Below are 110,146 nucleotides of genomic sequence, written 5' to 3' on the forward strand. Positions count from 1 at the left end.
CAACGCATACGGCGACCGAAACCTCGTCTGCACATGCCCACCAATGGACGCATACGAAGACGCCGCTGAGTGAAACCAACAAACCCTGCCGAAACATCGGCGGGGTTTTTCGCCAATCGGAAACGCGTGTTCTGATTTGTGTCCGTTTCAGATGTCGTTTTTGCCCGGTAAAGCGTCTTTTCCGCTTGCTGCAGGTGCGAAGGCCCCCTAGGTCTGTCCGTGGGACACCCCTCCCCAACGAGGGGCGTGTATCTGGAAGGGTAATACACATGACGATCGAACAACCGGCGACGCGGCCGGCAAATCCGCGCTTTTCTTCGGGCCCCTGTGCCAAACCCCCCACATTTGACCTGACAAAACTGGCCGATGCCGCATTGGGCCGGTCGCACCGCGCCGCTGTCGGCAAGGACAAGCTGAAGGCGGCCATCGAAGGCACGCGCGAGATTCTGGGCATTCCAGCGGATTACCGCATTGGCATCGTTCCCGCCTCGGACACTGGCGCGGTTGAAATGGCGCTGTGGTCTTTGCTGGGTGCGCGCAAGGTCGAGATGCTGGCCTGGGAAAGCTTTGGGTCCGGCTGGGTGACCGATGTGGTCAAGCAGCTGAAAATCGACGCCGAGGTGAAGACCGCGGATTACGGGCAGATCGTTGATCTGGCCTCGGTCGATTTCGCAAATGACGTGGTCTTTACATGGAACGGAACCACCTCGGGTGTGCGGGTACCCAATGGCGACTGGATTGCCGATGACCGCCAGGGCCTGACGATCTGCGATGCAACCTCGGCGGCCTTTGCGATGGATCTGCCCTGGGACAAGCTGGATGTAACGACCTTCAGCTGGCAGAAAGTGCTGGGCGGCGAAGCGGCCCACGGGATGCTGATCCTCAGCCCGCGCGCCGTTGAACGGCTGGAAAGCTATACCCCGGCATGGCCGTTGCCCAAGATTTTCCGCCTGGCCAAGGGCGGCAAACTGATCGAAGGCATCTTTACCGGGGCAACGATCAACACGCCGTCAATGCTGGCGGTCGAAGATTATCTCTTTGCACTGGACTGGGCCCGCTCGGTGGGCGGATTACAGGGGTTGATCGCGCGTGCGGATGCCAATGCGGGTGCGGTACACGCGTTCTGCGACCAGAACGGCTGGATCGCAAACCTGGCCGAGGATGAGGCGACGCGTTCGAACACATCCGTCTGCTTGAAGTTCACCGATGCCCGTATTCAGGACGGTGCAGCCTTTGCCAAGGCAGTCGCCAAGCGGCTTGAGACCGAGAATATCGCGCTGGATATCGGCGCCTATCGCGACGCGCCAGCAGGTCTGCGCATCTGGTGCGGCGGTACGGTTGAAACCTCGGATATCGAGGCGATGCTGCCCTGGCTGGCCTGGGCCTTTGCGACCGAGATCAAAGCGCAGGCGCAGGCTGCCTGAGTTTCATGTGCCGGGCTGAAGCCCGGCCTACCCCATCACCGACATAGGGCGGGCGTCAGCCCGCTATCCCCCTGAAGAATTCAAAGGACCAAGCAAAATGGCTCCCAAAGTACTGGTATCCGACAAGCTCAGCGAAACCGCAGTGCAAATTTTCCGCGACCGTGGCATCGACGTGGATTTCATGCCCGAGCTGGGCAAAGACAAGGACAAGCTGGCCGAGGTGATCGGTCAATATGATGGTCTCGCCATCCGTTCGGCCACCAAGGTCACACCGACCCTTCTGGAAAAAGCCGACAGGCTGAAGGTCATCGGCCGCGCCGGGATCGGCACCGACAATGTCGACAAAGAGGCGGCCTCGAAAAAAGGTGTGATCGTGATGAACACGCCCTTCGGCAACATGATCACCACCGCCGAACACGCCATCGCGATGATGTTCGCCGTGGCGCGGCAAATCCCCGAGGCCAGCACCTCGACCCATGCGGGCAAGTGGGAAAAGTCCAAGTTCATGGGGATCGAGCTGACCAACAAGACACTGGGCGTGATCGGTGCCGGCAACATTGGTGGCATCGTGTGCGAACGTGCGTTGGGCCTGAAGATGAAGGTTGTCGCCTATGATCCTTATCTGGGCGAAGAGAAAGCCTCTAAGATGGGCGTCGAAAAGGTCGAGCTGGACGAACTGCTGGCGCGTGCCGATTTCATCACCCTGCATGTGCCTCTGACGGATCAGACCCGCAACATCCTGAGCCGCGAGAATCTGGCCAAAACAAAAAAGGGTGTACGGATCATCAACTGTGCCCGTGGCGGTCTGGTCGATGAAGTGGCTCTGGCCGAGATGCTGCAATCCGGCCATGTTGCCGGAGCGGCCTTTGACGTGTTCAGCGAGGAACCTGCCAAGGACAACGCATTGTTCAACCTGCCCAACGTGGTCTGCACGCCCCATCTGGGCGCGGCGACGACCGAGGCGCAGGAGAACGTGGCCTTGCAGGTGGCTGAACAGATTTCGAACTACCTGCTGACAGGCGCGGTCGAGAACGCGCTGAACATGCCCAGCGTGACTGCGGAAGAAGCCAAGCTGATGGGGCCGTGGATCAAGCTGGCAGGTCATCTGGGCAGCTTCATCGGCCAGATGACGGACGAGCCGGTCAAGGCGATCAACATCCTCTATGACGGTGTGGCCGCTGAAATGAACCTGGCCGCGCTGAACTGTTCGGTGGTCGCGGGGATCATGAAAAAGTTCAACCCCGAGGTGAACATGGTCTCGGCCCCTGTGGTCGCGAAAGAACGCGGGATCAAAATCTCGACCACCAATCAGGACAAGTCGGGTGTTTTTGATGGCTATATCAAAGTCACGGTCGTAACGGACAAGCGTGAACGGTCGATCGCTGGCACGGTGTTCAGCGATGGCAAGCCGCGCTTTATCCAGATCAAGGGCATCAACATCGATGCCGAGGTCGGCGCTCATATGCTGTACACCACCAACGAAGACGTGCCCGGCATCATCGGCACGCTGGGTCAAACCATGGGTGAAAACAACGTCAACATCGCCAACTTTACCCTCGGCCGATCCGAGGCCGGAGGCGAAGCGATTGCATTGCTCTATGTCGACGAACCGGTCCCGGCCGAAGCGCGGGCGAAGCTTGCCGAAACAGGCCTGTTCACGCAGATCAAACCGCTGGAATTCGACGTCGCCTGATTGGGGCTGTTGAGTTTGAGGAACAGTTCACGACCCGGTTGCACCTGCGATCGGGTCAATTGTTCTCTCCGATAGCGATCTGGGGCAAAAGCAAGCGAAAATTACATCCGGAGTATTTCTATGACACAGCCTGTCTATGTTATTGGTGATCTGCACGGGCAGGTGGCCGAGCTGGAGCGCGCGCTGTCCCTGATCCAAAGCGATGGCGGCCCCGACGCTCAGATCGTGTTTCTGGGTGATTACGTGGATCGCGGCCCTGACAGTCGCGGGCTGATCGACCGCCTGATTGCCGGGCGTGATGCTGGCCGAAACTGGATCACTCTGCTGGGCAATCACGACCGCATGTTTGCCTGGTTCATGGAGGACACTCCACGCCACGATCCGCATTTGTTGGTGGGATACCACTGGCTGCATGACAGGTTGGGCGGGATCGACACCCTGCGCAGCTATGGGGTGGAATTCGAAGGTCAGATCCGCCTTGAAAACCTGCACCGGATGGCACAGGCAGCCGTGCCGAAATCGCACCTGACCTTTCTGCGCGATCTGGTGGTGATGCATCAGACGCCCGAGATTGCCTTTGTTCACGCGGGTATCCGTCCGGGTGTGCCACTGAATGAACAGCAGGCAAGTGATCTGATCTGGATCAGACAGGACTTCCACGACTACCAAGGCCCGCATCCCAAACTGATCGTTCATGGACACACGCCTTTGGATCAGGCGACACATTATGGCAACCGGATCAATCTGGACACGGGGGCCGGGTACGGACGCCCGACGGGCGTCGCCGTATTCGAGGGACAGAATTGCTGGGAACTGACCGAACAGGGTCGAACACCGTTGACGCCCTGAGTCTGCTCGCCTGGGTATGACATTGGAGATTTAATATGTATGTCGCCACTTTGCTGACCAACCCGGCTGCACCCTCACTGGACCGTGCCCTGCCGGAATCGTTGCGCAACGCGTGGGGCGGTGGGGATGTCCTGTGGCTCAGCCCGGACGAAGCGGTCGAGTTTGAGCTGAGTGACATGCCCGCCAATCGCTGGGACGTTTGGGCAGACTTGCAAGGCATGGGCGTGGACCTGATTGTGCAGCCCGCACATGGGCGGCGCAAAAAGATGCTGCTGGCCGATATGGACAGCACCATGATCCAGCAGGAATGCATTGACGAACTGGCGGATGAGGCTGGCGTCGGCGAAAGGGTCAAGGACATCACCGCCCGTGCCATGAACGGAGAGCTGGATTTCGAAGGTGCCCTGATCGAACGGGTTGGTCTGCTGAAGGATCTGGATGAAAGCGTCATTGGCAAAGTTCTGCGCGAACGGATCACCCTGATGCCCGGCGGACAGGCGTTGCTGGCAACGATGCGGGCTAACGGAGCCTATGCTGCGCTGGTGTCCGGTGGCTTTACCGCCTTCACCGCGCGGGTGGCAGAGCTGCTGGGGTTCGATGAAAACCGCGCCAACACTCTGCTGGCCGCAGATGGCAAACTGACGGGCGATGTGGCGCGTCCTATTCTGGGACGTCAGGCCAAAATCGAGGCGCTTGAACAGATCTCCACTCGCCTTGGCCTGTCCGAAGTTGACGTGATCGCCGTCGGCGACGGGGCCAATGATTTGGGCATGCTGGGGCGGGCCGGAACCGGCGTTGCCCTTCATGCCAAACCGTCGGTGGCTGCGAAATGCGACGTGCGGGTGAATCACGGCGACCTGACGGCACTGCTTTACCTGCAAGGGTACAGTCGCGCGGATTTTGTCGAATCCTGACAGGGCTTTTCATTATTTAACATTTGTGTTAAATATAGGTCATGAGCACGCTTCTGACCACCTTTTCCGCTTTGTCCGACGCCACCCGGTTCTCGATTGTCGAGCAATTGATGGAGCAGGGCGAACTGCCCGCCGGTGACCTGATCGAAGGGCGCGGAATGTCCGGCGCTGCGATTTCGCGCCATCTGAAAGTATTGCGCGAAGCCGGGCTGGTTGAACAGCGCGTGCGGGGCACCCAACGGATGTACTCCATCCGGCCCGACGGGCTGCGGATGATTGCCGACTGGACGATCTCCAAACGGCAATTCTGGGAAAGCAGCCTCGATCGCCTCAGTGATATCATCGAAAGGGAGAATTCATGGCCGACCTGAAACTGGAACGGGACTTCCCCGTCAGCCCAGAAGACCTGTTTGCATGGATCAGCGACGGCAGCCGGTTGTTGCAATGGTGGGGGCCCGAAGGGATGCACGTGCCTGAACACAATCTGGATTTCTCGCGCACCGGCCCGTGGTATTCGGTCATGGAAAACGGCGAGGGCCAGCAATACAAGGTCTCGGGCCACGTCACGCATGTCGACCCGCCAAACTCGGTGGGGTTTACCTGGGGCTGGCATGACGATCAGGATCAGCGCGGGGCCGAAAGCCACGTCACCTTCACAGTCACAGCGACAGGCACGGGGTCACGCCTGGTTTTGGACCACCGCGAACTGGCCGATGCCGAAGCAGCCGCGAACCACAATCAGGGCTGGACGTCTTCGCTGCGCAAACTCGAAGCGAAGTGCAAATAAGGCTTCATCAGGGAGGAGCGATATGCCCCAATATTTGTTTGTCTATCACGGGGGACACACCCCGACCGACCCCGCCGAGATCGAGGCGACCATGGCCGCTTGGGGCGCGTGGTTTCAGGGTATGGCCGAAGCGTTAGAGATCCCCGGCAACCCTGTCGGACAATCCTATACGGTCAGCAGCAGCGGGGTCGTCGACAATGGCGGTGCGAACCCGGCCTCGGGCTTTACCGTAATCAAGGCCGACAGCATCGAAGCCGCGACCGAGATGGCCAAGGGCTGTCCGATGGTCGTCAACGGTTCGGGCTCGGTCGAAGTGGCCGAGGTGCACGAGATCGAGATGTAGGGGCCTTAGCAGGGGAAACCCGGCGCAGGTTTGATCACGCCGCATTCCAGCCCCCGACGGCTGTATTGCGTGGCGTTCATGAATTTGCGGGTGGCCGGGTGATCGGCCTCCAGCACACCTAGGCTCACCAGAATGGCGGCGATGGCACATTCGCTGGCCCGTGTGGTGCCATCGGTGATCTTCAACGCAACGCCCATGCGTTTTTCCGGGATGATGGCCACAAACACCGCCTCGGCCCCGGTCTTGATGGCGACGCGCCCGTTCATGGCGCGCATCAGTTCGGTGCAGGCACGGGTCTCACCGGCAACCAGTTCCGGATGTTTCACCATGGCTGCCACCAATTGAACCGCCGCCTCGCTGGAACGGTCGGACCGATCCGAGGCGCTTGCGAACCACGCCATCGACCGGGCCAGCCCGGCCAGCGACACGGCGAAATTCGGGGCGGAACAGCCGTCAATACCGTAACCGGGGCTGGTTTCGCCTGACGTCTCTTCGATGGCAGACAGGCAGGCCTGCTGCACCGGGTGGTCGATTTCCAGATATTCCGGTCCTGCGCCCATATGCTGACCCAGTGTCAGGAAACCACAATGCTTGCCGGAACAATTGTTGTGGATCTGGCACGGGGTGTCATCCGCCAGAATCAGCCGATCCCGCGCGGCAGTGTCCGCTGGCTCCTGTGGCCCGCAGCGCAAGTCGTGCTCGCTCAGCCCCAGATGATCAAGCCACGCTGTCACGCGGTCGGTATGGATCGCGGCCCCATTGTGGGACGCGCAGGCCAGCGCAAGATGTTCGCTGTTCAATCCGTATTTTGCCGCGGCTCCCGACGTGACCAGCGGAAGCGCCTGAATCATCTTGGCGGATGAGCGCGGATAGATAACCGCCTGCGGGTCGCCCCAGCTGCGCACGATCTGGCCGGTGTCGTCGCAGATGACCGCGTGGCCCAAATGCAGGCTTTCCAGCAAGTTGCCACGCCACAGTTCTGTCATTGCTACGGGCTGCGTCATCTGGACCTCCGAAATTTATGCGCAAAATTCTGCCAATCGCCCTTTCGCCTGTGGCGAAACCTGCGTTAGTGTGTGTATGTCGGCAATCATCGGAATGCGCAACGGAATAGACGGGCCGGAAGGGTTCGCAGCCATGTCCGATGGATTTGAGGTATCGGTCGAGCTAGGAGGCTGGACAAATGGGATCAATGCTCGTTCGTACGATCGCGGGCCTGTGTGTGGCAGGCATCGCCGCAACGTCTGCACTCGCCCAACAGGCGACAAGCACAAACCGGGTTGCTGCAAAAACGGACTGGAGCGTTTTTGTCGAAGATGATCCCACCGAATGCTGGAGCGTTTCGGCCCCCAAGGAAACCGTGAACACCCGGGGCGGGCGTGTCGTATCCGTGCGACGCAGCGACATCCTGTTGTTTGTGTTCTATCGCCCCAATGCCGAGGTCAAAGGACAAGTGACCTTTACCGGCGGCTATCCGTTTGCACCGGGATCGACGGTGAACCTGAATGTCGACGGGTCCGAGTTTGAACTGTTCACCGAAGGTGAGTGGGCCTGGCCCGCATCAGATGCAGATGACGCCAAGATCGTCACAGCGCTGAAACGCGGAACCGAGGCTGTTCTGACTGCCCGGTCCGAACGCGGCACGCAAACCAAGGACACCTTCTCGCTGCTGGGCTTTACCGCAGCAATCGAAGACGCCGAAAAGCGCTGCACCAAGTAAGCACCCCGACCTAAGCAAATGGTCCCGTCATTGGCGGGGCTTTTTTTGTTTTTACGCTTCCCTGTACCTTTACGCAGGATCAACCCGTTTACTTGATCCGTATCAATGTGAGCTCTGACGATTTCCGAACTAATCAGTTCAAGAGAAACCAAGGAGTTGCCACCATGCTGAACAAATCTCTTGTCGCGTTGATGATGATATCAGCCATGCTGCTGAGTGCCTGCGAAAACAAGGGCGAGACATATCCCGTAACCGGCGAACAATGCGGACCGAACGATCCGGTCAAGACCCTGGATGCCGAAGATTGCTATATCCCACCCGCGGGTGTCTGACGCGGAACTGCATTTCCGTTGGTTTAGGGGGCCAACCGGCATCTAAACCTTTCTGGCAAAACATGTTACTCTGGCCTGACCCCAGCTGAATGGATGAATGAGGCGGCCATGCGTCTGATCTTGATCGCGCTGCTTTTGCCAGCCACCGCAACCGCCGACCCGGCGTTGGAATGTTCCGACGCCGGATCACAAGTCGAAATCGGATCCTGCGTCGGAGAGATGGAAGCACGGGTCTCGCGCGCGCTGCAGGTGAGTTTTGATTTGGCGGTACAATCTGCCAAGGAGTTGGATGAGGTCACCGGGCGGATAGTGGCTGAACCTGCCCTTATGGCGGCGCAACAGGCCTGGGAAACCTATCGCGATACGCATTGCACCGCCGTCGGCGCGTCGTTTGGTGGCGGATCGGGTACAGGTATCGCAATCACATCATGCCGGGTGAATTTGGGGCGGGCACGCGTTGAAGAACTGTTGAGTTTTGCAGATTGACTGAAACGATTCCTTTTGATCTTTGCACAGGTTCCTATATAGAGGCGCATCCCAAGCCAGAATCCTTGAAGATACGCCTCAGCAGGTACCACAATGTCGCCCAAAGCGCCGATCACTCAAGACGTCATGACCCTCCCTCGCAAATTGCCCGAGGGGAAGGTGAACCTTGTCGGTCTCACCCGCGACCGTTTGCGCGAGGTCCTGATCGAACATGGTACGCCCGAAAAGCAGGCAAAGATGCGTACCGGTCAGATCTGGCAGTGGATCTATCAATGGGGCGTGCGCGATTTTTCCCAGATGACGAATCTCGCCAAAGCGTACCGTGCGCAACTGGCCGAAAACTTTGTGGTTGAGATACCCGAGGTCGTGACCCGACAGGTGTCCGAGGACGGCACCCGCAAATATCTGTGCCGGATCGCGGGCGGGCACGAGGTCGAGGTGGTCTACATCCCCGAGGAAGATCGCGGAACGCTGTGCATATCGTCTCAGGTCGGATGTACACTGACATGTTCGTTTTGTCATACCGGCACCCAGAAGCTTGTACGTAATTTAACATCTGCCGAAATTGTCGGGCAGATCATGATGGCGCGCGACGATCTTGACGAATGGCCGACCCCCGGTGCGCCAAAGGATGAAACGCGCCTTCTGTCAAACATCGTTCTGATGGGAATGGGCGAGCCGCTTTACAATTTCGAAAACGTCCGCGATGCGATGAAGATCGCGATGGATCCCGAGGGGATTTCCCTGTCGCGCCGCCGCATTACGCTGTCGACCAGTGGAGTGGTACCCGAAATTGCGCGCACGGCTGAGGAAATCGGCTGTCTGCTGGCGATCTCGTTCCATGCAACCACGGATGAAACCCGCGACGTTCTGGTTCCAATCAATAAACGCTGGAATATCGAGGAGTTGTTGCAGGCGCTGGCCAGCTATCCCAATGCCTCGAACTCCGAGCGGATCACGTTCGAATACGTGATGCTGGACGGTGTGAATGACAGCGACGCGGATGCCCATCGTTTGATCGACCACATCAAGCGTCACAAAATTCCGGCCAAGATCAACCTGATCCCGTTTAACGAATGGCCCGGCGCGCCGTACAAGCGCAGCTCGAACAACCGCATTCGCGCTTTTGCCAACATCATCTATCAGGCAGGCTACGCCTCTCCCATTCGCAAGACACGGGGCGAGGATATCATGGCGGCGTGCGGTCAGTTGAAATCGGCAACCGAACGTGCCCGCAAATCGCGCAAACAGATTGAGTCCGAAGCCGGTTTAACCCGGTAGTTTTTCTGTCCGGTTCATCATGGATCGGATGGTCGTGCTTTGATTGTCCAAGATGACCGCCTGCACGCATGAAGTGTGCCTGTAAACTTAATGTTTCAGATGCTGATTCAATATGCATAATTTGCTATATTTTAATGATTCAATGCCGCAGGATGCAGGTTCAAATCGATGCACAAGGCGGTGAGATTCCGGGACCTGAGCTAGTAAGAGTTCCCGGAGCCGCTAGAATAAGAACACTGTCGTCACGTGGCGCTCAGGCGAACTGATTTTCAGGTGGGTCGTAATAATGGACTCGTATCTTCGAATATTTCTCCAGCACAAGGCCATTGCGTGCGCGATACTTCTGATTTCTTCAGGACTGGCAACGGCAGATGGTCACAACGCCCACATCGCGATCGAAAACCCGGCAGAGCTAAGCAAGGATGAGGCCGCGGCCCACTACCATTCGCTCAGCCGCCGCATGGCACGGGGGTATGCTGCGGCGCAACTGGATCTGGTTCTAAACTACCAAAGCTGGCCGCTTTTCAACGACGCGCCATATATCTCGGCCACACACGGACAGCGTTTCGTCAACACGTATGCCAACCGAATGGCGCACAACTATGGGACATTGCAACAGGGCGAAGAACTGCCCGTGGGATCGGTGCTTGCCAAGGACAGCATGACGGTGACCGATGAAGGTCACATACACCCCGGCGCCATGTTCATAATGGAAAAACTGCCAGAGGGTACCAGCCCGAACACCGCTGACTGGCGTTATATCATGGTGCTGCCAGACGGGTCCTTGTATGGCGATACCATGGGCGCCCGTGCCAGCGAAGTTGCATATTGCCATGTCTGTCACGAACAAGTGGCGGATCGTGACTATACGTTCTTTGTTCCCGAAGAATATCGGGCGGGAAACTAAGCCGGTTCACCCGGCAGCTTGAGTTCTGTCGCCTCGCGGCGGCTGAGTTGCTCGCCTTGCTTCCGTTTGGACAGTACCTCGCGGGCCAACGCGTATTTGTCATCCTGCCAGAAGATCAGGCATCCGTTGCAGCCCTTGCCGCAGCATCCTTCCGTGCCGATGCGGTTTGTCTTGAACCGGCGTTCGTTACCGTCTTGGCCAATCTTTTCAACCAGATCATCGCGACGGCGTGCATAGGCAGTTGGGTTGTCGCGACCGGTGGTTTCCAATCCCTGCACGAGCTTGTCAAAGCGAATGCGGCTCCAGTGTTCGTCGGTCAGGGCGCGTTCCTTGCGCAGCACTGAATAGACCGGAAAACGGGCGCGCAGATTGTCGATATCCTCGTGATCAAACAGGGTGAAAGGCATCCGAATGATGGTTTTTGTGCTGCCATGCACGACGTCCAGCCGTGCGCCATCATGGGCGCGTTCGAAATCATAAACCCGCAGCAGAACCGTGTCGCGCGCAACTGGCGAGACGAAATCCAGCACATCACCCGGTTCCAGCTTGTTCTTCACCTCGACCAGAAAGGCATCCTCGGTCACTTCGGTGACGATCCCGGCATATTCCCATTGCGCGATGGATGCGGTGTGTTCGTAATCATGGGCGTAATTGGTCAGCCGCCCTTCGTGGAAGGCCAGCGTATAGCCGCGATTCCCGACGGTTTCGAGCTCACGCATGTAAGGCTTGGGGTCCCAGTTTTCGGGGTCCGCGAAATAGTCATCTATCGCCATACGATAGGCCCGTGCGACGATCGCGGCGTAATATTCCGATTTGCCGCGCCCTTCGACCTTGAGGCTGTCGACACCGATTTTCAGGTACTCATCCAGTTTCGGCATGATGCACAGATCGCGGGAGTTCAGGATGTAGGAACCCCGGTCATCCTCTTCAATGGGCATCAGGTCGCCGGGGCGGCAGCCTTCCTCCAGAAGAAACTCGAACAAATCGGCGTTTTCCTCGGTGATACGCAGCTCCTGATGTGTGCCATCCTTGAGGCGCAGTTTCAGACCATAGTTCCAGCGACAGGAATTGGCGCAGTTGCCCTGGTTGGCCCCGCGTTCGGCCATGAAATTCGACAGCAGACAGCGGCCCGAATAGGTCATGCACATAGCACCGTGCACGAAGGCTTCTAGCTTAATATCAGGGCATTTCTCACGGATCTCGACCAGTTCGGGATAGGAAACCTCACGCGCCAGAACCACCAGCTCGGCCCCCTGATCCTGCCAGAACTTCACCGACAGCCACGAACAGATATTAGCCTGGGTCGAGATATGCAGCGGCAGTTCGGGCGCGCGCTCGCGGACGTATTGGAACACGCCCGGATCGGCGATGATCAACCCGTCGGGCTGCACCTTGCGCACCGTGTCAATATATTCGTCCAGCTTCGGGATGTCTTTGTTGTGCGAGAACAGGTTCAGTGTCAGGTAGGCGCGCCGGCCATGGCTGTGACAGAACTCGACCCCTTCAATCACCTCGTCCAGCGAAAACTCGGACTTGGTGCGCAGCGACATATCCGGCGTGCCCAAATACACGGCGTCTGCCCCATAGAGGATGGCGAGCTTAAGTTTGCGCAGATTGCCCGCAGGCATCAGCAATTCGGATCTGGGCTGGGTCATGGAAGCTACCTGACAAAGGATCAAGGCGGCCTTCTAAGCCAAAATCATTGCGCCCAAAACCCTGTTATCTGCGACGGAACCGCGCTGTGCCAATGACCTCGATCAGTTGTTTGCGCACCGGCTCGGGTTGCGCCTCGACTGCGTTCAGAACCTCACGCAGTTCAGCGCGCAGCCCATGCATCTGATCAATCAATGAGATCATCATCGACAGCGCATCGGCCTCCATGTCGTATTGCTCGTGCAACTCGCAAGCCAGTTCCAGCCGGGCAACGTCGATACTGTGATAGACCAGCCCCTGCTCCGATTGTTCAGGGATCACGATTTCGGCCGCAAGATACTCGGTCAGGCGGTCCGAGGTCAGGCGCGAGACGGTTTCGATCAGTTCCTTTTCGGTCAGGATCATGACGGCATTCCTTTCCGCGGATCGTAGCGGTGCGTTTCGCGCCATGTCTCCATGAACTGCCTGAGATCATCATCGATCTTGTCGGGCATCGAGACAGTCAATTCGATCAGTTGGTCGCCGCGCAGGGACGAGCCGCGTTTCTTCACCCCCTTGCCGCGCAGGCGAAGGGTTTTGCCGCTGCTTGTGCCCGCCGGAACATTGACGTTCACACCGCCATCGATGGTGGGGGCGGCGACTTTCCCGCCCAGAATGGCCTCATCGATGCTGATCGGCAGCGTGATATGGATGTCGTCGCCCTGACGGTCAAACACCGGATGTTTGGCGACCGTGACGGTCACCAACGCATCCCCCGGAGGGCCTTCGCCATAACCCGGAGCACCCTTGCCGCGCAGGCGGATGGTCTGACCTTCGGTTATACCGGCGGGGATCTTGACCTCGATCCGGTTGCCGTCTGGTAGGGTCAATTTCTGGCTGGCGCCAAACACGGCATCCAGAAAGCTGATTTGCAGGGAATAATTCAGGTTATGCCCCGGCGCATGAAACTCATGCCTTTGCTGGCCGCCAAATCCACCGCGGCCGCGCATGAATTCGGCAAAGATGTCCGACATGTCGTCCGGGTCCGCCTGACGCCCGCGATAGGGGTTTCCAGCGGCCTCAGCATAGTCCCGGTAATAGTGTTGTTGCGGGCGTTCCTGACCCGATGAGTCGATTTCGCCATTGTCGTAACGGGCGCGGGTTTCAGGATCTTTCAGCAAGTCATACGCAGCAGCTGCGGCCTTGAATTTGGCCTCGGCCTTGGCATCGCCGGGTTTCAGGTCCGGGTGGCACTCCTTGGCAATACGCCTGTAGGCTTTCTTGATTTCGTCGGCACTGGCGTCTTTCGATACGCCAAGGACGGAATAGGGATCGTCGCTCATCTCACACTCACGGGTCAGGGACAGGTCTGATCTTGATGAATGTGTTGTACCACGTGTTTTCAACGGGTCAAAAGGAAGAGGCGATTGAATTGTCTCGAAAAAACTCAGAAGTCTGCTAATATCTTCATATTTCTGATTGTAGATTGACGGAGGCCATCCCATGTCGCGCAGAATTAAATCCGCTTTGGCCCTGCTGGCCGGCAATGCCATTGGGCTGTTGCTGGCTTCGCTGATACTGTCCGGTTTCGCGATCAAACCGATCTCATTTATCGTGGTTGTGATCGTTTTCACCGTCGTTCAGGTGATCGCCGAGCCATTGATACTGAAGCTTGGCGAAAAGAAAGCGCCCGCATTGAAAGGCGGGATCGCTCTGGTCGTGACATTTGTGGGCCTGTTGGTGACCGACCTCATCGCGTCGGGGCTGACAGTTGGCGGTATCTCGAACCTGCTGGCGGCGACGCTGCTTGTCTGGCTGGGGGCGTTGATCGCCAGCGTGGTACTGCCGATCTACGTTTTCAAGGACCTGCGTGCCGCGAAGAAGTAATCACAGCGCGTTCAGGCTGGCCTCGATCGCCTTCCACAGTTCGTCCACCGGTTCGCATCCAACGGACAGGCGGATGAAGGCCGGGTCGACACTATCGCCCCAGCGCGCGCGGCGCTCGGCCGAGCTGTGAACACCACCGAAGGAGGTGGCGGGGCGCAAAAGCGGGCAAGTGTTGATGAAGGCTTCGGCCTTGTCTTCGCTTTCCAAAGTCAAGGATAGCAGAAATCCGAACCGTGCCGTTTGTGCCTGCGCCAGTGTGTGTGATGGATCATCGGCCAGCCCAGGATAGCGGACCTGCTTGACCGCTGGGTGACCTGCCAACCGTTCCGCTATTACCTGAGCCGAGTTGCACATCCGGTCGAACCGGACATCCAGCGTTTCCAACCCGCGATGCAGCAGCCATGCCTCATGCGGTCCTGGGATCGAGCCGGAGACTCTCCGCCATTCCTCGACCCGTTCCATGATGTCACTGTTGCGGCTGGCCACGTGACCCATCAGCATGTCGGAATGCCCGCCCATCGCCTTGGTGTCGGACGACACGACCACGTCGATGCCCAAATCCAACGGGCGCTGACCCAGCGGTGTCATCGTCGTATTGTCGGCGATCGTCACCCCGCCAGCAGACCGCACCTGTTCGGCTATAACTTTCAGGTCAATCATGTCCAGACCGGGGTTCGAAGGGCTTTCGGCGAACACAACGTCAAACTCATCAAAACCACCTGCGGCAAACGCTGTGGTCGGGCGCTCTTCAACTGTCACGCCAAGACGCGAAAGGAACCGGTCCGCCAGCAGACGGGTGACATAGTACCCGTCCGAAGGGATCAGAAGGCGCGAACCTGCTTGCACCGTTGCAAACAGAGCCGCAGAAATCGCGGCCATGCCGGACGGGAAGCTGAGGCAAGGCGCGTCTTCCAGATGCGACAAAACATGCTCAAGATGTACCCAGGTGGGGTTATCGACACGGCCATAGGTCGGGTGACCGTCCGGCGCACCGGGCAGATGGAACATGCTGCTTTGCGTCAGTGGAAGGGCGACGGGTTCGCCTTTTGACAACGCGTTGCCACGCAGGTGGAGCATTTCGCCTGTCTTTGGGGGTTTCATCGCTCAGCGCCCCGGAATTTCGTCGCGGGGCGGGGCGGGTTCCCAGTTCTCGATGATCTCGGCCGCCTCCTGCGCGGTATCGACAAAGCGGAACAGGTCCAGATCCTCGTCCGAGATCGTACCGGCATCTGCCAGTGCGTCCCAGTTGATAACCTTTTCCCAAAACGCGCGGCCAAACAGCAGGAAAGGCACGCGATCCATTCTGCCGGTCTGGATCAGGGTCAGGGATTCGAACAGTTCATCCAGCGTCCCAAACCCACCGGGAAAGATGGTGATGGCGCGGGCGCGCATCAGGAAGTGCATTTTGCGGATCGCAAAATAGTGGAAATTAAAGCTGAGATCTGGCGTCACGAAACTGTTTGGCGCCTGTTCGTGCGGAAGCACGATGTTCAGCCCGATCGAGCACCCGCCTGCTTCGTGTGCACCGCGATTGCCAGCTTCCATTACACCGGGGCCGCCGCCAGTGACGATCACATTCTCGCGGCATCCGGTTTCTTTCGATTTCACGGTCATCAGTCGCGCGAATTCGCGTGCCTCATCATAATATTTCGACAGACCGGCCAGGGTTTCTGTCCGCGCGGTGTGCTTTTGCGAGGGTTCGGGAATGCGGGCGCCGCCGAACATGACGATGGTCGACGTGATCTCACGCTCGGTCATGATCATTTCGGGTTTCAGCAACTCAAGCTGCAAGCGTACAGGGCGCAGCTCGTCCCGGCACAGAAACTCGTCATCCGCGAAAGCCAGACGGTAGGCCGGAGAGCGTGTTTGCGGTGTGTCCGGAACCTCTTTCGCGGTCGAGCGGTCGGTCTGCGCATCGCGAAACGGACTGTGACGGTCTTCTCTCATCGGTGATCGATCCCTGCTTGCGTGTTTGACAAACAGCTATAGGGTTCGCGGGCAGAGTGCCAGTCACGGAAAGACGAGAATGAATTGGAAAAGTGAAATATCGGCAGCACGGGACCGCATCGCGGGATATGCGCAGGTGACCCCGGTTATGGAAAGCAACATTCCCGGCTATCCGGTTGAACTGAAACTCGAGCACATGCAGCATACTGGCAGTTTCAAGGCGCGGGGTGCGTTCAATACGCTGCTCAGCTCGGATGTGCCGGCTGCGGGTGTGGTCGCCGCATCCGGTGGCAATCATGGTGCGGCGGCAGCTTATGCAGCGCAGACGCTGGGGTATCCTGCAAAGATATTTGTGCCGGAACTGGCGGGTCCGTCCAAGATCGCACTGATCCGGCAAACCGGTGCCGACCTGAGCGTTGTTTCCGGTGAATACGCGAACGCGCTGACCGCAGCGCAAGAGCATGAGGCAACGACGGGTGCAATGCAGATCCATGCTTATGACGCCCCGGCCACAGTGGCGGGGCAAGGGACCTGTTTTGCCGAATGGGACGCCCAGGGCTTGCAGGCGGATACGGTACTGGTCGCTGTTGGCGGCGGCGGTCTGATCGCCGGGGCGCTAGCCTGGTTCGGTGGCGCGCGCAAGGTTGTGGCGGTCGAGCCGGAAACGTCCTGTGCCTTGAATGCAGCGTTGCGCGCTGGTGAGCCGGTGGATGTTTCCGTGTCGGGCATCGCCGCAAACGCGCTGGGCGCGCGGCGGATCGGCGAAATCTGTTTTGAACTGGCGCAGGGTATGAGTTCGGTTCTGGTGTCTGACGATGCCATCGCTGCGGCACAACTGGCGCTTTGGCGCGCGCATCGCATTCTGGTAGAACCTGCGGGCGCGACCGCATTGGCCGCCTTGACCTCGGGTGCGTATCGGCCTGAACCGGGTGAACGCGTGGCCGTTCTGGTGTGCGGTGCAAATATCGCGCCGGACCCTTTAGCTGGGTAAATTATCGGGTTGTGGATGTGGATGGTGGATTTTATCTATAATCCATGACTGCAATGATTTCCGACACGATTTACCAAAGCCTCAGCCAACGGATCATCACCGGAGAGCTGGCAGCCGGTGAAAAGCTGCGGCAAGACCATATTGCCCGCACCTTCGACACCAGCCATGTTCCGGTGCGCGAAGCCTTGTTGCGGCTTGAGGCGCATGGGCTGGCCCGGCATGAACCGCGCAAGGGAATGCGGGTTACAGCGCTGGACCCGGCAGAAGTTCGGGAGGTGATCGAAATGCGGGTGGCGTTGGAAACGCTGGCGTTGCAGCAATCGATGCAAAACATGTCTCCGGTCGCGTTGGAAAAGATCGAAAACGCACGCATCGCCTGTGACGAGGCGCAGTCGATGCCGCAATGGGAGGCTCTGAACAGAACGTTTCATCGCGCCATCCTGACACCTTGCGGGTTGCCTCGGCTTTTGCACGCGATCGACGATCTGCATATCGCAAGCGCACGCCATCTGTTCGCGCAATGGCGGTTGAAATGGGTGCAACGGGCTGACACGGATCATGCGGCCATTGTGCGGGCTTTGAAGCGCAAGGAAATGGCCACAGCAACGGCGATCCTGACCCGCCATATTCGGCGCGCGAGCTGATGACCCTCTGCCTCAGACGCAATTGGGCCCGTCTACGTCGCATTGCGCCATGGGTCCGGCTTGCGTATAGGCCAAATCAACGTGAACAGATTCTGTAGGGAGACACCCCATGTCCAACGCGCAACTGGAAGCCGCCATCGAAGCCGCCTGGGAGGCACGCGAGACAATCACGCCCGCCACCGCAGGGGAGCAGCGCGAGGCGATCGAGGATACGCTGAATGCGCTGGACAGTGGCTCGCTGCGCGTGGCGGAAAAGCTGGAAACCGGTGACTGGCACGTGAATCAATGGGCCAAAAAGGCGGTTCTGCTGGGCTTCCGTATCAAGGACATGGAAATCCAGCCGGGCGGTCCGCAGGACGGCGGCTGGTGGGACAAGGTAGACAGCAAGTTCGCCGGTTGGGGTGAAAAACAGTGGCGATCTGCCGGGTTCCGCGCGGTTCCAAACTGCGTGGTTCGCAAGTCGGCATTTATTGCACCGGGCGTGGTGCTAATGCCGTCTTTCGTGAACCTTGGGGCCTACGTTGACGAAGGCACGATGGTTGATACCTGGGCCACTGTCGGATCCTGCGCGCAGATCGGCAAAAATGTGCACCTGTCGGGTGGCGTTGGCATTGGCGGAGTGCTTGAGCCGATGCAGGCTGGCCCAACCATCATTGAAGACAATTGCTTTATCGGCGCGCGCTCGGAAGTGGTCGAGGGATGTATCGTCCGCGAAGGCTCGGTTCTGGGAATGGGCGTGTTCATTGGTAAATCCACTAAGATCGTGGACCGCGAAACCGGAGAAGTCATGTATGGCGAGGTTCCACCCTATTCGGTTGTGGTCGCGGGTTCCATGCCGTCGAAGAACAATGTCAGCCTCTATTGCGCGGTGATCGTGAAGCGGGTTGACGAAAAGACCCGCTCGAAAACGGGCATCAACGAATTGCTGCGGGACTGATCGTTCTGATTAACGCGCAAGGCCGGGGCATAACTGCTCCGGCCTTTTGTTTTTTGGGTCAGGTCGGCTGAACCAGATACGAGGTTCGTGGCCGTGATCAGGCTTGAAGTGCTGCTTAGCGGTTCTCACCCAGCATGGCTTCGACTTCTGTGCTTCCTGTATTTATTTCAGCACTTTCGGATTTGCTGCCGCTTTCGGATTCACCATTGCCTTCGGATTTGCCACTACCTTCGGTTTCACCATCGCCGCCGGATTCACCTCAACAGTTTTTCGGGCCGGAGGCCTTCAATCAATGAGGGAGGCCGAGACTCGCGTTCACTGAGTCTCTCTCCCAGCTTATCCCTTGATCGGATATCGGTCCGGTTCCTCGAAAACATCGATTACCCGCGTGCCAGCCTTGATTTTGCCGCTATGTTCCACGCCTGACGGGATCGAATAACTATCGCCCGAGCGGTAGGTCCGGGTCTGCCCGTCGATGGTCAATTCAATCTCACCCTCCACCACTGTGCCCCATTGGGCTTTGTGAGAATGTAAGGGCAATTCGAAATCCTGAAGAAACGTAAAGAACGCCACCAATCCTGCATCCGACCGGATCACGGCCGTTTGCACCACGTCGTCGGGGAACGGTACGTCGAGGCTGGGAAAACTCGCTATGAAATCTGGGTAGGGCATGAAGACGTCCTTTGGTATCCGGGATCGGTTTATTCCGGGTACTATGGGCGCAAGGAAGGGCTCCTGCAATTGTTGGCTGCTTGACCGCGAACCGGCGCGGGGCTATGGCCCGGTGCATGGACAAGCAAAAGAAACCCTCGCGTCAGCAAGTCTATACCCTTCTGGTCCAGATTGGCCGCAAGGAGGGCGACGGGCTGCCCGATGGGGCGACCGGCGCGGCGCTGATGTGCTATGCCAGCGGCGTGGATGAGGCCGAGGCCGTGCGTGAGACGGTCGCGATCCTGAAGCAGGCCGACACCGCACCACTGGATGTCACCGGATACGGCACATTGGCCGAACGTGAAGCGCAAGGTCACGATATCGAGGCGGACGAACGTGCGCTGATGCAAAGAGCGTTGGATGAAAACGCAGTGATCGTCGCGCAGATGACACCGTTTTTCGGAGACGAGGCGCAGGCCTAGTTCCGCGATCCGAACCACTTGCGATAGATTTCGTCATAGGTTCCGTCTTCGCGCAAGCCAAGCAATGCCTGGTTTACATCCTCGACCAGAGGTGATCCGGTCGGGAAAGCGATGCCGTAGTTTTCGCGCAGGAAAACACCACCTGTCATCGACGCAATGCGCCGCCCTTCATGGGCCGCAAAATAGGACAGGATCGGCGCGTCGAATACGACGGCATCCAGATCTTCGGCCTTGAAAGCGTCCAGCATCTCATTCAGCCCCGGATAGCCGGTAAACTCGATCTCGCGCCGGTTCAGAAAACTTGCCGCAGTCGACCCTGATATTGTCCCGACAGTCTTGCCGTACAGGTCGTTCACCGAATTCACGCTGCCGGTAATGGCGTCCACAGTCATGACCGAGGTGATACGGGCGGTGAACACTGAAACGATGAACAAGGATGACACCACCAGCACGACACCCAACATTCGACCGAACGGAGTGCGCGGCATTCGCTCTTCGAACCCGCCATTCACAACCAAATTCAGCGCCCACCAGAACGATGGGAACCACGCTTCGTTCAAGTCGCGGTCGAAATAGGGTTGGGCGCGGCGTTCAAAGCTCCACATTAACATGCCGCCACCGAGGAGAATGGCAAAGGCCAGCCCTATGGCGATGAACAGTTCTTTCGAGAGCAGGGCCTGCAACAGCGATGGTTTTCGTACCGCGTCCGAGGGTACCATGATCTGAAGACCCGCTTCGAAGATCGGCTGAGAGAAATCCATTTGCGTTTCACGCAGGGCGGTGATCGAGATATTGGCGATGGCAAGGTCTGCAGATCCGCTCTGCACGGCACCCAACATGTCAGAAAACGCCTCGACGCGGTTGACCGTGTAGTCCCAGTTCAGAGCCTCGGCCAAAGCCGCCAGCAAATCCATAGAGAAGCCGGTTTCGTCGCCATCCTCGACATAGGAAAATGGCGGGCGGGTCACGGTTGTGACCGAAAGGGACTGTGCCAGGCTTTGCTGTGCGATGACGGCGAAAGTCAGGCAGATCAGTGCGAAGAAGGCGCGCTTCATATTCAATTCACCTGTTTCGCGGCCCTGTAACGCGAATTTGTGGCGGGCGGCAAGGTGGTCGCAGGGTAAAGTGTCATGTTTTATTGGGGTGTCGCTTTGATATCTAAATATTCGGATGACCGTTTTTTTACGGATTGGGGTTGGAAAACCGGCCAAATCGTTGAATCTGTGCGCGAACCCGCGTCAGACACAGTTCCAGAGGCCCCCGCATGACTGATCCCGTCCAATTGACAGCCGAACTGATCCGTTGCCCTTCGGTCACACCCTCAGAAGGCGGAGCACTTGTTTTGCTTGAGGCGGTGCTGTCGGAGGCAGGTTTCGAATGCACGCGCGTTGATCGCGGCGGCATCAGCAACCTTTTCGCGCGTTGGGGGCAGAAAGGTCATGCGCGCAGTTTCGGATTCAATGGTCACACGGACGTCGTCCCTGTCGGCGACGAAGCTGCCTGGACTGCGCCGCCCTTCGGGGCCGAAGTGCGGGATGGGGTGATGTTTGGGCGCGGCACTACCGATATGAAATCCGGAGTTGCGGCTTTTGCGGCTGCCGCAATGGATTTCGTGCGTGACACTCCTCCGGATGGGGCAATTGTCCTGACGATTACCGGTGATGAGGAAGGCGATGCGTTGGACGGCACCACTGCGCTTCTCGATTACATGAAAGGCGCGGGTGAGCGTATGTCGGTCTGTCTGGTAGGTGAGCCAACATGCCCGAACAAAATGGGTGAGATGATCAAGATCGGCCGTCGGGGCTCAATGACTGCGTGGTTTAAGATTACAGGTGTGCAGGGGCATTCGGCTTATCCCCATCGGGCCAAAAACCCGCTGCCCGCAATGGCGCGGCTGATGGATCGGCTTGCCAGTCATGAACTGGATCAGGGCACGGACCATTTCGACGCCTCCACACTGGCTGTTGTCACCATCGACACTGGAAACGCCGCGACCAACGTGATCCCGGCGCAATGCAGCGGCGCGGTCAATATCCGCTTTAACGATCTGCATTCCGGAGCCAGCCTGAGTGACTGGTTGCAGTCAGAGGCGGATCAGGTGGCAGCTCAGTACGGTGTCGAAATCGGTGTCACGATCAGTATTTCGGGTGAAAGTTTTCTGACCCCGCCGGGGCCTTTGTCGGATCTGGTGGCCAAAGCGGTCGAAGCCGAAACCGGCGTTACGCCTGAGCTGTCGACAACCGGCGGCACCTCGGATGCGCGCTTTGTCAAAGACCATTGCCCGGTGGTGGAGTTCGGCTTGGTCGGGCGCACGATGCATCAGGTGGACGAGTGTGTTGAGGTTGCGCAGATCGAGCAGCTCAAATCGATCTATACCCGTATCCTGACGGATTATTTCGCCTGATCCATGCAACGCACATTGGTGATCATGGTCAAGGAACCCAGACCGGGTCGTGTCAAGACGCGGCTGGGGCGCGATATCGGCATGGTTGGTGCCGCGTGGTGGTTTCGGCATCAGACCCGCGCCTTGATCAGCAGGCTACGTGATCCCCGTTGGCAGATTGTGCTGGCCGTGTCGCCCGATGCAGAAGGCCTTGTAAGCCGTGTCTGGCCCGTTGACCTGCCACGCGCGCCGCAGGGGTCCGGTGACCTAGGTGGCCGGATGAAGCGGATGTTGTGCGGAATGCCCAAGGGGCCGGTTTGCCTGATTGGTGCGGATATTCCGGGTATTTCGCGTGCACATATTGCCCGTGCTTTTGGTGCGCTTGGGCGATCCCAGATGGCGTTCGGCCCCGCGCCGGATGGCGGCTATTGGCTGGTCGGTGCGCAGCGCTATGGCGCGCTGCCCGCAGGTCTGTTCCAAGATGTGCGCTGGTCGACAGAACATGCATTGGCCGACACACTTGCCTCAATCCCAAACTGCCGTGTGACCCTGCTGGACCAACTGCGCGATGTGGATACGGTTGCTGATCTGAAATCCTGAGGTTTTTTGGTCATGACGCGGTCGCAAACGCGTGCTACGCCGGAAGCATGACTCGCATCCCCACCAAGCAGGAGGTCCTTGACTGGATCTCGGCGAACCCCACCCTGACCTCGAAACGCGACATCGCCAAAGCCTTTGGTATCAAGGGCGCGGATCGCATTGACCTCAAGCGCATCCTCAAAGAGCTTGAGGCCGAAGGACATCTTGAAAAACGCAAGCGCAGCTATCGCGATCCAGACCGTCTTCCACCTGTCAGTGTCTTGCAGGTGAAGGCCCCGAATACCGATGGTGATCTGTTTGCCCGTCCACTGGAATGGCATGGCGAAGGCGTCGAGCCCATCGTTCTGATCATCGCGCGGGTGAGCGACCCGGCCCTGGGTGAGGGTGACCGCATTCTGGCCCGCCTGACCGTCGTGCACGAAGAAGATCACAATTACGAAGCCCGCCTGATCCGCCGAATCGGGACCAACCCGCGCAAGATCGTGGGCATATTCCGTAAAGGGGCCGAAGGGGGCAGAATCGTTCCTATCGACAAGGCAGGCCAGACTGAATGGCTGGTTGCCGATGGCGCGGTGCATGGTGCCAAAGACGGCGAATTGGTCGAGGCCGAACAGGCCGGGCCAAAAAACCGCATGGGCCTGCCGCGCGCGCGCATTGTTGAACGGTTGGGTGATCCGACCGCGCCCAAGGCTGTTTCGCTGATCGCGATCCACCAGCACGGTATCCCGGATGACTTTCCCGACAAGGTCATTGCCGAAGCAGACAATGCCAAACCCGTTGGCCTGAAGGGCCGCGAGGACCTGCGGTACATGCCGCTGCTGACCATCGACCCCTCGGATGCGCGCGATCGTGATGATGCCTGTTACGCGCACGCGGATGAAGACCCCAATAATCCTGGTGGACATGTGATCTGGGTCGCTATCGCGGATGTTGCAGCTTATGTGCTGCCCGGCTCGGCCCTGGACCGTGAGGCGTGCAAACGAGGCAACTCAAGTTATTTCCCCGACCGCGTGGTGCCGATGCTGCCTGATCGGCTGTCGGGTGATCTGTGTTCCCTGCATGAAGGCGTCCCGCGTGCCTGTGTCGCTGTGCGGATGCAGATTGACGCGAACGGTAACAAGATTGGTCATCGTTTTGTGCGGGGGTTGATGCGTTCGGTTGCGTCACTGAACTATGCCGAAGTGCAAGAGGCCATCGACGGCAACCCGAACGACCGCACTGGGCCATTGCTGGAGACGGTCTTGAAACCGCTTTATGCCGCCTATGCCGCGCTAAAGAAAGCGCGGGCTGTGCGACAACCCCTGGAACTGGACCTGCCCGAGCGTAAGATCGTGCTCAGCGAGACGGGTCATGTTGAAAGCGTGGCGTTCCGCGACCGGTTGGATGCGCATCGGTTGATCGAAGAGTTCATGATCCTAGCCAACGTCTCGGCTGCCGAGACACTGATCGCCAAGCGCCGTCCGCTGCTGTTTCGCGTGCACGAGGAACCCGCGCCCGAGAAGCTGGAAAGCCTGCGGGAAACAGCGCAGGCTGCCGGATTGAACCTCGCCAAGGGGCAGGTGCTGCAAACCCGACACCTGAATGCGCTGCTGAACGCCGCCGCCGGGACCGAGGATGCGGAACTGATCAACCTGACCACCCTGCGGTCGATGGCACAGGCCTATTACAACCCTGAAAACTTCGGCCATTTCGGACTGGCGCTGCGGAACTACGCGCATTTCACCTCGCCGATCCGGCGCTATGCCGACCTGGTCGTGCATCGGGCGCTGATCTCAGCCCACGGTTGGGGCACGGACGGTTTGACCGAAGAAGAGATTAACCGGCTCGAAGAAACGGCGACTCATATTTCAGATACCGAACGCCGATCCATGATGGCTGAACGGGACACGACTGATCGCTATCTGGCCGCGTATCTGAGCGAGCGTGTCGGCAATGAATTCACGGGCCGGATCAGCGGTATTGCCCGGTTTGGTGCATTTGTCAAAATGGACGAAACCGGCGCGGATGGCTTGGTTCCGGTGCGATCATTGGGGCGCGAGTTTTTCCATTTCGACCGCGAGGCCGGGACCCTTATGGGGGCGGACACGGGGCTGATTATCGCCATCGGCCAACGTGTCACCGTTCGGCTGACCGAAGCGACACCTGTGACCGGCGGGTTGGAGCTAGAGCTGCTGTCCATCGATGACCAGGCCTTGCCGCGCGGACAGGGACCAAAAGGGCGATCATCCCGGCGCAAAGCGATCAGCACCAAGCGCAAGAAAGACAAGATTAAGCGCAAGGTCGAACGCAAACGCCGTCAGAGATGATAGGTTAACGCGCGGGCAATCAGCCATCCGTGGCGTGTTGGATCGATTTGTGCTGTGTCATCAAACAGAACGGCACGGGTCCCATCTATCCGGTCCTCGCCCGGAAAGGCGGATGTGAAATCGCTTATCAACCGGCTCTGACAGTGCACAAACAAGGCGAAACTTGCCGATTTGTGCGCGCCCAGCCGGATCGTTGACCCTTTGGGCGCAAGATAGGCGGGCTGACCCCAGCGCAGTTCCTCTTGCACCGAGGGGACAGCAGGCAGAGAGGCTGCCGTGTCAAACACAAGCTCCCGCAAGGCCAGAGCCCCCGCACGGGTTTGCGGGGGCAGGGTCTCAAAGGCCGAAGCGACCAAAGGGTTTTCAAAGGGTTTCATGCAATTGGTATCGCCTGTTCCAACCGATCCACGTAGCTGTTCAGCAGGTTATCCTGTTTGATCCGGCGGGTCAGGGGGGTGTCCGCAGGTGTGGCGCGCATCGCGGCAAGCATAGGACCAACGCTCATGTCAGCCGATGTCGGCCGGTCCCCAAGCAGGAAAGAGGATTGCCACAGATAGGCCGAGATCGCCTCGAGGTCACGTTCGATCCGGTCCAGCCGTTCGGACAGCGAAAACCGCCCGATTCCCTGTGACGTAGTCCCCTTCAGAACGGATTTCCGGATCGCATTGGATGCCGGTTTCCGGATCAACGCCGGAATTCCGGTAAAGAACGTATCGCGTAAGACTGGCCAGACTTCGTCATTGCCCCAACGATCCAGAACGATGTGAAAATACAGATGCTCTTCGGCCATGCGCACCAGGGCGCGGGACTGCGCCTTTTCGACATCTGTCAACCCTTTGTCGAAATCCGCGCCCTGCTGTTCCAACCAATCGCGGATCAGGTCGCTGTCCGGGACCAGGCGTTCCGGTGTTCGCAAAACGGGCAGTTTCTGGTGGGGCATCTTGCGGGGGTCAAGCATGTCCGAGCGTTGCCAGGTCTGGCCGGACTGCTGAAGCATCAATGCTGTCTTGACGCAGAAGGGGCTGGCACTGAACAGGCCGAAGGCAGAGGGGAAGGTGAGAAGGGTCAGCATTATGAGGCTCCGTGTCATTGTGTGCTGACTGAGTATCGGGACCTAATGACAGTTTCTGTCATTAGGGATAAGTTATTATACATCATGTCCCGCACCGCCCGATTGTTCCAACTGATGCAAGCCCTGCGTTCTAGTCCTTCGCCCAGAACATCCGAACAGTTGGCGCAGGATTTGGGTGTTTCGGCCCGAACAATTCATCGGGATATTGATGCATTGCGCGGACTGGGTGCCGTGATCGATGGCGAAGCGGGGTTTGGCTTTACCCTGATCGAGGACGCGACCCTGCCCCCATTGGGGTTCACTGATGATGAGCTTGAAGCGTTGGTTCTGGGCCTGCGCGAAGTTCAGGTGATTGGCGATCCGGCTTTGTCGAGTGCGGCGGGTACGGCCCTGCGGAAACTTCAGGGACGCTTGCCGCAACGCCAGTCCCATCGGCTCAGCCATGCGGTTCTGGCGGCTACGCGGTTCAACCGCCCGCCTGATCCCTCGATTGACGTGGCCACTCTGCGGCAGGCGACGTGGGATGAGCGCGCGGTCGAGTTTTTCTATACGGACGCGAAAGGCGACGCTACGCACAGGCGCGTCAACCCTTTGAGCATCGTCTATCTGGATCACTCGAACGTGTTGTTGGGCTGGTGCCACCTGCGACAGGATTTTCGCGTTTTCCGGTTGGATCGCTTGCAGGACATGTCAGTGACGGAACAAAGTTTCAGGCCGAACCGCGTGCCCCTGCTGCGCGAGGCATTGGAACGCATTCGGGCAGAGCGTGCTGCGCAGGAGCGAGAGGCGAACGTCTGAGCACTTTGTGAATTTCTGATTCTGCGCTACCCTGTGGTCGAGCAGTAATCAGGAAAAAACGGAATGCGAAAATGCGTAGGCGGCGTCATGACCGTCGCATTGTGGGCATCCATAGTGCAGGCGGAAACAACAGAAAACACCAGATGGGCAGACAGCGGGATTTCACGCGCAGCGCTGCAACTGGCTTCGGCGGATGTGACCGTTTCGATCCGTCCGGTCCCGCGCCCGTTGATTGAGGCCTTGCCCGTGGCTTCTGCGACAACGGCAAGGTTTCAGTCCTGGCTTGGCGCCTTTCAGGGACGCGCGCGGCGGCAGGGCATTTCGCAGGGAACACTGACTCAGGTGTTTTCGGGGATGAGCTATGACGAAGATGTCCTGGAACGGGATCGCAATCAGGCTGAGTTTTCGAAACCCATCTGGGAGTACCTTGAAACCGCAGTGTCGGAAACGCGCCTGTCGAACGGGCGCGCCGCCCTGCAGCGGCATCGGCAGGTGTTGAACCGGATCGAGGCTGAATACGGTGTCGAAAAAGAGGTGGTCGCTGCCATCTGGGGGCTTGAAACCTCTTTCGGGTCTTATCGCGGCAGCAGTCCAACGCTTCGTTCATTGGCAACGCTAGCCTTTGATGCGCGGCGGGCACAATTCTTTGAAACGCAATTGGTCGCTGCCCTGCGGATTGTGCAGGCTGGCGATGTCAGCGCCAGCAACATGCTTGGCAGTTGGGCGGGCGCAATGGGGCATACACAATTCATGCCCACGTCATATCTGGATCACGCGGTGGATTTTGACGGTGATGGCCGGCGGGACATCTGGTCGGATGACCCGACGGATGCGCTGGCTTCGGCGGCGTCTTATCTGGCGCGGCATGGTTGGACCAGGGGTCAGCCGTGGGGCGTGGAGGTGCGTCTGCCCACCGATTTCGATTACGCCTCAGCCCGTCGTGATTTTACGCTGATGCCGTCCGAATGGGCCGCACGGGGTGTCGTGGCGCGGGATGGCACCGCCGTGCCGGATCATGGGAAGGCCGCGATCCTGCTTCCGGCCGGAAGTCAGGGCGTCGCGCTGATGATTTTTGACAATTTCAACGTGATCGAGGCGTATAACGGGGCCGACGCATATGTGATCGGCATCGGGCATCTGTCTGACCGGCTTGTAGGGGGCGCACCGTTTCAATCCGGCTGGCCGCGCGGCGACTTGGTGCTGAGTTTTGCCGAGAAAAAGGAACTTCAGACCCGTCTGACGGATGCGGGCTTTGACACAAAGGGTGTCGACGGGCGCACCGGGCCAAATACGATCAACGCCGTTCGGGCGTATCAACTGGCGCAGGGGCTGGTCCCGGACGGATACCCCACGCCAAACCTGCTGGAGAGGTTACGGTAAAGAAAAGGCGGCCCGAATGGGCCGCCTTTGAAGACGCATAAATCGCTAAATCAAGATGCGGCTTTCATCAGCCCTTGCGCAATGATCTCGGCCTGTGCTTCGTCCAGCGACTTGTAGATCCGCACGAACATCTCGTCGATATCCGCAGGCGTCAGGATCAGCGGGGGTGAAATGATCATCCGGTCGCCGACATGGCGCATGATCAGGTTATTGGCAAAGCACCGATCACGGCAGATATAGCCGACCGTGCCGGGTTCGGATGCGAATTTGGCACGGCTGGCTTTGTCCGGGGTCAGCGCGATGGAGGCCATCATGCCAACGATCTTGGCCTCACCCACCAGCGGATGATCTGCCAGCGCCTCCCATTTCTCTTTCAGATAGGGGGCGGCAACGTCGCGCACATGCTCAACGATCTTCTCTTCTTCGAGGATACGCAGGTTCTCCAACGCCACGGCAGCCGCGACCGGGTGGCCGGAATAGGTATAGCCGTGGTTGAATTCGGTACCGCCGATCACTTCGGCGATTTCGTCGTTCACGATGGACCCGCCGATGGGCGCATAGCCCGAGCTAAGACCCTTTGCGATGGTCATGATATGCGGCTTGATGCCAACGGTTTCCGATCCGAACCAGTTGCCTGTCCGGCCAAATCCGCAGATGACCTCGTCAGCTATCAGCAGGATATCGTACTTGTCGCAGATACGCTGAATTTCCGGCCAGTATGTATCGGGCGCGACGATCACGCCGCCTGCACCCTGAACCGGCTCGGCGATAAAGGCGGCGACCCGGTCTTCGCCCAACTCTTCGATCGCCTCTTCCAGCTCGCGCGCGCGGGCTAGACCGAATTCTTCGGGCGACATGTCACCGCCTTCGGCCCACCAGTTGGGTTGGTTTATGTGGTGGATATTCGGGATCGGAATGCCGCCCTGCGCGTGCATCCCGGCCATACCACCCAGCGAGGCCGAGCCCACGGATGAGCCGTGATAGGCGTTTTTGCGGCTGATGATGACGTTCTTGTCTGGCTGGCCCTTCTGGGCCCAGTAGGTGCGCACGAGGCGGATATTGGTATCGTTTGCCTCGGACCCGCCTGCTGCGAAAAAGACATGGTTCAGATCGCCCGGGGCCAGTTCGGCAATCTTGGCGGCTAAAGCAATCGCGGGGACGTGGGTCGTTTTGAAGAAGGTGTTGTAATAGGGCAGCTCGCGCATCTGGCGCGCGGCAACATCGGCCAGCTCATCACGCCCATATCCGATATTGACGCACCACAGGCCCGCCATCGCATCCAGAATTTCCTCGCCTTCGCTGTCGGTCAGATAAACGCCATTGGCACGTGTGATCACGCGCGCCCCTTCCTTCCCCAGCGCACCATTGGCCGAGAAAGGGTGAATGTGATGCGCGGCATCCAGCGCCTGCAATTCGGCGGTCGGCATGTGGTTGGTGATGGTAGACATCGGAGAATCTCCTACAAGAACGCAGTTGGCGAACACAATATGATCAAATTTTTTCCTGTCAATCGAATCAAGTTAGATCAGACAGACGTCAATGCTTCCGCCATCAGGTCCATACCCTGTTCGATGTCCTGGGCGGTTGCCTTTGCAGTCATTTCTGCGTCACCGGCGCGCAAAGCGGCAATAATGTCCTTGTGCCGATCCGGAAGGCTCTGTGTGCCGAAGCGCCCGCAGACAACACGCAAAGAGGGGCCAAACCGCAACCAAAGTCTTTCGGCCAAATCACTGAGGATCGGCGCGTTTGCGTAAGAATACAGCGTTTCGTGAAAAGCTTGGTTCAAACGCAGATAGCCACCGACATCACCATCGGTGATCATGCGATCCAAATGCCTGTCCAGGCGTTCCAGGTGATCAATGTCCTGCGCCTTCAGGTTGGCGGTTGCACGTCTGGAAAGCTCTGATTCTATTGAAATTCTGGCGAAGATCATCTCTTCAATATCGTTCGAGTTCAGCAGCGGTACACTGACGCGCCGATTGCCCTGGAAAACCAACCCTCCATCCGAGATCAACCGGCGAATCGCTTCGCGGACCGGAGTCATCCCAACACCCAGCGAATCAGTCAGGCCCTGGATTGTGACGGGCTGACCTGGGACCAGTTCACCGAACAGAATCTGTGATCTGAGTGTTTGGTAAACCTGCTCATGCGCGGGTTGTTTGCCCCCTTCGGTCGACGGCGCATATGCCTTATTTTTGATCAAATCCAATTGGTTCTTCCCATTTCGACTAAGCCTGACTTGTCAGGTGACTGGCCACGTGAAACCATACGCTGGATCGAGGGAAAACGCAAAACTTGATCAAATCCAAAAAAACGGGAAAATACCCGTACACTTGCAGGGAGAAGAATATGACAATCAAAACGCTGACTATGACGGCGGTCATCGCATTGGGGACTTCGGCGGCATTTGCCGAAGAGGTGCGTGTTTACAACTGGTCCGACTACATCGACGAAGAACTGCTGAGCAAGTTCGAAGCAGAAACAGGTCTAACCCTGATCTATGACGTGTTTGACAGCAACGAGGTTCTGGAAACCAAGATGCTGGCTGGTGGCTCGGGCTATGATGTGGTGGTGCCGTCAGGTACATTCCTTCAGCGCCAGATCCAGGCCGGCGCGTTTCAGCAGCTGGACAAAAGCAAGCTTTCGAACGCCGGAAACCTTTGGGATGTAATCGAAGAGCGAACTGCCGGTTATGACCCGGACAACGCGTATTCGATCAACTACATGTGGGGAACCACCGGGATCGGCGTGAATGTCGGTAAGGTCAAAGAAGTTCTGGGCGACGACATTGCCCTGAACAGCATGGATCTGGTTTTGAAACCCGAGAACATGGAAAAGCTGGCCACTTGCGGTGTGCATTTCCTGGATGCCCCGGCCGAGATCATTCCCATGGTGCTGCAATACCTTGGTGAAAACCCCGACAGCCACGACACGGACGTAATCGGCAAGACCGAAGCGGTTCTGACGGCGGTCCGCCCGCATATCCAGAAATTCCACAGCTCGGAATATATCAATGCACTGGCAAATGGCGACATCTGCGTTGCTGTGGGCTGGTCGGGTGACATCCTTCAGGCGCGCGACCGTGCCGCCGAAGCAGATAACGGAGTGGAGATCGAATACCACCCCTTCGCCGAAGGGTCGCTGATGTGGTTCGACCAGATGGCAATTCCTGTCGATGCTCCAAATCCCGAAGGCGCACACACGTTCCTCAACTTCATTCTGGACGCCAACAACATGGCGGCGGCATCGAACTATGTGTATTACGCCAATGGCAACAAAGCGTCTCAGGAATTTCTGGAAGAGGACGTGATTGGCGATCCGGCCATCTATCCGGATGATGCCACGATGCAGAACCTGTACATCACGACACCTTATCCGGCGAAAACACAGCGGGTCGTGACGCGTCTGTGGACCAAGGTCAAGTCGGGCACCTGATCCGAATTGCACCGGCAGGGCGGCACCGCCGCCTTGCCTCTCTTTCCAGCTATTCGAACGAGGGCCGTAGTGAATTCTGACGTCTTTGCGCCATGGGATGACCCGCAGGCGAAACCCTTGATCCAGTTCCGAAACGTGACCAAGCGTTTTGGTGAGTTTACTGCCATCGACAACCTGTCTTTGGATATCTTCGAGCGAGAGTTCTTTGCCCTGCTTGGTCCGTCGGGATGTGGAAAAACGACGATGATGCGGATGCTGGCCGGGTTCGAAACACCGACCGAAGGCCAAATCCTGCTTGGGGGGAAGGATATCGACCCGATCCCGCCCAACAAGCGGGCCGTGAACATGATGTTCCAGTCCTATGCCCTTTTTCCTCATCTTAGCGTCTGGGAAAACATCGCCTTTGGCTTGCGCCGGGACAGAATGCCCAAACACGATCTGGAAGACCGGGTCGAAGAGATGCTGCGCCTGACCCGGCTTGAACAGTTCGCCCGCCGCAAACCGCATCAGATATCGGGTGGGCAGAGGCAGCGTGTGGCGCTGGCGCGCTCACTTGCCAAAGCGCCCAAGCTTTTGCTGCTGGATGAACCGCTGGGCGCGCTGGACAAGAAGTTGCGCCAGGATACCCAATTCGAACTGATGGATATTCAGGAAAAAACCGGCACCACATTCGTGATCGTTACGCACGATCAGGAAGAGGCCATGACAGTCGCCAGCCGTGTGGCGGTGATGGATCAGGGTCAGCTTATGCAGGTTGCCACTCCGGACCGGATTTATGAGAACCCCGCCTCGGTCTATGTCGCTGATTTCATCGGGGACGTGAACATCATCGAAGGGCGCGCGACATCTGTCGGAGAGGATACCTATCAGGTAGACTGGGCCGAAGGGCAAGCGCCGCTGACCGCCGCATCAGCGAAGAACTTTGAAAACAGTCAGTTTTGCCATCTGGCGATCCGCCCGGAAAAAGTGACAATCTCGGCCGAGCGTCCGGCAGATGCAGTGAATGCGGTGCAAGGCAAGGTTCATGACATCGCGTATCTGGGCAATCTGTCCACTTACCACGTTGAGTTGGCAAACGGCACAATCATCAAGGCACAGACGGCCAACACCCGCCGCATCTCGCGCCGTTCATTCACCTGGGAAGACCCGGTCTGGCTGTCCTGGACGGCCACGGCTGCGGTTCTGCTGGCCGACTGATGCGCCGCGCTGTTCTGATCGCCATACCTTATGTCTGGCTGTTGGCGCTGTTCATGGTGCCATTCTTCATCGTTCTGAAGATTTCGCTGTCGGATACCGCGCTTGCGATCCCGCCCTATACACCGACACTGGATTTTTCAGCTGGTTGGTCGGGGATCAAAGAGTTCTTCAGCCAGCTTGATCTTGAAAACTTCATCTGGCTGACCGAGGACGACCTGTACTGGAAAGCGTATCTGTCCAGCGTCAAGATCGCTTTGATCTCAACCTTCCTGACTTTGCTGGTTGGCTACCCCATCGCCTATGGCATGGCCCGTGCGCCCGAGGAATGGCGGCCAACGCTGATGATGCTGGTGATCCTGCCTTTCTGGACGTCATTCCTGATCCGGGTCTATGCGTGGATGGGCATTCTGTCGAATGAAGGGTACCTTAACCAACTGCTTCTGTGGACGGGCATCATTTCGACGCCTTTGACGATCCTGAACACCTCGACTGCCGTCTATATCGGTATTGTCTACACTTATCTTCCGTTCATGATCCTGCCGATTTATTCGTCATTGGAACGCATGGATGGTTCGCTGATCGAGGCGGCCGAGGATTTGGGTTGCTCGAGGGCACAAGCCTTCTGGCTGGTCACCATTCCACTGTCCAGACCGGGCATCATGGCAGGTTGTTTTCTGGTGATGATCCCCGTGATCGGTGAGTTTGTGATCCCGTCACTACTGGGTGGGTCCGGCACGTTGATGATCGGCAAGGTTCTGTGGGAAGAATTTTTCTCGAACCGAGACTGGCCCGTGGCAAGTGCTGTCGCGATCGTGCTGTTGCTTATTCTGGTCGTTCCCATCGTGCTGTTCCAGCGCAACCAGCAGAAACAGGCGGAGGCTGACGGATGAACAGATTAAGCTGGTTCAATACGGTTTCGCTGACGCTGGGTTTTGCGTTCCTGTATATTCCGATGATCATCCTGATCATCTTCAGCTTTAACGAAAGCAAGCTGGTCACGGTCTGGGCCGGGTTTTCGACCAAATGGTATGGCGAACTGGTTCAGAACGAGGCATTTCTGGATGCCGCGTGGGTCACGGTCCGGGTCGCGGTGTTTTCTTCGACACTGGCAACGATTCTGGGGACTGCGGCCGCTTATGTGCTGGTTCGGGGCAAGCGGTTCTTTGGCCGGACACTGTTTTCCGGCATGATCTACGCGCCACTTGTGATGCCCGAGGTGATCACCGGCCTGTCGCTGTTGTTGCTGTTTATCGGGATCGGGCTGGACCGGGGTATCCTGACCATCGTTCTGGCTCACACAACATTTTCGATGTGTTTTGTCTCGGTTGTCGTCTCGTCACGGCTTGTGACATTCGACAAATCGCTGGAAGAAGCCGCTTTGGATCTGGGTTGTTCACCCGCGCAGGCCTTTGGTCTGGTCACCCTGCCGATCATCGCGCCTGCGGTAATCTCGGGCTGGCTGCTGGCTTTCACATTGTCGCTGGATGATCTGGTTATCGCGTCGTTCACATCGGGCCCGTCGGCGACGACCCTGCCGATCAAGATCTTTTCGGCCGTGCGGCTGGGCGTCAGCCCCGAGATAAACGCGCTGTCGACGATTATGATCGCGGTCGTGACGGTTGGGGTGATCACGGCCTCACTTGTGACCAAACGCGCGATGATACGCCAACGGCAGGACGAGCAGGCCGCTGCGCGCACCGAATGAAACGGATATTTCCCGAATACACCTATGGCGCAGGTCCTCGTGGTGGTTGCTGGTGGGACGAAACCATTGCAAACCCGAACTGGCCAGAGCTTCAGGGCGACCTGAACGTTGATGTTGCCGTCGTCGGTGGCGGCTTTACAGGGGTCTCAGCGGCTTTGCATCTGGCGGAGAACGCGACCTCGGTAGCTGTGTTTGAGGCAGGCCCACCGGGGTGGGGCGCATCAGGTCGCAATGGCGGTTTCTGCTGTCTTGGCGGATCGAAGCTTGGGCAAAAGTCTATGGTGCGCCGCTATGGCCGCGAAGCGGCGCAAGCCTATGAGACGGCTGAACAGGATGCGGTCCAGCTGGTTGCCGATCTGCTGGCGCGGCATCGGATAGATGCCGATACGCATTCCAACGGTGAGACTCAACTGGCCCATTCGCGGCATGCGATGGATGTCCTGCGCCGATACGCGGACGAGACCGGCATTCTGCACCAAGCTGCTGAATTACCAGCGCTCGGTATGGGTGGTGCATTTTTCGGTGGGTATACTCTGCCGGTTGGCTTCGGGCTCAATCCCCGGAAATACCTGTTCGGGCTGGCAAGCGCTGCGGCAGCTTCGGGAGCGAATTTCTTCCAGAACAACCCCGTTCTGAACATTGAAAAAACGACGTCCGGCTTCAGGCTGCAAACAAGCGCGGGGCAGGTTAACGCACAGGTCGTGCTGATTTGTACCAACGGGTATTCCAGCGAAGACATCCCCGATTGGATGTCCGGACGCTACTTACCTGCGCAATCAACGGTTATGGTAACACGCCCACTTAGCCAGGCAGAACTATTGGCGCAGGGCTGGAACTCGGACCAGATATGTTACGACACGCGCAATCTTCTGCACTATTTTCGCCTGATGCCGGATGGGCGCTTTTTGTTCGGAATGAGAGGCGGCTTGTTGTCGTCGCCCCGGTCCGAGGCCGCGATCCGGGCAAAGGTTCAACAGGACTTCAAGCGCATGTTCCCGGCCTGGGCAGCGGTTGAGGCGACTCATATCTGGTCGGGGATGGTGTGCCTTTCGCGAAGCCTGATGCCTTATGTCGGTGCCGTGCCCAAGCAGCCAGGCATGTTTGCCGGATTTGCGTATCATGGCAACGGCGTCGCTATGGGGACTTACAGCGGGCGCGCATTGGCGCGGCTGGCATTGGGCAAAGAGGCCCACTTGCCAGCCCCGATGAGGCAAACTCCTGAACGGTTTCCGATGGGCCGCTGGCGTCGCGCATTGATGCCACCGGCATACGCCCTCTTTGCGCTTTCCGACCTCAGGTAAACTCAATCGGTTTCAGGGTTTCGATTTCCAGTTTCAACCCTTCGGAATAGTCGGGTGCACCGTTTTCTGCGCGCCACAGGCAATAAGCGGCCATGCGCCAAGCATACCATGGCTTGAGCCGTTGATAACGGGCAACAATCTCGGGTCTGCGATAGGCGGACAGAAACTGAACTTCTTCCGCGTCCGACAATGGTGAGCCCCGGTACAACCTTTGCATTGCCGGGGACAGAAACAGCGCAAGGTCTTCGCACGGGTCGCCAAAGGCCGGGCATTGCCAGTCGATCAAGGTCAGGCCGCGGGACGCGACCAGAATATTTCCTGCGACCGGGTCGCCATGGATCAGGCAAGTCTTGGTCGTGGGGGGGACGGATATCGAAGGTTGCAGTTTTGCCAGTTCGTTTCGGGTTTCTGACCTGCACCCTTGCAGAATTCTGTGCCCATGGGCCATCAGGTCCGCGCTGCCGTTACACCCGGCGGGCGCTGGAATGGTGTTGGGCAGCGAGTGCAACCTGCGCAGCAGTTCACCAACCTTGTCCGACCCTTTCCGCCAAGGTGTTCCGGGTGCGTGGTCGTAAAACACCCAATGCGCGTTCCTGTGCTGTCCTGCGGCGCGCAGCCTTGGTACAAATCCGGTCGGACCAAGCGCCTTGAGGCAGAGAGCTTCCAGCTTTGCATCATTTCGAAACAAGGGGTTGCGTAAGGTCGGGCTGTAGAGCTTCAGTACTTTGTCGCCGTTGTCCCCCAGCACTTTCCACACCCTGTTGGTCCGACCACCATACAGGATTTCGAAGTGCGCGTACATGTTGACCAACCCCATAGTGCTGAGGTGTTCAACCAGATCATGAGGGGGGGCAGGCAGGTCGGGCAGATGTCTTTTCACTTCTTCTGGCGAGTCGAGTTGCCAACCTTTGGCCCGTACTGCCTGACAGATCAAGCGCCCGTTCGGACCGCAGTGATCAGATCTGCGGAAATCACTTGACCACCTTGCAGGGTCAGCAGAACAGCATCCTCTCCCACCTGCGCTTCGACGACGCGGTTATAGGCAGCGACCGGTTTCTCGGAAATCAGCCGGTCATTTTTGTAGCTTTCCAGCGTCGCGGTGTAGTTGCCAGCGGCCATCGGATCGCCTGAGGAACTCACACCTGCCCAAGCAAACTCCGTCGCTGTTGTGGGAACAGAAACCGTGTCGACGACTGTGCCTTCATGATCACGGATCACCAGTCTGGTTGCGTCCGCGTCAGAATCCGCGTTCGAGAACAGGGTCACCGGCTGGCCGTTGAAATGGAAACCCGAGGCAGATCGGACGTCCATTCCGACCCAGCTTGCAAGGTCGTTCAGATTGACACTGCCAAGCGTGCTGGTCAGGGCGGAAAGCAGGTCATTGGTTTGAACCTGTTGTTCAACCATCGAAAATTGCGCAAGTTGCGATGCGTATTCGGTTGAATCCATCGGCTCCAGCGGGTCCTGATTCTGGGCCTGCGCGGTCAGCATCAGCAGAAACGTTTCGAAATCCGAGGTGATCGCAGAACTCCGGGACGGACCGGCAGTTTGCTGAGAGGCGGCAGCCTGTGTGGCGGTGACGGGAGTGATCATTTTTCAATATCTCATATCGATGCCCCTGACCGGAGCAGGAGTTTGTGGAAGCGGCGTGGCTTGCGCGAGGTGCACGCTCTGAACCGGTTCGGATTCTGGCGCGGCCTGAGCGTCGAATTCATCTGCCCACTGATCCCGCGCACCTGAATCCGACGGAGTCCCTAGATCGATGTTCAGGTTTCCATAGCCCAGTTTCTGAAACTCCTCCGTAAGAACGGACAGGTGGCGGCGCATAAGCTCCATCGTGTCCGGGCGTTCGGTGGCGATTGTCATCAGGAGCCCGTCATCCCGACCATTCAGCACAATGGATACGCGCCCCAATTCTTCGGGGCTTAGCGAGATTTCCATGATACCGGTTCCCGGCGGGGTCTGAATCGTTGCCGCCAATTGCCCGGCTATGGCACGGGCAATTTCAGCACGGGCGAACGGAGAGGGCATCGCCGAGTGTTGTGCCACCTCGCGGGGGGCTTGCTGAACGGGTTCGTCTAAGGCGATGGGCACAGAGTCAACCTCATGAACCGGTGCCGCCTGTTCCGCTTCGATTGAGTTGAGGATCAGCTGAAGCTGCGCAACGGGTGTCGCGCGGTTTGGACTTGTCGGATTGGGCGTGGCAGCGACTTCCGCTGTCTCGGGCGCCGTCTTTGCGCTTTCAAGGAGGGGTTCGGCTTTCAACCCGGCTGTCTGGTCCTTTGATCGGGTTGGCTGGCTCAGCACAGGCAAAGCCTCTGAGGGTTTTTGGGCTGGCGTGACCTGGGTCGAAGCGGTGTGAACCTGCTCTTCGATTGGTTGCCCGGGCACAAAGGGTTGAATGTCGGTCTGACGGGGCAAACCCATTGACGCAACGGTTTGTTCCGGTTCTGTCGTACCCGTTGCGGGGATATCCGCTGCGGCAGGAACAAACGGCGCGGGATGCACTGTATCTGCCCCAGGCGTTTCGGATGTCCCGGCCATCTCGGTCTGCGACGAAATGTTGTTTGCCAACTCTGGTGCCCGAGGTGAAATCACCTCGACAGATGCCTCAGCCGTGTTTGACAGAACGGCCTCAACCTCAATCTCGGCAGTTTCGTCGGTGGTTTCGATAGAAGTGGCCAAAGCCGTGGTGCCGGGGAGAGGATGTGTTTGGTTTCCCTGTTCAAGGATGTCCTCGAAACTGTCCGACCCGGCAGTACGACCCGGATCTTTGGCGGGCGAACTGGGTTTCGCAGTTGCTGTTGGCGCTGCGGCTGCCAGCGTTAGTGGGTTGGGCATTTTGCTCTGGCTCCGTGTGATTGATCAGAACTCTGCCCGCAGGAAGTTACGTTTATTTTAACCGCTTTCACCTTTGATCGAGAAAGTTCGAAGAATTTTCGGAGAAAACCATGCACGTCTCAGCAATTCCCCAGGTGGCTCAAACGCCATTGGCCCAGACCCGACTGAAAGACGCGGCCATCGAGTTGGAGGCCGCATTCCTGAGCGAAATGATGAAGTCGGCCGGATTGGGCAAGACGCGCCAGTCTTTTGGAGGAGGAGCCGGTGAAGACCAGTTCTCTACGTTTCTTGTTCAGCATCAGGCACGCGAACTGGCCCGGGCTGGCGGGGTGGGTTTGTCAGAAATTCTGCTGAAATCACTGATGGAGAAAACCGATGGCATCTGAAGTCGACATGGCACTGATCAAATCTCTGGAAGAAGTTCTGGATCTGGAGCGTGCGGCGCTTGTCCAGGGTGATCTGGATCGACTGACGCATATGGTGCCGGAAAAAGAAAAACTGATCGGCGCGATCAACGACCTTCAGGTGCTGGACAGCGATGTATTGGTTCGGGTGCAGCAGAAAGTCGAACGCAATCAGGCATTGCTGAACAGTGCCGCCGACGGGATTCGGGCCGTCGCCAGCCGCATGGCTGAACTGCGACGGGTTCGGCAGGAATTCAGCACGTACGGCGCGGATGGGCAACGAAGTGAGTTTTCCGTTCGAAATACGGCAAAGCTGGAAAAACGCGCATAGGCCTGGGTTTAATTCAAATCTGAAACACCTGGTTCGGGCGTTTTAGCACTCCGTTAGGGGATCGGGCTCAAAAGTGATGCTGCACCTGGAAACATCAGGTGGCGCGAACAGCCACGCGGCGGGTCGCACAAGTCAGAAAGACACCAATGCCCGCAGATATTGTGGGGTGAACATGGGCGAAAATCGCCCGAAGGCAAAAGGATAAAAGCTATGTCCAGCATTCTGACAAACAATGGCGCGATGGTTGCGCTGCAAACTCTCAAGTCGGTCAACAAGAGCCTGGCGATGACCCAGAACGCGATTTCGACCGGTAAGGACGTCGCGACAGCCAAGGACAACTCGGCGGTTTGGGCGATCTCGAAAGTGATGGAGTCCGACGTCAAGGGCTTTAACGCGATCAAAGACAGCCTCGCGCTGGGCGAATCGACTGTTGCAGTTGCGCGAAATGCGTCTGAAACTGTCACCGACCTCTTGACCCAGATGAAAAGCAAGATTGTCGCGGCGCAGGAAGACAACGTTGATCGCGGTAAGATCAATGACGATGTGACCGCACTGAAGGATCAGATCGCATCGGTTGTCAGCGCGGCCCAGTTCAACGGTCTGAACCTTGTTGACGGCTCGACCGGCTCTGCATCGATCCTCGCATCGCTGGATCGGGACAACACCGGGGCAGTGACTGCGTCGTCAATCTCAGTCTCGGGGCAGAACCTGTCGACCGGTGGATATGTCACCAAACAGGTTTTCGACGGCTCTACCGGCGCATCGACCGGCAATGACCGCGTGGGGGCAACCATTGACAATGGTGCAACGGCCGCGACGGCGTTGGTGACCGATGAATCCAGCGGCGCTTTCGCGGCCGGAGACAAGGTTGTCGTCGCCATTAACGATCAGGTTGTTTCCTATACCGTTTCCGCGGAAGATGCTGCTGCGACGACGACCGGTGACCTTGTTGCTGTCGGATTGAAATCGAAGATCGAAGAGCTGGGAATTACCGGCCTGACCGTCGATTACGACTCCGGCACTGCGGGTACGTTGTCGGTTACAAACGGCACAGGATCTGACATCTCGTTCTCGGCTCAGTTCGTGAATGCGGGTGCCGGTGGTTTGGGCGCGCTGGCAGGTATTGATGTGTCGACAGGTGCGGGGGCAACCGCTGCGTTGGCGGCTGTCGAATCGCTTATCGATTCTTCGATTGATGCCTCGGCCGCCTTTGGCTCGGCGCAGGGTCGTATCGAGACCCAGAAAGAGTTCATTTCGAATCTCTCTGACTCGTTCAAATCCGGTATCGGTGCGCTGGTCGACGCTGACATGGAAGAAACCTCGGCGCGTTTGCAGGCCCTTCAGGTGCAGCAGCAGTTGGCAACACAGTCGCTTTCGATCGCCAACCAGGCACCGCAGTCGATCCTGTCGCTGTTCCGCTAATACGCAGCGCGGTCCGGGGCGCGGTTTTCGCACCCCGGTCGTGACTAACTTACGACAGCTTTTTGGAAGGATTTCAAGTGACCCCGCAAACCCTCGCTCAATACACCTATGCGCAAGCCGCCGCGCCGACGCGAACGCCCCGTGACACTGAATATGAGGCAATTTCCAGAATTACACGGCGTCTCAAGGCGGCCACGGCGCGCAAGGCAACGGACTTCTCGGCGTTTGTTCAGGCCGTGCACGAGAACCGCCGGTTATGGGGGGTGTTGGCGACAGGTGTCGCGGATTCGGCAAACGCTTTGCCGAACGATATTCGCGCCAGGATTTTCTACCTTGCCGAGTTTACGGAACTGCACAGCAGCCGCATTTTAGCGGACGGCGCGTCCATCGAACCATTGCTTGAAATAAACACGGCGATTTTGCGCGGATTGCGCCAGATGAGGGCAACCTGATGAGCGGGCTGGTTTTGAAACTCGCCCCGAAGGAAAGGGTGCTGATCAATGGTGTTGTGATTGAAAACGGCGACCGCCGTGGCCGGTTTTCGATCATGACGCCGCAGGCCAATGTCCTGCGGTTGCGCGATGCGATACATCCGGATGAAGTAAATACTCCGGTGCGCCGTGTCTGCTATGCCGCGCAACTTGTTCTGTCCGGAGACATGGATCCGGCTCGGGCGCGTCAACACCTGTTGCGCAGCGTAGAAGAGCTGAGCCAGGTTTTTACGGATACAGATAGCCGTCGTGTATTGTCCGAGGCGACAGACGCGCTGGTGGCCGAGCAATACTATAAATGCCTCAAGTCACTTCGCTCGCTTCTTCCGCGCGAAGAACGGTTGATGGCCTATCAGCGATGAGCTTTCAACCTGTCATTCCGACTGGTGGGATCGTCGGCTGGCGGTTTCTGCAACGTACTTACCAAGGACAGTTTCAAAGTTTCTCGTCTTCGGCAGTGAATGAGAGGGAGACGAAGTATTTCCTGGACAACATTGGGAAAGTTAAGACCGCCAAACAGTTGGTTTCTGACCGCAGATTGTTGCAGGTCGCTTTAGGTGCCTTTGGGTTGGAGGGGGATGTGGATAACCGGTTCTTTATCCGGAAAATCCTGGAGGACGGAACACGGGCGGATGACGCTTTGTCCAATCGTTTGGCGGATAAACGGTACCGGGAATTTTCGGATGCTTTCGGGTTTGGTCCGGGAGCTGTTCGAAAAACGGTGCTGGTCACAAATATGGAAGAGATAGCTCAGGCCAGCCTTTCAGCGCGGTTTGAAATCGCGGTCGGACAGTCAGATGAGACGATGCGCATTTCGCTTTATGCCCAGCGCGAGCTGTCTGATCTGGCGAAAAGCGGAAGCAGTACAGATACGAAATGGTTCGATCTTATGGGATTGCCACCGCTGCGCAAAATGGTGGAAACGGCGCTTGGGCTACCGCCATCATTCGCCCAACTGGATATCGACAAGCAATTGGTCGAGTTCAAAAGCCGGTTATTCCGTCTGACTGGATCGGATGATCTGGCACAGTTTTCCGACCAGAAGGCGGTTGAGAAACTCACCGACACCTATCTGGCCAGAAGTCAAATCGCGGGTCTTCAAAGTACGATCTCGCCAGCGCAGACCGCTTTGATCTTGCTTGGGGCTGTGTAATCAGAAGACGCGGGGCAAAAGCCCGGGTCGCAATCTAGTACCCGACATCTCTCGTTTGACCTGCACAAACCAAAAGTTAACCGTTCAAAATCTCGTCGGCTGTGGTTTGCAATGCGTAGCATATAACGGGTCGAGTCACGTTGTGCAGGTTGACCGCGCCCAATGGCAAGGCGTTGGAACAGGCAGGCACGATATCTTCGGATACGACTATGCGATGGCCTTCGGTTTTCCCATATTCGCCCAACCGCGCTGCTATGTTGGCCGCTTGTCCAATAACCGTAAAATCAAGTCGTTCACGAGAGCCTACATTGCCATAGGTGACGCGCCCATAGGCCACACCAATCGAACAGTCGCAATGTATGCCGGTACCTGCTTTACGCAACTCTCCCAACGTTTCGACGATTTTGATTGCCGAGCGCTGGGCGTTGGCACGGGCCGCGCTGGCGTTTTCATCAGCTGCCGGGAATACCGCCAGAACAGCGTCACCAATGAATTTCAAAACTTCGCCTTCGTTTTCGTGAACGATACCCGAGACGGTTTCAAAAAACTCGTTCAAAACACTAATATATGTGCCCCGCCCCAGTTTCTCTTCGAGGCTTGTCGAGTTGCGGAGGTCACAGAACATGATTGCAGCGTCGATTTCATCCCCGTCACCGCGCCGGATCTCGCCCCCTAGAACGCGTGCGCCAGAGCGTTTTCCAACATATGTTTCCAGCAAAACCTGTGCATTCTCGCGTTGCATGAACACTTCGTAAAAGCGGGCGATTACCGAAGAGCATTCGAATACAAGGCCCAGATTCTCGGTGGTGAACCCGTTGGGATGGTCACAGGTCAGGGTCAGAACGTTGGTCCGACCGTCAGAGAAGGGCAACGGCATCGCGACATAGTCGGTGGCACCCTTTGCCCGCAACTCCTCCATGATTGGGAAGCTGTTATGCGGGTTATCGTCGTTCAGTCTTTGCCGTACGCCGCCCAACCCGTTCGAGACATGGCGCAACGGGCTGTTGATGAAAGCCGGGTGATCATAGATTTCGTAGGTCGGGGCGCGGGTCAGAATCTCGTCCTGATCCTTTTCCCAGATGTAGTGTTTGCCCGCGATCAGGGGGTGCAAGGACCATGCCAGAATGCTCAGCCGCTGGATGGCGATGCCGTGCTCCAGCATCTTCTCGGCCAATGCCTTGGTAAAGCTTTCGGGCGTGGTCGCGGCGGAAGCACCGCGCATCAGCCAGTCGATCAGTGGTCCGCTGATATTGCCGTCGTCAGGCTCGTGCAGGCGATTGTCGCCCAGGTCAATCCGGGTATAGGCGCCGGACACAAACCCGATACAGCCCCGGATGTCCGCGCTTTCCGGCAGGGCTTGTTCGTAAGCCCAGACGGAATTGGTCAGAGGCCCCGAGGCCAGTTGGATGTCGTGGTAAGTGGCGGTGCCTTTGAACGGGCAGAATGTTTGCAGGTCTGTTTCTTCGCTCAGATCCACACATACATCTGCGCGGGGAACGTAAATCGTTGGCGGCAAACGCGTTTCATACATCACCTTTGCGTTTGTGCTTTCAGCCAGAAGAATGTCGTTCCGGTAAATGGCAATCCTGCCTTCCAGCGGCTCAACTGAGATTCCATATCCATTCATCTGTGGCGCGGCGTGGACGTTCATAAGCGACCTCCTCTGCCTGGGGTTTGTTTAGAATGGGGCTTTCCACCTGACATTCCAAGAGGCTGCAACGGGAATTTACCGGGCGCGAGCGACGCGCCAAAACGTCAGACCATTTGAATGACGTCCTTCTCGATCGACAGCATATACCCCTTCTTGGCAATATTCTTGACCAGCAGTTCGCTGACCATCTGGTTGCCAAGCGCGTCGCGCAACCGCTTGATCCGTGTTGCGCCCGCGGCTTCGTCACAATCGGCGGCATCGCGACCGGAAATCATGGCCTCGATCTGGGCGCCGGACAATACCTCGTCATCCAACCGGGATTCCGCAAGAATCGACAAGGTTTCCATCGCGGCGGGCGTCAGTTTGAAATCCATGTTGTTAAGGTAGACAGTGTTTTCTTCGCGACTGATCAGCAGCGACGTTACCTGAATGCCGGTACGTTCGATCTGTGCCATGCGCCGGTTCAACAAGACCAGCATCACCAGAAAGACCAGTGCCGAGATCATCATCGCACTGGCAAAAACCAGCAGCACATAGATTACCATCCTGTAACTGGACAGGGTGTCAGCAAAGGCGGTGCCAGACTGGGCCAGAATTTCAAGCAGGCGAATCTCGGTCTGTGACGTCAGATCGGCCTCGACAAACAGCCGCTCGACACGTGCGTTGAACGCATTTGCGTCCGGCAAGGTCCAGAACAGGAAAACGGCAGCGGTGATCAGAATGACGACAATGGCCGCGATGCCCAGCACAACCAGACGGACACCCGACCGGCGTGCATCAGAAACGGAGATAGAATTGTCCGGCATTGCCTTTCCTCTGATCCAACCCTTCCGGCCCGAAAACGGACTGCACTTCAAGCAAGGTCCAACCCGACGCGTTCAGGCGCTGGGCGATTTCTGCCCGGGCCTGCCCCTTGTCGCAACTTGTGACCTGCATGACGCCGTAATGCAAACGCAGCGGGTTGTCCTTCTTGGCTTTGTAGTCCGCATAACAATCTGCCGCTGTCGCAGCAGAACCAAGCGATAACAGGGCCGCAAAGGTCAGAGAAGAGAGGATCTGTTTCATAGGCCGCATCCTGCGCATGAGTTGCCGCGATATTCAATAACCCAAGGGGTTTGCTGCCCCTGATATCCGATAACACCGGGCCGTTATTGCTTGTCTGGGGCAGGTGCCCCCAATTTCAGGGCAATCAGCACGCGGTCCGTCATACGGTCGCACGAACATCCGAAAGGACAGGCATCATGCATAAGAAATTCATCGCTTTGATCATTGCGACCGCGGTTGCGATTACCGGTGTGTCGGCTTCTCAGGCGAAGGCGGCCGACGCAAAGGACATTCTTGGGGGGCTGGCGGCCATCGCTATTATCGGTGCCGGCGTTCATTACTATAACAAGGAAAAGAAAAAGGATCGGGAGACGCGTCAACAGACCTATACCCATACACCACATGTGACGCAGCCGGTGCGTCCGTTGCCGCCGCATGTGGCGCGTTACGACCTGCCCGAGCGCTGCCTGCGCACCTATGATGGGTATTCGCAGGACCATCCGCTGCTTGGGCCGAAATGCCTCGAGAAACATTACAAACATGCCAATAGCCTGCCGCAAGAGTGCAAGGTCGGTTTCTGGAATGGCAAAAAGGTCAGGCGGGCCTATGAACCTGCATGCCTGCGCCAGAAGGGATACCGCGTCGTTTATCAGTAGTTCGGGTTGAGCAGGAACGGCGCCAAAGAAGTGCCGTGAGAGAGAGGGTGGTGTGGGCCGCCCTCTCTTTTCTTCTTGCGGTGCTACGCGAAACGCGGTTTGCCAAGGGTATGACAATGCCAAACTTCGAACTTGAGCAGGCGCTGCTGGACATGGGCCACATCCGTATCGCCGGTGTGGATGAGGTCGGGCGCGGCCCATTGGCCGGGCCGGTTGTGGCTGCCGCGGTGATTCTGAACCCGAAGCACTTTCCCGAAGGGTTGAATGACTCAAAAAAGCTGACCGCAAAACGCCGGGCCGTGCTGGACGCCGAGATTCGGGACGCTGCTGAGTTCGCGGTGGCCGAAGCCTCTGTCGCCGAAATTGATGAGGTCAATATCCTGAGGGCGTCGCACTTGGCGATGATGCGCGCGGTGGAGGCGTTGACCCCGGCACCTGATTTCCTGCTGATCGATGGCAACCTGATTCCGCAGGGTCTGAGAATTCCATCACAGGCCGTTGTAAAGGGCGATGCACGATCGGTGTCGATCGCGGCTGCTTCGATCCTGGCGAAAAACTGGCGCGATCAGGTGATGGTGGATTTAGCGCAACAGCATCCGGGTTATGGGTGGGAAACCAACGCAGGCTATCCGTCAAAACAACACAAGGAAGCGCTGCGAAATCTTGGCGTGACCCCACACCATAGGCGTTCGTTCAAACCGGTGCACAATATCTTGTATCAAGAGTAAATCGTAAGTTGCTGATTCAAAAAAGAATTTGACGGCGAATCGACTTTGACTCATCCTTGTCTCAACCAAATGAGCGCAAAAGCGCCGTGGACACTTGAGGCAGTGATATGACAACAACCACCAAAAAGGGCGCAAGAGCGCTCCCTTTAAACACGATTCTATCCGGGGACTGCATCGATGTGATGAACAGTCTGCCCGAGGCGTCAGTGGATCTGATTTTTGCGGATCCGCCGTATAACCTGCAATTGAAAGGTCAGTTGCATCGCCCGGATAATTCGCAGGTCGATGCGGTGGATGATCACTGGGATCAGTTCGCAAGTTTTGGTGCGTATGACCAGTTTACACGCGAATGGCTGAAGGCGGCGCATCGTCTGCTGAAACCCAATGGTGCGATCTGGGTGATCGGGTCTTATCACAACATTTTCCGCGTGGGGTCAGCGCTGCAGGACGCCGGATACTGGATTCTGAACGACGTTGTGTGGCGTAAGTCGAACCCGATGCCGAATTTCCGCGGCAAACGGTTCACCAACGCGCATGAAACGATGATCTGGGCGTCCAAGCGCGAAGGCGCGAAATACACCTTCAACTATGAGGCGCTGAAAGCTCTGAACGAAGGTGTGCAGATGCGCAGCGACTGGGTGCTGCCGATCTGCACCGGGCATGAGCGGCTCAAGGATGAAAACGGCGACAAGGCACATCCGACGCAAAAACCGGAATCGCTGCTGCACCGCGTGTTGATTGGTTCGACCAACCCCGGCGATGTGGTGCTGGATCCGTTCTTTGGCACCGGCACCACCGGGGCCGTCGCCAAGATGCTGGGGCGCGAGTTCATTGGGATCGAGCGAGAGGAAAGCTATCGCAAGGTGGCTGAAAAACGCATCGCCAAGGTCCGCAAGTTTGATCGCGAAGCTCTGGAAGTCAGTGCCAGCAAACGTGCCGAGCCACGCGTGCCATTCGGTCAGCTGGTCGAACGCGGGATGTTGCGCCCGGGTGAAGAGCTTTATTCCATGAACCAGCGCCACAAGGCAAAGGTGCGTGCGGATGGAACGCTGGTGGGTGACAATGTCAAAGGGTCAATCCATCAGGTCGGCGCGCATCTGGAAAACGCCCCGTCCTGCAACGGCTGGACATACTGGTGCTTCAAGCGGGACGGCAAGACCGTACCGATTGACATCTTGCGGCAACAGATCCGCGCAGAGATGCACAACTGAATTCACGAACACCGCCGGTGCCTGTGGCCTGACACATGGCACTATGCCTTGCCCCGCCGATCAACCGGCGGGGTCTTTTGTTTTGCCTTCAACAGTGATTGCATAAGGCTGCCTAGCCTCCGCAAGAAAGACCACGGCCATGACCGAGACGACCGCACAGCCCCGCCGAAGCCTGTTTTTCACCCAGCCCGATGCGTTTGATCTGGACAACAAATATACCGAGGCCGCGTTGGAACGGCACAAGCGCGAGGGTCTGGAATTGGCTGTGCGTGCGCGATGGGTGGCGATGGCGCTGACTGCGGTGCTGCTGGTTTTTCTGAACCCGCAATGGGAGGTGCTTTGGTATCACTTCATTCTGCTGCTGATCTGCGGCAACGGGTGGTTGATCCGCCGTGCAGGTCGTGTCGGGCAATCGCGGGGCGAGTTGTTTTTGATTTTCGTCGACCTGCTGATCATGACACTTGGGATGATCGTACCCAATCCCTTCAGCGATGATGTCAGGCCATTGGCCATGCAATACCGGTTCGACAACTTTCAGTACTTCTTCATCATTCTGGCGGCAGGCACATTGGCCTATTCCTGGCGGACCGTGATCGCCATAGGGACCTGGACGGCGATGATGTGGACGATCGGGTGGATCGTTGCCTGGTGGGTCGCAACGCCCATTCCCGGGATCAGCGAAAAAGTTGCGACCGCTCTGCAAGGCTACCCGGATGTTGCCGAGCTTCTGGATCCGAACAGTTTCATGGCGCCTCAGCGCATCCAGCAGGCAATCGTTTTCATGATGGTGGCCGTGACTTTGGGCCTTTCGATGCAGCGGCTGAACCGGCTATTGATGAGCAATGCAGGGCTGGAACGGGAACGGGCCAACCTGTCACGCTATTTCTCGCCCAACGTGGTAGAGGAGCTGAGCCAGAATGACGAGCCGCTGAAACAGGTCCGAAAAGAGAATGTGGCCGTTCTGTTCATCGACATCGTCGGATTCACGAAATACGCCGCCGGTCGTGACCCCTATGATGTGATCGAAGTGCTGCGGGGCTTTCACGCCCGCATGGAAACCGAGGTTTTTCGTCACCACGGGACCCTGGACAAGTATCTGGGGGATGGGCTGATGGCGACCTTTGGCACCCCGGTGCCCACGCCGTTGGACGCAAGCAACGCGCTGGGATGTGCGCGCGCGATGGTCAGCGTGATCGACCGATGGAATCTGGACCGCCGCCGGGCGGGAGAGCCTGAAATCCGCGTCGGGATCGGGGTGCACTATGGCTCGGTCGTGCTGGGCGACATTGGTGCGAACCGGCTTGAATTCGCGGTCATCGGGAATGCCGTCAACGTCGCGGCCAAGCTCGAGGCGCTGACGCGTGATTTGCAGGCGCGTATCGTGGTCAGTGACGCTGTGCGCGCGCGGATTGCAGAGGAAAACCAGTCTGCGTCTGTCGCCATGACTGGTTTTGCAGAGCTTACCGATCAATCCGTGCGCGGCGTGGAAACACCGATGGATATCTGGGTTATGAAAGGCTGAAGACCTTACACCTCGCCAGAACAGTACCCAAAGCGCCGAGCCTGATGGGCCGGGCGGTGCATCGGTTACGCATCAGGTGCGGGGTTCAGGGCCTTGTTATAGGCGTGCCAATCGGTGATCTCGGGGTAGTACTGGCGCCGCCATTCCCGGACCCGTGGGTTCATGACCTGCCGCCACAGCGGTGGGATCATCGCAGCCACAGTCATGACGGGATAGCCATAGGGCAGTTGCGGTGCCGTTTCGGGTGTGTGGTGTTGAAGCAGCGGGAACCGGCGGTTTGGTTTGTAATGGTGATCCGAATGGCGTTGCAGATTGATCAGCAACCAGTTTGAAGCTTTCTGCGAGGCATTCCAGGAATGTCTGGGCAGGACGTGCTCATACCGCCCGTCGCCCAGATATTTCCGGGTCAACCCGTAATGTTCAACGTAGTTGACCAGTTCCAGCTGCCAGATCGCGACACCGGCTTGCAAAAGAAAAAGGGCCAGACCGGACCATCCTCCGATCAGCGCCGCCAGTGCCAGCATCCCCCCTTGCAACGCCCAGTACCGCCAGAACGGGTTGGAGCGGTCGGTCCAGGGGCGGTCCTTGCGGGCCAGTTTTCCGCGTTCGGCGTTGAAGGCCGAGACCAGGCTTTGCCGCAACACCCTAGGGTAAAAGCGGTGAAACCCTTCGTTGTATCGCGCCGTCACCGGATCGCGTGGCGTTCCCACATGACGGTGATGGACCAGCAGATGCTCGGACCGGAAATGAGAATACAGCACCATGGCAAGAAGGATATCGCCCAGCCAGCGTTCCCAACGGCTTTTCTGATGCATCAGCTCGTGGCTGTAATTGATACCGACCGTACCCGAGATAACACCCATGCCAAAGAACAGGCCGATTTTCTCAGGCGCCGAAAGCTGACTGCCGTGGCTCGCGTACCAGATCAGGCCAAACAGGGTAAGGAACTGAAGGGGTGCCCAAAGCTTGGTCAGCAGGATATACCGTTGCAGAGCATCGTCTGGCGTCTCAGGGTTCGCATTTTCCACGTTGAGCCCGGTGATCCGGTCCAGCACGGCAAAGACCCACCAGGTCGAGATCGGGATCAGCAGGACCCACCATCCGCCCGCGAAAGCAGTGAACCAGATCAGTGGGATCAACAGCAGGGACACCCAGAAGGGTGATGCTGATTGCCAGCGTGCCAACGAGACTGTTGCGCTCATCTCTGGTGCTCCTACTAGATGGGGACAGCCTAGCCGCGAGGCCAGGGAATGCACAGCGGTCTTATTGTCCTTTCCACAGATCATAGGCTTTGCGCATCACCGTGGGCAGGTCGCTGGGTTTGAAGCTGTGCTTTCCCACTGCGATCAGATGATCGGGAACATACTGACCGGTGGTTTCTGCGGTCCAGATTCTTAAAATCAGATGAAAATGCGTAAAAGTGTGGCGCACCTCGCCCGGCACCATCTTCCAATCTGCCGCAAGCGGGGGGTGCTCGACCGGATCGTCAGCCCACTCTGATCCAGGCCAGCCCAGCATTCCGCCCAGCAAACCTTTGTCCGGTCGACGCTCCAGCAGCATGGCCCCATCTGGCATGCGCGCGATGTAAACGTGACCGTGACGGGTGGGTTTGGGCTTTTTCGGTGTTTTTCGGGGAAGATCGGCCTGTGTTCCCGCAAACCGCGCTTGGCATGGATCGCGCAGCGGGCAGATGCCACATGCCGGGGATTTCGGTGTGCAGATCGTGGCCCCAAGATCCATGACTGCCTGTGCGTAGTCACCGGGCCGAGAAGAAGGTGTCAGCGCTGAAGCTTTTTCCTTCAGCAGGGGTTTCGAGCCGGGTAGCGGCGCATTAATGTCGTAAAATCGGGCCATGACGCGTTCGACATTGCCATCCAGAACCGTTTCAGGCTGATCAAAGGCAATGGCGGAGATTGCCGCAGCTGTATAAGGGCCGATTCCGGGTAATTTCAGCAGCGCATCATAAGTTTCGGGGAACTGACCATTGTGATCCCGCGTCACAACGCGGGCGCACTTCAAGAGGTTGCGCGCACGTGCGTAATACCCAAGGCCGGCCCATTCCCCCATGACCTGCTCATCCGGTGCGGCGGCCAGCGCCTGAACCGTAGGCCAACGTGTCACGAAGCGCAGAAAGTAATCCCGCACCGCTGCTACAGTCGTCTGTTGCAACATCACTTCGGATAACCAGACCCTATAAGGGTCAGGGCGCACCCCGGCGGCGCGCTCTGCCGGTCCTGTGCGCCATGGCATGGCGCGAGCGTTGTGGTCATACCACTCCAGAAGCGCAGCGCTGACGGTGAATTCAAAGGAATCACGCAAGTTTTATTCGTCTCCCTGTCAGGTTTCGCTGGCACCCGGTGTTCTGCCTATTACAATAGCGGCGCAGGAGTTGGAAACCAGATGCAACGCAGACGTTCGTCAACCCGCGGGTTCAAGCGCACCGCGTCTTTGCTGAATGACCAGATCAGGCGCGCCGGGGAAAGCCGGGGCTTTGCTGTGTCACGTCTGTTGACCCATTGGGCCGAGATCGTGGGTCAGGATACCGCCGCTATCGCGCGCCCAGTCAGTGTCGGCTATGGCAATGGCGGTTTTGGCGCGACCCTGACCGTTCTGACCACAGGCCCGCAGGCCCCGATGCTGGAAATGCAGAAGGAACAGCTGCGTGGTAAAGTGAACGCGGTTTACGGTTACAATGCCATTAGCCGTGTCCGGATCACCCAGACCGCTCCGACCGGATTTGCCGAGGGGCAGGCCAGTTTCGACCATAGACCGAAGCAAGCAAAACCTGAGATTGCACCTGAAATTGCTGCCGAGGCAGACAAAGTGTCACGCAGTGTAAATGATGAAGATTTGCGCGCGGCCCTTGAACGTCTTGGGCGCAACGTTTTATCCAAACAGAAACGCTGAGAAAGGGCTGAGAATGAGCCGTGTTGCAACCGTAATCTGTGCGGCCGTCGCCGTGGCCGCAGGCGGCTATTGGGTGTCGCTGTCAAATTCCAATACAAGTTTTCCGCTGGTCAGTGCCGCCGAGGCGCAAGAGGCGGACCTGGATACATCCACCATCATTGACATGGTTCAGGGCGCCGAGGGCGCGCCTGTCGAAATCATCGAATACGCATCCTACACCTGCCCGCATTGCGCGAATTTCCACAAGAGCGCGTATAAACAGCTCAAGAAGGACTTCATTGATACCGGTAAGGTCAAGTTCACCTATCGTGAAGTCTATTTTGATCGCTATGGTCTGTGGGCGTCAATGGTGGCCCGCTGCGCCGGTCCAGAGAAATTCTTTGGCATCACCGATCTGATCTATGAAGGTCAGGCAGAATGGACGCGCGCAGGTGGCCCTGCCGAGATCGTCGATGAACTGCGCAAGATCGGTCGTCTGGCAGGTATCGATGGCGACCAGCTTGAGGCCTGTTTGCAGGATGGCACCAAAGCGCGGACATTGGCCGCATGGTATCAGGAAAACGCTGAACGCGATGGAATTCAGGCAACCCCGTCCTTCATCGTGAACGGCAAGAAAGTCGACAATCAGTCCTACGCGGACTTCAAAAAGCTGATTGAAGCTGAGCTCGGCAGCTGACCCGCCCCCGGCTGACCCCGCCGGAGGCCAGCCTGAGTTACATTGGTGAAGGGACGGCTTTCAAAAGCATGTCCCTGACCCTGTCGGCATCTGAAATCTGAAGCCGAACCGGCAAAGTGATCACCTTGCTTCGGAAAGCGGGCGGCAGGCGAACGGCGTCTTTTTCGGTGGTGACCATCTGAGCGCCCAGCAAACGCGCCTCGTTTTCCAGTCGGGTCATCAGGGCCTGTGTCAACGGTTGGTGATCGTCCAACGCCTCGGCCCGTACCAGATCAACACCCAGCCGCCGCAGGGTTTGGAAGAACTTTTCGGGATAGCCGATGCCTGCGAACGCCAACGCACGTGTTCCTGACCAATCCATACCGGTTTGCAGGGGTTCGACTGCCCCGATGACATGAGGAACGGTCAACCGGCGTTTCCAGTTGTCGGCAAATACCTTTTGCGCCGCCTCTTCCCCCAAGGACAGTACAAGATCGGCCCGTTGCAGGCCGGTATCGACGGGCTCTCGCAATGGACCGGCTGGCAGGCATAAGCCGTTTCCAAATCCGCGCTGGGCGTCCACAACGATAATCGAGAAATCCTTGGCGACCGAAGGGTTCTGAAAGCCATCATCCAGAACGATCACCGTTGCCCCCGCTGCGGCCGCTGCACGCGCGCCTGCCGCCCGATCCTTGGCAACCCAGACCTCGGCAAACATCGCCAGCAACAGCGGCTCGTCCCCCACCTCGGCGGCGGAGTGCCTGCCCGGATCGACCTGCACCGGGCCTTCCAGTGACCCGCCATGTCCTCGTGTCACGACATGGGGCTTGTGCCAGGCATTACCCAGTTGTTCGAGGGTCCAGATGACGGTGGGCGTTTTCCCGGTTCCACCTGCATTCAGATTGCCGATGCAGATCACGGGAACACCGGGATTTTCCCCTGATTTCGAGGCAATCCTGCGGGCTGTCGCTACGGCATATAAGCGGCCCAGCGGGGCCAGCAGCCGTGCCCTCAGATCCGGCTGGTCCGGAGGAGTGTTCCAGAAATCAGGTGCCCGCATGATCTGCGCTCCGCTGGTCCAGAATATCCTGCACCATTTCGATGAGGGTGTCTGCCTGCGGCGCACCTTCGGTGATTATCTGCCATCCTGCCAGGGCCATGTCAGCGGCGCGGTCTGGTGCCAGAAGCTGTACGACGGCATCGCCCAACTCGGTTGCTGACTTGACCTCATTGGCTGCCCCTGCCTGTTGAAGGTGGGCGTAAAGCTCGTGATGGCGATGCACGAATGGTCCAGAAATTATGGCCGACCCCAGCGCGATTGCGTCGGACGGGTCCTGACCACCAGCGCCGCGTTCCAGTGAACTGGCCATGAACGTCACTGCCGACACCCGGTGCCACAACCCCAGATTTTCGGGGTCGGCAGTCAGAACGACCTGCGTGCTGTCTTCGATCAAGCCACCATCGTCCCAGTTGACACAGCGTAAATCCATCGTCTCCAGCCGCCGTTTTAGGGGGGCAGCCTCGTGAACGTCGGCGACGTGAAGTACCAGAACCAGCCGGTGCAACAGGCGCAATGCCTGACGATGTGCTGTCAGAACCGAAATGAACTCTTTGTCCTGCACCCAGGCAGCCAGCCAAACAGGCCGCCCTGCCAGCGTGTGGTTGGTTTCGATCAGCTCGTCTTCTGGCCAAGGTCTTGGATTTGGGCTGATGCGCAAAGGTGGCGATTCTTCGACTGTTGAAAACGGGATGCCAAGTCTCCGGATGTGCCGGGCGGTTTCAGAATTTGCAGTCAGTATCTTGCGAAAGCAGCTAAAGGTCACTCTGGTTATGTCTGGCAGCCAGCGCACGTTCCTGGACAGTGCAACGGTAAATTGGGCGTCGAACAACACCAAGGGTACGGCCTGTTCATCGGCTCGGGTTATGATGTTGGGCATCAGATCACCACCGACCCAAATCCCGATACCTGGGCGCCAGTATTCGATAAAGTCACGCGCGGCCCCGCTCTGTTCCTGAGGCAGGTTGATCAGGGGAAAACTGCATTCTGGCCAGGCAGACAGATCCGCGTCCGGCGGGGCGGTCAGTAGAAAGTGCAGCTCGGATCGGGACTGAAGCAACCGGCGGCAAAAATCACTCACCGCCCGCAGGCGGTCTGGCGTGGCGAGGTGCATCCACACGACCTCGCCTTCGGGGCGTGGCAGGTCGGTTTTTACACCAACGCCGTTCCGCATTCTCCAGGACAGCACCCGATAAGCGGCAAGGCTAAATGAGCGCGGTTTGCTCATGCGCCGATTCCGGGCCCAATCGGGTCCAGCTGAGCCCACAGTTGCGCGTGGATCGCGGTGCTGGCGGCGATTACGCCATTCAGCCTGGGGTGGGCATTGTTGAAGATCAGCGGTTGACCCAAACGGTCTGAACAGACGCCGCCTGCCTCTCGGATGATCAGATCGCCAGCGGCAATATCCCATTCCCAGCTGGGGCGAAGGGTCAGCATGGCATCGAACCGCCCCTGTGCGACCAGCGCCATGCGATAGGCAAGCGAGGGACGGTATGCGCGGTGGAAGGCTGGAACATTCTGATTGCGCCAGTGCTGTGTGTGCAGATTTGGTTTGGCGGCCAGAACCTGAGATTGCAATAGCTCAGGCGTTTTTGATGTCGTGATCTTTTGCCCGTTGAGAGTGGCGCCCTGACCCTGCGCCGCAGCATAAAGCAAGTCGCGCATCGGCAGGTAGATTACAGCGGCAGTCACAATGCCATCCACGGCAACAGCCAGCGAATGCGCCCAGGTGCGCGCGCCTTCGGTAAAGCTGCGGGTGCCGTCAATCGGATCGACGATAAAGGTGTTGCTGCGGTCCAAGCGCTCGGGCGAATCCTCGGATTCCTCGCTGAGCCAGCCATAGCCTGGCCGCGCAGCGCACAGCTTTTCTTCCAGCATCGCGTTGACGGCCAGATCGGCCTCGGTCACCGGACCGGCACCACCGGGTTTGTCCCAACGCAGTGCTTGCGTTCCGGAGTAGTGTGTAGCGATCTTGCCGGCCTCAATCGCGGCCTCAATCAGAAGGGGCAGATCAGTTGCCGGCAAGTGTCATTCCTTCGATCAACAGCGACGGGACCACGCGCGACAAATATGTGCGCGCGTCATTGGCGGGAATGATCCGCCGCAACATATCACGCAGATTACCTGCGATGGTGCATTCGTTGACAGGATGCGTGATCACACCGTTTTCGACCCAAAACCCTGATGCACCACGGGAATAGTCGCCTGTATTGGGGTTGATCGTCGATCCGATCATGGAAGTGACCAGCAAACCGGTGTCCATATCGCGCAGCAGATCTTCGCGACTGCGGGCCCCTTGCGTCAGGCTCAGGTTCCAGTTGCTGGGCGAGGGTGGGCCGGACACACCGCGCGCAGCGTTGCCCGTGGAGCCCATGCCCAGCTTGCGGGCACTCGACAGATCCAGCGTCCATCCCGTCAGGACACCGTTTTCCACAATCACCCGGCGCTGCGTCGGCAAGCCTTCAGCATCAAATGGGCGCGAGCCTGAGATACGCGGGCGGTGCGGATCTTCGATCAGCGACAGATGCGCGGGCAGAACATCCTGCCCAAGACAATCCTTGAGCCAAGACGCGCCCCGCGCAATAGCGGCCCCATTGCTGGCGGCCAGCAGATGCCCGATCAGCGAAGACGAGATACGTTCATCAAACAACACCGGGAAACTGCCGGTCGCCGGTTTGCGCGCTCCAACCTGTTGCACAGCGCGTTCCCCAGCGGTGCGCCCAATCTCAGCCGCGTCGCGCAGGTCGGATTGAAACGTCCGGCTGTCACCGTCATAGTCGCGCTCCATCCCGGTGCCTTCACCCGAGATCGCAACGCATGAGATGGATCGGCTGCTGCGCTCATACCCACCGGAAAACCCGTTTGTAGCCGCCAGATGCACCCGGTGCGTTCCGTAGCTTGCAGCAGCATCCGACACCTGCGTGACGCCTTTTACCGCCAGTGCTGCGGCCTCGGCGGCCAGCGCATCCTGCATCAGGCTTTCCGCGGACGGGGCCGGGTCAGAGTCCAGCAATTCCAGTGACTTAATATCCCATTCACTGGCCAGTTGGCTTTTGTCCGCCAGCCCGGAATAGGGGTCCTCGGGCGCCTCTTTTGCCATGGCCACGGCGCGTTCGGCCATCGCCGCAAGGGTTTCCGGGCGGCTGTCAGAGCTGGACACAATGGCTGAGCGTTTACCCAGAAACACGCGCAAACCCAGATCAGCGCCTTCCGAGCGTTCCGCATGTTCCAGTGCGCCGCCCCGCACATCGACCGAGACCGAGGACCCTTCGAGAACGATGGCATCTGCTGCCTCTGCGCCTGCCCGGCGAGCAACATCGAGCAATTGTTGGCTGATTTCTTCTGGTGTGCGGGTCATGAGGTCTCCGGGTTGATTGCCAAGGACCTAGCCTCGCACTGCCCGCCCCGCAAGACCTGTGACCGGATTGTGCTGTGTGGATCGTGATTAATCCATGCCGCTACCAAGTTTTGCACAAGGTTCCCAGGAATGGAAAGGGCCGCACTGCGCGGCCCTTTCAGATAAGTATCACTTGATACGCTGGCCATTCGCCAAAATCTGGCCGTCTTCGGTGAATTCGATGGTCGAGTTCAGGGTGTCAGGCTCATCGCCGGGGACCGCCATCAGACCCATCATCATCCGCGCGCCCAGTGCATCGTCGTCCGAAATGAGGCCCATGCCGATCAGCGTATCGATCAGCTGATTGGCGCCAACAAGTTGCAGGTTTGCCACGCCGCTTGGGCTGGGCATTCCCCCAAACTCTTCTGTGTTCGAATTGTCGAAGGCAAAATCGCCATCGCCGGTCAGTTTGGCGCCAACCAACGAAACCAGAAGCTGGCTGATTTTCAGCGAATGCAGCTCACCCGGAGCTTCGTCCGACTCGACGTCGATTTCTGGATCGAAGATGTTCATCAGAACTTTTGCCGTGCCGGTCGTGTCCAGCGCAATTGTCGCCGGATCGCGGGGCAGCGCGCCTGCCGGGTCAAAAATGCCCCACAGGACATCAGACATGGTGAAATCGGTCATGTTGAAGCCAAAGGCGAAGGGCTGTATTTCGTCCGATTGCTGGATCGGGAATTCGAAATTCAACCCTGCACTGGCCATGGAAAGCTCGATCGGGAATGGCAGGTCTGCCGTTGTAACCGCCAGTTTGGTGCTGTTCTGCGCGATGTCATAGGCGATACGCTCGGCGTCGATGCTGGCGGCAAAGCGCCCACCTTCCGAGGTGCTGTTCATCGAGAACGCCTGGCCTTCGCTGGTCCCGCTCAGATCGGTGCTGCCGGATGCATAGGTAAACGTGCCATCAAAGGCGAAACCCGCTTGGTAAAACGCCTGCGGATCAGACATGTCAAAATCCAGCGGGATCACGTTTTCGCCTTCAAAGGCCAGTTGGCCCAGTTGGCCATTGATCAGCCCGCTTTCACCGTTTTCCGGATCCTGAAAGTTCAGGTCATAGGTCAGTGTATCGCTGTTGAATGTCTGGGTGATGTTTCGGTGTTCGCCGATTTGCATCCGCGAACGACCGGCCAGATCACCTGCCTCGACCGCGATGCTGAAAACCTCGTTCGGCAGCGGTTCGCCATCGACTTCAATCGAATCCAGTGAAATGCCCAGTTTGTCAGCAGAGTAGTCATAGGTCATGTCTTCGGGTGTACCCGAAACAACCATGTTCAGTTGGCTGTGCGAATAAATCACTTTGGCTGCAAACTCTTCATCATCGGCTTTTCCCGTGACATCCATGGGAAAGCTTTCGGGCAGTCCGATGGAAACCGTTCCGTCACCATTTTCGGTCAGCGTCATTTCAGGCATGACCATCTGGAACTGCCCGTCTTCTTCCGGAAAGGTCAAAGAAAGTGTCATGTTCGAAATAGTGGTGACGTCACCGGCGATGTTTTCGTCACCTGTAACGGTGTAGCCCATTGAAGTGAAATAGCTTTGCCAGTCGGACCAGACATCATTTGCAGTAAGGTCGGCGAACGCGCCCTGGGTCGCAACGGCGTAAGCCAGAACAGCACCGCAGCTGCGGTGGAAGAAAACGGACATAAGGTAACCCTTCTTGATCAATTTGCGGCGCATGGTCGGGGTTGCGGCACCTATCGTCAAGGGGGCAAGGGCTGGACCATTTCCCCGTTTCCGCGTTACGGCTGTTGCCGGGATCGATAACAATGCGTGAGGAGAGGCGAATGCAGGGGAAAACAGTTCTGATAACCGGGGCCAGCCGTGGCATAGGGGCCGAAGCGGGGCGCGTTTTTGCCGCAGCCGGGGCCAATGTCGCATTAGTGGCCCGCAGCCGAAATCAGATTGATGCCTTGGCCGCTGAACTGGGTGATCAGGCTATCGCGCTGGCCTGCGATGTCAGCGATTTCGCGCAGGTCGAGCAGGCTGTGGCCACATGTGTGGATCGGTTCGGTGGGCTGGATGTTCTGATTGGCAATGCCGGTGTGATTGATCCAATCTTTCATCTTTCCAACGCCGATCCTGAGGCCTGGAGCAAAGCCATCGACATCAACCTCAAAGGTGTTTTCTACGGGATGCGTGCGGCATTGCCGGTGATGCGGGCCGTTGGGGGCGGAAGCATTCTGACCGTCTCGTCCGGCGCGGCGTCCAACCCGGTTGAGGCGTGGAGCCATTATTGCGCGTCAAAGGCCGGGGCAAAAATGCTGACGGAATGCCTGCATCTGGAAGAAGCCCAACACGGTATTCGCGCCATGGGGCTGTCGCCGGGGACGGTTGCCACGGATATGCAGCGGTCCATCAAGGCAAGCGGTATCAATCCGGTCAGTCAACTGGACTGGGACGCGCATATTCCCGCAGACTGGCCAGCACGTGCCTTGTTGTGGATGTGTTCCAAGGACGCGGATGAGTATTTGGGAACGGAAATCTCGCTGCGTCTGGAAGACATCCGAAAAAGGGTCGGGTTGATATGATCGACCTGAGGAAAGAGGATGGCCTGTGGGTCGTTACGATCAACAATCCAGAAAAGGCAAACGCCCTGACCAGAGCGATGCTGAATGAACTGGTCGGGATTGCCGAGGCCGCAACCAGCGCGAGGGCGCTGATCCTGACGGGCGCGGGCAAAGTGTTCAGCGCGGGGGCCGATCTGGACGAGGCGCGCGCCGGTCTGGCCACCTCTGACGTCTGGGAAAGACTGTCCGGTGCCATCGCCGCATTGCCCTGTCTGACCATTGCCGCGTTGAACGGAACTTTGGCTGGCGGGGCCAATGGCATGGCTTTGGCCTGTGACCTTCGCATTGCGGTGCCAACAGCCAAGTTCTTCTATCCGGTGATGAAGCTGGGGTTCCTGCCGCAACCGTCCGATCCGAAACGGCTGGCGGCTTTGGTGGGCCCGGCCAGAACCAAATTGATCCTGATGGCAGGTCAGAAGATCACCGCGCAAGAGGCGTATGACTTTGGTCTGGTTGACCGGATCGTCGAGCCCGATCACCTGATGCAAACCGCGCGTGACTTTGTGACAGACAGCGTGAACGCTGACCCCGTTGTCGCCGCGGACATCGCAAGGATGTGTTCATGAGGATTTCGGCCGTTCGGTTGCGGGTCGCTGACCCGGAAAGACTGGCCGTTTTCTATCGCGACGTTCTGGGTATGCGGGTTGACCGGCAGGGATCAGGTTACCGCGTCGGCTACAATTCGGAAGATGCGGACCTTCTGCTGTTGCCGGGTGGTGGCGGATACACCCATGACCGGGGCCAAAGATATTGGAAGATCGGAATTACCGTTCCTGATGTCGATCTTGCGGCAGCGCATCTGCGCGCGCTGGGTACTGCGGTAAGCACGCCGAGCCAGTTTCTGGATATCGGGTATATGTGCCATCTGGCTGATCCCGAAGGGTTTGTCATCGAATTGCTGCAACATGATTTCGAAGGTAACAAACCGGTGCAGGCGGCGGACCGGGACGCTCCGTTTGCGCAGGCCCGGATCGGTCAGATAACCCTTCGGACCGGTGATATCGCAGGTGAAGACGCGTTTTGGCGCGCGCAAGGTATGTCCTTGCTGTCGATGCAGGAGGTGGCCCCCCATGGCTTTGATCTGCATTTCTACGCCTTTACCGACGAAACCCCTCCAAACCCCGATTTGTGGGCCGTCGAGAATCGCGAATGGTTGTGGAAGCGACCGTATACGACATTGGAGTTCCAGCATCTTGCGGGTGCGCAGTTTGCGCCCGTACCGGATTACCAGGGAATAGAAGTCGAGGGGTTGGCCGCACCTTTGAAAGACGCCTTTGGCGATCCGGTCCTGCCTGGCTGATCACCTGTTGCGTCGCTTGCCCGGAACTTTCGACCGAAATCCGGGTGGGCGTTTACGCACCCAGATCAGGAATTTCTCAAGCCTGGGATGCGCGCGCAAGGCTGCGACCGTGTTGTAACTGCGCGCCAGTTCGGCCTCGGTCAGGGTGGCATGGACCTCTTTGTGGCAAATCTGGTGCAGAAGAACGGTGGGTCCGCCCTTGCCTCCTTTGAGTTTTGGGATCAGATGATGCAGGCTGCCACCCCCGCTGGGGATTGAGCGGTCGCAGAGCGGGCAGATCGGATCGGTGTTCGTCATAATGGTTTGAAACTTGCGCCGATGGATGGTGAAGGCAAGAGGGTGCGAATGGTGCAGGCAGTGGTGATCGGAGCAGGCCCCGCAGGGTTGATGGCGGCCGAGCAACTGGCTGAGGCCGGGCATTCGGTACTGGTTGCCGAAGCCAAGCCTTCGGTTGCGCGCAAACTTCTGATGGCAGGTAAATCGGGGCTGAACCTGACAAAGGACGAACCGCCTGAGACACTGATGCGGTCTTATGCCGGTGCGGCGGACTGGTTGCGCCCGATGATCACCGCCTTTGATGCGCAAGCCGTGCAGCACTGGGCGCGTGGAATGGGCCAGAGATTGTTCACGGGCTCCACCGGGCGGGTTTTTCCCGAGACCATGAAGGCGTCGCCCTTGTTGCGCGCATGGCTTGCGCGACTGGACGCAGCCGGGGTTGAGATCAAAACCCGTTGGCGATGGAAAGGTTGGGAAGCTGATGCGCTGGTATTTGAGACCCCGGACGGGCCGCAAAACCTGATTGCTTCTGTAACCGTGCTGGCGCTGGGCGGGGCAAGCTGGGCCCGCCTTGGGTCGGATGGTCAGTGGGCGCAAATCTTGTCCGGCAGGGGCGTGGAACTGGCATGGTTCGAACCTGCGAATTCAGCCCTGTCTGTGGACTGGAGCCCTCATATGCAGCCACATTTCGGGGCGGCGCTGAAATCGGTTCGGTGGATGGCCGGTGACCTGGGTAGCCGCGGTGAGGCCGCAATCTCGGCAACCGGGCTGGAGGGAGGCGGGCTTTACACCCTCACCCCTGCTTTGCGCAAAGGGCAGCCACTTTATGTCGATCTGGCACCTGATCTGGACCTTCAATCCTTGCGGGCGAGATGGTCGTCCAGGAAGTCGAAAACCACGCTTTCGCAATGGATGAGAAAATCGTTGAACCTGTCACCGCAGAAGATTGCCGTGTTTCACGAGATGGCAAAACGCAGTCAGTTGCCGCTGCCCGGCGAAGTGGAGGTTCTCAAGAAACTGCCAATCCTGCACGCGGGGCTGCGACCGATGGATGAGGCCATTTCGACGGCAGGCGGCGTGAAACGATCCGCGTTGGATGACGGGTTGATGCTGAAAACCATTCCGGGTGTATTCTGCGCAGGTGAGATGCTGGATTGGGAAGCGCCAACCGGGGGCTATCTTTTGACGGCCTGTCTTGCCACGGGTCGCTGGGCCGGTCGGGCCGCTGCCGACAGGCTGGATCAGGTCAGATAACTCAGCGCGACCGCGCAAGCATCGCCAGACGAATCATTGCGCGCTCGACCAGTGCCATTGAAGGGGCTGTCTGTCCGGCGGATCGCAGGGAGAGGTCGATATCCGTCAGAACGGTCAGAGCAGTTTGCAGCTTGGGCGCCCCCCAGCCCTGTGCCTGACGCAGAATACGGTCACGGCGTTTGCCGTAAACCGGCGGACGCAACTTACCGATTCCCTGCGCAGCGCCACCGGGATCCGAGGCGCAGGCATAAAGCGTGCGGAAATGCCGGGTTGCCCCAATGCACAGGGTTACCCCGTTGGTGCCTTGCGCCTGCAACCGCCGGATCAGCGGCCCGATCTCACCGGTGCGGCCTTCGGCCACCACGTTCAGCACGTCGTCAAGCGCCGCCTCGGTCGAACGCGGGGCGCAGGCTTCGATGTCTTCCATGGTCAGCTCAGAGTTGTCACCACGCTTGTAAAGCGACAGTTTCTCAACGGTTTGGGTGAAGTCACCGGGGCTGAGACTGTTGGCCAGTTCGCTGATGGCAGACACGACATCGCGGGGAATGCTTTTCAGATGCGCTTCGGTCAGAACCCGCTCGACCTCTGCGCGCGATGGCGGGTCGTCATAAATGCCTATCGCATAGGCCGCAGGATGCCCCTCGAACGCTTTGCGGATTTTCGAGTTTGGTTTCAGCTGACCAGCCGTCACGATGATCTGAGCGTCGCCGGGGACCCAATCTTCAAGCGCGGCCAGAATCGCAGGCGCGGCTGTTTCAGTGGCGTCTTCCACAAACACCGCGCGCGGGCCAGGGAAAAACCCAACTGCCTTGACAGCGTCCAGCAGAGACGCCGGATCGCCGCGCAAATCACCGCCCGGCAGGCGGGTCAGGCGCATTTCCTCTTCCGCACCGGGACCAAGCAGTGCGGCCAGAACCTGTTGCCGCTTAAGCGCCACCCGCATGGCATCCGCACCATAGATCAGCAGCCCGGTCTTGTCCGCATCCGGCTTGGCGAAATACCCGTCAGCCTCGCGCGGGCTCAACTTCATTTGGACAAGCCCGGCGTAGAATACAGGCGGTTCACGATATGCCCGGACAGGATTACCATCAGGCGTTCTTTCGCATCGCGTTCGTCAGCCAGCGTCGACACGGTGGAACCCGAAGCAGAATAGCCCACAAAATCGGTTACGGTGCCGGACGCCGCGACTTGCCCGGTTTCGTTGGATTTCAACGCGTATTGCGCCCGTCCATCAATCGTGTACCGCGTTGTCTCGTTCGTCGTGGTGATGGCCGCGCCGCGGATTTCGGTCGAGACCTGAACATCCAGAGTGTAATCGCTGACAGAGCCCGCGCTGCGGCCCAGTTGCTGTTCAAGGTTCTGAACCAGAAGATAGCTTTCGACGGTATTTGGCGCAGACACCGCCACCCGGCCGAACAAGGCAGAACCCGACCCGCCCGGAGCATAAACCGGTTGAAAGCCGCAGGCAGCCAGTACCAGCGGCATCACAAGCAATGTTCTGCGATCAAACAACGACATTCACAATCCGGCCCGGAACAACGATAACTTTCTTCGGCGCGTTGCCATCCAACGCCTTTTGGACAGCTTCGGTGCTAAGCGCGATATTTTCAACCTCGGCTTTGTCCATATCTTTCGGAACGCTGATTTCCGCGCGACGCTTGCCGTTGATCTGGATGGGCAGAGTGATAGTGTCATCAACCAGCATCGCCTCATCCGCGACGGGCCACGGGGCGACGGCCACAAGGCCCTCACCGCCCTGATGCGCCCAGATATCTTCCGCCAGATGTGGCGTCATCGGTGACATCAACTGGGCCAGTGTTTTGATCGCTTGTTTCTGAGCCGCCGCTCCGGCCTTGGATTTTGCCAGCGTATTAGTGAAAGCATAAAGCTTGGCTATGGCGGCATTGAAGCCAAAGCTTTCGACACCCAATGTCACGTCACGGATGGTTTTATGCATCTCGCGCAACAGGTCCTCATCGCCTTCGCCCGCTGCATTGGCCTCCATGGCACCGATCCTGTCACACAGATTCCAAACGCGATTCAGATGCTTATAGGCGGCTTCGGCCCCTGCCGCCGTCCATTCCACGTCTCTCTCGGGTGGCGAATCGGACAACACGAACCAGCGGGCCGTGTCGGCGCCAAAGGCTGAAATGATGCTAACTGGATCGACCACGTTTTTCTTGGATTTCGACATCTTGGCAGAAGGGATAATTTCGACTACCAAATTGGCGAGATTAGCCATTGCGAGCAACGCCCCGTCGTCTACGTCTTGCCCTTCCAAGGCTTCGTGGCGTAGTACCGCCCACCGTTTACCGTCCACGTTCAATTCGATAACATCCTCGGGCAGGTGATAGACCGGCCGGCCGTTAGCGTCGCGCGTCTGGTAAATCTCATGCGTCACCATGCCTTGCGTGAACAGCGCATCGAACGGCTCGATAGCCTTTTTGGGCAAGTGGCCGGTAAGGTTCATCGCCCGCGCAAAGAACCGGGAATAAAGCAGGTGCAGAATCGCGTGTTCAATGCCGCCGATATACTGGTCGACATTCATCCAATACTCGGCCTCAGCCAGATCGGTGGGTGTTTTCGCATGCGGAGCGGTAAAGCGCGCGAAATACCACGACGAATCGACGAACGTGTCCATCGTGTCGGTCTCGCGCTTGGCCGAAGCACCGCAGGAGGGGCAGGAACAATCGCGCCAGGTCGGGTGGCGGTCCAGCGGGTTGCCGGGTTTGTCGAATGTCACATCGTCGGGCAGGCGGACCGGCAGGTTTTCTTTCTTCTCGGGCACCACACCGCAGCTTTCGCAATGCACGACGGGAATCGGACACCCCCAATAGCGCTGACGGCTGAGGCCCCAGTCCCGCAGACGGTATTTGGTGACACCCTCGCCCCAACCGGCTTTTTCAGCAAAATCGACGGTGGCGTTGATCGCCTCGTCACCTGTCGCCTCGGTCAAACCAGCAAAATGGTTCACCCAGCGAACTTTCTCGGTTTTCGGCGGGACGAATGCAATTTTGTCGACCGGCGCTTCGTCATCCAGTGCAAAGAATGTGTCGACCACAGGCAGGCCGTACTTGCGGCAGAAGTCGAGATCGCGCTGGTCATGCGCAGGGCAGGCAAAGATTGCGCCAGTGCCGTAATCCATCAGGATGAAATTGGCGATCCAGACCGGCAGTTCCCAGCTCGGGTCCAGCGGGTGCTTGACCTTGATGCCTGTATCAAAGCCCAGCTTTTCGCCAGTTTCGATGGCTTCTTCCGTGGTGCCACCTTTGCGACATTCGGCCACAAATTCAGCCACTTCGGGGTTTTCGGCCTCAAGCTGTTTTGCGATCGGGTGATCGGGCGAGATGCCAACGAATGATGCGCCCAGAAGCGTGTCGGGGCGGGTTGTATAAACGGTGATCGGCTCTCCGCCATCAGTGCGTTCAAAGCCGAATTGCAGGCCGCGCGACTTGCCGATCCAGTTCTCCTGCATCAGGCGCACCTTGGCGGGCCAGTTGTCCAAAGTCTCCAGCGCGTCCAGCAATTCTTCGGAATAGTCCGAGATCTTGAAGAACCACTGTGTCAGTTCGCGCCGCTCTACCAATGCGCCCGAACGCCAGCCACGACCATTTTCAACCTGCTCGTTGGCCAGAACGGTCATATCGACCGGGTCCCAGTTCACCACAGCGTTTTTGCGATAGACCAGCCCGGCATCAAGCATATCAAGGAACAGCGCCTGTTGTTGGCCGTAATACTCGGGGTCGCAGGTCGCGAACTCACGAGACCAGTCGATGGACAGGCCAAGTGGTTTCATCTGATCGCGCATGTCGGCGATGTTGCTGTAGGTCCAGTCCTTCGGATGACCCCCGATAGCCATCGCGGCATTTTCCGCAGGCATCCCGAATGCATCCCAGCCCATCGGGTGCAGCACGTTGTGACCCGTCGCCAATTTGTGCCGCGCGATGACGTCACCCATCGTGTAGTTGCGCACATGCCCCATATGGATTCGGCCAGACGGGTAGGGAAACATCTCAAGCACATAGTATTTCGGCTTGTCCGCCTTGTGGTTGGCGGTGAAGATCCCGGCCTTGTCCCAGGCCTCTTGCCATTTTGCTTCGATTTCGGTGGCCGAGTAGCGCGACATTTTGCGGTCCTTCGTGAATGAAAACGCCGGGTAGGAACCCGGCGTGGTAATATTGTGATTTTCGGCGGGTTGCTAGAACTTGTTGTCCGCTATGCGTAGCTGTCGGGCGCGGGACAGAATCGCATCCTCGACTGCGCGGGATGTTGCAGCGCTTACCGGGGCCCCTCCGCTCGATTGCAGCGCAACCGACAAAGAGCGCGCGGCAAGCGCCGGATCGCTGATATGAACAGTAGCCCGGTAGGATCGGCCGCCGCCCGGAGGTGTGCCGTAACCCGTTACGATTACGCCAGTAAACGGATCAACCTCCTGCACAGGCAGGAAGCTCAGTACATCCAGTGAAGCCGCCCACAGATACCGGTTTACGTTTGTGGTCTGTTCGGCGGTGCTGCGGTCAAAGATATCCCAGATAGTTGCCCGATCGGGGTCATTCAGCTCTTGTTCGTCCGAATTGCCGCCAGCGATGTTGGGGGAGTATGTTGTCGAAGCGTTTCGATTCTGCCCGCATGCCGCAATCGTGGTGGTCAGCATGATTAATCCCAAAATCGTAGGCAGGCGCATTGTCAGCAGGTCCTGTTTCACTTGTTTTGCAGTATTCAGGGCATACTCCTAGCCAAGGACCCTCGCTGCAACAAGCCTATTCTTCTGAAATGTAAGTGTATCACCCGCATCCGGGCGAAAAGGAACTGTGGCATCCTTGCACCAATCTGACCCCAATGACGTGACCGGGTTTATGCCAAGCTTGCGCAATGGGGGCAAAAAGAGCGAAACGGTGTCCGTGCTGAGACATATGCCGAGGCATGTGTCGAGTAGATAACTCTTTTGAAAGAAACCGAGGGAAACAAGATGAAAAAAGTTCTCTTCGCATCGACGGCGCTGATCGCGACCGCAGGCGTTGCGGCAGCTGAGATTAACTTCAGCGGTTATGGCCGCTTTGGTATTGGTTACGTTGAAGATCGTAGCGGTACCGTTGTAAACATCCAGACAACCGGTACCCAGACAGGCGTTGGTACTGCTGTTGTTCAAACTGACGACGCGATCCTGGTCTCGCGCTTCCGTCTGAACATCGACGGCATCGCAGAAACCGACGGCGGCGTTCGTTTTGAAGGCCGTGTTCGTCTGCAAGCTGACGAAGACAGCAGCACCGGTGAAGCAAACTCGGCCGGCCTGAACGGCGCACGCTTCTCGGTCATCTACGGCGGTCTGCGTGTTGACGCGGGCAACGTCGCAGGCGCCTTCGACAACCTGGCAAACTACTACGGCAACGAAGTAGGTCTGGAACTGTTCGCAGGTCAGTACTCGGGCGTTAACTACAGCTTCCTGGGTTACTCGTCGGGCGGTTCGGGTTCGAACGCCGTGTTCTTCCAGTACTCGGTTGGTGACTTCTCGTTTGGCGCATCGTACGACCAAGCGACTGTAGCTGTGAACGGTGCACCTGTTGACGCTGACCGTTGGGACATCAGCGCAACCTACACCTTCAACAACATCACAGCTGCTTTGGCCTACGGCCAGACCGACGCTGGTGTTGCTGGTGTAAGCGATCCGAGCCTGACCGTTCTGACCCTGGGTGGTGAATGGGGTGACTTCGGCGGTACTCTGTTTGTTGCAGACGACGCAACTCAGGTTGCAGCAACTGACGGCACCGCATGGGGTCTGTCGGCAACCTACAACGTTGGCGCCGCAACAACCCTGATCTTCGCTTACGGCGACGGTAACGCGTCTGCTGATACTCAGCAGGTTGCTCTTGGCGCGATCTACGACCTGGGCGGCGGTGCATCGCTGCGCGGTGGTATCGGTGTCAACGACTGTGACAGCTGCACAGACTCGACCTTCGTTGCTGACTTCGGTGCTCAGTTCAACTTCTAAGCTGATCTGAACCGCAAGGTTTAAGGGCGGGTCTTCGGACTCGCCCTTTTCTTTTGTGCCGACTTGGTGTTTTTCTGCGCAAAACAGGATGAGGGTCCCATGTCGTTGCAAGACGTCACCGCACGTATCGCCAAAGCCGAAGCAAAGTCGAACCGACCGGCAGGTTCCGTCAAACTGATTGCCGTGTCCAAAGTGCAGCCGAATGACAAGGTGCAGGCAGTTCTAGAGCAAGGGCACAGATGTTTTGGCGAGAATCGCGTGCAGGAGGCGGCAAGCAAGTGGCCCGCTTTCAAAGAACAGTTCGAGGGTATTGATCTGCACCTCATTGGCCCGTTGCAGACCAACAAGGCTCGTCACGCAATGGAACTGTGCGATGCGATCCATTCGGTAGATCGACCCAAACTGGCCAAGACACTGGCGCGTTTGGCACAGGAAATGGGAAACTGCCCGAACCTGTTCATTCAGGTCAACACCGGTGAGGAAGACCAAAAGGCCGGTATCCTTCCTGCGGACGCGGACAGTTTCATTGCCGAGTGCAGGTCGTTGGATCTGCCCGTGTGTGGATTGATGTGCATTCCTCCGGTCGATGAAGAGCCTGCTTTGCACTTTGCGCTATTGGCCAAAATCGCTGCACGTAACGGGCTTGATGGATTGTCTATGGGGATGAGTCACGATTTCGAACAGGCCATCGCTTTGGGCGCAACCCACGTCCGTGTTGGTTCGGCCATCTTTGGCGAACGGGTTAAACCTCAGGAATGATCAGCCATGATCCGGGGGCAATGCGCTGTGATATCCAGTGCAGATGGTCCCGGCGAAAGGCAACGCAGCCTTCGGTTGGATAGCCGGGTCTGCGCCATTGGTGCAGAAAAATCGCTGACCCTCTGCCCGGAACGGCGTTTGGCCAGTTCCAGTCGGTTAACAGAATCAGGTCATATAACGGGTCGGCGCGGCGCAGCTTTTCATGGCTGAATGCATAGGGTGCGCTGACCATGTGGTTGTATCTGCTTTCAGACACGTCGTCAGACCACAAGTCTCGTGGGCCAATGGCACGGGCCCATTTGCTGGGGGCGGCCATTCGGTCGGCCCGGTATAGCATGCCGACGATTCGATGATATCCGGTGGGGGTCGCGCCATCGCCTTCGCGTTTTGCGTTGCTCAACCCGCCTTTGCCCACGGAACAGGGAAACACCCTGCCAAGAAACCGGATGCCTCGTGGGGTTAGAACAAGATCGTTTGGGGTCAAAGCAGATGCCCTGACTTCTTGGCCTTGGTCGCCAGGTATCCCCGGTTGTGAGAGGTTTCGCCAACCTTCAGAGGGACACGCTCGGTTACTGCGATACCTGTCCGTTCCATCATGGCGATTTTGGCCGGGTTGTTGGTCAGCAAGCGGACAGAGTTGAAACCCAGCGACTTCAATATGTCCGACCCAAGCCGAAAATCACGCTCATCATCCTCAAAACCCAGCCTGTGGTTCGCCTCAACGGTGTCAAAACCCTGATCCTGAAGGAAATAAGCGCGCATCTTGTTCGCCAGACCGATACCGCGCCCTTCCTGATTCAGGTACAGAAGAACGCCTGCGCCTTCCGCCCCCATCTGTTCCAAGGCACCGCGGAGTTGCGGGCCGCAGTCACATTTCAGGCTTCCCATCAGATCGCCGGTGAAACAGGCAGAATGCAATCGGGCTAGCACAGGCTTGTCGCGGTCCGGGCGCCCGATCTCGACGGCGTAGTGCTCTTCACCACCGTCTTCAGGGCGGAATACGTGTAACCGACCGGCTTCGGACACCTCCATCGGAAGGCGGGCCGCGACGACTTCGTGCAAAGTACTGCGATCCGCAAGATGAGGCGTGGCGCGCGTGTGATCAATGCAGGTCAAACCGTGCGAAGCGGCAAATGCCCTGCCGTCCTCGACAGGTACCACGACCACAGCGGGAAGGATGCGCGCGGATTTGGCCAATGCAATTGCGATACGGTGCAGATTGGCATTGCCGTGCCGCTCGGTCATCAACGGGCCCTTCATGGGCGCGTTCAGATCGTCGGAAGGATCAGCAACCGCCTGTACCCATGCGATATCTGCATCCGCCGGGATCGAAACCCGCGCCAGATCCCCGTCGTACGCCCGCGCTTTCAGGGTTTCAGCACGTCGCCCAGTTATGGCCACCACCGGATTCCCTAGTTTTTTCAGGTCGGCCAGACGCTGTGGGCTGAGCGTTTCTGCAGAAACCGCAAGCACGCTGAAGCCACTGTCATCGGTCAGCGCAACGGGAACGCCCATGCGCAGATCAGCCCGAGCCCGGGCGAGAAGTTCCGTGATATCGGGGATGAGACTCATCAATGTTACCCTATAACGCTCAATCTTTCTCCTAGCCCTTTCGAAAGGAAATGTGAAACATTTCCGCGAACTCTGACACGAAGGCGTGAAACGGTTGCAGCAAATCTTGTTGATTGCATATTCCACGCGCAAGTGATGGAAAAGCGTTTGGAGGACCGGGAAATGGCTCAACTCAAGAAAATCCTGCTGGTGGACGATGACGAGGACCTGCGCGAGGCGCTCAGCGAGCAACTTGTCATGACCGAAGACTTTGACGTGTTCGAGGCGTCAGACGGTCACTCTGCCATGGAGCGCGCGCGCGAAGCGATCTATGACCTGGTCATTCTTGATGTGGGTCTGCCGGATACCGACGGGCGCGAACTGTGCCGCCTCATGCGCAAACAGGGTGTCAAAAGCCCGATCCTGATGCTGACCGGTCATGACAGCGATGCCGATACGATCCTGGGCCTGGATGCCGGCGCGAATGACTATGTTTCGAAACCATTCAAGTTCCCGGTGCTTCTGGCACGTATCCGTGCGCAGCTTCGCCAGCACGAACAATCCGAGGACGCTGTATTTGTACTTGGCCCCTATACGTTCAAACCGGCGATGAAGATGCTGATCACGGAAGAGGACAGAAAAATCCGCCTGACCGAGAAGGAAACCAACATCCTCAAATTCCTGTACCGCTCGACCGACGGCGTGGTGGCGCGGGATGTGCTGCTTCACGAAGTTTGGGGATATAATGCTGGTGTTACAACGCATACGCTGGAAACCCACATCTACCGCCTGCGTCAGAAGATTGAGCCCGATCCGTCAAATGCGCGCCTTTTGGTCACAGAATCCGGTGGATATAGGCTAGTGTCTTAACTGGGTGTGGATTGACTTGGATCAAAGTGATACCCTGTACTCATAATTAGGTTACTCCCAACCCGCGCATGTCCGGGTTATGACATGCACCTCCCTGTTGGACTGCCGGGCCGAATGGCCCGGCTTTTTTTGTCAGGGGTGGCGAGTTGAAGTCCGCTTTGAGCCCATTTTGACGGATGCTGCCTTCTGCTTGAATAGCAGCTTGGCCGCCCCAGTCTCATAATCGAAGCGTGTAGAAATGGTCGTCTCTGGAGCTTCCTTCAATCCGCACACCATCTTTATGAGTTGCAATACGTTCGAAGCCGAACCGCTCATAGAACGCGATAGCCCTATGGTTTTCGGTATCCACAAATAGTTCAAGTTGTTCCAAAGCGTTTGCTTTGGCTTCATTTATCAAACCCGACATCATTGTCGTTGCTGCACCGCTACCGTGGTACTCTCGGCTCACAAAAAAGGGCCCAATTTCGCCGCGGTGCTTCGTTTGTTTGAGCAGTTGAGGGCGAAAACCACTGTAACCAATCAACTTTCCATGACTAAATACCCCACGGATGCTGCCGCCTTTCAGAATGTCGCGGCAGCGATCCAGATCAGCCGCGGCCATTTCTTCCAAAGTTACAAGAAAACCCAGCGGAAAATCACGTGCGCCTTCAAGCCGCAAATCTCTCCAGTCAGACACATGATCTGATGAAACAGTCCCATATGTAAATTCTTTCATACATGGCTCCAAGCGGTAGGGCGGCGAACAACAGACTAACCTTTGCGCAATCTCGCATCTTCGACAACGCCAAAATTCAAAGCGTGATTGTACGTCTAACAGCGCCAGAAACCGGACATTGGTGCAGCCACATCGAAAGCTCACAATGTCCGCAAAGCTGACAATAAACATTCCGCGTCTGTTCGGCGTCCTTTTCTCGTGGTACCCCAAACTACACCACGCTAACCTCCGCCCAACCGCGACAGAGGATTCCCTGACCATGCCCTTCACACTTGCCACCTGGAACATCAACTCGGTCCGACTGCGCGAACCAATCGTGCTGAAACTGTTGGAAGAAGAGGCGCCGGATGTTCTGTGTTTGCAGGAATGCAAGTCTCCGGTTGAAAAGATTCCGACCGAAGGGTTCGCGGCGCTGGGCTATACCCACATGATTGCCCGTGGTCAGAAAGGATATAATGGCGTCGCCATCCTGTCCCGCCTGCCAATAGAAGAGGTGGGCGACAAGGATTTCGCTGATCTCGGTCACGCGCGCCACATAGCCGGTCGGTTGGAGAATGGTGTGACGATCCACAACTTCTATGTCCCCGCTGGCGGTGATGTGCCGGATCGTGAAGTGAATGAGAAATTTGGCCAAAAGCTCGACTATCTGACGGACATGCGCGATTGGTTCCACGCGGAAAAGCCGGAAAAATCCATCCTCGTCGGCGATCTGAACATTGCCCCGCGTGAGGATGACGTCTGGTCGCACAAACAATTGCTCAAGGTCGTCTCGCACACTCCGATCGAAGTGGAACATCTGGCCGAGACCCAGGACGCAGGTGGTTGGGTAGATATCACCCGGCAGGATATTCCCGAAGGGCAGCTTTTCAGCTGGTGGTCCTACCGGGCCCGCGACTGGGATGCGGCAGACAAGGGGCGGCGGCTGGATCATGTCTGGGCCACGCCCGATATTTCAAACGCGGGCCATTCCAGTCGCATTCTGCGCGACGCGCGTGGGTGGGAAAAGCCCAGCGATCATGCGCCGGTCTTTGCGACTTTCGACATTTGAACTGAAACTCTGCCCTTGGTTTCTGCGACAAGCGATTGCATATAGAGCGCAAGTTCGAACGAAAGAGTGATTGCCATGGACATCCTGAACGGCGCAGCCGCCCCAGCCACCGATCTGATCAAGGACGGGACCGAGGCCACTTTCATGGTCGATGTGATCGAAGCCTCGCAGGAAACGCCTGTTATCGTTGACTTCTGGGCACCCTGGTGCGGCCCGTGCAAGACGCTGGGCCCGATGCTGGAAGACGCGGTTACCGCCGCCAAAGGCGCGGTGAAGATGGTCAAGATCAACGTGGACGAGGCACAGATGATCGCCTCGCAGATGCGCATCCAGTCGATTCCAACGGTCTACGCGTTTTTTAAAGGGCAACCCGTGGACGGTTTTCAGGGCGCGCTGCCGGGGTCCGAGATCAAGGCTTTCGTAGACCGCGTGATCGAAGCGTCAGGTGGGGAAAGCCCGGGCGGCCAATTGGAGGACGCCGTAATAGCCGCCGAAGAAATGCTGAGCGACGGCGCAGCGGCAGATGCCGCACAGACTTTTGCTGCCATTCTTGGCGAAGACCCGAACCACGCGGCAGCATATGGCGGGCTGGTGCGGGCACATATCGCCACTGGCGATCTGGAACATGCCGAGGCCATCCTGAACGGTGCACCCGCCGAAATATCCAACTCGGCCGAGGTCGAGGCTGCGCATGCGCAATTGCAGCTGGCCAAGCAGGCGGCTGATGCAGGTCCGGTGGCGGATCTGACAGCGGTCGTTGAAGCAGACCCCGAAAATCTTCAGGCCCGGTTTGATCTGGCACAGGCCTTGCACGCGAACGGCGAAGTGGAAGAAGCCGTGGCGCAATTGCTGGAATTGTTCCGTCGGGATCGTGAGTGGGATGACGGGGCCGCCAAGACCCAGCTTTTCACGATCTTTGACGCGCTCAAGCCCAATGACCCGATCGTTCTGAATGGTCGCCGCAAACTCAGCTCGATGATATTTGCCTAATTTCTGATCAGAGCTAGAATTGGGACATGATGCATCCCGCCGACTTGCCGGACACCGTATCCGTTTTCCCCTTGCCCGGGGCGCTGTTGTTGCCCCGCTCGCGCTTGCCGCTTCACATCTTCGAGCCCCGCTATTTGCAGATGCTGGACGATGCCCTCAAGACCAAGGAACGGCTGATCGCGATGGTCCAGCCAAATCCTTCGGCCCATGGTGAGAACAAACTGCACCGCATCGGGTGTGTCGGGCGCGTGACCCAGTTTTCCGAAACGGAAGATGGTCGGTATCTGATCACGCTGACCGGTGTGTCCCGGTTCCGGGTGGTGTCAGAGCTGGACGCTTTCACGCCATATCGGCGATGCGAAGTCTCGTGGGACGGCTTTGACAGGGATCTTGGCAAGGCCGAACACGACGACAGGTTCAATCGCACCAAGTTCCTGGCTTTGCTGGAACGTTTCTTTTCGTCACGGCAATTGTCCACTGACTGGGATTCGCTGAAAGATGCCGAGGATGAATTGCTGGTAAACTCACTGTCCATGCTGTTGGACTTTGACCCGGAAGATAAACAGGCCCTCTTAGAGGCCCCTTGCCTACGCACACGGCGCGAGACGCTGATGACATTGATAGAATTCGCAATGCGAGGCGGATCGAATGAGGAAAAACTGCAATGACTGACCCTGAACACGCCTTTGATCGCCGTATGCTCGAAGCTCTGGTCTGCCCGCAGACGCAAACGACCCTGCGCTATGACGCCGAAAGGCAGGAGCTTGTGTCACAGGCCGCTGGGCTGGCTTTTCCCATCCGCAACGGCATTCCGGTCATGCTGGTCGACGAGGCACGGCAGCTGGACTAAATTGGCTGCCCTTGCAACAGCTTGGGCAAATCCCCGGTCAAACCCGCTGCTTCGCGGACGAAACCGCGCCGCAACCCCGGCAGTGCGCCGACAATTCCCATACCAACGTCGCGCCCAATGCGCAGCAACGGGTTGTCGTTTGAGAACAGTTTGTTGAAGACATCCGTTGCCATCGCAAGAGCTGCGGTGTCGAACCTGCGCCATTCCTGGTAGCGTTCCAGCACCATAAGCGACCCGATGTCTTCGCCGCGCCGTCCTGCCAAGGTCAGAACCTCTGCCAACGCGCCGACGTCACGCAAACCGGCGTTCAGGCCCTGACCGGCAATCGGGTGCATCCCGTGGGCAGCATCCCCGACCAGTGCCAGACGATCAGCGATAAAGGAATTGGCGATGGTCAGGTTCAAAGGATAGGTGAAACGATCACCAGCCAGGTGGATGTCACCGAGGAAATCGCCAAACCGCGGGCGTAGCACTTGCAGATACTCATCCTCGGGCAGGGCGTTGATCTGGTGCGCGGCCTCGGTGCGTTCGCTCCATACAATGGAACTGCGATTGCCGGTCAGCGGCAGAATCGCCAAGGGGCCCGGCGGCATGAAGAACTGATGGGCAATGCCGTGATGCGGCAACTTATGTTCAATGGCGCAGACCAGTGCGGTCTGGCCATAATCCCAACCGGTGCGCTTGATACCTGCGCGGTCCGCAGTGCCGCTGCGGCGACCGTCGCACCCGATCAGCAGTCTGCTGTTCACCGTCGAACCATCGTCCAGCGTCACGGTCACTCCAGTGGTGTCGGCTTGTTGCGACACAACAGTCTTGCCACTCAGCTGAGTGATGCGGGGCTCTTCGGCCATAGCGTCCAGAAAGGCGCGGCGCAGGTGACGGTCTTCGACCATAAACCCCATCGGACCTTCTTCTATTTCGGCATGGTCGAAATGCATGAAAAACGGTGACGGGCCTGTACCTGCGTGGCCGTCCGTGACCTTGATTTCCAGCATCGGTTGGGCGTGTTCCGCAACACGGTCCCAGACGCCGATGGCAGCCAACAATCGCTGTGATGCCAAGGCCAGCGCATAGGCTCGCCCGTCGAACGCCGCATTCTTGCGGACCTTCACATCAAGCGCATCAATCACTGTGACCGAATGTCCGGTTTGTGCCAGAGCCAATGCCAAAGCCGGGCCGTTCAACCCGCCGCCCACGATCAGAATGTCAGATGCCTGTGTCATGCCCTGCAATATGCGCGCCCTTTCGGGATTGTCCATGTGCAGTCCTGTCGCTACCGTTCTTTCAAGCCAAAAAGCAGGAGGGGGCGGGATGCAGGATTGGTTGACCATGACGGCGTGTGATTTGGGCCGTGGCATTGGGATGGGCCAGATCGATCCGGTTGAATTGACGGAAACCTACCTGTCCGCAATAGACGCCCATCCGCACCGCGACCGCATCTATGCCCGCGTCACCCATGACCGCGCCCGCGCCGAGGCCGAAGCCGCGCAGCAACGTGCGAAAATGGGATTGCGGCGATCGTTGCTGGATGGGGTTCCGATCAGCTGGAAAGACCTGTTCGACACTGCCGGCACCGCGACCGAGGCCGGGTCGGCACTTTTGAAAGACCGGGTGCCTGATGCGGATGCACTTGTGGTGCGCAACGCAACGCAGATGGGGACGGTCTGTCTGGGTAAGACGCATATGAGCGAACTGGCCTTTTCCGGCCTTGGATTGAACCCGATCACCGAAACGCCCCCTTGTATCCATGATGAAACGGCGGTGCCGGGCGGGTCTTCCTCTGGTGCGGGCGCGTCGGTTGCCTGGGGGCTGGCGGCTTGCGGGATCGGTTCCGATACCGGCGGTTCGGTGCGAATTCCAGCGGCATGGAATGATCTGGTGGGGTTGAAAACCACGGCCGGGCGGCTGAGCCTTGAAGGCGTGGTGCCGCTCTGCCTGCGGTTTGACACCGTTGGGCCACTGGCGCGATCCGTTGAAGATGCAGCACATATGCTGGCCCTGTTAGAGGGCGGGGCACCTGCGGACCTGAGAGGCGCTTCGCTGAAAGGCCGTCGTTTTGCCGATTTGCAGAACATTGCCAAGGACGACCTGCGCGATGCCCCGCGAACAGCCTATGACGAGGCCATTGCGAAACTTGCGGATGCAGGCGCTGAGATTGTTCCATTGGACGTGCCCGAGCTGAACGAGGCGATGACCCTGTCCAGCATCGTCTACACGACCGAGGCCTACGGGTTGTGGCGCGATGTAATCGAGGCCAACCCAGAGGCAATGTATCCCGAAATCCTGGAACGGTTCCGCATTGGTATGGGATATTCCGGCCCCGATTATGTCGCGGCCTGGGCCAAGCTCAAGGCGTGCCGCAGTGCCTGGGATGCGGCAACTGCCGGGTTCGATGCGGTTCTGGCACCCACAGCACCGATTTTGCCGCCCAATCTGGACCGGTTGATGACCGATCACGACTATTACGTGACTGAAAACCTGCTGGCCCTTCGCAATACGCGGATCGGCAACCTGATGGGGCTTGCGGCGCTGACCCTGCCCACCGGAACGCCCAGTTGCGGGCTGATGATGATGGGGTATCCGAACTCGGAAGAGGCCCTGTTGAGGTTGGGGTCAGCGGCAGAATCGGCATTGGCCTGAATGCCACAATCCACTGATTCGGAACCTCTTTGTCTGGACGAAGAGGTATGCGGACTGTAATCTGCCAAAAAAACGGGGCGCAAATGACCCCGATATTGAGGCAGTAACATGGATTTTCCCGAGCGGTTTTCGAACCTACCGGAATATGCATTCCCGCGTTTGCGCGCCCTGTTGGATCACCATCAACCGGGTGGTGACGTCGTTCATATGACGATTGGCGCGCCCACGCATGATTTTCCGGCCTGGGTGACGGATGTCATCATGGAAAACGCGGCCGGGTTTCAGGGCTATCCGCCGAACGAAGGCTCGGAAGACCTGCGCGGTGCAATCTCGGGCTGGATCAAGCGGCGCTATGGGGTCGAAATGGACCCTGACGCCAACGTCATGGCGCTGAACGGCACACGTGAGGGGCTGTATAATGCGGCCATGGCGCTGTGCCCGGAACAGAAGAATGGTAAACAACCAATCATCCTGTGCCCGAACCCGTTTTATCAGGTCTACATGGTCGCGTCGATTTCGGTGGGCGCGCAACCCTATTTTGTCCCTGCAACTGCCGCGACGGGTCATCTGCCGGATTATTCCGGCCTGCCCGAAGATGTGCTGAAACGAACCGCGGTGGCTTATATCTGTTCCCCGGCCAACCCGCAGGGTGCAGTCGCGTCGCGCGACTATTGGGCTGACCTGATCCGTCTGGCCGAGGCATATGATTTCCGGATCTTTGCCGACGAATGCTATTCCGAGATTTACCGTGACCAAGCCCCGACGGGGGTTCTGACTGTCGCGCAGGAACTAGGGGCTGATCCCGAACGGATCACGCTGTTTAATTCACTGTCCAAACGCTCGAATCTGGCCGGTTTGCGCTCGGGCCTGATTGCAGGTGGACGAAAGTCCATCAACCAGGTGAAAAAACTGCGCACCTATGCCGGATCCCCACTGCCTTTGCCCTTGCAGGCTGCTGCTGCCCGTGTCTGGGCGGATGAGACACATGTCGAGCAAAACCGCGCGCTCTATCAGGAGAAATACGCCATTGCCGATAAGGTGTTTGCGGGCGTGCAGGGCTACATGTCGCCAGAGGCGGGGTTCTTTCTGTGGTTGCCGGTAGAGAATGGCGAGGACGCAGCATTGAAGGTTTGGAAGGAAACCGGGGTTCGGGTTCTTCCGGGCGCATATCTTTCACAAGGTGATCCGGGAAATAACCCGGGCGAAGGCTTTATCCGGGTTGCATTGGTAGCCCCAAAAACAGAGTTGCAGCGTGGTTTGATCACACTCCGCGACTGCATCTATACGTGAGGTACGAGGGCAAAATGGCATCATATAACGCGCGAAACCGCGACCCATTGCTGGACAGCACAACACAGGCAGCCCTGGAGCGACGCAGTAAGGAACTGATCGGTATCGCGCTGATCCTGTTGGGCTTGGCCGCGGCTGCGATGATCTGGTCCTATACGCCCGATGATCCTAATTGGATGGTTTCGACCGACGCGCCGGTGCAAAACTGGATGGGACGGGTCGGCGCGTCTATTGCAGCCCCCTTGTTCATGATCGTGGGCTGGGGAAGCTGGGGCATCGCGCTTGTTCTGGTCGGATGGGGTCTGCGTTTTGCGGGCCATTTCGGTGAAGACCGGGCCATTGCCCGCCTGATCTTTGCCCCGATCTGGATCGCTGTAGCCTCGGTCTATGCCGCAACCCTTGTTCCCGGTGCCGAGTGGCGTGCAACGCATAGCTACGGTTTGGGCGGTTTGTTCGGCGACACGGTCATGGGCGCGTTGCTGACGCTAGTGCCGATCTCTTCGCATTTTCTGGTCAAAATGATGTCGCTGGCCATGGCCGTCGGCATGACCACGCTGGGTGTTTTTGTGCTGGGCTTCACCAAGGCCGACGTGAAACGCGGCTTCCGCGCCTTCATCCTGGGCCTTGTAATGTCTTATGACATGCTGATGACGCTGATGGGGCGTGGTGCGGCCTCGGCCGCGCAAGCCGCGCGGGATCGGCGGGCGCAGTGGGAAGAACGCAAGCTCGCCCGCGCTGAAGCGGCTGAGGCGATGTTTGACGACGAACTGGTCTATGCCGACACTGTTTTTGAAGAACCTGAATTGGGGCGCCCTGAACCTCCGGTCAAATCAGGCCTGTTGGCACGAATGCCGTCACTTATCCGGCGCCCTGATCCAATGCCCGAGCCTGAGTTGGTGGATCCTGAACCGATCGCGGGCTTTGACGACATGCCCGGCGAAGATCGCATCCGCTCCAAAATCTCGGCCGCCGTGCGAAATCGCAAGGTTGCCGTGGGCGAAATGACACCCGAGCCGGATCCCGACCTGCCGCTGACCAAGGGTCGTGGACGCCGTCCCGATCCGCTGATCCTGAACCAGCATCCCTCGTCCGAACTGCCCCCCGAACCGCCGATGACAGCGTATGGGCTGCGCCCCGAGCCGCAGGTGTCCGCTGGTGACACGCCAGAGGCGCAAGAGTCCGCTGTGTTCGGTTATGAGGCCGGGACAGAACAATACGACTACGCGTCCGAGTTGGATATCGATGATGAGTCGGTTTTCGAGGATGTCACCGACGCCGCGCCGCAACCGCGTCAAGCGATGAAGATCCCGGTGGCTGAACCGCGCAAGCCTGTGGTGGCGCAGCCCGTGCGCCGGACACCGTTGCCGTCTCGTCGTGCGCAGGCCGAAGCGCAACCGGCTTTGTCCTTCGAGGAACGGCACTCTGACTTTGAACTGCCGCCTCTGGGCTTGTTGTCCAACCCCGCCAGTATCCAGCGCCATCACCTGAGCGATGAGGCCTTGGAAGAAAACGCACGGATGCTGGAAAACGTTCTGGACGATTACGGCGTCAAGGGTGAGATCGTCAGCGTACGCCCCGGCCCGGTCGTGACCATGTACGAGCTGGAGCCCGCCCCGGGCCTGAAAGCCAGCCGTGTGATCGGTCTGGCGGACGATATCGCGCGCTCGATGTCGGCGCTGTCGGCGCGGGTTTCGACCCTGCCGGGCCGCTCGGTGATCGGGATCGAACTGCCGAACGAAAACCGCGAGATGGTGGTTCTGCGCGAAATCCTCGCCAGCCGAGACTTTGGCGATGGCAACCAGGCGTTGCCGCTGGCGTTGGGCAAGGATATCGGCGGTGAATCCGTTGTGGCGAACCTGGCCAAGATGCCTCACCTGCTTATCGCCGGGACCACGGGTTCGGGTAAGTCGGTGGCGATCAACACGATGATCCTGTCGCTGCTTTACAAGCTGACGCCGGATGAATGCCGTCTGATCATGATCGACCCCAAGATGCTGGAACTGTCGGTTTACGATGGCATCCCGCATCTGCTGTCACCCGTTGTGACCGATCCAAAGAAGGCGGTCGTGGCCCTGAAATGGGTCGTGGGCGAAATGGAAGACCGCTATCGCAAGATGTCCAAGATGGGCGTGCGCAACATTGCGGGCTACAACGGCCGGGTGAAGGACGCGCTGGCCAAGGGCGAGTTGTTCAGCCGCACGGTGCAGACCGGGTTTGACGATGAAACTGGTGAACCAACGTTCGAGACGGAACAATTCGCGCCCGAAGCGATGCCCTATATCGTCGTCATCGTCGATGAGATGGCCGATCTGATGATGGTCGCGGGCAAGGAAATCGAAGCCTGCATTCAGCGTCTGGCGCAAATGGCGCGGGCTTCGGGCATTCACCTGATCATGGCCACACAGCGCCCCTCGGTTGACGTGATTACCGGCACAATCAAGGCCAACTTCCCTACGCGGATTTCGTTCCAAGTGACGTCGAAAGTCGACAGCCGCACCATTCTGGGCGAGATGGGCGCCGAACAACTGCTGGGGCAGGGCGACATGCTTTACATGGCCGGTGGCGCCAAAATCACCCGTTGCCACGGACCGTTTGTGTCGGATGAAGAGGTAGAGGAGATCGTCAACCACTTGAAACAATTCGGTCCGCCCGATTACGTGGGCAGCGTTCTGGACGGACCGGCCGAGGACAAGGTCGACAACATTGACGCCGTTCTGGGGCTGAACACTGGCGGCAACACGACCGGAGAGGACGCGCTGTACGATCAGGCGGTGGCAATTGTGATCAAGGATCGCAAATGCTCGACCTCTTATATTCAGCGAAAACTCGCCATCGGGTACAACAAGGCGGCGCGTCTTGTTGAGCAAATGGAAGACGAAGGTGTTGTTTCGTCAGCAAATCATGTCGGGAAACGCGAAATCCTCGTCCCCGAGCAATAGGATATTTAATAACAAGGGCAGACAGCCTATCTGTACGGTATGAAACAGATTGCTTTTGCCCTTGCTTTGACACTGGCCTCACCCGCCGCATGGGCGGCGGAAAAACTGCCGCTTTCGCAAATCTCAGGTTACCTGAACGGTTTGAAAACGGTTCAGACAACGTTCACGCAGGTGAACGATGATGGCTCGTTGAGCACCGGACAGCTGTGGATGCAGCGCCCGGGCAAGATGCGGTTCGAATATGACCCGCCCAACAGCGCTGTGGTGCTGGCGCGATCAGGCAGTGTTCAGATCTTCGATCCGAAATCGAACCAGCCACCCGAGCAATACCCGCTGAAGCGCACGCCTCTATCCATTGTGCTGGCACGCAACGTGAATCTTGATCAGGCCAATATGGTTGTCGGCCACAGCTTTGACGGCACGGCCACAGTGGTCACCGCGCAAGACCCCAAGAACCCTGAAGCAGGCCGGATTGAACTGATGTTCACCGATAATCCAGTCGAGCTGCGCAAATGGGTGATCCATGACAACGCCGGCAGCCAGACCACCGTTCTTTTGGGTGCGTTGACCGAAAGCAATGGTCTTGATCAGGGTCTTTTCTCGAACAAGGAAAGACGCGGGTCAGTCAATCGCTGACCCGCTTTTTGCTGGTCAATACCGGCAGTTCGCCAACTGTGCCTGATACAGTTGCGCGCGCGCGTCCACGTCATTGGCCACGCTCAACAACCACGACTTGCTGTTGTGGGTGCCGCGAGCGTACCCCGTGTGACCTTCGTGATAGGCCAGGTATTGATTGCGTGTGTCGCCGGGGTGGATGCCGTTGCGCTCATAGCTTTTGTTCATATACCAGCCGATGAAGTCCGAGGCATCGCGGATGCGATCCCGCTTGGCCCGGCGCTTGCCGGTTTCGCGCTGATATTGATCCCAGGTGCCGTCCAGTGCCTGGCTGAACCCATAGGCGCTGCTTTGCCGCCCCATCGGGATCACGCCCAGTACGTAACGGTGCGGGGTACGCGCGTCGTGGCGATATCGGCTTTCCTGATAAATCGTGGCCATCTGAACGTGAACCGGAACACCCCATTTCTGCTCGGTGCTTTTGAAAGCCTTGATAAAATCCGGTCGTTCGTGCGCAATGCTGCACGCGTCGTTCAGTTTGCTGGGCGGTTGTTTTGACCCGCCGCCACAGGATGCCAAAAGCAGCACCCCGAAGAGTACGATAAGAATTCTGCTCATGTGCCTCATGCCTTTTTTGTTTATTCTAGCGCAGATTGAGCTCTGAGGAAATCACAATCGCTATAAAACAATGGCAAGAATTATGGGTAACGCCGCCACGGAAAGTACGGTGGACACCATGACCATGCCGGCAACGGCATCGGAATCGGCTTCAAATCGTTCTGCCAACAAGTATGAGGTCACAGCGACCGGTGTACAAATTTGCAATACCAGAACGCCAAAGGCGACACTGTCCAGATCAAACAACACCCCAATCCCCCAGCCCAACGCAAAGCAGACGATAAGTTTCAGGACTGACAGCCAGAGCGCTTGCCCCAGACTACGCGAGGTCAGGCGGGCGATTGCCACACCCACCGTGACTAACATCAGCGGAACAGCCATTTGCCCCAAAAGCTCTAACGTGTTGGTTAGAAATGTCGGAGTTTGCCACCCCTGCCACAAAAACACCGCACCCAGAATGGTCGCCCATGCCATCGGCTGGCGTAAGACCTGTCCCCATGCGCCTTTTCCGGCGACTAGGTAGATCCCATAGGTGAAAGAAAACAGCGCGGTTACAGACAGAAAGATGACCGCGTAACCCAAACCAATTTGCCCGAACGCAAAGATACATAGCGGAAGGCCAAGATTGCCGGTATTGCCGAAAATCAGCGGTGACAGGTACGTGCGCTGATCCAGTTTCAATCCGCGAACAATTAACCAGAACACCCCAGCCAGCAGAAGATTTGCGACCAGAGTTGCCGACGTGAAACGCGACAAATCTCCGCCCGGAATGTCGGTTTGCATGAGTGCAACAAAGATCAGACTGGGCATTGCCAGCGTCGTTGCAAAGCGTGTCACAAATTGCAGCCGGTATTCGAACCCCAGTTTGACCCACGTAAAGCCAATGGCCGCCAAGAGAAAAACCGGGGCCACGATTTCGAACACTGTCAGTATTAGGTTCACAGACTGTTTCCCTGAATTTTACATCAATGATTGGCATTTCGGGCCAAAAACCGTTAGTAAATGCGGTGGGGGCCGAAACAATGTTAAAGACACGCGCGAAATACGGATTGGGCCAGGTGGTCCGTCACAAGAAACACCCTTTTCGAGGGGTGATTTTTGACGTGGACCCGGAGTTTTCGAACACAGAAGAATGGTATCAGGCCATTCCGGAAGACAGCCGTCCACGGAAAGAACAGCCGTTCTACCACCTGTTGGCAGAGAACGACCAATCCTTCTATGTTGCTTATGTTTCAGAACAAAATCTGGTTGCAGACTATTCTGGAGAGCCGGTTGAACACCCGGATATCTCCAACATGTTCGGCCCGTTCGAAGACGGTGCTTACCCTCTGCATTTCCAACTGAATTAGGTTTGGCGAACCGGTCGGCATTGTACTGCCGCTGATCAGTATCCAAGGGCGCACCCATCCTTGCGCGGGTCGCTGGCGCCTTCCAAAACACCGTCTTTTCGGATTCGGATCGCTTGCGCTCCTCCAAGTGGCGTTTCTGGAATTTCAATATTGTGTCCAATTTCAGACAATTGTTTCGCTACCTCTTCGGAATAGCTCCGCTCTAGTTTCAGGACATTCCCATCGAAAAAGGCGCGCGGCGCGTTGATGCTTTCCTGTAGCTCCAGCCCAAAGTCCCTAAGGTTCGAAACGAAACGCGCGTGCCCGGTCGGTTGATAAGCACCGCCCATGACGCCGAATGGCATCGTGACACGGTCATTCTCGGTCAACATCCCCGGTATGATCGTGTGCATCGGGCGCTTGCCGCCAGCCAGTTCATTGGGGTGACCCGGCTGAAGTGTGAACCCTGCGCCCCTGTTCTGAAGCAAGATACCGTATTTCTCGGATGCGATCCCTGATCCAAAGCCATGAAAGATCGAATAGATCAGCGACACAGCCATTAGGTCGCGATCGACCACCGTGATATAGATCGTGTCCTTGTGAATGGCTTCCGTCAAAGGTGCTGCTGCGGGCATTGCGCGTTTTGGGTCAATCAGTGCAGCCAGCCTGACCGCAACATCCAAATCAAGAAACCGCTCGGCCCGTGCGACATGATCGGGATCCGCAATGAACCGGTTGCGCGCGTCATAAGCCAGCTTGGTGGCTTCAGCCTCGATATGAACCCGTTCCGCTCCAAATGGATCTATACTGGCCAGATCGAATTGCTTTAGAATGTTCAGCAACAGGATCGCGGTCGCACCTTGGCCGTTTGGGGGGTGTTCGACCAGATCAACACCCTTGTAGGCCCCGCGCATGGGCTGTGTTTCAGTGCACTTGGTGCAGTGAAAGTCTTCGGTGGTGTGGACACCTCCGCGTGCGGACAGGGCCTGGATCATATCCTCGGCAATGTCTCCTGAATAAAATGCGTCGCGTCCCTGACTGGCGATCCTGCGCAAGACCTCAGCCTGACCGGGAGCGCGAAAGATCTGCCCGATCGCTGGTATCTGCCCATTGATCAGATAATGGTCACGCGCAGCACCCTGCAATGTGGCCGCCCCCGTTTTCCAGTCAAAAGCAACCCGAGGGGCCACCGGAACGCCAGCCTCGGCATAGTGGATTGCGGGTTCCAGAATCGCGCCCAGCCCCAATCGCCCTTCGGTTTCTGCAAGGTGACAGAAGGCGTCCACGGCACCGGGAACAGTCACTGCATCCGGACCGTTCAACGGTACAGATGACAGGCCCATTTCCCGCAAGGGCTGCGCCCGCGCGGCGGCCGGTGCGCGACCCGATCCGTTCAATGCGCGTATCTGGTTTTCGCCCGCACGGCTGAACAAAACGAAACAATCACCCCCCAACCCGGTCATCTGCGGTTCGCAGATGCCAAGCAGAACCGCGCCTGCTATCGCGGCGTCCATGGCGTTGCCGCCGCGCTCAAGAAGATCGATTGCCACTTTAGCGGCTAGCGGGTGCGACGTTGCGCACATCCCCCGCGTTGCAAAAACTTCCGACCGGCCAGGTTTGTGCAGATCACGCATGGTGGGTTCTTTCTCCTTCAAACAAGGGAAAGCTATTCTCTGATTGCCGGTTGTCCAGTCAATTCAAGTTGGGGGGGGGGAGATCCTCGGCGCCGTTCACTGGGTGGGGGCTGTGATAATTGGCGCCGAGGGAAGCTATCTGAGCTACGAGTCACTGTATGGCGGCGATTTGCGGCGCGACAATGTTTCGAAAATGGCGTTATTGTGGCCAATTGCGGCTGATTACCCGTTCTTGTCAAAGTTAAATCGCAGGGATAGCCGATTGCACCCGTCGCGACGCTCATAACAGATATCGCTGGTCAGTTGATGAATCAGGAACCAGCCGAACCCGCCTTCGGGCAAATCCTGAATGCGGGTCCCCAGTGGTGCCGGCGTTCCGTCTGGTGGTTCGTAGCCGGGCAATGGATGGCCCGTGTCCGAAATCAGAATGTCCAGCTGGTTTCTGTCCAATCGGCATGTCACCTGAACCCCGGCCGGGGCCACGCCCATATAGGCATGTTCCACAACGTTGTTGATTGCTTCTGCCAGTGCGATCTTGACATCGTCCGCCTTGTGCGGCGGCAACCCTCGTTTCGCCAGTCCGGCGCTGAGTTTCGCAATCCCCGCGCTGGCTTCTGTTTCCGTTGCGGGAAAGCTCAATTCCAGGCAGGTCGCGTTACAAATGGGCTCCACGTTGTCGCACTCCTGCTGTTGTCACCTGTCTGGTTCCGACAGGGCGTCATCCAGTGTTGCAAACAACCTGAACACGGTATCCATGCGCGTCAGGCGAAAGACCTTTTCCACCACGGGCTGCGGGCCTGCCAGATCAAGCCTTCGGTTCAGCCCCAGTTGTTTCATGGACGCTACGATTGCGCCCAGTCCGCTTGAATCGATGAACTCGACGCCTGAAAGGTCCAGGACAACCCGATCGGCGCAGGCCTCGGTCTCTGCGCGCATGTCTTCTTTGAACTGAATGGCCATCGCAGCGTCGATCCGGTCAGAGTGAACCGTGATAATCTGTGTCGTTCCGTCTGATGTGCTGGTCAGCCCCATGGTCCGGCTGCCTCCAATCTGAAAATGAGTCGTAGAAATACGCTAGACGCGAATTCTTACCATTCGGTATTCAAGGGCCGGACGACAGGAGGATTATCCGGATGAGAGATGTTGTTATTGCAGGTGCTGCCAGAACACCAATGGGTGGTTTTCAGGGCATGTTCGACGGTGTCGCAGCATCCGAGCTTGGCGGCGCAGCGATTCGTGCCGCGTTAAAGCAGGCAGGGGCGCAGACGGTTGACGAGGTGTTGATGGGATGTGTCCTGCCCGCAGGTCAGGGGCAGGCTCCGGCGCGCCAGGCGGGTTTCGCGGCGGGCTTGGGTGAGGAGGTTCCCGCCACCACGCTGAACAAGATGTGTGGTTCCGGGATGAAGGCGGCGATGATGGCCTTCGACCAGATCGCATTGGGTCATGCAGATACAATGGTCGCCGGAGGTATGGAGAGCATGACCAACGCGCCCTACCTGCTGCCGAAAATGCGGGGTGGCGCGCGCATCGGTCATGGTCAGGTGATCGACCACATGTTCCTTGACGGGCTGGAAGACGCCTATGACAAGGGCCGCCTGATGGGAACCTTTGCCGAAGATTGCGCCGAGGCGTATCAGTTCACCCGCGAAGCGCAGGACGAATATGCCTTGAAATCCTTGTCCAACGCACTTTCCGCGCAAGAAAGCGGTGCTTTCGAGGGCGAGATCGTCCCCGTCACAGTGCGCACGCGTAAGGGTGAGGTCGTACAGGTCACTGATGAGCAACCCAAATCCGCCCGTCCCGAGAAAATTCCGACACTGAAACCGGCTTTCCGCAAGGACGGGACAGTGACCGCCGCCAATTCCTCGTCAATTTCCGACGGCGCGGCGGCGCTTGTTCTGGCATCGGCTGAAACGGCAGAAGCGCAAGGACTGACAGTTCGGGCCCGGATTTTGGGACATGCCAGCCATGCTCAAGCGCCCGGACTTTTCACGACTGCACCAGTTCCGGCGACGCAAAAGCTTCTGTCCCGCATCGGTTGGAACAAGGATGATGTCGACCTGTGGGAGGTCAACGAAGCCTTCGCAGTTGTGCCGATGGCTTTCATGCACGAAATGGGATTGCCGCGCGACAGGGTAAACGTAAATGGCGGGGCCTGCGCCTTGGGCCATCCTATTGGCGCATCTGGCGCCCGTATTCTGGTCACTTTGTTGAACGCGCTCGAGAAACGAAATCTCAAGCGGGGGGTTGCTGCAATCTGTATCGGCGGCGGTGAAGGAACAGCTATCGCGATCGAACGCATTTGACCCTTCATCTTTTTCGAAATACTCCGGGGGTTCGGGGGCGGCGCCCCCGAGTTTTCCAAGGGGTTCGGGACCTATGACCGTCGATTACAGCGCGCTGGCAAGTACAATTGCAGCATTGACCGAAGGCGAAAACGATCAGGTTGCCCTGATGGCTACCGTTGCTTGCGAGGTCCACTATTCCGACGACCGTTTCGACTGGACCGGGTTTTACCGGGTGACAGAACCGGGCTTGCTTAAAATTGGCCCGTATCAGGGTGGCCATGGCTGCCTCGTCATCCCGTTCGAACGCGGCGTCTGCGGGGCGGCAGCGCGCACCGGCGAAGTGCAACTGGTGCCGGATGTGGATGCGTTTCCGGGTCACATCGCCTGCGCCTCGTCCACCCGATCCGAATTGGTTCTGCCGGTCCGGAACGCATCGGGCGAGCTGATTGCAGTTTTCGACATCGACAGCAATCAACCCGACGCGTTCTCAACCGAAGACGCGGATAACCTGTCCGCGATCCTGTCAAAGACCTTCGCGCAAGCCTGATTGATTTTCGGTCTGTACAAGGTGCGTCTACCGGTTTCCTCTTTTCGATTTCGCTCGGGGTTTGATAAAACAGGAAAGCCCGAACCGTATTGGATTAACCATGGTCCCAGGCCATTTCCGAACTCCGCGCCTCTCGGTTCGCAACTGGAAGGTTGAACTCGCCGATCCGCGATTGCGGGTTCGGCTTGAAGATGATCTTGCAGCGCTTCTGACCCCTGAGGTCCTGAAACACCTGCCGCCCCCGATGCAGTTGCAGGGCCGGGAGATTTCGAACTGGATTGATGAAAGACGTGCTGAAAGCGATATTCTGCTTGCGCGCCAAAGCCGCGGTAACCACCTGATCGGCCTCATGGTGTTGGCCATGAGTTCTGACACCGAAGCAATTCCAAGCCTTCACATCGGCTATTTGATTGCTCAAACCGCTTGGGGGAATGGTTACGCCCCCGAGTTGCTGCAAGGCTTGCAGGACGCATTGACGCCTGGGCCTGCCGTGCGTCTCATTGCCGGGGTCGGGCGTGACAATCCAGGTTCAGCCCGCGTTCTGGAAAAAACAGGCTTTACGCTTTGGCCGGAGCGCGCCTCGGACACCGCCGATATTTATGTTTACCATATTAGCTGAGTGACCGAGCAGTCAGGGCATTGCCAATCCGAAATATGGATTCACGTGAAAAAATGCTTGGAAATTTCATGAAATCGAGTCATCGTGAAAAAAGAGGTGAAATTTTCACGAACGTTGGAGCTATCCTTGAACAGTCAGGCCCCGCAAAGTGCGACACTCGGTGCTGATATCCGCGCGCTGCGCAAGGCGCGAGGATTGACGCTGAGTGATATTGCGATCCGGTTGGACAGGTCTGTGGGCTGGCTCAGCCAAGTTGAGCGTGACATGTCCGAGCCGTCGATTTCGGACCTCAGGCAGATCGCGGAATGCCTTGGCGTCCCCATGTCGATGTTGTTTGCGCATTCGGCGGCACCGGCGGACGAGCAGGGATATGTCGTGCGTGCCGGCTCGCGCCGCCCCATGGGGTCGGGCGAGGAAGGGTTGATCGAAGAGCTGCTCTCGCCGGATCTGACCGATGATTTTGAAATGGTGCATTCCACCTTCAAACCCAACTCGCAGATGCAGACACCGGCCAATCGCCCGACACAGGAAGTCGGATACATGATCTCGGGCAAGCTGGACCTGACAATCGGGGGACGCGCGTTCACGGTTGGGCCGGGTGACAGCTTTCGATTCCGACATGAACCCTATCAATGGGCCAACCCTTATGATGAGCCCGCTGTAGCCATCTGGGTTATCGCCCCGCCGGTTTATTGATGTCGTTCGAGGCCTGGACCATATTCGCGTTGTTCTGGGTGGTTTTCGTGACCACCCCGGGTCCGAACGCGGTCAATTGCATCTCGAACGGGATGAGCCTTCCGTTTCCAAAGGCGATGCTAGGCGTATTGGCTATTCTCACGCAGGCCAGCGCCTTTCTGATCCTGTCTGCGCTGGGTGTGACCGCCCTGATCGCCGCATCGTCGACCGGGTTCTTTGTCGCCAGGTTGATTGGTGCGGGATTTTTGATCTGGTTGGGGATTCGCGGCTGGATGAATGCGACAAAACCTGCACCAGCCTCCGAGCGTCCTGCGCGACATGTCTATCTGCACGCGCTTGCAGTGGCCACGATCAATCCCAAAAGCGTCGCCGGATACCTGGCCGCGTTTTCGCAGTTTGTTCAGCCCGAGGTCCCGATCTGGCAGCAGATGGGGGTTATCATGCCGACCGCGCTGGTCATCACCACACTCAGCTACACCGGCTTTACGGCGCTGGGTGCCTTGATGGGCAGGGCAGCGCTGAGCGCAGTGTTCAATATCTGGGTGCGCCGGATCATGGCGGCCTGTTTTGTCATCTACGGTGTGTTGTTGGGGACCAGCACCACACCCGCAATAAGGGGGTAGTCAGATGCACAAGGGATCCTGCCTTTGCGGCTCGGTCGCGTTCACGATCGACGGAGACCTGTCGCCACCTTCGGTCTGCCATTGCGGACAGTGCCGCAGACAGTCGGGCCATGTCTGGGCTTCGACTTCGACCCATAAGGACAACCTGAGTTTCTCGGCCAGTGACACACTCAGCTGGTATTGCGCGTCTGACATCGCCCGGCGCGGATTTTGCAGCAAATGTGGCTCGTTCCTCTTCTGGCAACACAACCAGGAAGACACGATTTCGATTTCCATGGGCGCGCTGGACGCGCCCACAGGTCTTTCGCTCTCGAAGCACATCTTTGTGGCTGACAAGGGCGACTACTACGACATCACGGACGATCTGCCTCAAGAGGCACAGTAACAAGGATCAAAAACGCATGAGTGATTTTCCAACAAAAGCCCGCGTGGTCATAATCGGTGGCGGTGTGGTGGGGGCTTCCTCGCTGTATCACCTTGCCAAGAAAGGCTGGACCGATTGTGTTCTGCTGGAAAAGAACGAACTGACTGCCGGATCGACCTGGCATGCGGCAGGGAACGTTCCGACCTTTTCGACCTCATGGGCGATCATGAACATGCAGCGCTATTCGACCGAGCTGTATGCGCGTCTGGGCGAGGAAGTCGATTACCCGATGAACTACCACCAGACCGGTTCGATCCGACTGGCGCATTCGAAAGAACGTGTGCAGGAGTTCGAGCGCGCCATGGCGATGGGCCGCTATCAGGGTATCCCGATGGAAATGTGGACCCCGGAAGAGGCGAAAGAGCGCTATCCCTTCCTGGAAACGCACGATCTTGAAGGTGTTCTCTACGACCCGACGGATGGTGATATCGATCCGGCGCAGCTGACCCAGGCGCTGGCCAAGGGCGCACGCGATATGGGGCAGAAGATCATCCGTTTCTGCCCGGCGACTGGCGTGACGCAGCATGATGACGGCACCTGGACCGTGCACACGGACAAAGGCGATATAGCCTGCGACTATGTTGTGAACGCAGCCGGGTATTATGCACAGCGCGTGGGCGAATGGTTCAAGCCCTTCGGTGGCCGCACCGTTCCGGCAATGGTCATGAGTCACCAGTACCTGCTGACCGATGAAATCCCCGAGATCGAAGCATGGACCAAGCAAAGCGGTGCCAAGCTGCCGCTGCTGCGTGATGTGGATGTCTCTTACTACCTGCGGCAGGAAAAGAACGGCTTCAACCTTGGTCCTTACGAGCCCAACTGCAAGGGCCACTGGATGACCGAAGACGATCCGATGCCGGATGATTTCAGCTTTCAATTGTGGAATGACGATCTGGACCGCATCGAAGATATCGTCACCGATGCGATGGAGCGGGTGCCGCTGATGGCAACCTCGGGCGTTGGACGCGTCATCAACGGGCCGATCCCTTATGCGCCGGACGGGCTGCCGCTGATCGGCCCGATGCCCGGTGTGAAAAACGCGTTCGAGGCGCATACTTTCACCTTCGGCATCGCGCAGGGCGGTGGCGCAGGCAAGGTTCTGGCCGAGTGGGTCGTTGATGGCGCGACCGAATGGGACATGTGGGCCGTCGATCCGCGGCGCTACACCGATTACACCGATCAGGATTATTGCAACCAGAAAGGCATGGAAGTCTATGGCAACGAATATGCCATGCATTTCCCGCACCATGAATGGCCTGCCGCGCGCGACAAGAAACTGTCGCCCGTGCATGACAAGGTCAAAGCGCTGGGTGGCGTAATGGGTGCCTATAACGGCTGGGAACGCGCCAACTGGTTTGCCCAGCCCGACGATGATACCTCGCTTGAGGCGACCCACACTTGGGGACGGTCCGGACCGTGGGAACAGCGGATCAAGGAAGAATGCGAGGCCGTGCGCGATCATTGTGGCGTGTTGGACCTACCGGGCTTCTCGCGGTTCATGGTTAAGGGTGACGGCGCTGCCGAAGCTCTGCGCGGCCTTGCAACCGGCGGGCTGCCAAAGGTTGGCCGGATGAACCTGATATATATCTCGGACGACCGTGGCCGCATCCTGACCGAAATGTCCTGCATCCGGCTGGGAGAAGAAGAGTTTATCATGATCACGGCGGCAACTGCGCAATGGCATGATCGTGATATCTTGATGAAGGCACTGCCTGCCGGGGTCTCAATCGAAGATGTCACCACCACACGCGACACTCTGATTGTGACCGGCCCGAAATCGCGTGAGATCCTGTCGTCTATGGCCGACGCCGATCTGACGTCGGGATGGCTGACCCATCAGTCCGCCACCGTCGCCGGCCAACCCGCCTATCTGATCCGCGTTTCATTTGCCGGTGAACTGGGATGGGAGGTGCATGCACTGAACGAACACATGCCTGCGATCTACGACGCGATCATCGATGCCGGTGCCAAGCCGTTCGGGATGTATGCGCTGAACTCGCTGCGAATCGAAAAGGGGTACCGCGCCTGGAAAGGCGATTTGTCGACCGACTATTCCCTGCTTGAAGGCGGGTTGGAACGGTTCGTCAAGCTCGACAAACCGCAGGACTTCCCGGGCAAGGCTGCAATCCTGAACGAAAAGCAGCAAGGCGTGAAAAAGTCCTTCGTCACCCTGACCGTTGATGCGGGCGATTGTGACGCGCCGTATATGTCCTGCATCTGGCATGGCGATGAGATCGTGGGCGAAACCACATCCGGCGCATGGGGCTACCGTGTTGGTAAATCCATCGCGCTGGGCATGATCCGGGCCGAGCTTGCCAGTCCCGGAACTGAGCTTGAGGTCGAAATCTACGGTCAGAAATGCCGCGCTGTTGTAGAGCTGGATCAACCGCTCTGGGACCCCGAGAACGAGCGGTTGCGGGCGTGACGCGTTTGGCGACCATGTCCGGCGTCTATCTGACCGGCCATGGCGGGCCAGAGGCGCTTGAATGGCGCGACGATATCCCAGTCCCGGCCCCTGGGCCGGGGCAGGTACTTGTTCGGGTCGCCGCGGCAGGTGTCAATAACACGGATATCAACACGCGGATCGGCTGGTATTCATCGGATGTCACCGGCGGGACGGATGCCGTCGATCAGGATGTTGAAGCCGGAGGGTGGGGCGGTGCACTGAACTTTCCCCGCATTCAGGGCGGCGATCTGTGCGGGATCGTTGAAAAGGTCGGGCCAAACTCGGGGTTCAAAAAAGGCCAGCGTGTGACTTGTCCGATCAACCTGCCGCGTCCGAGTCCAAGAAACCCTCAGGGCTTTATTGCGCTTGGGTCTGAGATTGATGGGGCTTTTGCCCAATACTGTCTGGTTGAAGCAAATGACCTTTATGACGTAAGTGCATCGCCCCTGTCAGACGTGGAAATTGCGGCCATTCCCTGTGCCTTTGGTACTGCCGAAAACCTGCTGACCCGCGCAGGCGTGACGTCTGGGCAAAAAGTTCTGATCACCGGTGCGTCAGGCGGCGTCGGTCTGGCGGCGGTGCAGCTTGCTGCGCTACGCGGGGCATCGGTTTGGGGTGTGACGGCGGCAGCGAAGGCAGAGGTCGTCAAATCCCAAGGCGCGTTGGGCACATTTGGCCGGGATGAGCTGCCACCGCAGGATATGTTCGACGCGGTCATAGATGTGGTTGGCGGGCCCGCATGGGCATCGCTGATCCTTGCCCTGAAACCCGGCGGGCACTACGCCGTTTCTGGGGCGATCGCCGGTCCGATTGTCGAGGCTGATCTGCGGGACATCTATTTGCGCGACATCACCATTCACGGCTGCACGCATCAGGCACCCGAAGTCTTTGGCCGCTTAGTGGAGTTGATGAATTCCGGACGGATTAAGCCACTGGTTTCCCGAACCTACCCATTGAAGGATATCGCCCGCGCACAGGCTGATTTTCAGGCAAAGACCCTTCCGGGTAAACTCGTGCTGCTGCCTTAAGGAGCAAGGACATGACAAAGATCACTCTGTTGGACGGTTCAATCGGACAGGAACTGGTCAAACGCAGCGGAGATCGGGCGACGCCGCTATGGTCCACGCGTGTGATGATCGACCACCCTGATCTGGTCAGCGCGGTGCATGGCGACTATTTCCGTTGTGGTGCCACGATTGCCACCACCAATACTTATGCAGTCCACCGCTCACGCCTTGTACGGGTGGGGATGGAGGACCAGATGTCCGCCCTTGTCGACACTGCCCTGACACAGGCCGAACGTGCCCGTATTTCGACCGGGGGGCGGATCGCCGGGTCTCTGGGGCCGCTTCTGGCATCTTACCGACCCGACCTGAACCCGGACCCGGCAGACGCGGCGGAAAAGTTTGCTGAACTTGTGGCTTTGATGGCTGCGCGCGTCGATCTGTTTCTGATCGAGACAGTGTCCTCGGTGCAGGAGGCCGAGGGCGCGCTGCGTGGAACGACCGGATGTGGCAAACCGGTCTGGCTGTCATTCACGGTCAATGACGACGATGGCAGTCGCCTCAGGTCCGGCGAACAGCTCAGGGATGTCGCGCCATTGGTTGAAGAGTTTTCGCCTGACGCGCTGCTGATCAATTGTTCGCGCCCCGAAGCGATCCCGGCTGCTCTGGGCATCCTGTCCGGCATGAACAAGCCCTATGGCGCTTACGCCAACGGCTTTACACATATTTCGGATGAGTTTCTAAAGGACGCGCCGACAGTGGATGCGTTGGATCAACGCCATGATCTTGGTCCCGATGCCTATGCGGATCACGCCATGCGTTGGGTCGATCAGGGGGCTACGATTGTCGGCGGGTGCTGCGAAATCGGCCCGGACCACATCGAAGCGCTGGCCAAGCGGTTGCGTGCTGCCGGGCACGAGATCGTCTAAGGTGACAGCGATGAGGAAAGTTGCTTCTGAATCACCGCAGGCGATACAGCAACATTTCGATATTCTGGTCGCACCCGGATTTGTGCTGCTTGAACTGGCCTCATTGGTCGAGGTTCTCAGGCTGGCAAATCGTGTGTGTCCGAAGCCGCCATTCACTTTTGCCTATCGGTCGCTCAAAGGTGGCCCGATCTCCAGCAGCAGCGACGCGGTGGTGCAAACGGAACCCGTGCAGAACCAGCCCAAGGCGAATTATCTTTTCGTGATCGGCAATTCTGACCCGGATCACCCAGACTTGTCTTTGGGGCGGGTGGTGTCGGACTATACTTTCCGCGATGCCAAGGTGTTTCTGCTGGCGGAAGCGGCCAGCCGGTATATCGACGAACAGGGTTCAGACGATTTGGCAACCCATTGGGAGAATGCCTCGTTCCTGCGGGAACGCGGGGCCCGGTTTGAAGCCAAGCTGTCGATAGCAACCGAACAGGGCGCCGTTGTGACCTGTGCCGGAATGGAGGCGACAACAGATGTCGCGCTGGCAGTAATCGGTCGCCATATCTCAGGGCCTGCAAAGATGACCGTGGCGGACATCATGTTGCATGAAAACATCCGGGATTTCGCCTCGATGCAGCCATTTTCGGGGGTAAAGTTGACCGCGACCGGAGATGTGAAGCTGGATCAGTGCATCAAGCTCATGCAGGCCAATATCGAAGACCCTCTGTCGATCAATCAGATCGTCGATTCGCTACAACTGTCGAACCGTTCGCTTGAGCGTAAGTTCAAAACCTTCTTTGGCACCACGCCCAACGGATTCTATCGCGAAATGCGGCTCGCCAAGGCCAATAACCTGCTTCTGAACACCACTATGAGCGTTCGCGAAATCGGATTGGCCTGTGGTTTTCCGAACGGGTTTTCCTCTGTTTACAAAAGCTTCTTCGGGGTCACGCCTTTTGTCGTTCGGCGGGAAAAGCGGGCCTCGACACATCGGTGAAAACTGCTGATCTTGTGACGTTTTTGGTGCATTTGTTGTCGATCTTCCGTGGCAGTTTACGCCAAACCTGACACAGCGGAGATTTCAGGATGGTTGATCTTCCCAGCAAGGCCCGAGTGGTCATCATCGGTGGCGGCGTCATCGGATGTTCGGTCGCCTATCATCTGACCAAGAAGGGCTGGACCGATGTTGTTCTGCTAGAACGCAAGCAACTGACCAGCGGCACCACCTGGCACGCGGCGGGCCTGATCGGGCAACTGCGCGCGTCTTCCAACATGACCAAATTGGCGCGCTATTCCGCAGAGCTCTATCTGGGCCTTGAGGAAGAGACCGGTGTCGCCACCGGCCTGCGTCAGGTCGGGTCCGTTTCGGTCGCCCTGACCAGTGAGCGGTTGGAGGAGCTTCACCGAAATGCGGCAATGGCCCGCGCCTTTGGCGTGCCGGTCGAAGAGCTTTCTCCGACCGAAGTCAAAGAGCGATATGAGCATATCAACCTCGACGGCGTGGCAGGTGGCGTTTGGTTGCCAACCGATGGCCAGGCGGATCCTGCTAATATTGCCTTGGCGTTGGCCAAGGGTGCGCGTCAACGCGGTGGGGTGATCAAGGAACGGGTGAAGGTGACCGGGATTTCCCGGCACGGACGGTGCGCGACCGGTGTCGACTGGGTCAGTGATGACGGGCAATCCCAAGGGCATATCGCCTGTGATATGGTTGTCAATTGCGCGGGAATGTGGGGGCGCGAGGTAGGCAAGATGGCCGGCGTGAATGTGCCGCTGCACGCCTGCGAACATTTCTATATCGTCTCTGAACCCATTGAAGGGTTGAGCCAAATGCCGGTTCTGCGGGTGCCAGATGAATGCGCCTACTACAAGGAAGACGCGGGCAAAATGATGTTGGGCGCATTCGAGCCCAATGCCAAACCCTGGGCCATGAACGGTATTCCCGACAGCTTCGAGTTCGACCAACTGCCCGAGGATTTCGACCACTTCGAACCGATCCTCGAAGCGGCGTGCAACCGGATGCCAATGCTGTCCGAGGCGGGTATTCACACCTTCTTCAACGGCCCCGAATCCTTTACTCCCGACGACGCCTATCACCTGGGTCTGGCGCCCGAGATGGACAATTTTTGGGTCGCGGCCGGGTTCAACTCGATCGGTATCCAGTCCGCCGGTGGCGCGGGCATGTCGCTGGCCGAGTGGATGGATACCGGTGAAAAGCCCTTTGATCTGGGCGACGTGGATATCGGTCGGATGCAGCTGTTTCAGGGCAATAAGAAATACCTTTATGAACGCTCAAAAGAAACGTTGGGATTGCTCTACGCTGATCACTATCCCTATCGCCAGAAAGCCACTGCACGCGGTGTGCGCCGAACCCCGTTCCACCATCACCTGAAAGAACAGGGCGCCGTTTTTGGAGAGATCGCAGGCTGGGAACGGGCCAATTGGTACGCGAATGAAGGGCAGGAGCGCGAATACCGGTACAGCTGGAAGCGCCAGAACTGGTTCGAGAATTCCGCTGCCGAGCACCGAGCCGTGCGCGAGAATGTGGGCATGTATGACATGTCTTCCTTCGGCAAGATTCGTGTGGAAGGCCCTGATGCCGAAAAGTTCATGAACTATATTGGCGGGGGTGACTACTCGGTCCCTGTCGGCAAGATCGTCTATACGCAGTTTTTGAACCGCACGGGCGGGATCGAAGCGGATGTCACCGCAACCCGCCTGACCGAAACCGCCTATCTGGTCGTGACCCCTGCAGCCACGCGCTTGGCGGATCAGACATGGATGATCCGCCATGTCGGGGATTTCAACGTGGTCATTACAGATGTCACAGCGGGTGAAGGCGTTCTCGCTGTCATGGGGCCAAACGCTCGGGCTCTGCTGGAAAAGGTCTCGCCCAACGATTTCACAAACGCGACCAACCCCTTTGGTACTGCCCAGCAGATCGAGATCGGAATGGGCCTGGCCCGTGCACATCGCGTGACCTATGTGGGTGAGCTTGGGTGGGAAATCTATATTTCCTCAGACATGGCGGGCCACGTCTTTGAGACCCTGCATGAGGCTGGTCAGGACATGGGGCTGAAGCTGTGTGGTATGCACATGATGGACAGCTGCCGGATCGAAAAAGGTTTCCGGCACTTCGGCCACGATATCACCTGTGAGGATCACGTGGTTGATGCTGGTCTTGGCTTTGCCGTCAAGGTGGACAAAGGCTGTGATTTCATTGGGCGTGAGGCGGTGATTGCACGAAAAGAAAGCGGCCCGAAAAGCCGTCTGGTACAGTTCCGTCTGACCGACCCTGAACCGCTGTTGTTCCACAACGAGCCGATCGTGCGTGATGGCGAATATGTCGGCTACCTGAGTTCCGGCAATTACGGTCATAGCCTCGGTGGTGCCATCGGAATGGGCTATGTCCCGTGCGAAGGTGAAAAGGCCGCAGACGTTCTGGGTTCAACCTATGAGATCGATGTTTGCGGCGTGAAGGTCAAAGCCGAAGCATCACTTAAACCGATGTATGACCCAAAATCCGAACGGGTGAAGGTCTGACAGACAGGGGAGGGGGCGCTGCCCCCGCCGCCCGTGCCGGGCGACTCCCCCGGGATATTTTGGGCCAGATGAAGTGCGGATCCCTTGCTTACCTGGCTCTAAATATCCCGGAGCGCGAGGCAGAGCCTCGCAATTTTGGCGGCAACAGCTGCGGTCAGCAAACTTATCACAAATCGTTATGTGACACTTCACTGTTTTCAGAGTTTTCAATCCGTTCAGTTCTGCCGTAAACGGAACCGGTATCAACCGGAGAGCCTTCGTGACACCCACACCATTACCACCTCAGAATGTGGATACCCCCAAAGGTTTGGCTTTGGCTGTCACGGCGTACGTCATGTGGGGATTTCTGCCGCTTTATATGAAGGCGATGGATCACATTGGACCTGTCGAGGTGGTGGCGCATCGGGTTATCTGGTCTGTTCCGGTTGCAGGTTTGCTGCTGGTCGCGCTGGGGCGCACCCGGGACTTGAAAGCTGCACTGGGCAATCCCCGGATGCTGGCCATGGCGGCTTTGACGGCGGCGCTGATTTCCGTGAACTGGGCGATTTATGTTTGGGCGATCTCGACAGGGCACGCGCTGGACGCGGCGTTGGGGTATTACATCAACCCGCTGTTCAGTATCGCGTTGGGCGCGATTTTGCTGCGTGAGCCCCTGACGCGGACCCAATTGTTTGCGGTGGGGCTTGCCGCGCTGGGCGTTCTTGTGCTTGTGCTTGAGGCTGGGCGACTTCCCTGGGCGGCGCTGGGTTTGATGGTCAGTTGGGGTTTCTATGCATTCTTTAAGAGATCCCTTCCAATTGGTCCCAACCAGGGCTTTCTGCTTGAGGTCCTGATCCTTTTGATCCCGGCCCTGGCCTATGTCACCTGGCTGGGTGTGCAAGGCACAGGCCATTTCGGCGCAGCGATGTCCGATACCGCATTGTTGTCCTGCGCCGGTATCGTCACGGCGGTGCCATTGCTGGTCTATGCGAACGGAGCCAAGCTGGTGCGCCTGTCGACCATGGGCATCCTGCAATACATTGCGCCGACTATGATTTTCATTACAGCCATCACTCTGTTTGGTGAGAAGATCGACACCGGACGCATGATCGCATTCCCCCTGATCTGGGTGGCATTGGTCATTTACTCGATCCCATTGATCCGGCAGGCGCGGGCTCAGGCCTGAAGCAACAGGCGTGCTGCAGCATCTGCCCACAGCGCATAGGCCCGCGGGCTTGGGTGATAGCCGTCCGGTGCCGCCAGGGCCGGGTCGTCGGGCAGATCAAGCCTCAGGTGCTGCACATGGGGATGGACGGACACAACCTGTTGCAACGCATTGTCCAGCCGTGCAGCCTGACGGCCAAGTACCCAGGCCAATGGATGTGGCAGGGCCGGAAACCTGTTCATTTGCGGAACGCCGGTGATGATTATTCGCCGCGCCCCCAGTTCGTTTGACAGGATGTTGATAAGCTGCGCCTGACGATCCGCAAATGTGCGGCAAGAGACGGCGCGGGTGACGTCATTCACCCCCAAAGCCGTGACCACCGCATCGAATTCACCCTTTATGCCCCTCAGGTGGTCAATCGTATCCAGCGTCGTGTACCCTGTGGTGGCCGCAAGTTGCCACTCAACCGTGTGATGTCTGGCCAGCCGGTCCACAAGCTGCCCCGACAAGGCCTGCGCCTGAGTTCCCGCGCCCACTCCGGCCGCCGAGCTATCGCCGGTGATCAGCAGACGCAGGCGGGGGCCACGCCCTGTTCGGCCCTCTCGCGGGCCAGTTGGCTCTGGCAAAAGCCGGGCGTTACGGCGCACCAAAAGGGCTTGCGTGGCCAGAACGGGCAACAAGGGCACACGTAGAACCTGGTCGGGTGCTATCAGGGCGCGCAACATCAGGTCACGTCAGGGCGTTTTTGAATTCCAGAAAACGAGCGTCAGTCATCACGCGCGCCATCATCGCCTCGCGCAAAGCGCCGACTGTTTTGTAGGGGCGCATGGCGACTTCGAAGATTTGGATCAAGCCGTCCTCGTTCAGCGTAATGAGGTCAACGCCAATGCCGTCCAGATCTCCAATTTTGCATTGAAACTCCAGCGCCCAATCGTTGCCAGCGCCCATAATCCGGCGATACCGGAAGTCGGAAAAGACCTGCCCGACATGGCCAAGTACGGCCGCCACAGGTGCGCGCCCGGTCCACGTGCTGTAATAGGTTGGCGGCAGGAACTGCACATCTTCGGCCAGCAGATCGTGGATCAGCGCCTCATCGCCCTTGGCGACAACCTCTTGCAGTCGTTCAATTGTCGGGTGCATGTCCTGTCCTCCTGCGCAGAAGTTCACCGAACATGACCGGGCGCGCAAGGACGACGTTGCGGGAAGGTGCGCGCTGAGATAGGCAGGCCCGCATGAGCGAAACCTATGCCCCCCCGCAAACCGCGCTGGACGTACTACACGAAGATGCGCAGCTGATTGTGGTGAACAAACCGTCGGGCCTGCTTTCCGTGCCGGGGCGGGGCGATCATCTGGCTGATTGCCTTCTGACACGCGTGCAGGCGGCTTTCCCTCAGGCGTTGCTTGTGCATCGACTGGACCGGGACACATCAGGTGTCATGGTTTTTGCCCAAACACCCCATGCGCAAAGGCATCTGAGTATGCAGTTCGAAAAGCGGCAGACCCGGAAAACCTATATTGCCCGTGTCTGGGGGCGGATGGAGCCAAAGACCGGCACGGTTGACCTGCCGTTGATCGTGGACTGGCCCAACCGACCCAGACAAATGGTGTGTCATGATACGGGCAAACCTGCGGTCACCGATTGGCGCGTTGTGAAACATGAGGGCGAGACCTCTCGCGTGCGTATGTTTCCCAAAACCGGGCGGTCTCATCAGCTGCGCGTTCATATGCAGGCATTGGGTCACCCGATCCTGGGCGATCCGTTCTATGCAACAGGTGCGGCGAGGGAGTTTCCCAGATTGATGCTGCATTCCGAAGAATTGCGCCTGAAGCATCCTGAGGGCGGGCATTCGATGAAGTTTCGCGCCAAGCCCGATTTCTGATCTCAGGCAATTCTGGCCCACAGCATCTTCAGGTTGCCCAGCGAAATGCGTCTTGTTCGTTTCGTCGAAACCGATTGGCGGCGATGGCGCTCCTGCGCGATCTCACCTTCAATCTCGAAGGCACGCAGTGTGTGGTCCTGTGACCATTGGCCAAGTTTCAGTGTCATCATGACGTGGTTGTCGAGGTGCGGCATTTCTTGGCTCCTTGTGTGATATCCACCCATTATCGCGCGTCACTGCTGACAGCATGTTGTCAGTGGGGTGTGCTAGGGTGTCAGCAGAGTGTCAGGAGAATGCGATGCGCCGTTCGACCCGTTTGTTTGAAATCATCCAGAACTTGCGGGCCGCAAGTGCGCCGGTCACGGCAGAAGCACTGGCCACCCGGCTGGAGGTGTCCATCCGCACTGTCTATCGTGACATTGCCGAATTGCAGGCCCAGCGAACACCCATCGAAGGTGAGGCCGGTGTCGGTTACATGATGCGGCGCGGTTACGATCTACCGCCGCTGAATTTCGACGCAGAAGAGGTTGAAGCCCTGTGGGTTGGCCTGTCTCTTCTGGCGCGCACCGGCGACAGCCACCTGCAGCGCGCCGCCAGTCGGATCTGTCAGAAGATCGATGCTCTGCATAGCCCGACCGATTGGTTGCAGGTTTCACCCTGGGGGGCTCCGGCGGATGATCCCGACAAGGGGTGTGTTTCTGTTTCGCATTACCGCGAAGCTATTCGGGCAGAACGGAAAATCCGTATCACCTATATAGATGGTGAAGGCGAACAAACCATCCGTGTGGTGCGCCCACTGGCGCTGATCTATCATGTCGAATGTACGTTGCTGGCAGGGTGGTGCGAGATGCGAAACGGCTTTCGCCATTTCAGAACCGATCGCATCTGGTCCAGTGAATTCACTGACGAAGGATTTCTGGGGCAAGGGAAATCTTTGCGCGATCTCTGGCAGGAGCAACAGCTCGCGGGCACCTTTGCGGAACCGGTATGAATGGCCTTTGGCGGGTATTCGCCGATTTCACCGCATTGTTGCTTGAGCCTGTGAGCAAGCACAGTGATATACTGGGTGAAATGGATCAAGCCCGAAGAACGGGTACCGGAGCAGAAGGTGATATCATGACGATTTCAAAGTTTTTCCTGGCGACAGGCTTGTGTTCAATCATGGCCGTGACGGCCTGTACCGATCCGGGCACCCTGACCGTTCAGAACGACCCCAACAAAAACACCAAGCAGGGTGCGGTTCTAGGCGGCCTTATCGGTGCGGGTGTCGGCGCGATTGCCAATAATTCGAACCCGGGTCTTGGGGCGCTGGCCGGCGCCGCCATTGGTGCCGCCGGTGGCGGTCTGATCGGCAACCAGTTGGACAAGCAGGCTGCCGAGTTGCGCCAACAACTGGCGAATGACGGGATTACAATCGTCAATGCGGGTGACCGGCTGATCGTGACTGTCCCGAATGACATTACGTTTGACACAGACAGCTCGACCGTGCGCCCGGCGCTGCGGGCGGATCTGGTAAAAGTGGGCCAAAACCTTGTCAACTATCCCAACTCGAACGTTCAGATCATCGGTCATACCGACAGCGATGGTGACGCGTCTTATAATCAGGGTTTGTCCGAGCGTCGCGCAAACGCGGTCGCGGATATCCTGCAAGCCAATGGTGTCAGCTACAGCCGTATCAGAACCTACGGTCAGGGTGAAATCAACCCGGTCGCGTCCAACCTGACGCCGCAAGGAAAAGCGCAAAACCGCCGGGTTGAGATTGTTGTGGTCCCCAGCGGAAACGCGTGATCCTGAAACGCAGGACCGGTCTGGCCCGGCCCCTGTTGCGCAATGACTGTGCGTCAATGGGGGTTTGGTCAGGGTCAATCTCGGTCTAACTATTGGGAAACACTGAAACGGAGTTGTCCCTGATGTCTCAACCGACCCTGCTTGGCCTGTCCGGCTCCCTGCGCAAGGGCGCGACGAACCGCAAACTGCTGCGCGAAGCGGCCCGGTTGTTCGACCCTGTCAGCTATACCGAAGCCGACCTGAACCTGCCGCTTTATGATGGCGATCTGGAGGATGCCGAAGGGATACCGGCATCTGTTCAGATGCTGGCCGACCAGATCGGGCAGGCAGATGCGGTGATCATCTCGACGCCCGAGTACAACAAAGGGCCTTCGGGTGTTCTGAAAAACGCACTGGACTGGGTCAGCCGGACGAAAGGCAATCCATGGGCGAGCAAGCCGGTTGCTGTAATGTCGGCTGCGGGTGGCCGCGCCGGCGGGGAAAGGGCACAGATGATCCTGCGCGCCTGCATGGTGCCCTTTCAGCCCCGTATCTTGCAGGGTCCGGAAATTCACCTTGCTGACAGCTCGAATGAGTTCGACGATCAGGGTAGGTTGTTGTCCGAGCGATACGAAAACTCGCTGCACATGCTGATGCAGAAACTCAGGGCCGAGGCCGGTTTCTAAGCTTGGACTGCCCATATGTTGGAACAGCGTCAAAGCGATATCCTTGATCCGGCCCGTGCCGCATCGCTTCAGGTTGCGTTGGGCTCTGAGCCAACAATTGCCAATGGTTCAGCTCTGCCGCCATTCTTCCATCAGCTCTATTTCTGGGCGCCGCAACCGCCTGCTGCGCTGGGGCGGGATGGGCATCCCAAGGTGGGTGGCCTGATCCCGGATATGGGATTGCCCCGCAGAATGTGGGCCGGTGGGCAATTGGAATTTCATGCACCGCTGATCGCGGGTATACCTGCTGACAGGACATCGGTTCTTGATAACCAAAGCACAAAAGAGGGGCGGTCCGGCCCGTTGGGTTTTGTCACTTTGCGGCACGAGATACGGCAAAGTGGCCAACTTTGTCTGACCGAATGGCAGGATCTTGTTTATCGTGAAGACCCCACGCCGGGTGTGATGACTCAAACGCCAACCCGATCGCGCACGGATGAAACGGATATCCGTGCGGTTGCGTTCGATACCACCCTGCTGTTTCGCTACTCGGCGCTGACCTTCAACGGCCATCGCATTCACTACGATCTGGACTATGCGCGCGATGTGGAAGGATATGAAGGGCTGGTTGTGCACGGGCCACTTCTGGCGCAGCTTCTGATGCTGTTTGCAGTTGATCTTGGCGGACCACTCAAGTCGTTTTCTTTCCGTGCGACCTCACCGTTGATGCATTTCGAGACTGCCCAGCTGTGCCGGAACGGTCAGGACATGTGGGTGCGCGGCCCGGACGGGCGGCAATGCATGAAGGCTGTGGCCCTATCACAGTGAGGCTTCGGGGCGAAAGTCATCGGGGATCGAATCCCGACCCTCCAACATCAGATCGGCCATGACCTCTGCCACTTTCGGAGCCATGCCAAATCCGATCTTGAAGCCGCCATTGGCGATGAACTGGCCCTGTTGCAACGGATGCAGGCCCAACATCGGGGCGCGACTTTTGCTGCGGGGACGCACCCCGGCCCAACGTTCGATCACCTCGGCCCCGTGCAAAAGCGGCAGTGCGCGCGTGGCGCGGTCTATGACATCGTCCAAAGCACTGTCTGTGCTGGTCGGGTCGTCATAATCCCGTTCAGACGTTGATCCGATTGCCAGCGTTCCGTCCGCATGTGGCACGATATGGACCGCATCTGCGAATAGCTGTGGCATCTCTCCTGCATCAAAGCGCAACAGGGCGGCCTGACCTTTGACACCGTTTCCGACGGTCTTTCCGTAGGCGTCGTTCAGTTCCAGTAATCCTGCTAGGCCCGTGGCGTGGACAACCTGTCCTTTATCATCAGCGTTACTGACAACGTGAACGCCCATTACCTCAAGGGCTGCAACCAACGCAGCGCAGGCCCGCCGGGGATGCATGCGCGCTGTCAGTGTATCGCGGATGACAAAGCCGGTGGGGCTGGGCGGGCACCACGATCCGGCCTGCGATGTTTTGATCACCCGCCATTCTGCCTGCCCCTGCCAAAGCTGATCGGCTGAACCTTCGCGTTGCCGGGCCAGATCAAGGCTGCGGGCGTCAGGAATGGGTTGAAGACGGCCCAGACGGCCATAGCCGGGGGAAACGCCGCCGGTACCCTCGACCTGCTGCCAAAAGGGTTCGGCCATGATCAGGCTGTCGAACTGAAAAGCTTTCTTGGCATTCCAGTTTTCAGGCACATGCGGGGCCAAGGCCCCCACCAGGCCGCCGCTGGACCCGGAGCCCGGCCCAAAAGGATCGACAACCTGTACCTTCGCGCCCCGCCGGGCGCTGGTCCAGGCGATGGACAGGCCGAAAATTCCTGCCCCGCGAACCGTCACATCGACCATTGCCAATTCCCTTTTCCTTGTTCAGTGTCGCGCCGCTTAGCTACAGGATTCCCCGATGGCAGACCAGCATGCCGAATTGACGTGGACCGAGGATCAGATACCGGTCTCGGACCGTTTCGACGATCCCTACTACTCGTTGCAAAACGGGCTGGAAGAGACGCGCCATGTGTTTCTGGCAGGCAATGGTCTGCCAGAACGCTTTGCGCCGGGGTTTCATATTGCCGAGTTGGGCTTTGGGACCGGTCTGAACCTGCTGACGGTTTGGTCTGAATGGGAGAAATCCGGCCAAACAGGCCCGCTTCGGTTCACCAGTTTCGAAGCCTTTCCCATGGCCACGGATGATATGCGTCGCGCGCTTGAGGCCTTCCCCGAGTTACACCCGTGGAGCAGCCGGTTTCTGGCCCATTGGACAGGTCACGCCTGCAATCTTGAAACCCTTCAATGCGAAGTGATCATCGGCGATGCGCGCAACAGCCTGCCGCAATGGGCAGGCATGGCCAACGTCTGGTTCCTTGACGGGTTCTCTCCTGCCAAGAACCCTGAATTGTGGGGGGCAGAGCTGATGCAGCAAGTGGCGGCGCATACCGCTACCGATGGCACGGCAGCGACCTATACAGCCGCCGGGTTTGTTCGACGCGGGCTTCAGGATGCCGGTTTCACCGTCACCCGTACATCCGGCTATGGCCGCAAGCGGCACATGACGCGGGCGCTCAAGGCATGACGCAGAAAAACAATGCAGGTGCGGGTATCGCGCTGATGGTGGGCGCGACGATTGTCTTTGCCTTGCAGGACGGTATCTCACGCCATTTGGCCGGAACCTATAACACCTACATGGTGGTGATGATCCGCTATTGGTTCTTTGCGGCCTTTGTCATTGCACTGGCGGCGCGATTTTCCGGCGGGTTAAGGGCGGCCATGCAGACGAACCAGATGGGGCTTCAGATACTGCGGGGCCTGCTGCTGGCCACCGAGATCTGCGTCGCCGTGTTCGGTTTCACAGTGCTTGGTCTGATCGACAGTATGGCCGTTTTCATAAGCTATCCGCTGCTTGTCGCCGCGCTGAGCGGTCCCGTTCTGGGCGAAAAGGTTGGATGGCGGCGCTGGGTTGCGATCGGTGTCGGTTGCATTGGTGTTCTGATCATTCTGCAGCCGGGCGTTGGTGTTTTTGATCCTTGGGCCGTCATACCGCTGATCTCGGCGTTTCTGTTTGCGATTTACGGCCTGCTGACGCGCTATGTCGCACGTCAGGACAGCACGGCCACCAGCTTTTTCTGGACCGGCGTTGTTGGTGCCATCGCCATGACCCTTTTTGGAATGTGGTTCTGGGAGCCAATGGCCCGCAGCGACTGGCTGTGGATGGCGTTGCTGTGCGTCAGCGGGGCAACGGGGCACTGGCTGCTGATCAAATGTTATGAGATGGCCGAAGCCAGCGCCGTCCAACCCTTCGCCTATTTCCACCTGGTCTGGAGCGCGATTTTGGGGATTTCGATCTTTGGTGAAAAACTGCGCCCCGAAGTTGTCACGGGCGCAGCGATTGTTGTGGCCGCAGGTCTGTTTACCTTATGGCGCGAACGCCGCCAGCGATGATCCGATCAGTTCCTGCGAAAACGGAACCGGCAGGGCGGGCTGCCCCAGACGGGCGCGGTAGACCGGCAGGCTTTCGGTCACGCGCATCACATAATTGCGCGTCTCATTGAACGGAATGGTCTCAATCCAGTCTACGATATCCACCTCACCGGTGCGCGGATCACCATAGCGTTCCATCCACGAGATCGGGCGCTTTGGACCGGCATTGTATCCGGCCGCCATCATGACGACATTCCCGTTGAACTCGGTCGCAAGGCCCGAAAGATAGTTGGCGCCAAGCTTGGCATTGTATTGCCAGTCCGACGTCAACCGACCGGTCTGATGGCCGCTGAGTATCCCCAGTTCTCCGGCCACCAGCTTGGCTGTTGCAGGCATCACTTGCATCAGGCCGCGCGCCCCCGCGCCGCTGACGACAACCGGATCAAATTCGCTTTCGCGCCGCGCGATGGCCAGCGTCATTTCCTTGGCCATTGGCAGACGCATGTCGGCCACCGGATGAACCGGGTAATAGGCCGCAGGCAAAACGGTGCCCGTGGTCGCTGCCCGCTTGGCGATCATCACGGCCAGATGCGGCTGTTTCAGCTCAATCGCAAGGTCGCCCAACTGATTGGCCTGCACAGGGTCAAGACCTTCGACAAGATGGGTCAGGAACCTCTCGGACAAGTTGTCTTCGCCGGCCTTGAGCAACAGCAGCCCGGCTTCCAGAACGCTGGAATCGGCGAACTCAGCCTGACGCCAATGCGGGGCGCGACGCGGATTGGCCAGTTCCTTGTCAAATGGTCGTCCGATCCGTTCCGCCGCCAGAAGACCATAAAAAGAGGTCTGATGATCCGCGCCCATGGCGTAGGCCTCATAGGCTTTGTCTGCGTCCCCAAGCTCGGCGTAAGCCCGCCCCAGCCAATAGCCGCCGCGCCCTTTCGAGATCGGCGATTGCACGGCATCCGAAAAATTCTGGAAGTGTCGCACAGCTGTGGCGGGGTCATTCAGTTTGCGCAGGGCCAGAAACCCGGCCAGCCACTCCAGATCCGCATAGGAATATCCCATTTCCGGGGTCATATGGTGCTTGGCCGCTACGTCATAAGCGCGCGCTGCCCGCCCCGATCGCATCTCGAGCCGGGCCAGACGGCGGCGACCCTCGGCCCATTTGTCAGGCTCGCCCAGGGCTTCCGGTCCGCTTGACCGTGCCAGCATCAGGTCGACGGCGCTGTCATCCAGTTCTTTCTTGTCCCGCCAGACAAAACGGTCGAATGCCAGCCCCGGCGAATCTGCCAGCGGCTTCGGCACCGCCGCCACCTTGCCGTCTACGCCTGGCTGGCGTTTCTGCAATGCGATCCGCGCTTCGGCCAACTTGCGCTCGT

At 58.1% G+C, this 110,146-nt stretch carries 118 protein-coding genes (1 of these 118 cut by a window edge); 74 read left to right on the plus strand and 44 right to left on the minus strand.

Translation table 11 applies throughout. The features are described 5' to 3' along the window. Positions 1–269 precede the first annotated feature (269 nt). The 7 genes from AC2FLO_RS14685 (at position 270) to AC2FLO_RS14715 (ending at position 6,010) form a co-directional block, all read left to right on the plus strand. Positions 270–1,424, plus strand: coding sequence for a phosphoserine transaminase (locus tag AC2FLO_RS14685; RefSeq protein ID WP_496753910.1), 1,155 nt, complete (start codon positions 270–272; stop codon positions 1,422–1,424). 97 nt (positions 1,425–1,521) lie between these two features. Next, complete coding sequence (serA, locus tag AC2FLO_RS14690; RefSeq protein WP_267364308.1) at positions 1,522–3,117, plus strand: phosphoglycerate dehydrogenase; 1,596 nt, start codon at positions 1,522–1,524, stop codon at positions 3,115–3,117. A gap of 120 nt (positions 3,118–3,237) precedes the next feature. Then, positions 3,238–3,966, plus strand: a complete 729-nt coding sequence (locus AC2FLO_RS14695; protein ID WP_496753912.1) for a metallophosphoesterase family protein — start codon at positions 3,238–3,240, stop codon at positions 3,964–3,966. Between the two features lie 35 nt (positions 3,967–4,001). Further along, entirely contained in the window at positions 4,002–4,880 is an 879-nt protein-coding gene (gene serB / locus AC2FLO_RS14700) for a phosphoserine phosphatase SerB (protein ID WP_496753914.1), read from the plus strand. 41 nt (positions 4,881–4,921) lie between these two features. Continuing rightward, a complete protein-coding gene (locus tag AC2FLO_RS14705) occupies positions 4,922–5,251 on the plus strand; it encodes an ArsR/SmtB family transcription factor (RefSeq protein WP_480506475.1) in 330 nt (109 codons plus the stop codon). Continuing rightward, positions 5,239–5,667, plus strand: a complete 429-nt coding sequence (locus tag AC2FLO_RS14710) for an SRPBCC family protein (protein ID WP_171638619.1) — start codon at positions 5,239–5,241, stop codon at positions 5,665–5,667. The genes AC2FLO_RS14705 and AC2FLO_RS14710 overlap by 13 nt, the downstream gene beginning before the upstream one ends. Before the next feature lie 22 nt (positions 5,668–5,689). Next, entirely contained in the window at positions 5,690–6,010 is a 321-nt protein-coding gene (locus AC2FLO_RS14715; protein WP_267364302.1) for a YciI family protein, read from the plus strand. 5 nt (positions 6,011–6,015) lie between these two features. On the opposite strand, the gene AC2FLO_RS14720 is transcribed toward AC2FLO_RS14715, so the two are convergent. Next, positions 6,016–7,014 carry an asparaginase gene (locus tag AC2FLO_RS14720; protein ID WP_496753916.1) on the minus strand — a complete coding sequence of 333 codons (999 nt, stop codon included), beginning with the start codon at positions 7,012–7,014 and terminating at the stop codon, positions 6,016–6,018. 179 nt (positions 7,015–7,193) lie between these two features. Between AC2FLO_RS14720 and AC2FLO_RS14725 the strand changes: the two genes are divergently transcribed. From AC2FLO_RS14725 to AC2FLO_RS14745, 5 genes are all read left to right on the plus strand, one after another. Next, a complete protein-coding gene (locus AC2FLO_RS14725) occupies positions 7,194–7,730 on the plus strand; it encodes an invasion associated locus B family protein (protein ID WP_209505046.1) in 537 nt (178 codons plus the stop codon). Between the two features lie 164 nt (positions 7,731–7,894). Then, positions 7,895–8,062, plus strand: coding sequence for a hypothetical protein (locus tag AC2FLO_RS14730; RefSeq protein WP_209505044.1), 168 nt, complete (start codon positions 7,895–7,897; stop codon positions 8,060–8,062). A gap of 108 nt (positions 8,063–8,170) precedes the next feature. Continuing rightward, positions 8,171–8,548 (plus strand): lysozyme inhibitor LprI family protein, encoded by a 378-nt coding sequence (locus AC2FLO_RS14735; RefSeq protein WP_209505043.1) that lies wholly within the window; start codon positions 8,171–8,173, stop codon positions 8,546–8,548. Between the two features lie 93 nt (positions 8,549–8,641). Next, on the plus strand, positions 8,642–9,829 hold the full coding sequence (gene rlmN / locus AC2FLO_RS14740; protein WP_480588389.1) for a dual-specificity RNA methyltransferase RlmN: 1,188 nt from the start codon (positions 8,642–8,644) through the stop codon (positions 9,827–9,829). 286 nt (positions 9,830–10,115) lie between these two features. Continuing rightward, positions 10,116–10,736 (plus strand): cytochrome P460 family protein, encoded by a 621-nt coding sequence (locus AC2FLO_RS14745; protein WP_480588387.1) that lies wholly within the window; start codon positions 10,116–10,118, stop codon positions 10,734–10,736. Here the strand turns inward: AC2FLO_RS14745 and AC2FLO_RS14750 are convergent. The 3 genes from AC2FLO_RS14750 to AC2FLO_RS14760 form a co-directional block, all read right to left on the minus strand. Continuing rightward, a complete protein-coding gene (locus AC2FLO_RS14750; protein ID WP_496753918.1) occupies positions 10,733–12,391 on the minus strand; it encodes a U32 family peptidase in 1,659 nt (552 codons plus the stop codon). The two genes, AC2FLO_RS14745 and AC2FLO_RS14750, sit on opposite strands and share 4 nt — an antisense overlap. Before the next feature lie 64 nt (positions 12,392–12,455). After that, positions 12,456–12,794 carry a hypothetical protein gene (locus AC2FLO_RS14755; protein WP_496753920.1) on the minus strand — a complete coding sequence of 113 codons (339 nt, stop codon included), beginning with the start codon at positions 12,792–12,794 and terminating at the stop codon, positions 12,456–12,458. Further along, a complete protein-coding gene (locus tag AC2FLO_RS14760; RefSeq protein ID WP_496811713.1) occupies positions 12,791–13,711 on the minus strand; it encodes a DnaJ C-terminal domain-containing protein in 921 nt (306 codons plus the stop codon). The genes AC2FLO_RS14755 and AC2FLO_RS14760 overlap by 4 nt, the downstream gene beginning before the upstream one ends. Before the next feature lie 160 nt (positions 13,712–13,871). Here AC2FLO_RS14760 and AC2FLO_RS14765 point away from each other — a divergent pair, with 160 nt between their 5' ends. Next, on the plus strand, positions 13,872–14,255 hold the full coding sequence (locus tag AC2FLO_RS14765; RefSeq protein WP_267363718.1) for a hypothetical protein: 384 nt from the start codon (positions 13,872–13,874) through the stop codon (positions 14,253–14,255). On the opposite strand, the gene AC2FLO_RS14770 is transcribed toward AC2FLO_RS14765, so the two are convergent. Next, complete coding sequence (locus AC2FLO_RS14770) at positions 14,256–15,356, minus strand: cystathionine gamma-lyase (RefSeq protein ID WP_496753922.1); 1,101 nt, start codon at positions 15,354–15,356, stop codon at positions 14,256–14,258. 3 nt (positions 15,357–15,359) lie between these two features. Next, positions 15,360–16,202, minus strand: coding sequence for an LOG family protein (locus AC2FLO_RS14775; protein WP_267363716.1), 843 nt, complete (start codon positions 16,200–16,202; stop codon positions 15,360–15,362). Between the two features lie 79 nt (positions 16,203–16,281). On the opposite strand from AC2FLO_RS14775, the gene AC2FLO_RS14780 reads away from it, so the two are divergent. From AC2FLO_RS14780 to dapD, 3 genes are all read left to right on the plus strand, one after another. Next, entirely contained in the window at positions 16,282–17,193 is a 912-nt protein-coding gene (locus tag AC2FLO_RS14780; protein ID WP_496753924.1) for a threonine/serine dehydratase, read from the plus strand. Between the two features lie 44 nt (positions 17,194–17,237). Beyond that, positions 17,238–17,837 carry a GntR family transcriptional regulator gene (locus AC2FLO_RS14785; RefSeq protein WP_209598385.1) on the plus strand — a complete coding sequence of 200 codons (600 nt, stop codon included), beginning with the start codon at positions 17,238–17,240 and terminating at the stop codon, positions 17,835–17,837. Positions 17,838–17,946: 109 nt separating this feature from the next. Then, positions 17,947–18,774, plus strand: coding sequence for a 2,3,4,5-tetrahydropyridine-2,6-dicarboxylate N-succinyltransferase (gene dapD, locus AC2FLO_RS14790; protein ID WP_496753926.1), 828 nt, complete (start codon positions 17,947–17,949; stop codon positions 18,772–18,774). Positions 18,775–19,110: 336 nt separating this feature from the next. Here the strand turns inward: dapD and AC2FLO_RS14795 are convergent, their stop codons facing one another. After that, positions 19,111–19,446 carry a cupin domain-containing protein gene (locus tag AC2FLO_RS14795; protein WP_496753928.1) on the minus strand — a complete coding sequence of 112 codons (336 nt, stop codon included), beginning with the start codon at positions 19,444–19,446 and terminating at the stop codon, positions 19,111–19,113. Between the two features lie 116 nt (positions 19,447–19,562). On the opposite strand from AC2FLO_RS14795, the gene AC2FLO_RS14800 reads away from it, so the two are divergent. After that, positions 19,563–19,907 (plus strand): DUF8846 family protein, encoded by a 345-nt coding sequence (locus AC2FLO_RS14800; protein WP_496753929.1) that lies wholly within the window; start codon positions 19,563–19,565, stop codon positions 19,905–19,907. On the opposite strand, the gene AC2FLO_RS14805 is transcribed toward AC2FLO_RS14800, so the two are convergent. Further along, the gene (locus AC2FLO_RS14805) at positions 19,904–20,962 is read right to left on the minus strand and encodes a transporter substrate-binding domain-containing protein (RefSeq protein WP_496753930.1); all 1,059 of its coding nucleotides are present in this window, start codon (positions 20,960–20,962) and stop codon (positions 19,904–19,906) included. The genes AC2FLO_RS14800 and AC2FLO_RS14805 overlap by 4 nt on opposite strands. Positions 20,963–21,171: 209 nt before the next feature. Between AC2FLO_RS14805 and dapE the strand changes: the two genes are divergently transcribed. The 3 genes from dapE to rnr are packed head-to-tail and all read left to right on the plus strand — an operon-like array spanning position 21,172 to position 25,196. Further along, a complete protein-coding gene (dapE, locus tag AC2FLO_RS14810; protein ID WP_480559974.1) occupies positions 21,172–22,311 on the plus strand; it encodes a succinyl-diaminopimelate desuccinylase in 1,140 nt (379 codons plus the stop codon). A gap of 3 nt (positions 22,312–22,314) precedes the next feature. Further along, a complete protein-coding gene (locus AC2FLO_RS14815) occupies positions 22,315–22,890 on the plus strand; it encodes a TIGR04282 family arsenosugar biosynthesis glycosyltransferase (protein WP_496753932.1) in 576 nt (191 codons plus the stop codon). Between the two features lie 47 nt (positions 22,891–22,937). Beyond that, positions 22,938–25,196, plus strand: coding sequence for a ribonuclease R (gene rnr / locus AC2FLO_RS14820; RefSeq protein WP_496753933.1), 2,259 nt, complete (start codon positions 22,938–22,940; stop codon positions 25,194–25,196). Here the strand turns inward: rnr and AC2FLO_RS14825 are convergent. Continuing rightward, positions 25,187–25,573 carry a DUF1801 domain-containing protein gene (locus AC2FLO_RS14825; RefSeq protein ID WP_496753935.1) on the minus strand — a complete coding sequence of 129 codons (387 nt, stop codon included), beginning with the start codon at positions 25,571–25,573 and terminating at the stop codon, positions 25,187–25,189. The two genes, rnr and AC2FLO_RS14825, sit on opposite strands and share 10 nt — an antisense overlap. Further along, entirely contained in the window at positions 25,570–26,268 is a 699-nt protein-coding gene (locus tag AC2FLO_RS14830) for a glutathione S-transferase family protein (protein WP_496753937.1), read from the minus strand. Before AC2FLO_RS14830 ends, AC2FLO_RS14825 begins: the two co-directional genes overlap by 4 nt. Positions 26,269–26,352: 84 nt before the next feature. On the opposite strand from AC2FLO_RS14830, the gene AC2FLO_RS14835 reads away from it, so the two are divergent. Together AC2FLO_RS14835 and AC2FLO_RS14840 are read left to right on the plus strand one after the other, a co-directional pair. Continuing rightward, on the plus strand, positions 26,353–27,066 hold the full coding sequence (locus AC2FLO_RS14835; RefSeq protein ID WP_496753938.1) for a helix-turn-helix transcriptional regulator: 714 nt from the start codon (positions 26,353–26,355) through the stop codon (positions 27,064–27,066). An 87-nt stretch (positions 27,067–27,153) separates the two neighbouring features. Further along, the gene (locus AC2FLO_RS14840) at positions 27,154–28,446 is read left to right on the plus strand and encodes a lytic murein transglycosylase (RefSeq protein ID WP_496804314.1); all 1,293 of its coding nucleotides are present in this window, start codon (positions 27,154–27,156) and stop codon (positions 28,444–28,446) included. A gap of 50 nt (positions 28,447–28,496) precedes the next feature. Here the strand turns inward: AC2FLO_RS14840 and AC2FLO_RS14845 are convergent, their stop codons facing one another. Then, positions 28,497–29,894 (minus strand): aspartate aminotransferase family protein, encoded by a 1,398-nt coding sequence (locus AC2FLO_RS14845; RefSeq protein WP_267363698.1) that lies wholly within the window; start codon positions 29,892–29,894, stop codon positions 28,497–28,499. 77 nt (positions 29,895–29,971) lie between these two features. Beyond that, complete coding sequence (locus AC2FLO_RS14850; RefSeq protein WP_267363697.1) at positions 29,972–30,655, minus strand: GntR family transcriptional regulator; 684 nt, start codon at positions 30,653–30,655, stop codon at positions 29,972–29,974. Positions 30,656–30,795: 140 nt separating this feature from the next. On the opposite strand from AC2FLO_RS14850, the gene AC2FLO_RS14855 reads away from it, so the two are divergent. The 5 genes from AC2FLO_RS14855 to AC2FLO_RS14875 all read left to right on the plus strand — a co-directional run bounded on the left by AC2FLO_RS14855 (position 30,796) and on the right by AC2FLO_RS14875 (position 36,084). Further along, positions 30,796–31,881, plus strand: a complete 1,086-nt coding sequence (locus AC2FLO_RS14855) for a polyamine ABC transporter substrate-binding protein (protein ID WP_480588359.1) — start codon at positions 30,796–30,798, stop codon at positions 31,879–31,881. 69 nt (positions 31,882–31,950) lie between these two features. After that, complete coding sequence (locus AC2FLO_RS14860; RefSeq protein ID WP_496753943.1) at positions 31,951–33,078, plus strand: ABC transporter ATP-binding protein; 1,128 nt, start codon at positions 31,951–31,953, stop codon at positions 33,076–33,078. Further along, positions 33,078–33,968, plus strand: coding sequence for an ABC transporter permease subunit (locus AC2FLO_RS14865; protein ID WP_496753945.1), 891 nt, complete (start codon positions 33,078–33,080; stop codon positions 33,966–33,968). Before AC2FLO_RS14860 ends, AC2FLO_RS14865 begins: the two co-directional genes overlap by 1 nt. Then, complete coding sequence (locus AC2FLO_RS14870; protein WP_496753946.1) at positions 33,965–34,783, plus strand: ABC transporter permease; 819 nt, start codon at positions 33,965–33,967, stop codon at positions 34,781–34,783. Before AC2FLO_RS14865 ends, AC2FLO_RS14870 begins: the two co-directional genes overlap by 4 nt. Then, on the plus strand, positions 34,780–36,084 hold the full coding sequence (locus tag AC2FLO_RS14875) for an NAD(P)/FAD-dependent oxidoreductase (protein ID WP_496753947.1): 1,305 nt from the start codon (positions 34,780–34,782) through the stop codon (positions 36,082–36,084). The genes AC2FLO_RS14870 and AC2FLO_RS14875 overlap by 4 nt, the downstream gene beginning before the upstream one ends. Here AC2FLO_RS14875 and AC2FLO_RS14880 read toward each other — a convergent pair. Genes AC2FLO_RS14880 through fliK form a run of 3 tightly spaced genes read right to left on the minus strand, consistent with a single transcriptional unit; the run spans position 36,077 to position 38,925 of the window. Continuing rightward, positions 36,077–36,964, minus strand: a complete 888-nt coding sequence (locus tag AC2FLO_RS14880; RefSeq protein ID WP_496753949.1) for a phosphotransferase — start codon at positions 36,962–36,964, stop codon at positions 36,077–36,079. The two genes, AC2FLO_RS14875 and AC2FLO_RS14880, sit on opposite strands and share 8 nt — an antisense overlap. Positions 36,965–37,014: 50 nt before the next feature. Further along, on the minus strand, positions 37,015–37,677 hold the full coding sequence (locus tag AC2FLO_RS14885; RefSeq protein ID WP_480588350.1) for a flagellar hook capping FlgD N-terminal domain-containing protein: 663 nt from the start codon (positions 37,675–37,677) through the stop codon (positions 37,015–37,017). Between the two features lie 3 nt (positions 37,678–37,680). Next, the gene (gene fliK, locus AC2FLO_RS14890) at positions 37,681–38,925 is read right to left on the minus strand and encodes a flagellar hook-length control protein FliK (RefSeq protein ID WP_496753951.1); all 1,245 of its coding nucleotides are present in this window, start codon (positions 38,923–38,925) and stop codon (positions 37,681–37,683) included. A 110-nt stretch (positions 38,926–39,035) separates the two neighbouring features. On the opposite strand from fliK, the gene AC2FLO_RS14895 reads away from it, so the two are divergent. The 6 genes from AC2FLO_RS14895 (at position 39,036) to AC2FLO_RS14920 (ending at position 42,726) form a co-directional block, all read left to right on the plus strand. Then, complete coding sequence (locus AC2FLO_RS14895) at positions 39,036–39,311, plus strand: rod-binding protein (RefSeq protein ID WP_480588347.1); 276 nt, start codon at positions 39,036–39,038, stop codon at positions 39,309–39,311. After that, complete coding sequence (locus AC2FLO_RS14900) at positions 39,301–39,660, plus strand: flagellar biosynthesis protein FlgN (RefSeq protein WP_496753953.1); 360 nt, start codon at positions 39,301–39,303, stop codon at positions 39,658–39,660. Before AC2FLO_RS14895 ends, AC2FLO_RS14900 begins: the two co-directional genes overlap by 11 nt. 210 nt (positions 39,661–39,870) lie before the next feature. Further along, a complete protein-coding gene (locus AC2FLO_RS14905; protein WP_496753955.1) occupies positions 39,871–41,082 on the plus strand; it encodes a flagellin N-terminal helical domain-containing protein in 1,212 nt (403 codons plus the stop codon). 77 nt (positions 41,083–41,159) lie between these two features. Continuing rightward, complete coding sequence (gene flaF, locus AC2FLO_RS14910; protein WP_267366590.1) at positions 41,160–41,534, plus strand: flagellar biosynthesis regulator FlaF; 375 nt, start codon at positions 41,160–41,162, stop codon at positions 41,532–41,534. Beyond that, a complete protein-coding gene (gene flbT / locus AC2FLO_RS14915; protein ID WP_496753957.1) occupies positions 41,534–41,935 on the plus strand; it encodes a flagellar biosynthesis repressor FlbT in 402 nt (133 codons plus the stop codon). The genes flaF and flbT overlap by 1 nt, the downstream gene beginning before the upstream one ends. Beyond that, positions 41,932–42,726 (plus strand): DUF1217 domain-containing protein, encoded by a 795-nt coding sequence (locus AC2FLO_RS14920; RefSeq protein ID WP_496804316.1) that lies wholly within the window; start codon positions 41,932–41,934, stop codon positions 42,724–42,726. Before flbT ends, AC2FLO_RS14920 begins: the two co-directional genes overlap by 4 nt. A gap of 76 nt (positions 42,727–42,802) precedes the next feature. On the opposite strand, the gene AC2FLO_RS14925 is transcribed toward AC2FLO_RS14920, so the two are convergent. The 3 genes from AC2FLO_RS14925 to AC2FLO_RS14935 all read right to left on the minus strand — a co-directional run bounded on the left by AC2FLO_RS14925 (position 42,803) and on the right by AC2FLO_RS14935 (position 45,442). Next, positions 42,803–44,377, minus strand: coding sequence for a DUF427 domain-containing protein (locus AC2FLO_RS14925; RefSeq protein WP_496753959.1), 1,575 nt, complete (start codon positions 44,375–44,377; stop codon positions 42,803–42,805). Between the two features lie 104 nt (positions 44,378–44,481). Next, positions 44,482–45,183, minus strand: a complete 702-nt coding sequence (locus AC2FLO_RS14930) for a winged helix-turn-helix domain-containing protein (RefSeq protein ID WP_267365085.1) — start codon at positions 45,181–45,183, stop codon at positions 44,482–44,484. Continuing rightward, complete coding sequence (locus AC2FLO_RS14935; protein WP_480484131.1) at positions 45,155–45,442, minus strand: hypothetical protein; 288 nt, start codon at positions 45,440–45,442, stop codon at positions 45,155–45,157. The genes AC2FLO_RS14930 and AC2FLO_RS14935 overlap by 29 nt, the downstream gene beginning before the upstream one ends. Before the next feature lie 176 nt (positions 45,443–45,618). Between AC2FLO_RS14935 and AC2FLO_RS14940 the strand changes: the two genes are divergently transcribed. From AC2FLO_RS14940 to AC2FLO_RS14955, 4 genes are all read left to right on the plus strand, one after another. Beyond that, entirely contained in the window at positions 45,619–46,077 is a 459-nt protein-coding gene (locus AC2FLO_RS14940; protein WP_496811714.1) for a hypothetical protein, read from the plus strand. A gap of 110 nt (positions 46,078–46,187) precedes the next feature. After that, positions 46,188–46,805: a ribonuclease HII gene (gene rnhB / locus AC2FLO_RS14945; protein ID WP_480588340.1), complete on the plus strand. Its 618-nt coding sequence runs from the start codon at positions 46,188–46,190 to the stop codon at positions 46,803–46,805. Between the two features lie 107 nt (positions 46,806–46,912). Continuing rightward, positions 46,913–48,016, plus strand: coding sequence for a site-specific DNA-methyltransferase (locus AC2FLO_RS14950; RefSeq protein WP_480588339.1), 1,104 nt, complete (start codon positions 46,913–46,915; stop codon positions 48,014–48,016). Between the two features lie 139 nt (positions 48,017–48,155). After that, a complete protein-coding gene (locus AC2FLO_RS14955; protein WP_496804317.1) occupies positions 48,156–49,538 on the plus strand; it encodes an adenylate/guanylate cyclase domain-containing protein in 1,383 nt (460 codons plus the stop codon). A 65-nt stretch (positions 49,539–49,603) separates the two neighbouring features. On the opposite strand, the gene AC2FLO_RS14960 is transcribed toward AC2FLO_RS14955, so the two are convergent. Both AC2FLO_RS14960 and mutY read right to left on the minus strand, forming a co-directional pair. Continuing rightward, a complete protein-coding gene (locus tag AC2FLO_RS14960) occupies positions 49,604–50,740 on the minus strand; it encodes an alkane 1-monooxygenase (protein ID WP_496753965.1) in 1,137 nt (378 codons plus the stop codon). Positions 50,741–50,801: 61 nt separating this feature from the next. Continuing rightward, entirely contained in the window at positions 50,802–51,857 is a 1,056-nt protein-coding gene (mutY, locus tag AC2FLO_RS14965; protein ID WP_496753967.1) for an A/G-specific adenine glycosylase, read from the minus strand. 81 nt (positions 51,858–51,938) lie between these two features. On the opposite strand from mutY, the gene AC2FLO_RS14970 reads away from it, so the two are divergent. Further along, entirely contained in the window at positions 51,939–52,445 is a 507-nt protein-coding gene (locus tag AC2FLO_RS14970) for a DUF721 domain-containing protein (RefSeq protein ID WP_496753969.1), read from the plus strand. Positions 52,446–52,458: 13 nt separating this feature from the next. Then, positions 52,459–53,121 (plus strand): DsbA family protein, encoded by a 663-nt coding sequence (locus tag AC2FLO_RS14975; RefSeq protein WP_496753971.1) that lies wholly within the window; start codon positions 52,459–52,461, stop codon positions 53,119–53,121. 37 nt (positions 53,122–53,158) lie between these two features. On the opposite strand, the gene lpxK is transcribed toward AC2FLO_RS14975, so the two are convergent. The 5 genes from lpxK to AC2FLO_RS15000 all read right to left on the minus strand — a co-directional run bounded on the left by lpxK (position 53,159) and on the right by AC2FLO_RS15000 (position 59,198). Next, positions 53,159–54,160 (minus strand): tetraacyldisaccharide 4'-kinase, encoded by a 1,002-nt coding sequence (lpxK, locus tag AC2FLO_RS14980; protein ID WP_496753972.1) that lies wholly within the window; start codon positions 54,158–54,160, stop codon positions 53,159–53,161. Beyond that, positions 54,147–55,385, minus strand: a complete 1,239-nt coding sequence (locus AC2FLO_RS14985) for a 3-deoxy-D-manno-octulosonic acid transferase (RefSeq protein WP_496753973.1) — start codon at positions 55,383–55,385, stop codon at positions 54,147–54,149. Before AC2FLO_RS14985 ends, lpxK begins: the two co-directional genes overlap by 14 nt. Next, positions 55,382–56,182 carry an inositol monophosphatase family protein gene (locus AC2FLO_RS14990; protein ID WP_496753975.1) on the minus strand — a complete coding sequence of 267 codons (801 nt, stop codon included), beginning with the start codon at positions 56,180–56,182 and terminating at the stop codon, positions 55,382–55,384. The genes AC2FLO_RS14985 and AC2FLO_RS14990 overlap by 4 nt, the downstream gene beginning before the upstream one ends. Next, positions 56,169–57,515 carry a TldD/PmbA family protein gene (locus tag AC2FLO_RS14995; RefSeq protein ID WP_496811715.1) on the minus strand — a complete coding sequence of 449 codons (1,347 nt, stop codon included), beginning with the start codon at positions 57,513–57,515 and terminating at the stop codon, positions 56,169–56,171. The genes AC2FLO_RS14990 and AC2FLO_RS14995 overlap by 14 nt, the downstream gene beginning before the upstream one ends. A 168-nt stretch (positions 57,516–57,683) precedes the next feature. Beyond that, positions 57,684–59,198 carry a DUF2125 domain-containing protein gene (locus AC2FLO_RS15000; protein WP_496753979.1) on the minus strand — a complete coding sequence of 505 codons (1,515 nt, stop codon included), beginning with the start codon at positions 59,196–59,198 and terminating at the stop codon, positions 57,684–57,686. A 140-nt stretch (positions 59,199–59,338) separates the two neighbouring features. Between AC2FLO_RS15000 and AC2FLO_RS15005 the strand changes: the two genes are divergently transcribed. The 3 genes from AC2FLO_RS15005 to AC2FLO_RS15015 are packed head-to-tail and all read left to right on the plus strand — an operon-like array spanning position 59,339 to position 61,421. Continuing rightward, the gene (locus AC2FLO_RS15005) at positions 59,339–60,082 is read left to right on the plus strand and encodes an SDR family oxidoreductase (RefSeq protein ID WP_496753980.1); all 744 of its coding nucleotides are present in this window, start codon (positions 59,339–59,341) and stop codon (positions 60,080–60,082) included. Beyond that, complete coding sequence (locus AC2FLO_RS15010; RefSeq protein WP_480588321.1) at positions 60,079–60,687, plus strand: enoyl-CoA hydratase/isomerase family protein; 609 nt, start codon at positions 60,079–60,081, stop codon at positions 60,685–60,687. The genes AC2FLO_RS15005 and AC2FLO_RS15010 overlap by 4 nt, the downstream gene beginning before the upstream one ends. Next, complete coding sequence (locus tag AC2FLO_RS15015) at positions 60,684–61,421, plus strand: VOC family protein (protein ID WP_496753981.1); 738 nt, start codon at positions 60,684–60,686, stop codon at positions 61,419–61,421. Before AC2FLO_RS15010 ends, AC2FLO_RS15015 begins: the two co-directional genes overlap by 4 nt. On the opposite strand, the gene AC2FLO_RS15020 is transcribed toward AC2FLO_RS15015, so the two are convergent. Further along, positions 61,422–61,718, minus strand: coding sequence for an HNH endonuclease (locus tag AC2FLO_RS15020; protein ID WP_480588317.1), 297 nt, complete (start codon positions 61,716–61,718; stop codon positions 61,422–61,424). 48 nt (positions 61,719–61,766) lie between these two features. Between AC2FLO_RS15020 and AC2FLO_RS15025 the strand changes: the two genes are divergently transcribed. Then, complete coding sequence (locus AC2FLO_RS15025; RefSeq protein WP_496753982.1) at positions 61,767–62,951, plus strand: TIGR03862 family flavoprotein; 1,185 nt, start codon at positions 61,767–61,769, stop codon at positions 62,949–62,951. 1 nt (position 62,952) lies between these two features. Here the strand turns inward: AC2FLO_RS15025 and holA are convergent, their stop codons facing one another. The 4 genes from holA to AC2FLO_RS15045 all read right to left on the minus strand — a co-directional run bounded on the left by holA (position 62,953) and on the right by AC2FLO_RS15045 (position 67,635). Continuing rightward, positions 62,953–63,981, minus strand: coding sequence for a DNA polymerase III subunit delta (holA, locus tag AC2FLO_RS15030; RefSeq protein WP_480588315.1), 1,029 nt, complete (start codon positions 63,979–63,981; stop codon positions 62,953–62,955). Beyond that, entirely contained in the window at positions 63,978–64,469 is a 492-nt protein-coding gene (lptE, locus tag AC2FLO_RS15035) for an LPS assembly lipoprotein LptE (RefSeq protein ID WP_480588313.1), read from the minus strand. Before lptE ends, holA begins: the two co-directional genes overlap by 4 nt. After that, complete coding sequence (gene leuS / locus AC2FLO_RS15040) at positions 64,456–67,077, minus strand: leucine--tRNA ligase (protein WP_496753983.1); 2,622 nt, start codon at positions 67,075–67,077, stop codon at positions 64,456–64,458. The genes lptE and leuS overlap by 14 nt, the downstream gene beginning before the upstream one ends. A gap of 72 nt (positions 67,078–67,149) precedes the next feature. Next, positions 67,150–67,635, minus strand: coding sequence for a DUF3576 domain-containing protein (locus AC2FLO_RS15045; RefSeq protein WP_496811716.1), 486 nt, complete (start codon positions 67,633–67,635; stop codon positions 67,150–67,152). A 285-nt stretch (positions 67,636–67,920) separates the two neighbouring features. Here AC2FLO_RS15045 and AC2FLO_RS15050 point away from each other — a divergent pair, with 285 nt between their 5' ends. Together AC2FLO_RS15050 and AC2FLO_RS15055 are read left to right on the plus strand one after the other, a co-directional pair. After that, entirely contained in the window at positions 67,921–68,940 is a 1,020-nt protein-coding gene (locus AC2FLO_RS15050) for a porin (protein ID WP_496811717.1), read from the plus strand. Positions 68,941–69,039: 99 nt separating this feature from the next. Continuing rightward, complete coding sequence (locus tag AC2FLO_RS15055) at positions 69,040–69,699, plus strand: YggS family pyridoxal phosphate-dependent enzyme (protein ID WP_496753987.1); 660 nt, start codon at positions 69,040–69,042, stop codon at positions 69,697–69,699. Here the strand turns inward: AC2FLO_RS15055 and AC2FLO_RS15060 are convergent. Beyond that, a complete protein-coding gene (locus AC2FLO_RS15060; protein WP_480484110.1) occupies positions 69,683–70,183 on the minus strand; it encodes a L,D-transpeptidase family protein in 501 nt (166 codons plus the stop codon). The genes AC2FLO_RS15055 and AC2FLO_RS15060 overlap by 17 nt on opposite strands. Then, positions 70,180–71,271: a GTP cyclohydrolase II gene (ribA, locus tag AC2FLO_RS15065; protein WP_267364329.1), complete on the minus strand. Its 1,092-nt coding sequence runs from the start codon at positions 71,269–71,271 to the stop codon at positions 70,180–70,182. The genes AC2FLO_RS15060 and ribA overlap by 4 nt, the downstream gene beginning before the upstream one ends. A 162-nt stretch (positions 71,272–71,433) precedes the next feature. Here ribA and AC2FLO_RS15070 point away from each other — a divergent pair, with 162 nt between their 5' ends. After that, positions 71,434–72,120: a response regulator transcription factor gene (locus tag AC2FLO_RS15070; RefSeq protein ID WP_171724917.1), complete on the plus strand. Its 687-nt coding sequence runs from the start codon at positions 71,434–71,436 to the stop codon at positions 72,118–72,120. A gap of 217 nt (positions 72,121–72,337) precedes the next feature. On the opposite strand, the gene AC2FLO_RS15075 is transcribed toward AC2FLO_RS15070, so the two are convergent. Further along, positions 72,338–72,835, minus strand: a complete 498-nt coding sequence (locus AC2FLO_RS15075; RefSeq protein ID WP_496753989.1) for a GNAT family N-acetyltransferase — start codon at positions 72,833–72,835, stop codon at positions 72,338–72,340. A 259-nt stretch (positions 72,836–73,094) separates the two neighbouring features. Here AC2FLO_RS15075 and AC2FLO_RS15080 point away from each other — a divergent pair, with 259 nt between their 5' ends. From AC2FLO_RS15080 to AC2FLO_RS15095, 4 genes are all read left to right on the plus strand, one after another. Then, positions 73,095–73,883, plus strand: a complete 789-nt coding sequence (locus AC2FLO_RS15080) for an exodeoxyribonuclease III (protein ID WP_267364327.1) — start codon at positions 73,095–73,097, stop codon at positions 73,881–73,883. A 75-nt stretch (positions 73,884–73,958) separates the two neighbouring features. Next, positions 73,959–74,873 (plus strand): thioredoxin, encoded by a 915-nt coding sequence (trxA, locus tag AC2FLO_RS15085; protein WP_496753991.1) that lies wholly within the window; start codon positions 73,959–73,961, stop codon positions 74,871–74,873. A gap of 26 nt (positions 74,874–74,899) precedes the next feature. After that, complete coding sequence (locus tag AC2FLO_RS15090; RefSeq protein WP_496753993.1) at positions 74,900–75,541, plus strand: LON peptidase substrate-binding domain-containing protein; 642 nt, start codon at positions 74,900–74,902, stop codon at positions 75,539–75,541. After that, positions 75,538–75,723 (plus strand): Trm112 family protein, encoded by a 186-nt coding sequence (locus AC2FLO_RS15095; protein ID WP_209504973.1) that lies wholly within the window; start codon positions 75,538–75,540, stop codon positions 75,721–75,723. Before AC2FLO_RS15090 ends, AC2FLO_RS15095 begins: the two co-directional genes overlap by 4 nt. Here the strand turns inward: AC2FLO_RS15095 and AC2FLO_RS15100 are convergent. Continuing rightward, entirely contained in the window at positions 75,720–76,982 is a 1,263-nt protein-coding gene (locus AC2FLO_RS15100; RefSeq protein ID WP_496753995.1) for an FAD-dependent monooxygenase, read from the minus strand. The genes AC2FLO_RS15095 and AC2FLO_RS15100 overlap by 4 nt on opposite strands. Before the next feature lie 52 nt (positions 76,983–77,034). Here AC2FLO_RS15100 and AC2FLO_RS15105 point away from each other — a divergent pair, with 52 nt between their 5' ends. From AC2FLO_RS15105 to AC2FLO_RS15120, 4 genes are all read left to right on the plus strand, one after another. Next, positions 77,035–78,363 carry an amidase gene (locus AC2FLO_RS15105; protein ID WP_496753997.1) on the plus strand — a complete coding sequence of 443 codons (1,329 nt, stop codon included), beginning with the start codon at positions 77,035–77,037 and terminating at the stop codon, positions 78,361–78,363. A gap of 108 nt (positions 78,364–78,471) precedes the next feature. Then, the gene (locus AC2FLO_RS15110; protein WP_496753999.1) at positions 78,472–79,653 is read left to right on the plus strand and encodes an aminotransferase class I/II-fold pyridoxal phosphate-dependent enzyme; all 1,182 of its coding nucleotides are present in this window, start codon (positions 78,472–78,474) and stop codon (positions 79,651–79,653) included. A gap of 14 nt (positions 79,654–79,667) precedes the next feature. Beyond that, positions 79,668–82,592: a DNA translocase FtsK gene (locus tag AC2FLO_RS15115; protein ID WP_496754001.1), complete on the plus strand. Its 2,925-nt coding sequence runs from the start codon at positions 79,668–79,670 to the stop codon at positions 82,590–82,592. 39 nt (positions 82,593–82,631) lie between these two features. Beyond that, positions 82,632–83,228, plus strand: coding sequence for a LolA family protein (locus tag AC2FLO_RS15120; RefSeq protein ID WP_267365658.1), 597 nt, complete (start codon positions 82,632–82,634; stop codon positions 83,226–83,228). A gap of 15 nt (positions 83,229–83,243) precedes the next feature. Here AC2FLO_RS15120 and AC2FLO_RS15125 read toward each other — a convergent pair whose 3' ends face one another. Further along, entirely contained in the window at positions 83,244–83,825 is a 582-nt protein-coding gene (locus AC2FLO_RS15125) for a transglycosylase SLT domain-containing protein (RefSeq protein WP_209504968.1), read from the minus strand. 60 nt (positions 83,826–83,885) lie between these two features. Next, entirely contained in the window at positions 83,886–84,767 is an 882-nt protein-coding gene (locus AC2FLO_RS15130; RefSeq protein WP_496754003.1) for an AEC family transporter, read from the minus strand. A gap of 80 nt (positions 84,768–84,847) precedes the next feature. Here AC2FLO_RS15130 and hspQ point away from each other — a divergent pair, with 80 nt between their 5' ends. Next, positions 84,848–85,174: a heat shock protein HspQ gene (gene hspQ, locus AC2FLO_RS15135; protein ID WP_209598336.1), complete on the plus strand. Its 327-nt coding sequence runs from the start codon at positions 84,848–84,850 to the stop codon at positions 85,172–85,174. Between the two features lie 35 nt (positions 85,175–85,209). Here hspQ and AC2FLO_RS15140 read toward each other — a convergent pair whose 3' ends face one another. From AC2FLO_RS15140 to AC2FLO_RS15150, 3 genes are all read right to left on the minus strand, one after another. Then, on the minus strand, positions 85,210–86,787 hold the full coding sequence (locus tag AC2FLO_RS15140; protein WP_496754005.1) for a gamma-glutamyltransferase family protein: 1,578 nt from the start codon (positions 86,785–86,787) through the stop codon (positions 85,210–85,212). 222 nt (positions 86,788–87,009) lie between these two features. Beyond that, a complete protein-coding gene (locus AC2FLO_RS15145; protein WP_480588285.1) occupies positions 87,010–87,459 on the minus strand; it encodes an ATP-binding protein in 450 nt (149 codons plus the stop codon). 21 nt (positions 87,460–87,480) lie between these two features. Continuing rightward, complete coding sequence (locus AC2FLO_RS15150; RefSeq protein WP_480484099.1) at positions 87,481–87,819, minus strand: STAS domain-containing protein; 339 nt, start codon at positions 87,817–87,819, stop codon at positions 87,481–87,483. Positions 87,820–87,920: 101 nt separating this feature from the next. Here AC2FLO_RS15150 and AC2FLO_RS15155 point away from each other — a divergent pair, with 101 nt between their 5' ends. The 12 genes from AC2FLO_RS15155 to rarD all read left to right on the plus strand — a co-directional run bounded on the left by AC2FLO_RS15155 (position 87,921) and on the right by rarD (position 101,056). Further along, on the plus strand, positions 87,921–89,093 hold the full coding sequence (locus AC2FLO_RS15155; protein WP_496754007.1) for a thiolase family protein: 1,173 nt from the start codon (positions 87,921–87,923) through the stop codon (positions 89,091–89,093). 73 nt (positions 89,094–89,166) lie between these two features. Then, the gene (locus tag AC2FLO_RS15160) at positions 89,167–89,622 is read left to right on the plus strand and encodes a GAF domain-containing protein (RefSeq protein ID WP_480588281.1); all 456 of its coding nucleotides are present in this window, start codon (positions 89,167–89,169) and stop codon (positions 89,620–89,622) included. A 100-nt stretch (positions 89,623–89,722) separates the two neighbouring features. Beyond that, positions 89,723–90,241, plus strand: coding sequence for a GNAT family N-acetyltransferase (locus AC2FLO_RS15165; RefSeq protein ID WP_480588279.1), 519 nt, complete (start codon positions 89,723–89,725; stop codon positions 90,239–90,241). 126 nt (positions 90,242–90,367) lie between these two features. Then, positions 90,368–90,937 (plus strand): helix-turn-helix domain-containing protein, encoded by a 570-nt coding sequence (locus AC2FLO_RS15170; protein WP_267365885.1) that lies wholly within the window; start codon positions 90,368–90,370, stop codon positions 90,935–90,937. After that, positions 90,937–91,560 carry a LysE family translocator gene (locus AC2FLO_RS15175; protein ID WP_496754009.1) on the plus strand — a complete coding sequence of 208 codons (624 nt, stop codon included), beginning with the start codon at positions 90,937–90,939 and terminating at the stop codon, positions 91,558–91,560. Before AC2FLO_RS15170 ends, AC2FLO_RS15175 begins: the two co-directional genes overlap by 1 nt. Positions 91,561–91,564: 4 nt before the next feature. Next, on the plus strand, positions 91,565–91,945 hold the full coding sequence (locus AC2FLO_RS15180) for a GFA family protein (protein ID WP_267365883.1): 381 nt from the start codon (positions 91,565–91,567) through the stop codon (positions 91,943–91,945). A 16-nt stretch (positions 91,946–91,961) separates the two neighbouring features. Further along, on the plus strand, positions 91,962–94,409 hold the full coding sequence (locus AC2FLO_RS15185; protein ID WP_496754011.1) for a GcvT family protein: 2,448 nt from the start codon (positions 91,962–91,964) through the stop codon (positions 94,407–94,409). Between the two features lie 14 nt (positions 94,410–94,423). Beyond that, the gene (locus AC2FLO_RS15190) at positions 94,424–95,458 is read left to right on the plus strand and encodes an alcohol dehydrogenase family protein (protein ID WP_480476835.1); all 1,035 of its coding nucleotides are present in this window, start codon (positions 94,424–94,426) and stop codon (positions 95,456–95,458) included. A gap of 11 nt (positions 95,459–95,469) precedes the next feature. Continuing rightward, complete coding sequence (locus AC2FLO_RS15195; RefSeq protein WP_496754013.1) at positions 95,470–96,363, plus strand: homocysteine S-methyltransferase family protein; 894 nt, start codon at positions 95,470–95,472, stop codon at positions 96,361–96,363. 10 nt (positions 96,364–96,373) lie between these two features. Then, complete coding sequence (locus AC2FLO_RS15200; RefSeq protein ID WP_496754015.1) at positions 96,374–97,348, plus strand: GlxA family transcriptional regulator; 975 nt, start codon at positions 96,374–96,376, stop codon at positions 97,346–97,348. 89 nt (positions 97,349–97,437) lie between these two features. After that, positions 97,438–99,891: a GcvT family protein gene (locus tag AC2FLO_RS15205; protein WP_496754017.1), complete on the plus strand. Its 2,454-nt coding sequence runs from the start codon at positions 97,438–97,440 to the stop codon at positions 99,889–99,891. Between the two features lie 259 nt (positions 99,892–100,150). Beyond that, positions 100,151–101,056: an EamA family transporter RarD gene (rarD, locus tag AC2FLO_RS15210; protein ID WP_267363579.1), complete on the plus strand. Its 906-nt coding sequence runs from the start codon at positions 100,151–100,153 to the stop codon at positions 101,054–101,056. Here the strand turns inward: rarD and AC2FLO_RS15215 are convergent. Together AC2FLO_RS15215 and AC2FLO_RS15220 are read right to left on the minus strand one after the other, a co-directional pair. Further along, positions 101,047–101,760, minus strand: a complete 714-nt coding sequence (locus AC2FLO_RS15215; protein WP_496754019.1) for an SGNH/GDSL hydrolase family protein — start codon at positions 101,758–101,760, stop codon at positions 101,047–101,049. The genes rarD and AC2FLO_RS15215 overlap by 10 nt on opposite strands. 4 nt (positions 101,761–101,764) lie before the next feature. Next, complete coding sequence (locus tag AC2FLO_RS15220) at positions 101,765–102,175, minus strand: nuclear transport factor 2 family protein (RefSeq protein ID WP_480493862.1); 411 nt, start codon at positions 102,173–102,175, stop codon at positions 101,765–101,767. 92 nt (positions 102,176–102,267) lie between these two features. On the opposite strand from AC2FLO_RS15220, the gene AC2FLO_RS15225 reads away from it, so the two are divergent. Next, complete coding sequence (locus tag AC2FLO_RS15225; protein ID WP_496754021.1) at positions 102,268–102,915, plus strand: RluA family pseudouridine synthase; 648 nt, start codon at positions 102,268–102,270, stop codon at positions 102,913–102,915. A gap of 2 nt (positions 102,916–102,917) precedes the next feature. Here AC2FLO_RS15225 and AC2FLO_RS15230 read toward each other — a convergent pair whose 3' ends face one another. After that, positions 102,918–103,109 carry a hypothetical protein gene (locus AC2FLO_RS15230; RefSeq protein WP_480588261.1) on the minus strand — a complete coding sequence of 64 codons (192 nt, stop codon included), beginning with the start codon at positions 103,107–103,109 and terminating at the stop codon, positions 102,918–102,920. 104 nt (positions 103,110–103,213) lie between these two features. Here AC2FLO_RS15230 and AC2FLO_RS15235 point away from each other — a divergent pair, with 104 nt between their 5' ends. The 4 genes from AC2FLO_RS15235 to AC2FLO_RS15250 all read left to right on the plus strand — a co-directional run bounded on the left by AC2FLO_RS15235 (position 103,214) and on the right by AC2FLO_RS15250 (position 106,175). Next, on the plus strand, positions 103,214–103,906 hold the full coding sequence (locus AC2FLO_RS15235; protein ID WP_496754023.1) for a helix-turn-helix transcriptional regulator: 693 nt from the start codon (positions 103,214–103,216) through the stop codon (positions 103,904–103,906). Positions 103,907–104,031: 125 nt separating this feature from the next. Next, positions 104,032–104,703: a YiaD family glycine zipper/OmpA-like lipoprotein gene (locus AC2FLO_RS15240; protein ID WP_496754038.1), complete on the plus strand. Its 672-nt coding sequence runs from the start codon at positions 104,032–104,034 to the stop codon at positions 104,701–104,703. Positions 104,704–104,825: 122 nt separating this feature from the next. Beyond that, positions 104,826–105,368 (plus strand): NADPH-dependent FMN reductase, encoded by a 543-nt coding sequence (locus AC2FLO_RS15245; protein ID WP_496754025.1) that lies wholly within the window; start codon positions 104,826–104,828, stop codon positions 105,366–105,368. 15 nt (positions 105,369–105,383) lie between these two features. Then, a complete protein-coding gene (locus AC2FLO_RS15250) occupies positions 105,384–106,175 on the plus strand; it encodes an HTD2 family dehydratase (RefSeq protein WP_496754027.1) in 792 nt (263 codons plus the stop codon). Here the strand turns inward: AC2FLO_RS15250 and AC2FLO_RS15255 are convergent. Continuing rightward, positions 106,167–107,201 (minus strand): NAD(P)/FAD-dependent oxidoreductase, encoded by a 1,035-nt coding sequence (locus AC2FLO_RS15255; protein WP_496754029.1) that lies wholly within the window; start codon positions 107,199–107,201, stop codon positions 106,167–106,169. The two genes, AC2FLO_RS15250 and AC2FLO_RS15255, sit on opposite strands and share 9 nt — an antisense overlap. A gap of 55 nt (positions 107,202–107,256) precedes the next feature. Here AC2FLO_RS15255 and mnmC2 point away from each other — a divergent pair, with 55 nt between their 5' ends. Both mnmC2 and AC2FLO_RS15265 read left to right on the plus strand, forming a co-directional pair. Continuing rightward, entirely contained in the window at positions 107,257–107,922 is a 666-nt protein-coding gene (mnmC2, locus tag AC2FLO_RS15260) for a tRNA (5-methylaminomethyl-2-thiouridine)(34)-methyltransferase MnmC2 (protein ID WP_480588255.1), read from the plus strand. Beyond that, the gene (locus tag AC2FLO_RS15265) at positions 107,919–108,788 is read left to right on the plus strand and encodes a DMT family transporter (RefSeq protein ID WP_496754031.1); all 870 of its coding nucleotides are present in this window, start codon (positions 107,919–107,921) and stop codon (positions 108,786–108,788) included. Before mnmC2 ends, AC2FLO_RS15265 begins: the two co-directional genes overlap by 4 nt. Here AC2FLO_RS15265 and AC2FLO_RS15270 read toward each other — a convergent pair. Beyond that, positions 108,762–110,146 carry the 3' portion of a lytic transglycosylase domain-containing protein gene (locus AC2FLO_RS15270; RefSeq protein ID WP_496754033.1) on the minus strand. Its footprint extends 589 nt past the window's final position, so 1,385 of the gene's 1,974 nt are visible here — the last part of the coding sequence; its start codon lies beyond the right edge, outside the window; it ends in the stop codon at positions 108,762–108,764. The two genes, AC2FLO_RS15265 and AC2FLO_RS15270, sit on opposite strands and share 27 nt — an antisense overlap.

The sequence above is a fragment of the Ruegeria sp. TASC047 genome (assembly GCF_059612445.1).

Excerpts from the sequence above, each read along its gene's own strand:
- AC2FLO_RS14855 (WP_480588359.1), top strand. The coding sequence starts at position 30,796 with ATGACAATCAAAACGCTGACTATGACGGCGGTCATCGCATTGGGGACT.
- AC2FLO_RS15255 (WP_496754029.1), bottom strand. The coding sequence starts at position 107,201 with ATGGTCGATGTGACGGTTCGCGGGGCAGGAATTTTCGGCCTGTCCATC.
- AC2FLO_RS15010 (WP_480588321.1), top strand. The coding sequence starts at position 60,079 with ATGATCGACCTGAGGAAAGAGGATGGCCTGTGGGTCGTTACGATCAAC.
- AC2FLO_RS15205 (WP_496754017.1), top strand. The coding sequence starts at position 97,438 with ATGGTTGATCTTCCCAGCAAGGCCCGAGTGGTCATCATCGGTGGCGGC.
- AC2FLO_RS14800 (WP_496753929.1), top strand. The coding sequence starts at position 19,563 with ATGGACAAGCAAAAGAAACCCTCGCGTCAGCAAGTCTATACCCTTCTG.
- AC2FLO_RS14940 (WP_496811714.1), top strand. The coding sequence starts at position 45,619 with ATGCATAAGAAATTCATCGCTTTGATCATTGCGACCGCGGTTGCGATT.
- AC2FLO_RS14710 (WP_171638619.1), top strand. The coding sequence starts at position 5,239 with ATGGCCGACCTGAAACTGGAACGGGACTTCCCCGTCAGCCCAGAAGAC.
- AC2FLO_RS14795 (WP_496753928.1), bottom strand. The coding sequence starts at position 19,446 with ATGCCCTACCCAGATTTCATAGCGAGTTTTCCCAGCCTCGACGTACCG.
- dapD (WP_496753926.1), top strand. The coding sequence starts at position 17,947 with ATGTCCAACGCGCAACTGGAAGCCGCCATCGAAGCCGCCTGGGAGGCA.
- trxA (WP_496753991.1), top strand. The coding sequence starts at position 73,959 with ATGGACATCCTGAACGGCGCAGCCGCCCCAGCCACCGATCTGATCAAG.
- AC2FLO_RS15165 (WP_480588279.1), top strand. The coding sequence starts at position 89,723 with ATGGTCCCAGGCCATTTCCGAACTCCGCGCCTCTCGGTTCGCAACTGG.
- AC2FLO_RS15015 (WP_496753981.1), top strand. The coding sequence starts at position 60,684 with ATGAGGATTTCGGCCGTTCGGTTGCGGGTCGCTGACCCGGAAAGACTG.
- AC2FLO_RS14895 (WP_480588347.1), top strand. The coding sequence starts at position 39,036 with ATGCACGTCTCAGCAATTCCCCAGGTGGCTCAAACGCCATTGGCCCAG.
- AC2FLO_RS14745 (WP_480588387.1), top strand. The coding sequence starts at position 10,116 with ATGGACTCGTATCTTCGAATATTTCTCCAGCACAAGGCCATTGCGTGC.
- serA (WP_267364308.1), top strand. The coding sequence starts at position 1,522 with ATGGCTCCCAAAGTACTGGTATCCGACAAGCTCAGCGAAACCGCAGTG.
- AC2FLO_RS15220 (WP_480493862.1), bottom strand. The coding sequence starts at position 102,175 with ATGCACCCGACAATTGAACGACTGCAAGAGGTTGTCGCCAAGGGCGAT.
- holA (WP_480588315.1), bottom strand. The coding sequence starts at position 63,981 with ATGAAGTTGAGCCCGCGCGAGGCTGACGGGTATTTCGCCAAGCCGGAT.
- AC2FLO_RS15140 (WP_496754005.1), bottom strand. The coding sequence starts at position 86,787 with ATGCGTGATCTGCACAAACCTGGCCGGTCGGAAGTTTTTGCAACGCGG.
- AC2FLO_RS14905 (WP_496753955.1), top strand. The coding sequence starts at position 39,871 with ATGTCCAGCATTCTGACAAACAATGGCGCGATGGTTGCGCTGCAAACT.
- AC2FLO_RS14705 (WP_480506475.1), top strand. The coding sequence starts at position 4,922 with ATGAGCACGCTTCTGACCACCTTTTCCGCTTTGTCCGACGCCACCCGG.
- AC2FLO_RS15100 (WP_496753995.1), bottom strand. The coding sequence starts at position 76,982 with ATGGACAATCCCGAAAGGGCGCGCATATTGCAGGGCATGACACAGGCA.
- AC2FLO_RS14825 (WP_496753935.1), bottom strand. The coding sequence starts at position 25,573 with ATGAAACCCTTTGAAAACCCTTTGGTCGCTTCGGCCTTTGAGACCCTG.
- AC2FLO_RS14845 (WP_267363698.1), bottom strand. The coding sequence starts at position 29,894 with ATGTCTACCATCACCAACCACATGCCGACCGCCGAATTGCAGGCGCTG.
- AC2FLO_RS15240 (WP_496754038.1), top strand. The coding sequence starts at position 104,032 with ATGACGATTTCAAAGTTTTTCCTGGCGACAGGCTTGTGTTCAATCATG.
- AC2FLO_RS15090 (WP_496753993.1), top strand. The coding sequence starts at position 74,900 with ATGATGCATCCCGCCGACTTGCCGGACACCGTATCCGTTTTCCCCTTG.
- AC2FLO_RS15120 (WP_267365658.1), top strand. The coding sequence starts at position 82,632 with ATGAAACAGATTGCTTTTGCCCTTGCTTTGACACTGGCCTCACCCGCC.
- AC2FLO_RS15110 (WP_496753999.1), top strand. The coding sequence starts at position 78,472 with ATGGATTTTCCCGAGCGGTTTTCGAACCTACCGGAATATGCATTCCCG.
- rlmN (WP_480588389.1), top strand. The coding sequence starts at position 8,642 with ATGTCGCCCAAAGCGCCGATCACTCAAGACGTCATGACCCTCCCTCGC.
- AC2FLO_RS15180 (WP_267365883.1), top strand. The coding sequence starts at position 91,565 with ATGCACAAGGGATCCTGCCTTTGCGGCTCGGTCGCGTTCACGATCGAC.
- AC2FLO_RS14830 (WP_496753937.1), bottom strand. The coding sequence starts at position 26,268 with ATGCTGACCCTTCTCACCTTCCCCTCTGCCTTCGGCCTGTTCAGTGCC.
- AC2FLO_RS14870 (WP_496753946.1), top strand. The coding sequence starts at position 33,965 with ATGAACAGATTAAGCTGGTTCAATACGGTTTCGCTGACGCTGGGTTTT.
- flbT (WP_496753957.1), top strand. The coding sequence starts at position 41,534 with ATGAGCGGGCTGGTTTTGAAACTCGCCCCGAAGGAAAGGGTGCTGATC.
- AC2FLO_RS15150 (WP_480484099.1), bottom strand. The coding sequence starts at position 87,819 with ATGGGGCTGACCAGCACATCAGACGGAACGACACAGATTATCACGGTT.
- AC2FLO_RS14765 (WP_267363718.1), top strand. The coding sequence starts at position 13,872 with ATGTCGCGCAGAATTAAATCCGCTTTGGCCCTGCTGGCCGGCAATGCC.
- AC2FLO_RS14760 (WP_496811713.1), bottom strand. The coding sequence starts at position 13,711 with ATGAGCGACGATCCCTATTCCGTCCTTGGCGTATCGAAAGACGCCAGT.
- AC2FLO_RS15250 (WP_496754027.1), top strand. The coding sequence starts at position 105,384 with ATGTTGGAACAGCGTCAAAGCGATATCCTTGATCCGGCCCGTGCCGCA.
- AC2FLO_RS15215 (WP_496754019.1), bottom strand. The coding sequence starts at position 101,760 with ATGTTGCGCGCCCTGATAGCACCCGACCAGGTTCTACGTGTGCCCTTG.
- AC2FLO_RS15245 (WP_496754025.1), top strand. The coding sequence starts at position 104,826 with ATGTCTCAACCGACCCTGCTTGGCCTGTCCGGCTCCCTGCGCAAGGGC.
- AC2FLO_RS14920 (WP_496804316.1), top strand. The coding sequence starts at position 41,932 with ATGAGCTTTCAACCTGTCATTCCGACTGGTGGGATCGTCGGCTGGCGG.
- AC2FLO_RS14730 (WP_209505044.1), top strand. The coding sequence starts at position 7,895 with ATGCTGAACAAATCTCTTGTCGCGTTGATGATGATATCAGCCATGCTG.
- AC2FLO_RS14875 (WP_496753947.1), top strand. The coding sequence starts at position 34,780 with ATGAAACGGATATTTCCCGAATACACCTATGGCGCAGGTCCTCGTGGT.
- AC2FLO_RS15095 (WP_209504973.1), top strand. The coding sequence starts at position 75,538 with ATGACTGACCCTGAACACGCCTTTGATCGCCGTATGCTCGAAGCTCTG.
- serB (WP_496753914.1), top strand. The coding sequence starts at position 4,002 with ATGTATGTCGCCACTTTGCTGACCAACCCGGCTGCACCCTCACTGGAC.
- lpxK (WP_496753972.1), bottom strand. The coding sequence starts at position 54,160 with ATGCGGGCACCTGATTTCTGGAACACTCCTCCGGACCAGCCGGATCTG.
- AC2FLO_RS15185 (WP_496754011.1), top strand. The coding sequence starts at position 91,962 with ATGAGTGATTTTCCAACAAAAGCCCGCGTGGTCATAATCGGTGGCGGT.
- AC2FLO_RS15175 (WP_496754009.1), top strand. The coding sequence starts at position 90,937 with ATGTCGTTCGAGGCCTGGACCATATTCGCGTTGTTCTGGGTGGTTTTC.
- AC2FLO_RS15160 (WP_480588281.1), top strand. The coding sequence starts at position 89,167 with ATGACCGTCGATTACAGCGCGCTGGCAAGTACAATTGCAGCATTGACC.
- AC2FLO_RS15265 (WP_496754031.1), top strand. The coding sequence starts at position 107,919 with ATGACGCAGAAAAACAATGCAGGTGCGGGTATCGCGCTGATGGTGGGC.
- AC2FLO_RS14835 (WP_496753938.1), top strand. The coding sequence starts at position 26,353 with ATGTCCCGCACCGCCCGATTGTTCCAACTGATGCAAGCCCTGCGTTCT.
- ribA (WP_267364329.1), bottom strand. The coding sequence starts at position 71,271 with ATGAGTCTCATCCCCGATATCACGGAACTTCTCGCCCGGGCTCGGGCT.
- fliK (WP_496753951.1), bottom strand. The coding sequence starts at position 38,925 with ATGCCCAACCCACTAACGCTGGCAGCCGCAGCGCCAACAGCAACTGCG.
- AC2FLO_RS15155 (WP_496754007.1), top strand. The coding sequence starts at position 87,921 with ATGAGAGATGTTGTTATTGCAGGTGCTGCCAGAACACCAATGGGTGGT.
- AC2FLO_RS14930 (WP_267365085.1), bottom strand. The coding sequence starts at position 45,183 with ATGCCGGACAATTCTATCTCCGTTTCTGATGCACGCCGGTCGGGTGTC.
- AC2FLO_RS14985 (WP_496753973.1), bottom strand. The coding sequence starts at position 55,385 with ATGAGCAAACCGCGCTCATTTAGCCTTGCCGCTTATCGGGTGCTGTCC.
- AC2FLO_RS14935 (WP_480484131.1), bottom strand. The coding sequence starts at position 45,442 with ATGAAACAGATCCTCTCTTCTCTGACCTTTGCGGCCCTGTTATCGCTT.
- AC2FLO_RS15190 (WP_480476835.1), top strand. The coding sequence starts at position 94,424 with ATGTCCGGCGTCTATCTGACCGGCCATGGCGGGCCAGAGGCGCTTGAA.
- AC2FLO_RS15050 (WP_496811717.1), top strand. The coding sequence starts at position 67,921 with ATGAAAAAAGTTCTCTTCGCATCGACGGCGCTGATCGCGACCGCAGGC.
- AC2FLO_RS14755 (WP_496753920.1), bottom strand. The coding sequence starts at position 12,794 with ATGATCCTGACCGAAAAGGAACTGATCGAAACCGTCTCGCGCCTGACC.
- AC2FLO_RS15055 (WP_496753987.1), top strand. The coding sequence starts at position 69,040 with ATGTCGTTGCAAGACGTCACCGCACGTATCGCCAAAGCCGAAGCAAAG.
- AC2FLO_RS14780 (WP_496753924.1), top strand. The coding sequence starts at position 16,282 with ATGAATTGGAAAAGTGAAATATCGGCAGCACGGGACCGCATCGCGGGA.
- mnmC2 (WP_480588255.1), top strand. The coding sequence starts at position 107,257 with ATGGCAGACCAGCATGCCGAATTGACGTGGACCGAGGATCAGATACCG.
- AC2FLO_RS15070 (WP_171724917.1), top strand. The coding sequence starts at position 71,434 with ATGGCTCAACTCAAGAAAATCCTGCTGGTGGACGATGACGAGGACCTG.
- AC2FLO_RS14960 (WP_496753965.1), bottom strand. The coding sequence starts at position 50,740 with ATGAGCGCAACAGTCTCGTTGGCACGCTGGCAATCAGCATCACCCTTC.
- AC2FLO_RS14735 (WP_209505043.1), top strand. The coding sequence starts at position 8,171 with ATGCGTCTGATCTTGATCGCGCTGCTTTTGCCAGCCACCGCAACCGCC.
- AC2FLO_RS15125 (WP_209504968.1), bottom strand. The coding sequence starts at position 83,825 with ATGAGCAGAATTCTTATCGTACTCTTCGGGGTGCTGCTTTTGGCATCC.
- lptE (WP_480588313.1), bottom strand. The coding sequence starts at position 64,469 with ATGTCGTTGTTTGATCGCAGAACATTGCTTGTGATGCCGCTGGTACTG.
- AC2FLO_RS15045 (WP_496811716.1), bottom strand. The coding sequence starts at position 67,635 with ATGCGCCTGCCTACGATTTTGGGATTAATCATGCTGACCACCACGATT.
- rnhB (WP_480588340.1), top strand. The coding sequence starts at position 46,188 with ATGACAATGCCAAACTTCGAACTTGAGCAGGCGCTGCTGGACATGGGC.
- dapE (WP_480559974.1), top strand. The coding sequence starts at position 21,172 with ATGACTGATCCCGTCCAATTGACAGCCGAACTGATCCGTTGCCCTTCG.
- AC2FLO_RS15195 (WP_496754013.1), top strand. The coding sequence starts at position 95,470 with ATGACAAAGATCACTCTGTTGGACGGTTCAATCGGACAGGAACTGGTC.
- AC2FLO_RS15025 (WP_496753982.1), top strand. The coding sequence starts at position 61,767 with ATGGTGCAGGCAGTGGTGATCGGAGCAGGCCCCGCAGGGTTGATGGCG.
- AC2FLO_RS15105 (WP_496753997.1), top strand. The coding sequence starts at position 77,035 with ATGCAGGATTGGTTGACCATGACGGCGTGTGATTTGGGCCGTGGCATT.
- AC2FLO_RS15075 (WP_496753989.1), bottom strand. The coding sequence starts at position 72,835 with ATGAAAGAATTTACATATGGGACTGTTTCATCAGATCATGTGTCTGAC.
- leuS (WP_496753983.1), bottom strand. The coding sequence starts at position 67,077 with ATGTCGCGCTACTCGGCCACCGAAATCGAAGCAAAATGGCAAGAGGCC.
- AC2FLO_RS15020 (WP_480588317.1), bottom strand. The coding sequence starts at position 61,718 with ATGACGAACACCGATCCGATCTGCCCGCTCTGCGACCGCTCAATCCCC.
- AC2FLO_RS15235 (WP_496754023.1), top strand. The coding sequence starts at position 103,214 with ATGCGCCGTTCGACCCGTTTGTTTGAAATCATCCAGAACTTGCGGGCC.
- AC2FLO_RS14725 (WP_209505046.1), top strand. The coding sequence starts at position 7,194 with ATGGGATCAATGCTCGTTCGTACGATCGCGGGCCTGTGTGTGGCAGGC.
- AC2FLO_RS15005 (WP_496753980.1), top strand. The coding sequence starts at position 59,339 with ATGCAGGGGAAAACAGTTCTGATAACCGGGGCCAGCCGTGGCATAGGG.
- AC2FLO_RS14770 (WP_496753922.1), bottom strand. The coding sequence starts at position 15,356 with ATGAAACCCCCAAAGACAGGCGAAATGCTCCACCTGCGTGGCAACGCG.
- AC2FLO_RS14975 (WP_496753971.1), top strand. The coding sequence starts at position 52,459 with ATGAGCCGTGTTGCAACCGTAATCTGTGCGGCCGTCGCCGTGGCCGCA.
- AC2FLO_RS14995 (WP_496811715.1), bottom strand. The coding sequence starts at position 57,515 with ATGACCCGCACACCAGAAGAAATCAGCCAACAATTGCTCGATGTTGCT.
- AC2FLO_RS15230 (WP_480588261.1), bottom strand. The coding sequence starts at position 103,109 with ATGCCGCACCTCGACAACCACGTCATGATGACACTGAAACTTGGCCAA.
- AC2FLO_RS14785 (WP_209598385.1), top strand. The coding sequence starts at position 17,238 with ATGACTGCAATGATTTCCGACACGATTTACCAAAGCCTCAGCCAACGG.
- AC2FLO_RS15080 (WP_267364327.1), top strand. The coding sequence starts at position 73,095 with ATGCCCTTCACACTTGCCACCTGGAACATCAACTCGGTCCGACTGCGC.
- rnr (WP_496753933.1), top strand. The coding sequence starts at position 22,938 with ATGACTCGCATCCCCACCAAGCAGGAGGTCCTTGACTGGATCTCGGCG.
- AC2FLO_RS14885 (WP_480588350.1), bottom strand. The coding sequence starts at position 37,677 with ATGATCACTCCCGTCACCGCCACACAGGCTGCCGCCTCTCAGCAAACT.
- AC2FLO_RS14925 (WP_496753959.1), bottom strand. The coding sequence starts at position 44,377 with ATGAACGTCCACGCCGCGCCACAGATGAATGGATATGGAATCTCAGTT.
- AC2FLO_RS14865 (WP_496753945.1), top strand. The coding sequence starts at position 33,078 with ATGCGCCGCGCTGTTCTGATCGCCATACCTTATGTCTGGCTGTTGGCG.
- AC2FLO_RS14715 (WP_267364302.1), top strand. The coding sequence starts at position 5,690 with ATGCCCCAATATTTGTTTGTCTATCACGGGGGACACACCCCGACCGAC.
- AC2FLO_RS15225 (WP_496754021.1), top strand. The coding sequence starts at position 102,268 with ATGAGCGAAACCTATGCCCCCCCGCAAACCGCGCTGGACGTACTACAC.
- AC2FLO_RS14685 (WP_496753910.1), top strand. The coding sequence starts at position 270 with ATGACGATCGAACAACCGGCGACGCGGCCGGCAAATCCGCGCTTTTCT.
- AC2FLO_RS14815 (WP_496753932.1), top strand. The coding sequence starts at position 22,315 with ATGCAACGCACATTGGTGATCATGGTCAAGGAACCCAGACCGGGTCGT.
- AC2FLO_RS15000 (WP_496753979.1), bottom strand. The coding sequence starts at position 59,198 with ATGTCCGTTTTCTTCCACCGCAGCTGCGGTGCTGTTCTGGCTTACGCC.
- AC2FLO_RS14955 (WP_496804317.1), top strand. The coding sequence starts at position 48,156 with ATGACCGAGACGACCGCACAGCCCCGCCGAAGCCTGTTTTTCACCCAG.
- hspQ (WP_209598336.1), top strand. The coding sequence starts at position 84,848 with ATGTTAAAGACACGCGCGAAATACGGATTGGGCCAGGTGGTCCGTCAC.
- AC2FLO_RS14775 (WP_267363716.1), bottom strand. The coding sequence starts at position 16,202 with ATGAGAGAAGACCGTCACAGTCCGTTTCGCGATGCGCAGACCGACCGC.
- AC2FLO_RS14950 (WP_480588339.1), top strand. The coding sequence starts at position 46,913 with ATGACAACAACCACCAAAAAGGGCGCAAGAGCGCTCCCTTTAAACACG.
- AC2FLO_RS14805 (WP_496753930.1), bottom strand. The coding sequence starts at position 20,962 with ATGAAGCGCGCCTTCTTCGCACTGATCTGCCTGACTTTCGCCGTCATC.
- AC2FLO_RS14750 (WP_496753918.1), bottom strand. The coding sequence starts at position 12,391 with ATGACCCAGCCCAGATCCGAATTGCTGATGCCTGCGGGCAATCTGCGC.
- AC2FLO_RS14900 (WP_496753953.1), top strand. The coding sequence starts at position 39,301 with ATGGCATCTGAAGTCGACATGGCACTGATCAAATCTCTGGAAGAAGTT.
- AC2FLO_RS14840 (WP_496804314.1), top strand. The coding sequence starts at position 27,154 with ATGACCGTCGCATTGTGGGCATCCATAGTGCAGGCGGAAACAACAGAA.
- AC2FLO_RS15200 (WP_496754015.1), top strand. The coding sequence starts at position 96,374 with ATGAGGAAAGTTGCTTCTGAATCACCGCAGGCGATACAGCAACATTTC.
- AC2FLO_RS15115 (WP_496754001.1), top strand. The coding sequence starts at position 79,668 with ATGGCATCATATAACGCGCGAAACCGCGACCCATTGCTGGACAGCACA.
- AC2FLO_RS14695 (WP_496753912.1), top strand. The coding sequence starts at position 3,238 with ATGACACAGCCTGTCTATGTTATTGGTGATCTGCACGGGCAGGTGGCC.
- AC2FLO_RS14970 (WP_496753969.1), top strand. The coding sequence starts at position 51,939 with ATGCAACGCAGACGTTCGTCAACCCGCGGGTTCAAGCGCACCGCGTCT.
- AC2FLO_RS14720 (WP_496753916.1), bottom strand. The coding sequence starts at position 7,014 with ATGACGCAGCCCGTAGCAATGACAGAACTGTGGCGTGGCAACTTGCTG.